Raw genomic sequence first — 114,381 nt, 5'->3', positions numbered from 1 at the left:
GCTGCTGGCGGGCGGTGCGGTCGGCACCCAGGTTGCGATTTGAGATCAATGAAAAAGGACACTGCCATGAAACATCTTCTGAAAGACAGCGACCTGAACAAATCGCAAATCGAAGCGCTGATCGCGCTGGGCAAATCGGTCAAGGCCGATCCGAAAAAGTACGGCCAGGCACTGGCGGGCAAGAGCGTGGTCACCCTGTTCGAGAAGCCCTCCCTGCGCACCCGGGTCACCTTCGACATCGGCATCGCCAAGCTGGGCGGCCACAGCGTCTATTTGGACCAGCAGAACGGTGCGCTCGGCAAGCGCGAGTCGGTGAAGGATTTTGCCGCCAACCTGTCGCGTTGGTGTGACGCCATAGTCGCCCGGGTGTTCGATCACCAGACCCTGATCGAGCTGGCCGAACACGGCAGCGTGCCCGTGGTAAACAGCCTGTGCAACCTCTACCACCCCTGCCAGGGGCTGGCGGACTTCATGACCATCGCCGAGCACTACGACGATCTGTCCAAGGTGAAGCTGGCGTATCTCGGCGATGGCAACAACGTCAGCCACTCCCTGCTGCTGCTGGGGGCGACGCTCGGCACCGACGTCACCCTGATCTGCCCCAAAGGCCACGGCCCGGATACCCAGATCTTCCTGCAGGCCCAGGCACTGGCGGCCCAGTCAGGCGCGACCATCCACATCAGCGATGACGTGGCGGATATCGAAGGGTTCGACGTGGCCTACACCGATACCTGGGTGTCGATGGGCGACAGCACCCCGATGGAGCAGGTCACCGACCTCTTCATGCCCTACCAGATCAACCAGGCCCTGCTCGATCGCACCGGCATCCAGCACGTGCTGCACTGCCAGCCGGCGCACCGGGAGCTGGAGATCACCTCGCAAGTCATGGATGGCCCGGCCTCCCTCATCATGGATGAGGCGGAAAACCGGATGCATATCCAGAACGCCGTGCTGCTGACCCTGCTGGGCGGCCAGGCGTGCGGCAAATAACGGTCCTCAACCCGAATCACAACCCTTTATCGAATCATCACGGAGAGAAGTAAAATGAGTGGAATCAACAAGATAGTACTGGCTTACTCGGGCGGACTGGATACCTCGGCCATCATTCCCTGGCTCAAGGAGCATTATGACGCCGAGATCATCGCCTTCGTCGCCGACGTGGGTCAGGAGCGCGACGATCTGGAAGGGATCGAGCAGAAGGCCATCGCCTCCGGCGCCACCAAGTGCATCATCAAGGATCTGCGCGAAGAGTTCGTCAAAGAGTACGTCTACCCGACCCTGAAGACCGGCGCCGTCTACGAGGGCACCTACCTGCTGGGCACCTCCATGGCCCGTCCGGTGATCGCCAAGGCCATGGTCGAGGCCGCGCTGGCCGAGGGTGCCGACGCCATCTCCCACGGTTGCACCGGCAAGGGTAACGACCAGGTCCGTTTCGAAGGCGCAGTCGCCGCCCTGGCGCCCCAGCTGAAAGTGATCGCCCCCTGGCGTCTGTGGGACATGCGCTCCCGGGAAGATCTGCTGGCCTATCTGGAAGCCCGTCAGATCCCCTGCAAGGCGACCCTGAAGAAGATCTACAGCCGTGACGCCAACGCCTGGCACATCTCCACCGAGGGTGGCGAGCTGGAGAGCACCTGGAACGAGCCGTCCGAAGCCGTGTGGCAGTGGACCGTCTCTGCCGAGCAGGCCCCGGATCAGCCGGAATACGTCAAGCTGACCGTCGCCAAGGGCGAAGTGGTGGCCGTTGATGACCAGCCGCTCAGCCCGCACCAGATCCTGATGACCCTGAACGAGCGTGCCGGCAAGCACGGTGTGGGCCGCATCGACATCACCGAGAACCGGATGGTGGGCATGAAGTCCCGTGGCTGCTACGAGACCCCGGGTGGTACCGTCATGGTCGCCGCGCTGCGCGCCGTGGAAGAGCTGGTGCTGGACAGACCGACCCGCGCCTGGCGGGAAAAACTCGGTGCCGAGTTCTCCCACCTGGTCTATGACGGTCGCTGGTTCACCCCCCTGTGCAAGGCGATCCTCGCCTCCGCCAACGCCATCGCCGAGGATCTCGACGGGGAAGTGGTACTGAAGATGTACAAGGGCCAGGTCACCGCGACCCAGAAGAAGTCGCCCAACAGCCTCTACTCCGAAGACTTCGCCACCTTCGGCGCCGACGAGGTGTACGACCAGAGCCATGCCGACGGCTTTATCCGTCTCTACACCCTGGCCAGCCGGATCCGCGCCATGAAGGAGCAGCATCTGGCCATCGGTGGCGACCACACCCACGGTTGATCACCCGGTGTGACCCGCTGATACCGGTGAGGGGGCATGGCCCCCTCACCCATAAGTGGCGGGATGTGACCAACGCGGCAGCGCCCTGGCCGCGTCTGTGAGATAACGGGGCGGTTTGAATATGATGCTGAAGTATTTATCTCCCTTCTCCCCTTGCGGGAGAAGGGTCGGGGATGAGGGGGAATTGCCCTCACCCCAGCCCTCTCCCGGGGGAGAGGGAACGGGTTCGCAGTCACTTGATATGACGTGGCCAAAGGCTACCGCATCGATCTCGACCGCACAGTCATACGGACAAACATAAGGCACGATTTCAAGCTCGGGGGCCAGGCGCCGCCGACAACGCATTCAAGGAGAGCAGTATGGCACTTTGGGGTGGACGCTTCAGTCAGGGAGCCGATAGCCGGTTCAAGCAGTTCAACGATTCGCTGCGGTTCGATTACCGTCTGGCGGAGCAGGATATCCAGGGCTCCATGGCCTGGGCCCGCGCCCTGGTAAAAGTGGGCGTGTTGACCGAGGGCGAGCAGGCGCAGCTGCAACAGGCGATGGAAGTGCTACTCGCCTCGGTGCAGCAGGATCCCCAACAGATCCTGAGCTCGGATGCCGAAGACATCCACTCCTGGGTCGAGGGCAAGCTCATCACCGCGGTCGGCGATCTCGGCAAGAAGCTGCACACCGGCCGCTCGCGCAACGATCAGGTCGCCACCGACCTCAAACTCTGGTGCAAGGCGCAGGGTGAGCTGCTGGCCGCCTCCATCACCGCCCTGCAACAGGGGCTGGTAGCCTCCGCCCGGGCCAATCAGGCCGCCGTGCTGCCCGGTTACACCCATTTGCAGCGCGCCCAGCCGGTCACCTACGCCCACTGGGCGCTGGCCTATGTGGAGATGCTGGAGCGGGACCACTCCCGCCTGCAGGATGCCCTCAAGCGCCTCGACACCAGCCCGCTCGGCTGCGGCGCCCTGGCGGGCACCGCCTATGCCATCGACCGCGAGGCGCTGGCGCTGGACATGGGCTTTGCCGGCGCCACCCGCAACAGCCTGGATTCTGTGTCGGATCGGGATCACGTGGTGGAACTGATGCACGTGGCGTCCCTCTCCATGACCCACCTGTCGCGCTTTGCCGAAGATCTGATCTTCTACAACACAGGCGAGGCGGGCTTTGTCGAGCTCTCCGATGCGGTCACCTCCGGCTCGTCGCTGATGCCACAGAAGAAGAACCCGGATGCGCTGGAGCTGATCCGTGGTAAGACCGGCCGGGTCGTCGGCGCCCAGCTGGGCATGCTGATGAGCCTCAAGGCGCTGCCGCTGGCCTACAACAAGGACATGCAGGAAGACAAGGAGGGGCTGTTCGATGCACTCGATACCTGGCACGACTGCCTCGACATGGCGGCCCTGGTACTGATCGACCTGAAAGTGAATGGCGAGCGCACCATGACGGCAGCCCAGGGCGGCTACGCCAACGCCACCGAGCTCGCGGACTACCTGGTGGCCAAGGGGATCCCGTTTCGCGAGGCGCACCATATCGTCGGTGAAACCGTGGTCTACGCCATCAGCGTGCACAAGCCGCTGGAAGAGCTCTCCATCGGTGAGTTCCAGCGCTTCAGCCCGGTGATCGACTTCGACGTCTATCCCAATCTGGAGCTGGAAGCGACCCTGGCCAAGCGGGTTGCCAAGGGCGGTGTCGCCCGCGAGCAGATCGAATCGGCCCTTACCGCCGCCGAAGCCTGGCTGGCCAAACGCGCCTAAGCGCACAGGAACATCAAGAGAGGGCGTCAGCCCTCTTTTTTATGTCGGCTTATCAGCCTGTTTCGCTTGCCCCGAGGGCGCAAAGCGGGCATACCTCCCTGACCAGGCTGAATGGATCTCAGCGCCAACCAGAAGGAACCTGCATGTATCTGCCACCCCATTTCTCGGCCACCGACCCCAAGGCCTTGCATCAATTGATCCTGGCCCATCCGCTGGGCGCCCTGATCACCCATGGCGAACAGGGGCTCGATGCCAACCACCTGCCCTTCGAATTTGACGGTGAAGAGGGGGAGCACGGCGTCCTGCGCGCCCATGTGGCCCGCAACAACCCGCTCTGGCAGGAGGTCAAGGATGGCGGCGAGGTGCTGGTGATCTTCAAGGCCGCCGACGGCTATATCTCCCCCAACTGGTATCCGGGCAAGCAGGCGCACCATAAACAGGTGCCGACCTGGAACTACAGCGTGGTGCATGCCCACGGCCGCATCCGGGTGCGCGACGATGCCCGTTTCGTACGCCGTCTGCTGGCAAACCTGACCCGCCGCCACGAGGCCGGGGAGCCAGCGCCATGGAAGATGGCGGATGCCCCGCGAGACTATCTCGAGGCCATGGTGCAAGCCGTGGTCGGCATCGAGATCGAGATAGTGCGGCTGGTCGGCAAGTTCAAGCTGAGCCAGAACAAGGATGAGGGAGATCGCCTGGGTGCAGTCGAAGCCCTCCAGGTAAAGGGACTGACTGAGCTGGCCGGCGACATGGCAAGCCCGCCATCGCCTCTCGCATAACCCTTTGAGCAAAAACCAAAACGGCAACCATCAGGTTGCCGTTTTGTTTTATTTATCTAGGCTCACGCGCTGGCATTGAGCAGCCTGCCGACCCCCTCCCCCTTACCGTTGGGCAGGGTCTGTTTAAAGGCGGCAAGCAGCTGATCGAGGTTGAGGCTGTTTGCACCCAGGGAGCCCTTGAGGGTGTCGAGTTCGCTCTGCAGCGCATCGAGGCGGGTGCCCTGGGTGCCATTGGCGAGCTGGCTGCGGGCTGCGTCGATGGCATCCGGCAGGGACTGGCCACCGAACTCCTGCCCCAGGCTCTGCACCAGATCGCTCATAAAGTGGTTGATGGCGGGACGGTGTTGCTCGCTGTCGGCATCCTTGATGCCGAGCCGCTGGAACAGGCTCTGGACCGTGGGGGCCAGGCGCTCCGGCTGTGCGGCCTGCGGCGCCGCTTGCGTCTTGCCACTGCCGCTCAGCAACTGACTGCCGAGCTTGAGGGCAATTGAGGCGATGGGAAGCAGGGTACTGATCATCATGATATCTCTCCGCGGCGATGGCCCTGGGTGGTGTTGCCAAGAGAAGTGCATAAGCGGGGCCAACATGGCGAAAAAAACGCCGACCATGGCTAACGCCTTGAGCCGCCATCTGATTTACCGAGCCGCATCGACTCTTGAAGTGGGAAGCCCCCCCTCCCCGCAAGCCACCGGCGGCCAGAGGCTGCCGCCTGCGCGCCAAGCGGCAAGTGACTGCGGCAAGGCCGTTTGCCCCCTGCTCTCTGGCTCCTTGCGGCCATAAGAGGCAGCAGGCAGCCCCCTTTTATCGGCGCATTTATTAGGGAATCTTATTGGCATTAAGATGATGTCGATTTTCTTATCATCCCGCTTCCCGCAAGATGGCTCGCAGATCGGGTCCGCCCATCTTGGTATCTTGTGTCCCTTGTTCTCGGTGGCCCTGCCTCTCTTAATTCAAACACCTGTCCCGGAGTCCTTATGTCGTTGATAACACCCCTGATTGCCCCCGAAGTCACTCCCATCGCTCCCGGATTCAGAGCCCTCAGCATCACTGTGCAGGCGGCGGCCATCAGCGATCCCGACGTGGGCGCTCGTGCGCTGGACAGCGCCTTTGCCGCCATGGCGCGGGGGGATGCCCCATGGGCCGAGGCGCACCTTAGCGCCTGGGCGGACGTGTTCAGAAAATTTGGTGCCAAGCCGCAGCGCACCCCCTGCTCCGCCGAGGCGCTGAGGAAGCGGGTGGCCCGCGATGGCAGCCTGCCGAGCATCGACCCCATCGTCGATCTCTACAATGCCATCAGCATCGAGTACGCCATCCCGGTCGGCGGGGAGAACCTGGTCGCCTATCAGGGCATCCCCCGTCTGGTGGTGGCCGATGGCAGCGAGCTGTTCGACACCGTCAAGGGGGGTGAAACCGCCCACGAATCTCCCGAGCCGGGCGAGGTGGTCTGGCGGGATGACAAGGGCGTCACCTGCCGGCGCTGGAACTGGCGGCAGGGGGTGCGCACCCGCCTCAGCGTGGAGTCCAGCAAGATGTGGTTCATTCTGGAGAGCCTGCCCGAAATGCCGCTGGAAGCCCTCCATGAGGCCGGAGAGAAGCTGGTGGCCGGCATTCGCCAGATGATGCCGGGAGCCCTGATCGAACAGGTCCTGATTGGCGAGCAGGGCTGAGCCCCTTTCCCCCCTGATGACACAGGCAGGGGCTGAAATGCAAAGAGGCTCAGAAGAGCCTCTTTTTTTATGCCTTGCCCACTTAGCCGAGCAGCAGATAGAGCTGGTGCGCCGCCACCCCGGCGCACAGGCCGCCGACGGTGTGGGCCACGATGGCGCGAGAGGTGAGATGACGATAGCCGAGGGCATCCAGCATGGCAGTGTGGGTGCTCAAAAAGCCGCTCCAGCACATCCCCATGGCGGTGAACACGGCCACCTCGTTGCCGGTGATCCACCCCTTGGCGATAAAGGGGGGCACCAGCGACATGGCCGCGCCGACCGCGCCGAGGGAGGTGGCCGGGAAGGCGACCAGCTCCGGCTGCTGGAAGCCGAACAGCAGGTCAAACAGCCAGCCCGCCTTGGCCGCCAGCACAGGCAGCAGCGCCACCCCCTGGAAAGCCTCGCCGGTATAACCCTGCTCCCCCGGGCCGAAGGTCAGCAGCATCACGAAGGTGCTGATGATCAGCACCCCGGGGATCACCGCCATCCCGAGTTCGACGCCGGATTTGCCGCCATCGAGCAGGGAGTTGAGCACCCGCAGCCAGCCAGGCGCCGCCTCTTTGCGAAGGCCCGGCTTGGGACCATGGGTTCCCTCCAGACTCTCGGGCAGCACCTCGCCGACCAGCGGGCGGATCATCCGCTGCATCAGTCGGGTGGATACCACAGAACCCACCAGGGCCCCGAGCAGGCCGATCAGCGCCGCTGTGGCGGTGGATTCGCCGCCCGGCAGTTGCAGGGTGGCCATAAAGGTCACCACGATCAGCCCCATGCCGAAGGCGGTGCCGAAGTTGGTCAGCGATACCAGCTGCCAGGGGGTGAAGCCCTTGCGAAATCGGCTATCCCTGGCGAGGCTGATCACCGCCGGGTTGTCGGAGAAGAAAGTCATCAGGGCCGCCAGGGCGGTGCGACCCGGCAGGCGAAACACCGGCTTCATCAGGGGCGCCAGCAGCACCTCCAGCAGGCGGATCACCCCGAACTCGCTCAACAGCTGGCTCAGGGCACCGGAGAGCACTGTGATCCCCATGATAAAGAGCACGGTATTGAGCAGCAGCTGGTGCGCCGTGTTGAACAGGGTGTTCACCATGGCGGAAAGGCCCATCTCGCTACCCAGATAGCCAAACAGTCCCCCCAGGATCAGCAGAACCAGCACGGGTTCCAGCCAGCCACGAAGGGCGGCCAGCCGCCCCTTGGATTCGATAACTACATGATTTTCCATATCTATCCTGCGTTGTGTCTGTGCGTGTGTTGTTATGATGGCGTCAGGGCCCACGCCAAATGACAAGCCCCCGTCTTGCGACAAGGGCTCGCTGAACTGGCTCCTCCCGCCGGCCTTGCGCCTGCGGCCTATGCGCGGCCACCGTCACAGCCGACGGCGCGACTGGCTCGGCACAACCGGCTGAGCCGGGGAGGATAAATACGTTGGGGAATGGGTAAGCCAGAACGGCCAGCCCGCCATCGCACCGGACGGCGCTCAATCCCCGGCCGGCCAGCATTGAGGGGCGGGAGTATAACAACTGGGGTCAGTCAGTAAAAGAATCGGCGGCTGTGGGGGTATACACCTGCGTTGTAGTGTCATTAAGAACCATCCGTCACCATGACCTGTGCTTCATCATGGGATTACAAAGAACATCAAGTGATACAGTGAAGAGATGATCAATCCCAATAAACCAATCCAATGAATACTTTTTCCCTTGTTAAAGGGAGACACTGCGTCACCAAATAATATGAGTCCATATGACAAGAGAGGCAGATATTGGCTCAATCGCCCTAAATAGATAGAGCCGCCATCAATATCTGAAGGGAAAATATAATAGAGAACAAGATACAGAAGCATCAATGATGTTCCTGATACAAACCTCCGCTCATCAAACCTCCCCAAACCGGAGAAGAGGTAGATACCGGCGATAAGCACAGCCGCAAATAACATCATGATAAATATCTACCTCCGATTTGACCATCACATGGATAAATGATATCCATCTGGCTTCATTTATGTCCAATGTCGACAGGAGAGTATCATGGGCATAGCCACTTGTCCGATCAAAGAACTGACACTAAGTTCTCGTTCAATCGATGCGCTGGAGCAGATCGATCAACTGGTGGATAGCGCCAATCAACTGGCCTTCGCTGTTTCAGCAACACCGCTATATACAATTTTCAGCGATCCAAGAAGCGCCAAAGATGTGGTCTACAACATCAATGATTACGACTGGGAGTTATATGGCCAAGCGATGGAGGGGATCCCCAATATCCTGCGCCACAAGTTGAATCAAGTCGTTGAGCCCATGGCGTGGTCTTCAACGGGTAAAGAATCTCAATTTTGGAAATGTGTCCATGCCTCATACAACAAGTAAATTTGCCCTCCTGCTGCTCTTTGTCTGCCAAAGCAGCATGGCCTTGTCACTGCACGATCTGGATCCGGCGTTTGAACGCTGTGAGGTGATCAAGTCACAACACCGCTCCACACTACCCGAAAAAGGCGATCCATTCTGGTCATTGAAGAGAGAACAACAGGCCACCGTGCTTATTTATCTGCATGAAAAGAGCATGGAGCGCTGCACCGCAGCAGAGGTCGATGCGCTGGCACTCAAGGCATTTCATCAAGCAGTAGAGGGAGACCGCACCTTTCTCGACACCTTGATCAAGGCGAGAGCCACCACCCTAACGACAGCCCAGCAAAACCAGTTGCAGCAAATCGGCCAGGCAGAACTGGACAGGCTGGCAGGCATGAAGGAATTTGCTCAGCCATTCTCGTTAAGCGATTACCTCAAGCTACTTGGCAGCCCCGCGCCATGACAAGAGAAGTGGCACCGTAGCTCACTATGCCCGCATGGGTTATAAGACGCGGATCATCTCTAGCATGGACATCGGTAACGGCATCGCACGGCAAGCGGTCGCTCTGCTGCGTGACTTTGGTTTTCAACAGTTGGGTCTATTTCGGCTGGAGATCGTGATGGGAGTCGGTAACACCACCAGCGAAGCCGTTGCCATCGCTGCCGGGGCTACCTTTGAGTGTCGAGCGAGAAACCGCATATTCCTTCATGAACAGCCCCTTGATGCATATATCTATTCGCTTGTTTCCACAGATGAAACATGATGGCATCACTCGCCATCGAATAACGTTCTGCAATAGGGCATCTACCATCTTGCTGGATGGAGATTAATTCGCCCCACCTTGTCTTTTAGTGTGATACAAATAACATAATCACCAATATGCCGTTGATTTATAGTTTTTTTGGGATAGTTTTTTAATGGAAGGGGCGAGAGTTTAACTTTCTGCCGTTAATCTGCGGTGGTCATTTACATGTTTCTTTTTCCCGGTTGCACTCGTCACGGTTGCCACCGGCACATGGTAAAAGAGAAAGCATATTCGCCCCTTCTTCACCATTCTGGACTTTCCTATGACACAGCCAAATGCGACCTTTCTTTCACCCAGTGCAGTGAAACAACATCTTAAACCGGTCAAACCAACTTGCATTACGTGTTGTCATTCTACTGATGCCCTAGCCTTATTCTTGGGATTCCAGAATTATAATGAACTCCAAGAGTTAATTTATCCATCAGTAAATAATCTATATAGACCTTTTTATATAGATAAGAAAAATGGAGATAAAAGGCTGATTTCAGCGCCCAACAAAAAGTTAAAGTCAATTCAGAGAGCAATATCTCAATCCCTCAACAATGTTTACTCCCCTAGAAAATCAGCGCATGGATTCATTCAAGGAAAAAGCATATTAACAAATGCATCCATGCATGTTGGTAAAAAATTCGTTTTAAATATTGATCTGCTTGGGTTCTTTGACTCTTTGCATTTTGGTCGAGTGCGAAATTTATTTCAATCTTATCCATTAAATCTTGCACCACCTGTTGCAACAGTTTTAGCCCATATATGTTGCTTGAACGGAAAATTACCTCAGGGTGCTCCAACATCCCCTATAATTTCCAACATGATTGCATATAAGCTTGATAAAGATCTTCATCAGCTAGCTGCAAATAATCGCTCTACATATACAAGATATGTTGATGATATTACTTTTTCATTCACCCAGTCTAGACGCAGGCTTCCCAGAGATATCGCTACTGTATTAAAAGAGAATAACTTAAAGCTAGGTGAAAAACTTATCTCTATCATTGAAAAGAATGGATTTAAAATTAACAATGAAAAGTCCAGATGTTTCTCACAAAACTTCAGACAAGTTGTAACTGGTTTAGTTGTCAATGAAAGAGTCAATGTTTCGAGAGCCTTTATTCGCCAAACAAGGTCTATGATATACGCTTGGAAGAAATTTGGACTTGTTAATGCCGCATTAGAATATCTATCAAAATATCACGACAAATCTATTTTAGAAAAACATCAGATATTTATAAAAAATAATGAAGATCAGGGTTTTTTCTTTAGTGAAATTGTTTTCGGTAGGATTAATTTCATTGGCATGGTTCGAGGTAAAAGTGATCGCCTCTTTAGAGAAATCCTTTACTCATACACTGAGTGCATAGGAAAACCAAATAAATCGCTAATTAACACACCATTGGATAAAATTGGCGAGTCTATTTTCATCATTGAAAATGCGTTAGATGATTCTCAGGGAACTGGATTTCTACTTGATGGGATTGGATTAGTAACCAATCAGCATGTTGTTGATGGCATTGACAAAGATAACAGCGTGTTGCTTGAGATTTATCGTCATTTTGAGCAAGACAAAAAGCGTAAATCAAACTTTGATAAATCATGTCGTGCAAAAGATTTAGCCATTCTAAAACCAACAACAGATTTCAACGGAATAAAAAGACTTAAAGTTGGAGATGACTCAATTTTAAAAATAGGTTCAAAAGTAACTGTTATGGGTTTCCCTCAATATTCACCAGGAGAGACACCATATATTAATAGTGGAAAAATAGTACAATCCAAAATTTTGTTTGGAAACAATGTATGGCTACTTGACATTCCTGTAATTCATGGAAACAGCGGAGGCCCGGTACTAAATGAAAAGCTTGAAGTCATCGGTATTGCCTCTATAGGCTCTGCTAAACATGATCACTCGACAAAACTGCATGGTTTCATACCAATTTCAACGCTAATTAATTACGTAAATGAATAGATTCGTAGGATGCAGTGAACGAGGTGAATTGCACCTCTATATTCAAAAAAACGGTTTAATGCGATCTGATTATTGCACCCTACGATTCCCCTGAGGTAATGGCGGGCACGGTTTTGGTTCCCCCTCCAATCCGCCGAGGGGAAGGGGTAAGGTCAGGAGCGCCATCAGGGATGATGGCGAAGACGCAGCCGGCACAGGGATGTGCCGTCTGCGGCGGTCCGTCCGACCTTGCTCCTGACCCGAGGGAAACCGCGTAGCGGTCGGATTGGCGGGGGAAAAGACCTTTGGTGACTTTGGGTCTTTCCAAAGTCACTCGCCCCGGCCCGAAGGGCGGGCGAAACCCCGTCGAGGCCAGCGGCCTCGCGTCCTGCACGGCAAGGCCGTGCCATTCCCCCATCACACGGAGCGGACGATTACGCCTACCGGCTAATCGACCCTACGATTGCACGGCGCAGCCGTGCCTGCTTGCCACAGGCACGGAGTCTGGCTGGACGCCCGGATGCCACCGGCAAAGGGGGGCGTGACCGCCCCTATCGGCCCAAGAAGGGTTCCCAGTCCTTGAACACCGGCTGCAACCCGGCCTGGCGCACGGCGGCGGCCACCTCACCCACTGGCCTGTCGTCGTGGATGGCGAACTGCTCCAGCTCCTCCTCACCGCCGTCCGCATAGCCCCCCGGCTGGGTGCGCGACTCAGCCGACATCTGGGTGATGCCGAGGCGCACGGCGCCGTTGCGAAACGCCGGCGACTCCCGGGTCGAGAGGGACAAGTCCAGGGTCGGCGAGAAGAGGCGCCAGGCGCAGATTAGCTGGGCCAGCTGGCGATCCGACATGATGACGGAAGGCTCCAGTCCACCGGTGCAGGGGCGCAGGCGTGGGAAGGAGAGCGAGTAGCGGCTCTGCCAGTGGTGGCGCTCAAGCCAGGCGAGGTGCTCGGCGACGAAGTAGCTGTCGGCACGCCAGTCTGAGGAGAGACCGATCAGCGCCCCCAGCCCTATCTTGTCGATGCCGGCACGGCCAAGCCGATCCGGCGTGGCGAGACGCCATGCGATGTCCCGCTTGTTGCCGCGCAGGTGGTGGCGGGCATAGGTGGGGGCGTGGTAGGTCTCCTGATAGACCATGACGGAGTCGAGGCCGAGAGTCTTGAGCTCGGCGTATTCGTCTTGCGAGAGGGGCTGCACCTCCATCGCTACCGTGCTGAAGTGACGGCGGATGATGGGCATCACCTCGCGAAAATAGCCGAGCCCCACCTTGGTCTCGTGCTCGCCGGTCACCAGCAGCACGCTGTCAAAGCCGCGCGCCTTGATGGCCAGACACTCGCGCTCAATCTCCTCGCTATTCAAGGTCTTGCGCTTGAGGCGATTGCTCATGGAGAAGCCGCAGTAGGTGCAATCGTTGGCGCACAGGTTCGACAGATAGAGCGGCACATAGAAGCCGATGGTGTTGCCAAAGCGCTGGCGGGTCAGCCGCTCGGCCTCGGCCGCCATCCGGGGCAGGTAGGCCTCGGCAGCCGGGGAGAGCAGCGCCATAAAGTCATCCAGGCTGCGGCGCGAACTGGCAAGCGCCCGCTCCACGTCCGCGGCGGTCTTGGCGCGCACCTGCATCCCCACATCGTCCCACTCCAGCGCCTGCCATCTATCGAGAAAACTCACGCCCTCGATGGGGTCGAAGTGCACGCTCATAGGGCCCCCAGAAAATCGGTGAGCGGGCTGGAGGCTTGCGCCTGCAGGGCGCGGGCGCCGAGACCGGCTTCATAGGCGCTACGGCCTGCCTCACAGGCCAGCGCGAAGGCGCGGCCCATGGCGACCGGGTCGCCGCTCACCGCGATGGCGGTGTTGACCAGCACGGCATCGGCGCCGAGCTCAAAGGCGGCGGCCGCGTGGCTAGGCGCACCGATCCCTGCATCCACCACCACGGGCACATTGGCCTGCTCGACGATGATGGAGAGAAACTCCCGGGTCACCAGCCCCTGATTGGAACCGATAGGGGCGCCGAGCGGCATCACGGCGGCGCAGCCCACCTCTTCCAGCCGTTTGCACAGCACGGGGTCGGCACCGCAGTAGGGCAGCACCACAAAACCCTCTTTCACCAGCTGCTCGGCGGCTTTCAGCGTCTCGATGGGATCGGGCAGCAGATAGCGCGGGTCGGGGTGGATCTCGAGCTTCAGCCAGTTCGTCCCCAGCGCCTCGCGGGCCAGGTGGGCGGCAAACACCGCCTCGGCGGCGGTCTTGGCGCCGGAGGTGTTGGGCAACAGCTTGACCCCGAGTTCCAGCAAGGGGCTCAGGATATCGTCGTGAGCCTTGCCCGGTTCGAGCCGCTTGATGGCCATGGTGACGAGCTGGGAGCCACTTGCCTCGATAGCGGCGGCCATCAGATCCGGGCGGGCAAACTTGCCGGTGCCGGTAAAGAGGCGCGAGGAGAAGGTGTGATCGGCAATCTTGAGCATGTCAGCCTCCCGCAATGGCGGTGAAGAGGTGGAGTTCGTCCCCGTCATTGAGACGGGTCTCGGCCCAGCGGCCACGTGGCAGCACGGCGCCGTTAAGGGCCACCGCCACCCCCTGGGGATGGACGTCCTGGGCGGCCAGCAGGTCGGCCACGCTCTGCCCTGCCGCCAGCGGCTGGGCTTTATCGTTGAGTCGAATAGTCAAGGTCATGGGGTGATTTCCTTGTGCGGCCCGCAAACCGGACAGTCGGGGTCGGGAGCCAGAGTGAGGGTCTGCCACTGATGGGTCAAAGCATCGAAACGGCGCAATGTGCTGGCGACCGGGCTTGGCATCCCGAGCAGCAGTTTCAGCGCCTCCAGCGCCTGCAAAGAGCCCATCACCCCGACCAGCGGGCCGGTGACACCGCTGGTCTCGCAGCTCTGGCTCACCTTGGTATCCTGCGGATAGAGGCAGGCGTAGCAGGCGTGATCGCTGTTTACTCGTGCCATAAGCTGTCCCTGCCAGCCCACCGCGGCGGCGGAGATCCAGGGTTTGCCCTGAGCCACACAGGCGGCGTTGATGGCCTGGCGGGTGGCCAGGTTGTCGCAGCAGTCGACAACCAGATCCACCTCTTCCACAAAACCGGGCAGGCTGGCGGCATCGAGCCGCTGGTTGATGGCGATCAGTTCCACCAGCGGGTTGTGGGCGGCCAAACGCTCGCGGGCCAGCTCCGCCTTGGAGTGGTTGACCGCCTCGGAGTCGAACAGGATCTGGCGCGGCAAATTGCTGGAATCCACCGTATCGCCATCGGCCAGCCACAAGGTGCCGACCCCGGCCCCGGCCAGATAGAGGGCGAGCGGCGAGCCGAGCCCGCCCAGGCCCACGATCAGCACGGACTTATCTTTGAGCCGCGCCTGACCCGCCTCCCCCACTTCCGCCAGCATCAGCTGTCGGCCGTATCTGAGATACTCTTTGTCACTAAGAGATGCGGCATCAGAGCGCATGTTCCACCTCCCGCATCACACAGGCCGAACGTGGCTCGTCCCCCGCCCCCACGGCGGCGAGCAGCCGCTCGGTCGCCCCCTGCCAGTCGTCGCTGGCGGTGATGGCCGAGACCAGGGCGATGCTCCCAACCCCGCTTGCCTTGACCGCCGCCACCCGCTCCTCGCTGATGCCGCCGATGGCGACCGTCGGCCAATCCGTCATCAGGGCGCGGTAGTGATGCAGCCGCTCCAGCCCCTGGGGGCGCGAAGGCATGGCCTTGGTGTTGGTCGGGAAGATATGGCCGAGCGCGATATAGGAGGGCGCGAGCTCGCGGGCGCGCATCAGCTCGAAGTAGCCGTGGGTGGAGATGCCAAGGCGCAGCCCGGCCGCCTGAATGGCGGCGAGATCGGCGGTCTCCATATCCTCCTGCCCCAGGTGCACGCCCCAGGCGCCCGCCTCGATGGCCTGCTGCCAGTAGTCGTTGATAAAGAGCCGCGCCCCATGGCGGCGACCAAGCGCTACCGCATCGCGAATGGCCGGCGCCACCTGGGCGGCGGGCAGGTCCTTGATGCGCAGCTGGATGGTCTTGACCCCGGCCCCCAGCAGGCGCTTGAGCCACTTGACCGAATCCACCACCGGATAGAGGCCGAGATAGTGTTCGGTCGCGGCGAAGGGGCCCTGCGGCAAGCGGGCGCTGCTCGTCTCATACAGGCCGAAGCGGCGATCAAGGGTTGAGCCCGCCAATACGGCACGGGGGAAGTGGGCAAGATCGGCTGGCCAGCCCAGATGGGCGATGGGGCCGGGGCCTGCCCCCACTCCCTGCGCCGCCGCCAAGCCCTGTTGCAGGTAGGCGCGCGCCAGGGTGATGGCGTCTTCCACCGGGTAGTCCTGTGCCACCACAGCGGCGATGGCGCTGGCGTAGCTGCAGCCGGTGCCGTGGCCATGGCGGGTATCGAGGCGCGGCGCGGCAAGCCAGAATTCGCGGGTCTCGTCCTGGTAGTAGTCGAGGCAGAGATCCCCGCCCCACGCAAGGTGGCCCCCCTTCACCAGCACGGCGCGGGCGCCGAGTTCGCGCAGCCGCCGTGCGGCGAGGCGCACCAGCTCGGGGCTGGTGGCGGGCAGGCCGGTCAGGGCTTCCAGCTCGGGACCATTGGGGGTGATGAGCGACAGACGTGGCAGCAGGTGCTCGCGCACCGCCGCCAGCATGCCGGGCTCGGCCATGGGGGTGCCGGTGCTGGCAATGGCCACCGGGTCGTAGACCACAAAGGGGGCCGGGTTGGCCGCCAGCCGGCGGGCCAGCACCTCCACGTGCAGCCGGGTCGGCAGCAGGCCGACCTTGATAGCGGCGGGTGGCAGATCCAGCCCCAGGGCGTCGATCTGGGCGGTGAAGGTCTGCATCAACACGGGGTCGACCATCTTCACCGCCACCGAGTTCTGGGCCGTGATGGCGGAGATGACGGAGCAGCCGTGCACGCCGAGATCGTGCAGGGTGTGCAAGTCGGCCTGAATGCCGGCGCCGCCGCCGGAGTCTGATCCCGCGATGGTCCAGACCACGGGACGGGCCTGCATCACGGCGGGCAGGTCGGCGGGGCTGACAGCCCCGCGCTCCCTGTTCACGCCTCCTCCCCTGCGGCCTGCTTCAGGGTCGCCGCCTGGTGGTAGATCTCGCCGCCGGTCTCCTTGAAGGTCTCGGCCATCCGCGCCATGCCGCTCTCCACCTCGGCGACGACCCGCTCCTGCTGACCGTCCATGCCGACCAGCTTTATCTCTACGGCTTCCAGCTTGGCGGCGTAGTCGCGCACGTCCTGGGTGATCTTCATGGAGCAGAACTTGGGGCCACACATGGAGCAGAAGTGCGCCACCTTGCCGGACTCCTGGGGCAGGGTCTCGTCGTGGTAGGCGCGGGCGGTGTCGGGATCCAGCGCCAGGTTGAACTGATCCTCCCAGCGGAACTCGAAGCGCGCCTTGGACATGGCGTTGTCGCGGATCTGAGCGCCCGGGTGGCCCTTGGCAAGGTCAGCGGCGTGGGCGGCGATCTTGTAGGTGATGAGCCCCTGCTTCACGTCCTCCTTGTTCGGCAGGCCCAGGTGCTCCTTGGGGGTCACGTAGCAGAGCATGGCGCAGCCGTACCAGCCGATGAGCGCGGCGCCGATGCCGGAGGTGAAGTGATCGTAACCCGGCGCGATGTCGGTGGTGAGCGGGCCCAGGGTGTAGAACGGCGCCTCGTGGCAGTGCTCCAGCTGCTCGGTCATGTTGCGCTCGATCATGTGCATGGGCACGTGGCCGGGGCCCTCGATCATCACCTGCACGTCGTATTCCCAGGCAATCTTGGTGAGCTCGCCCAGGGTGCGCAGTTCGGCGAACTGGGCCTCGTCGTTGGCGTCGTAGACAGAGCCCGGGCGCAGGCCGTCACCCAGCGACAGACTGACGTCGTAGGCGGCGCAGATCTCGCAGATCTCGCGGAAGTGTTCGTAGAGGAAGTTCTCTTTGTGGTGGGACAGGCACCACTTGGCCATGATGCTGCCACCGCGGGAGACGATGCCGGTGAGGCGCTTGGCGGTCATGGGCACGAAGCGCAGCAGCACGCCTGCGTGGATGGTGAAGTAATCCACACCCTGCTCGGCCTGTTCGAGCAGGGTGTCACGGAACAGCTCCCAGGTGAGATCCTCGGCGATGCCGCCCGTCTTCTCCAGCGCCTGGTAGATGGGCACTGTCCCGATGGGCACCGGACTGTTGCGCAGGATCCACTCGCGGGTCTCGTGGATGTAGCGGCCGGTGGAGAGATCCATCACTGTGTCGGCGCCCCAGCGGGTGGACCACACCAGCTTCTCCACTTCCTCTTCGATGCTGGAAGTGACCGCCGAGTTGCCGATGTTGGCGTTGATCTTCACCAGGAAGTTGCGGCCGATGATCATGGGCTCGGCTTCCGGGTGGTTGATGTTGCAGGGGATGATGGCGCGGCCGGCAGCCACTTCATCGCGCACGAACTCGGGGGTGATGTTTTCGGGCAACCTAGCGCCAAAGCCCTGGCCCGGATGCTGGGTGCGCAAGAGCTCGGAGCGCACCCGCTCGCGGCCCATGTTCTCGCGCAGGGCGATAAATTCCATCTCGGGGGTGACGATGCCGGCGCGGGCGTAGTGCAGCTGGGTCACCCGGCGACCCGGCTTGGCGCGGCGGGCGCTCGGCAAGTGCTCGAAGCGCAGGTGATCCAGCCCCTCGTCGGCCAGGCGCTCCTGGGTGAAGACGGAACTCAGGCCCTCCAGCGCCTCGGTGTCAGCGCGCTCCAGCACCCAGTTTTCACGCAGGCGCGGCAGGCCGCGGCGCACGTCGATGGGGGCAGCCTCTTCCCCATAGAGGCCCGAGGTGTCGTAAACCGGTACCGGCTCGTTTGGTTCGAACTGGGGATCCTCCTTGGTGCCGCCGACGAAGGTGTCGGCCAGCTGGATCTCCCGCAGGGGCACCCGGATGTCGGGGCGGGAACCTTCAATAAAGATGCGGCGGGAGTTGGGGTGGGCCATCCCCTTGAGGTTGTCGATAAAGGTCTGGGCGCTGGAGCGCTGCTCGCGGCGGCTGGATTTGGTGGTATCAGAAACATTGGTAGACATAGCAAAACTCACATTAACTGGTTGAAGTTATGGGTGTTTGCTTGTCTGGAGTTCGAGGAGAAGATGAACTTGCGGCGGGGTGTGCTGGGGGGAGTGAGTCGGGCATGGATCTTCCCAGCTCTGCCGTCCCGTGTTTCCCTTGCTCTGGAAACCCGGCGCTCTATGGACAACCGGACGGGACAACCTCCCCCTGTGCGCCTGCACCCGCCAAAGGCGGTCTGCCTCTGGCTGGCGGGAAGATGCTCCTTCCCCGGCGCGGTAACCCGCAAGTTACCCTTGTTTCCCTTCGCAGGTCTTAACCTGATCAGGTTCCACGGATCCCGAATTAACGGTCTCAGCTTAGCGTCGTTCGACGGTCAGCACTCCGACAAGATGGCGCCAGTATAAGTGGGGTTTTGCAAAGTACAACCCATTAACACGCCCGACCAGTGCAAAAGAAAGACCGGGCACTGGGCCCGGTCTGATCGTTACGTTGCGTGTGCTTGTTTAATTGCGAGCAGGGGTCACCGAGAGCGTGACATTCTCGAAGCCCAGCTCGGCAAGCTCCTGGGCATCCAGCGGGATGTCCAGCTTGAGCCCGGTATTGGCACCGTCCACGCTGCGGGTACGGCGTACCTTGCTGTCGCTGCCAAGCGGCACCGGGGTGCCGATCTCGATATTGCCGGCGAACTGGCTCTCGGCACGGAAGTCACCCGTGATACTGGCGCGAACCGGGCGCAGTACTCTGGCCAGGCTGTCCTGCATGGTGGCAAGGCCGTTCTGCTGGATGGCCCAGTTCCAGTCCCACCACTTCATCTCGCCAGGGAGGTAGCGCTTGTCCCACTGGTAACGGATGCTGCTCGCCTTGTCCTTGAACGGACCGATGGCGAAGGTGTGACTCAGGGTCGGACGATCCTCGGGATGGGTATGCCAGGCATTGCCACCCCAGCGCAGAAAGCCGTTGAAGGTCAGGTCATAGCTCATATCCGCTTTGAACTCATAGGGATAGGAGATGTTCGCCTTGTAGAGCTCGATCTTCACCGGTACCCGGGAGCGGGCGGGCACGACCGGACGTACCGACTGGGACAGCGCTGTGGTGACGGCCCCTCCGTTCTGGGAGGCCCAGGACTGGTTCGCGGCAATCTCGATGGAGACCTCGGTTTCCCCCACCAGCGGCCACTTGAACTTGTTCTTGGTCGAGACCTTCTCGCTCAGGCCATAGGTGTTGGTCTTGGACCAGTTACTCATGGTGGTGTAGTTCAGGGTCACGTCGTAACCGGACTGGGGCGTGTCGCTGATGTTGGTCGCCCAACCCACCACTGTGTGGACCAGGGTACGCTCTGACTGGGTCACGTCACCGTGGCTGAAGCTGCCCGGATCCAGGGTATAGGCGAAGTTGCTGACCCGGATGCTGCTCTTCTCGTTGCAGCGATAGCCGTCGCATTTCCCGCCGTCGTTGCCACGCAGCACCCAGTCGTCCCCCTCCTGGATCACATCCATGTCATCCCCGACAAACTGGCTGTGATCGCCGCCGACCCAGGCATAGCCCAGATAGTGGGCCAGATAACTCACCGGCTTGATGAAATTGGCGCTGTCGTGAACCATACGCCATTGCACATCCACCGCATCGCCGTCAGGAATATTGAAGGCGGGCAATACAGGTATTTCTGCCGTGGCGGGACGAGTGGGATAACACCAGGTTGTCGATGCTTTACCCGGTTTTATTTCACCGTTATAACCTGGCCCAAGAATAACCCAGTTATTGGCCAACCCACTGATTTGCCACTGCCCCATCATGGCCACAATATTATTCCGGACACTCTGTGCTTCTTCCCGGTTAATTGGACGATAATCAGTACCGCAGACATTTTCCCCAAGAGAGAACAGCCGCAGCTGGTCAGGATAGATGGGCTCTGCAGCATTGGTCTGGGCGGCCAGCGTGGCGGAAATGATTAATGACAAGCCTGTTATTTTGAGTGCTTTCATAGCAACCCCTTATTTTTGGAGAACGACACGAATGAGAGGGTTATTTTTATTAACAAGCAGCACGCCAGACCACCATATCAGCCGAGGTTATTTAGGCTCAAGCAGGAATATTTAATTTCATGATCTCAATATGACGAAAACGTTTGAATTAGAGCTGTCACTTTAATGACTAAATACTTATAAGCGATCCTCTTTAAATGAAATAAAATCTAACAATTTTATATATTCTTAAATATCCTGACTTATTGGATAAGACAGAGAATAGATATTTCCCGGTTTTATTCCGTGATTTCATCTTCCGGATTGACGACCAGGATCTCCTGTAATCGCCCCGCCTCATCCCGGGTCAGCACCAGCTCGCGTCCGGGTTGCAGGTCACCGGGCCCCCCGTTGAGCCAGCGGGTATGATGATCAAACGCCACCGCCCCCAGCCCCGCCATCGAGAGCGTCCCGGCGCCTTGTGCGATCAGGGGTGCCTGCGCCCGCCGCCAGCCATCCGACGGCCGTGCCTGGGGGGCAAGACCAATTTGCTCGGCCACGCCATCACGGCTCCAGATGGCCAGACGCATACCGGGCCTCAAATCAGATAACTGCCGAATGCCCTCCAGCCGGGCGCTGCCCAGTTCGAGTTCGGCTCCCTGAAACTGCAGGCGCAGGCCGTCGTTGTGTTCCAGTTCCACCAGCCAGAGTTCGCGCTCGGCAGCCTGGATACAAAAGGGCAGAGAGAGGAGAAGAAGGATGGCGGGTTTCATGTGGCGGCCCATGGTCAAGTGCAGGAGGAGCCTTAACTATGGGCCGGGATGGAGAGATTTTCCGCTGGCGTGTCAGTCGTCCTGGCGGCAGCGGCTCAGGCGCATGCCGTCGAATTTGCACTCCAGCTCGAGCCAGCGCCCTTCGAACGGAGCCAGGCTGTTGTCCGAGGTGGTATAACCCCAGATCCGCCCCCGCTCGACCGGCCCTTCCAGCTCCATCTCGTCCGCTTCGTCGATAGCTTCCACTTCCCGCACGTAGCGCACGCCGTCCAGCACCACCCCTTCCAGATCGACCCAGGTGCCGCCCAGATCGTCTTCGTTGAGCCAATCCTTGAAGCGGGTCTGATCGTCGATCACAAACGGCAGACCATTGACCATCAGCTGCCCCAGCTGCCAGGTGGTGCGGCCGGTCAGCTTGAATTCGGCGGCATGTGCCATGCCAAATGGCAGCATGAGCAACAACAGCAGGGCACAGATAGGTTTCTTCATCGGGGATCCTCGGGGTTACACTGGCACACAGGATGCCGTATCCGGTGTGAAAAGACCGTGAAAAGGTCGCTGACCAGGAGAGCAAAGCATGAAGATTTTGGTTGTGGAAGACAATCCTCAGGTAGCGGAAACCATCATGGATTATCTGGAGCTGGCAGGCCACCGGCTGGATTGCGCCTATCACGGCCAGGCCGCCCTGCAGTTGCTGGCGGAGCAACGCTTCGACGTCATCATCATGGATGTCATGATGCCGCGCCTGGACGGCCTGAGCGCGGTGGCCCGCCTGCGCGAGCAGGGCATTGCCACCCCGGTGCTGTTTCTCACCGCCCGCGACAGCCTGGAGGACAAGCTGGCCGGCTTCAAGGCGGGGGGCGATGACTATCTGGTCAAGCCGTTCGCCATGGAGGAGCTGGAGGTGCGCCTGCAGGCCCTCAGCCTGCGGGGACCACGCGGAGACGTGGGTGCCATCAGCGTGGGTGAGCTGACCGTCGATGCCGCCAGCGGCCGCGCCACCCGGGCCGGGGTCGAACTCAAGCTGGGCAAGATCCCGTTTCGGATCCTCACCCTGCTGGCTCGCCGCGCCCCCGCCATCGTCAGCCGCCAGGAGGTGCTGGATACCGTCTGGGGGGATGAGGAGCCGGACTCCGACGCCCTGCGCAGCCACATCTATGCCCTGCGCAACGCCCTCGACAAGCCCTTTCCCACCCCCATGCTGGAGACCCTGCACGGCCAGGGCTACCGGCTGGTGACCCCATGAGCCTGCCGAGCCTGCGCCGTCGCCTGGTGGTGGCCCTTGGCGGCGCCGGCCTGGTGCTGCTGATGCTGATCTCCGGCCTGATGCTGGTGGCCGAGGACAAGATGGAGGAGCTGAGCCTGCGCCATTGGCTGGAGGCTGAGGTAACCCGCTACGGCGATGACTGGCTGCGCCTCGGCATGGCGGCGCCGGCGCCGAGCCCGCGCCAGTTCTCCAGCTACTGGACCGAGGCCGGACGCCTGCCGGTCTGGCTCAGGCCCTACCAAACCCCCGGCTTTTTCGAGCATCAGCTGGGCGAGGAGGACAAGCACTTTCTGGTGGCGCGCCACCCCTCTGGCAAGGGGCTGCTCTATCTGGTGTTCAACGACGACGCCGACGACTATCTGGATCCTTACGAAGACAAACTGCATCTCGCCACCCGGCTGATCGGGCTGGCGCTTCTGCTCGCCTTCATCGGGTTTGGCATCTGGCTGGTGCGCCACATTACTGGACCGTTGCAGCGGTTGCAGCAGCGGGTTGCCCACCTCACCCCGGATCAGGCGGACTTCGTGCCCGATGCACCCTGGCAGGAGCTGCGGGACATAGAACAGGCCCTGCTGACCGGCAAGCAGGAGGTCAGCGCCGTGTTTGCCCGCGAGCAGGAGTTCAGCCGCTTCGCCAGCCACGAGCTACGCACCCCCAACATGGTGATCCAGGGTTCCGCCGCCCTGCTCGGCAAGGTGACCGCTCTGCCAGCCCCGGCGGCCCGCGCCACCGTCCGCATTCGTGCCGCCGCCGACGAGATGGCCCTGCTCACCGAAACCTTCCTGCTGCTGGGGCGCAAAGAAGAGGTGGAGCGGCCGCCACAGCAGGTGGCACCGCTGATCCGCCGGGAGCTGGCCCGCCTTGCCCCCTTGCTGCAGCGGGAGTCCCTCGATATCCGGCTTGAACTGGACGAGGCAAGCGAAGTAAACGCTCCCCTCTCCCTGCTCGCCATTGCACTGGGTAACCTCTTGAAAAACGCCCTCAGCTACGCCGAAGGCCATATCGAGATCGAGCTGAGCGGGCAGGTGCTCACCATCAGCAATCCGACAGCAGCGGCGCCGGATCAGATCCTCGGCTACGGCTGCGGCCTCACCATCATCCAGCGCATCTGCGAGAAGCTGGGCTGGCAAATAGAGACCCGGCTGGCAGAGGGTATCTTCAGCGCCCGGCTGGCGATGAGCCCATGAAACAAGAAGGCGCCCGAGGGCGCCTTCTCTTTATGCTGCTTGATGCAGCTTGTCACTCACAGCCCCTTACTCGGCAGGCTTGTGCTTGCGGCTGCCCTTGAGCTCGAGAAACTCGATGATCTTGCCCGCCACGTCCTTGCCGGAGGCGGCTTCCACCCCTTGCAGACCGGGGGAGGAGTTCACCTCCAGCACCAGCGGCCCGCGGGCAGAGCGCAGTATGTCTACGCCAGCCACATCCAGCCCCATGATCTTGGCGGCCTGCACCGCGGTGGCTCGTTCCTCCGGGGTGATCTTGATCGCCTCTGCGGTGCCGCCCCGGTGCAGGTTGGAGCGAAACTCCCCCGGCTGGGCCTGACGGCGCATGGCCGCCACCACCTTGCCATTGACCACCAGGCAGCGGATGTCGGCGCCGTTGGCCTCGCGGATATACTCCTGCACCAGTATGTTGTTGTTGGTCTGGATGAAGGCCTCGATCACGCTCTCGGCGGCCTTCTGGGTCTCGCACAGCACCACGCCGATCCCCTGGGTGCCCTCCAGCAGCTTCACCACCAGGGGGGCGCCGCCCACCATGGTGATGAGGTCGGGCACGTCATGGGTGCTGTGGGCATAGCCGGTCACTGGCAGGCCGACCCCGTGGCGAGACAACAGTTGCATGGCCCGCAGCTTGTCGCGGGAGCGGCTGATGGCCACCGAACTGTTGAGGGCCAGGGTGTTCATCATCTCGAACTGGCGCAGCACGGCGGTGCCATAGGCGGTGATGCTGGCCCCGATCCGCGGGATCACGGCGTCATAACTCTCCAGCTCCCCCCCCTCGTAGTGAATGGAGGGGTTGTGGGAGGCGATGTTCATGTAACAGCGCAGGGTGTCGAGCACCTCGACCTGGTGACCACGGGCCTGTGCCACCTCGACCAGACGGCGGGTGGAGTAGTTTTTCGGCTCACGGGATAAAATGGCGATCTTCATGACAATTCCGCTAGAAGGCAGTGCCTGGGCAGGATGGGGCGGGAGAGTATAAGGTGCCACAGCGCCAAGACAACGCCAATTGTTTCTCCTGACAACAAGACAAACCGCACACAGAGCTCACCGCTCAGCTCCTCACCGCGACCATGGAAAACGGCGGCCCCGGGCTGGCTGGTCCACCAGCCCGAGCATACCGCCGTTTTTTCCTGACGATCAGCCGGATTTCATCCGGCCTTTCACTCTTAGCCGATATTGGGGGCCAGCCAGCGCTGGGCCTCCTCCAGTGTCATCCCCTTGCGCACGGCGTAGTCCTCCACCTGATCGGGCTGGATCTGGGCCACCGCGAAGTATTTGCTGTCGGGGTGGGAGAAGTACCAGCCCGACACCGCCGCCCCCGGCCACATGGCGTAGGACTCGGTGAGCTGCATGCCGATGGCCTGCTCCACGTCCAGCAGCTCCCAGATGCTCCCCTTCTCGGTGTGCTCCGGGCAGGCCGGGTAGCCGGGCGCCGGGCGGATGCCACGGTAGTTCTCGCGAATGAGCTCCTCGTTGGAGAGCGCCTCGTCCGGGGCATAGCCCCAGTGCTGCTTTCGCACCTGCTCGTGCAGGTACTCGGCGAACGCCTCTGCCAGACGGTCGCACACCGCCTGAATAAGGATGGCGTTGTAGTCGTCGTGCTCGGCCTTGTAGGCTTTGGCGATGGCCTCTTCACCGATGCCGCCGGTCACCGCGAAGGCGCCGATCCAGTCGGGCTTGCCGCTCTCTTTCGGCGCCACATAGTCCGCCAGACAGTAGTTGGGGAAACCCTGCTTCTCGCTCTGCTGGCGCAGGTGGTGCAGCACTTTTCTGACCTGGGTACGCGACTCGTCGGTGTAGACCTCGATGCTGTCCCCCACGGCGTTGGCCGGGAACAGGCCTATGATGCCAGCGCAGCGCACGCTCTGATCTTTCTCCAACTGATCCAGCATGGCGTTGGCGTCGGCAAAGAGGCGCGTCGCCTCCTCCCCCACTACCTCATCTTCCAGGATGCGGGGGAACTTGCCCGCCAGCTCCCAGCTCAGGAAAAACGGCGTCCAGTCGATGTAGGGGCGCAGCACGGAGATGGGCACGTTCTCGAACTTCTGCACGCCGGGCTCCCGGGGCGCCGGCGGTTGATAGCCCACCCAGTCCAGCTGATGGCGGTTGGCGCGGGCCTCCGCCAGCGTGATGGGGCGCGAGCGCGGCTGCTTGCGGGCGTGCTGCTCGCGGGCAATCTCGTACTCCTTGTCGATGCGGGCGACGAAGGCTGGTTTGAGCTCCGGGCTCAGCAGGCTCTGGGCCACCCCGACCGCGCGGGAGGCGTTGGAGACATAGACCACGGGCTCTGAGTAGTTCTGCTCTATCTTCACCGCGGTGTGGGCCTTGGAGGTGGTGGCACCGCCGATGAGCAGCGGCAGCTTGAAGCCCTGGCGCTCCATCTCCTTCGCCACGTGCACCATCTCGTCGAGAGATGGGGTGATGAGGCCCGACAGGCCGATGATGTCGGCATTCACCTCCCGCGCCGTCTTGAGGATGGTCTCGCAAGGCACCATGACCCCGAGGTCAACTATCTCGAAGTTGTTGCACTGCAGCACCACGCCGACGATGTTCTTGCCGATGTCGTGCACGTCGCCCTTGACGGTGGCCAGCACGATTTTGCCGTTGCTGGATCCGCCCGATTTTTCCGCCTCGATATAGGGCTGCAGGTAGGCCACCGCCCGCTTCATCACCCGGGCCGACTTCACCACCTGGGGCAGGAACATCTTGCCGGCGCCGAACAGATCGCCCACCACGTTCATGCCGTCCATCAGCGGCCCCTCGATGACGTGCAGCGGCCGCTCGGCCTGGGCGCGCGCCTCTTCGGTGTCCTCCTCGATAAAGTCGGTGATGCCCTTGACCAAGGCGTGTTCCAGCCGCTTGCCCACCGGCCAGCTGCGCCACTCCTGCTCCCGCGGATCCTCGGTCTGGGCGCCGGCACCGCGGTACTTCTCGGCGATGGCCAGCAGCTCTTCGGTGGCGTTGTCATTGAGGTTGAGCACCACCGCCTCGACCTTCTCTTTGAGCTCGGCCGGGATGTCTTCATAGATGGCGAGCTGGCCGGCGTTGACGATCCCCATGTCCATGCCGTTCCTGATGGCGTGGTAGAGGAAGACGGCGTGGATGGCCTCGCGCACCGGCTCGTTGCCCCTAAACGAGAAGGAGACGTTGGAGACGCCGCCGGAGATCATGGCGTGAGGCAGGTTCTCCTTGATGTCCTTCACCGCGTCGATGAAGTCCACCGCGTAGTTGTTGTGCTCGTCGATGCCGGTCGCCACCGCGAAGATGTTGGGGTCGAAGATGATGTCTTCCGGCGGGAAGCCCACCTGATCCACCAGGATGCGGTAGGCGCGCTGGCAGATCTCGAACTTGCGGGCGCGGGTATCGGCCTGGCCCACCTCGTCGAACGCCATCACGATGACGGCGGCGCCGTAGCGGCGCAGCAGTTTCGCCTGCTCGATGAACTTGTCCACCCCCTCCTTCATGGAGATGGAGTTGACCACCGGCTTGCCCTGCACGCACTTGAGGCCGGCTTCCAGCACCTCCCACTTGGAGGAGTCGATCATCACGGGCACCCGGGCGATGTCCGGTTCACCGGCGATCAGGTTCAAGAAGCGCACCATGGCCGCCTCGGCGTCCAGCATCCCCTCGTCCATGTTGATGTCGATGATCTGGGCGCCGTTCTCCACCTGCTGCTTGGCGACGTCCAGGGCCTCGTCGTAGAGCCCCTCTTTTATCAAGCGCTTGAACTTGGCCGAGCCGGTGACGTTGGTGCGCTCACCCACGTTCACGAACATGGATTCGGGGGTGATGATGAGGGGCTCGAGGCCCGACAACCGGCAGGCCACCGGCAGATCCGGCAGGACCCGCGGCTTGATGCCCGCCACGGCGTCGCTCATGGCACGGATATGGGCCGGAGTAGTGCCGCAGCAGCCGCCCACCAGGTTGAGAAAGCCGCTCGACGCCCACTCGCGGATATGGCCCGCCATCTCGGCGGCGTCGAGGTCGTACTCACCGAAGGCGTTCGGCAGACCGGCGTTGGGGTGGGCGCTCACGAAGGTTTCGCTGATGCGGGAGAGCTCCTCCACGTACTGGCGCAGCTCGTCCGGGCCCAGCGCACAGTTGAGACCGAAGGAGACAGGTTTGACGTGACGCAGCGAGTGGTAGAAGGCTTCGGTAGTCTGGCCGGAGAGGGTGCGGCCGGAGGCGTCCGTGATGGTGCCGGAGATCATCACCGGCAGGCTGTAGCCCAGCTCCTCGAACACCAAGTCCACCGCGAAGGCGGCCGCCTTGGCGTTGAGGGTATCGAAGATGGTCTCGATGAGGATGATGTCGGCGCCGCCCTCAATGAGGGCGTGGGTCGATTCGGTATAGGCGGCCACCAGCTGGTCATAGGTGACATTGCGCTTGCCGGGGTCGTTCACGTCCGGCGAAATGGAGGCGGTGCGGTTGGTGGGGCCCAGGACGCCTGCCACGAAGCGCGGCTTGTGGGGCTCTTTGGTGGTCCACTCGTCGGCTACGGCGCGGGCCAGCCGGGCCGCCTCCCGGTTGATCTCGGCCGAGAGATCCTCCATCTCGTAGTCGGCCATGGCGATACGGGTGGCGTTGAAGGTATTGGTTTCGAGGATATCGGCCCCGGCGGCGCAATACTGGTCGTGGATCTCGCGGATCACGGCGGGACGGGTCAGCACCAGCAGGTCGTTGTTGCCCTTGATGTCGGTGTGCCAGTCAGCAAAGCGCTCGCCTCTATAGTCTGCCTCGCCGAGCTTGTACCCCTGGATCATGGTGCCCATGGCCCCGTCGATGATCAGGATCCGCTCCTTGAGGCAGGTTTCCAGTTTCTTTGTTATGTCCGACTTCTGGTTCGGATCCCTACTTTGCCCACTCTTCGCCACGGCGCTTTCCTCTTACATCCATGCAACTGCGTAAGCAGCATCCTAACAGTAAACCTGGAAAATGGAAATCTAGCCGTCTATCAGTCCAAAATGGCCTTCATATACTCACTTGTGGGTAATGAGTAACATATGACCCGGGAGTACCCTATGGGCGTCCCGACAGGGATACGTGCTTGCTGTTTACAAACGAGAAAAAATAACTATGAGCGTCTACTACACACTCTGCTTCCTGGCAGCGTTGGCGATATTTATCGCCTTTGCCAACCAGTATGTCGTGAAGATCCAGACCACCATCGCCATCACCGCCGGCTCCATGCTGATCTCCGCGCTGATGGTGCTGTTCGGTAAACTGGGTTGGTTCAACCTGGAACCCCTTGCCGTCGAGACCATGAAGAGCATCGACTTCCAGAATTTCCTGCTCAAGGGGATCCTGGGCTTCCTGCTGTTCGCTGGAGGCCTTGGCATCAACCTCAAGGCGCTGCGCAGCCAGAAGTGGGAGATCACCATTCTGGCCATAGTCGCGACCCTGCTCTCCACCTTCCTCATCGGCTATGGCTTCTGGTTTATCGCCAAGCTGCTGGGCTGGGATGTGCCACTGGTCTACTGCATGCTGTTCGGGGCCCTGATCTCCCCCACCGACCCGATCGCCGTGCTGGCCATCGTCAAGAAGATGAAGGCGCCGCCCCAGATCTCCATCCAGATCGAGGGGGAGTCCCTGTTCAATGACGGTGTGGGCCTCGTCATCTTCGCCACCGTGTTTGCCGTGGCATTTGGCGGCGTCGAGCCCACCTTCGGCAGCGTGGCCGGTCTGTTCCTGCACGAAGCCCTAGGTGGCATCCTGTTCGGTGCCGTGTTGGGGGTCATCGCCCACGTGATGATCAGCGCCACCGATGACGGCTCTCTGGAGCTGCTGCTGACCCTCTGCATCCCGACCGCCGGCTTCGCCTTTGCCAACATGATCGGCGTCTCCGGCGCTCTGGCCATGGTGGTCACCGGCATCATGATCGGCAACTGGACCCGCCACTCCGGCTTCTCCGAGCAGAGCCGCCATCACCTGGATCACTTCTGGGAGTTGATGGACCAGTTCCTCAACGCCCTGCTGTTCCTGCTGATCGGTCTGGCGCTGGTGCTGCTGGATCTCGCCTGGCGTGACTGGATCCTGCTGGTCATCGCGGTGCCGCTCTGCCTGGCTGCCCGCTTCATCAGCGTCTCCCTGCCCTATGTGGCCTTCCGCCGTTTCCGTACTTATAACACCTTCTCGGTGCGGATCCTCACCTGGGGCGGCCTGCGTGGCGGTCTGGCCATGGCGATGGCCCTGGCACTGCCGTCCGGCGTCATGATGCTCCCGGAGCACGGCGTCGACCTGCGCCAGGTCATCCTGGTGATGACCTACTCGGTGGTGATGTTCTCCATCGTGGTACAGGGCATGACTATCACCCCGATGATCACCGCTGCCAAGCGGGCAAGCGGCGACTACTGATTGCCGCCTGCCACCGGGTTTTGCGACCCACTGGCACGCTGATAAAAAAAATCCGGCCTCTCTACGGGGCCGGATTTTTATTTGCGCGCGGATTGCCGATGCCCTCAACAAGCGACGGCGGGTACCGACCGGGGATCGGCAGTGTTCTGGTTCAGCTCCGCCCTGAACTGCCCAAGGGGGATCGGCCGGCCAAACAGGTAGCCCTGCTGATAGGTCACCCCTTTGGTCTTGAGATATTGCGCCTGCGCCGGATGTTCTACCCCCTCGGCCACCAGGGAGAGACCGAGGCGGGAACCCAGGTCGATCACGTTGTCGACAATGTGCTCGGAGAGGGACTCGGTCCCGATCCGGCTGATAAAGGACTTGTCGATCTTGAGGTAGTCCACCTGGAACTGCTGCAGATAACGCAGGCTGGAGTGGCCGGTACCGAAGTCATCGATGGCCAGCCTGACCCCCAGCTCGTTGAGCTGTCTGAACAGTGACAGGGTCTGGGGATCGGCCACCAGCAGCTCCCGCTCGGTCAGCTCCAGCACCAGCACCACCTGGCCCGGCGCGAAATGAGCGAGGAAGCGGCGACACTCGGCGAGCAACCCGGCCTCGCGGCAATGGGCCGCACTGATGTTGAAGCTGATGTGAAATCCATGGGGCACCTGCTGGCGCTCCATGCCCAGCTCCCGGGCCACCTCTTCCATGATCAGGGTCGTCATCGGCACTATGAGGCCACTAGCCTCCGCCTGGGGGATGAAGAGATCGGGGCGGATCAGCCCGGCCGTCGGATGTTGCCAGCGCATCAGTACCTCGGCCCCCATCACCCGCTCGCCATCCGACGCCACCAGGGGTTGCAGGTAGGGCACGAACTCCTTGTTGCGCAGGGCGCGTTCCAGCTCGCTGACGGGTGAGCGGGGCCGTCCCAGCAACCACCAGATCAGCAGGGCAAAAGTCAGGGAGATGCCCGCCAGCAGCAGGGCCCCCCAGCGCTTCTCCTGCCACAGGGAGAGCCAGAGCGATGAGATTTCATGTCCCGCATAGATGGAGAGCGGATAGCGGGCGGAAGAGGTCTCGTGACTGGCCAAGGTGGGCAGGGCTACCTCCTTGTCGCTCAGCACGCCCTCGTCATCCAGCCACTGGCTCCCCACGTGAAGGAGCAACTTGCAGGGGCGACCACTGATCACCAGCATGAAGCGCAGGTAGTCGCCATCTATGGTGCTGACCGCCGCCCCCTGCTCCTTGTTGTCCCGCAGGATCAGCAAGGGGTGATCGGCACGCACCTGGCTACCCGACACCAGGCGCAGGCGCCCGTCGATGTAATTTTCCTGCCGATCGGGCCAGCGGATGGGACCAAACAGGGAGTTGCAGTAGGCCTCCTCCTCCCCCGCCAGATTGACGGTGCGCACGAAGGGCACCAGCGCTACCTGTTGGCGCAGGGCAAACAGGGCCCGTTCGCACGACTTGCCGAGGAAGGGCAGGATCGCCTGATTGGCCTCTTCCGCATGGGACAACATGGTTTCCATCAGGGAGACCGCCTGTTTAGCGGACTCCTCGGACTGGCGTTCCAGGGTCTGTATATGGCTGTTGTACAACATCCAGAGACCCAAGGAGAAAGGCAGTCCGAACAGCAGCAGGGTACAACCAAGGCGTAGCCAGGGACGGGAGAAATCCAGGTTGGGCAACGTCATCGACATAAGGGCACCATACAGCGAACATGGCGACCCAACATAACAGGCGATGCTGAACTCAGGCCTAGCGCGAACAAAGTTTGACCAGAATGGAGCCGAAACAGCCAGCCCACTCTCCGCTTGCCAGAGCCCTTTAACTGGCGTTCACGCTGCGCTTTTCCCGTGCAGGAACAGGCGAGCTGGCGGGGATATCCCCTGACTGCAGCTCTTCGCAAAATTGCGGCAACGGCATGGGGTGGGAGTAGAGGAATCCCTGCAGAAACTGGACCCCCTTGCTCCTGAGATAGGCGGCCTGCTGCTCTGTCTCGACCCCTTCCGCCACCAGGGCGAGACCAAGACGGCTCGCCAGATCGATCACGTTGTCGACTATGTGCTGGGAGAGGGATTCTGTGCCTATCCTGCGGATAAATGACTGATCTATCTTGAGATAATCCACATGAAACTGCTGCAGGTAACGCAGGCTGGAGTGGCCTGTGCCAAAATCGTCGATCGCCAGCCTGACCCCCATCTGATCCAGCTGCTGGAACAGGGAGAGCGTCTGGTTATCCGCCACCAGCAGCTCCCGCTCGGTCAGCTCCAGCACCATCACCACCTTGCCGGGGGCAAAGTGATCGAGAAAAGTACGGCATTCGCTGAGCAGGGAAAAATCGTGGCAGTGGGCCGCACTGATGTTGAAACTGATATGAAAACCATCCGGCAGCTGCGTCTGTATCCGCCCCAACTGGTTCGCCACGCTTCTCATCATCTGGCTGGTCATGGGCACGATAAGGCCGGATTCCTCCGCCTGGGGAATGAAGAGATCGGGCCTGATCACTCCCTCGGTGGCATGATGCCAGCGCATCAGCACCTCCCCTCCCATCATGCTGCCGTCGTCACTGGCCACCTGCAGTTGCAGATAGGGGACGAATTCCCTGGCACGCAGGGCCCGTTTCAGCTCGTCATTGGGGGAACCCGGGCGGCCCAGCACCCACCACACCAGCCAGGCAAGCAACAAGGCGCTGGCAGCCAGTGACAACAACGCCAGCTGACGCGCCTCCCAGAGTGACTGCCAGTAGTGGGGAATGCTGTAGCCTGCGTAGATGGCAAAGGGGTAGCGGTCGGAGGAGAGCCTGAGGCTGGTACTGCGCTCCAGCCTGGGGGCATGGTCCAGATAGCGGCCAGACTCGTCGATGCTGGCCGAGCCCACCTGCAGAAACAGGACGTCGGGCTTGTCTCCAAGGGAGAGCATGAAACTGAGCAATGAGCTGTCGACGGCGCTGAGAGCGGCATCCCTGCCCTGTTCGGTGCGCACCACCAGCAGGGGGTGGTTCTGCCTTACCTTGTTGCCGCGCATCAGCAGCAACTTGCGATCGAGATAACGGGAGCCATCATCGACTTCGCTGACAGCCCCGAACAACGAGGTACAGCTGATCACTCCATCATTGACCAGGTTGACCGAGCGCAGGAAGGGCTCCACAGCTACTTTCTTGCGCAAGATCAGCAAATTACGTTCACAGGGGGCCGCTACAAACGGCAGCACTTCCCGGTTGACCTGTTCCGCACGATCCAGCACCTCTTCCATCAAGGTAATGGCCTTGTGTGCCGAAGCTCTGGAATCGGCTTTAAGATCATACAGATAGTTGCTGTGAACGATCCAGCCACCAACCAGCAGAGGGAGGGAGAATGCCAGCAGAGTACTGCCGATGCGCAATCTGGTACGGGAAAGATCCAACCGGAAAAGAAACATAAAAAACCACGCCACAAGCTGTCAGGCCTGCCCAGGCAGACGCTGCACTAGACCAAGAGTCGGGTTACACAGGTAACGATGACTCATCGCTACCGCTCATAACCGAATAACATAACGCAAAGCGTTTATAAAACGAACCGATGAAACTGTGACCAGATCACACTTGTACCAGCCGCTCCCGCAGCAAGAGGCCCCCATAGAAACGAATAATGCCGCGTCGAGACGCGGCATTATGATTTATTTCCGATACGGACTCCGGTGAAGAGCGGTTATACCGCCTGCTGCAGGATCACCGCATCGGCCTTCTTGGTGTAGGAGGCGATCTCGTTGAAGTTCAGGTAGCGATAGGTGTCGGCCGCGGTAGCGTCCAGCGCCTTGGCATACTGCAGGTACTCTTCCACGGTCGGGATCTTGCCGAGGATGGCGGCAACCGCAGCCAGTTCGGCAGAAGCCAGATAGACGTTGGCCCCCTTGCCCAGACGGTTCGGGAAGTTGCGGGTGGAGGTGGAGACCACGGAGGCCCCTTCCGCTACCCGCGCCTGGTTGCCCATGCAGAGGGAACAGCCGGGTATTTCGATGCGGGCACCGACCCGGCCGAAGATGCCGTAGTAGCCCTCTTCGGTCAGCTGATCCTTGTCCATCTTGGTGGGGGGCGCTATCCACATGCGGGTCGGCAGCTCGCCCTGGTACTTCTCGAGCAGTTTGCCGGCGGCGCGGAAGTGGCCGATGTTGGTCATGCAGGAGCCGATGAACACCTCGTCGATCTGGTCGCCGGCCACGCTGCTCAGCAGGCGGGCGTCGTCCGGATCGTTCGGCGCACACAGGATGGGCTCCTTGATGGTGGCCAGATCGATCTCGATGATTTCGGCGTACTCGGCGTCCTTGTCCGCTTCCATCAGGGTCGGGTTGGCCAGCCACTCTTCCATCCCCTTGATACGGCGGGTAATGGTGCGTACATCGCCGTAGCCTTCGGAGAGCATCCACTTGAGCATCACGATGTTGGACTTCAGATACTCGATGATCGGCTCTTTATCCAGCTTGATGGTGCAACCGGCGGCAGAGCGCTCGGCGCTGGCGTCCGCCAGCTCGAACGCCTGCTCCACCTTCAGGGTCGGCAGACCTTCGATCTCGAGGATACGGCCGGAGAAGATGTTCTTCTTGCCCGCTTTCTCGACGGTCAGCAGCCCCTTCTGGATGGCGGCGTAGGGGATGGCATGGACCAGGTCACGCAAGGTGATGCCCGGCTGCAGCTCGCCCTTGAAGCGCACCAGCACGGATTCCGGCATGTCCAGCGGCATCACACCGGTGGCGGCGGCGAAGGCCACCAGACCGGAGCCCGCCGGGAAGGAGATCCCGATGGGGAAACGGGTGTGGGAGTCACCACCGGTACCTACGGTATCCGGCAGCAGCATACGGTTCAGCCAGGAGTGGATGACGCCGTCACCCGGACGCAGAGAGACACCGCCGCGGTTCATGATGAAGTCCGGCAGGGTGTGGTGGGTCTGCACGTCGATGGGCTTGGGATAAGCAGCGGTGTGGCAGAAGGACTGCATGGTCAGGTCGGCGGAGAAGCCGAGGCAGGCCAGATCTTTGAGCTCGTCGCGGGTCATCGGGCCCGTGGTGTCCTGGGAGCCGACGGTAGTCATCTTGGGTTCGCAGTAGGTACCCGGACGAATGCCCTGCACGCCGCACGCCTTGCCCACCATCTTCTGGGCCAAGGTGAAGCCCTTGCCGGTGTCGGCGACAGGTTGCGGACGACGGAACACGGTGGAGAACGGCAGACCCAGCGCTTCGCGGGCCTTGTCGGTCAGGCCGCGACCGATGATGAGCGGAATTCGGCCACCGGCGCGCACTTCGTCGATCAGCACGTCGGTTTTCAGTTCAAACTGGGCCAGCACTTCTTCGGTGCCGTGCTTGCAGATCTTGCCCTGGTACGGGTAGATGTCGATGACATCGCCCATCGCAAGCGCAGAGACGTCTACCTCGATGGGCAGGGCGCCGGCATCTTCCATGGTGTTGAAGAAGATCGGGGCAATCTTGCCGCCAAGGCAAACACCACCGGCACGCTTGTTCGGCACGAACGGGATATCGTCGCCCATGAACCAGAGCACAGAGTTGGTGGCGGATTTGCGGGAAGAGCCGGTACCGACCACGTCACCCACATAGGCGAGCGGGAAACCTTTCTCTTTCAGCGCATCGATGGTCTTGACGGGGCCGACCACGCCATCCTTGTCCGGGGTAATGCCGGGACGGGCGTTTTTCAGCATGGCCAGGGCATGCAACGGAATGTCCGGGCGGGACCAGGCGTCCGGCGCCGGCGACAGGTCGTCGGTGTTGGTCTCGCCGGTCACCTTGAAGACGGTGACGGTGATCTTGCCGGCCAGCTCGGGACGGGAGAGGAACCACTCGGCATCGGCCCAGGATTGCATCACCTGCTTGGCGTGGGCGTTGCCCGCCTTGGCCTTCTCTTCCACGTCGTGGAAGGAGTCGAACATCAGCAGAGTGTGGGAGAGGCCCTTGGCAGCAAGAGGGGCCAGCGTTGCGTCATCCAGCAGGTCGATCAGCGGCTGAATGTTGTAACCCCCCTGCATGGTACCGAGCAGCTCGACGGCTTGCGCGGCAGTCAGGATGGGGGAATGGGCCTCGCCCTTGGCGACGGCGGTGAGGAAACCGGCCTTCACGTAAGCCGCTTCATCAACGCCAGGGGGAATTCGGGAGGACAACAGCTCTTTCAGAAAGTCTTCTTCGCCGGCGGGCGGATTCTTGAGCAACTCGACCAGGGCGGCGACTTGCTCAGCATCCAGAGGTTTGGCAACTATGCCCTCGGCGGCACGTTCTGCGACGTGTTTACGGTAAGTTTCAAGCACGACTAATTCCTCTTTGGTCTTTTTTTGGGGTTCGCCCACGCTCGCGGCGATCGTCCTTGCGGGACACCCTGTAGGGTGCTCCCCACTATATAAGTTTTAACGACTAATTAAAATCCAAACGCTGTTTACTTATTCACCGCAAACTCATAACCAATTAATCGCTATCTATTTTTTTGGAAATTTAAAAATCAGCCATAACCAGACTTAACAAATCAGCATCATTTTCGCATTATTCGAACGTACTGCCCAATTGCAGATAGAAGACATCATTGCCCCCCTCCGCCATGCCATAGCCGAGGAAGACGGGGCCGAGGAAGCTCTCCACCCCCACATAGACGGAACCCGCGGTGAAGGAGCTCCCCATGCCGATGTCCTTGCCCTTGTTCCAGACCCCACCCTGCTCCAGGGAGCCCCCCAGGTAGAGCGGCATTCTGAATGCGCCGAAGTCGTTGTCGGCCACCCGATAGATGTAGCGCAGCCCGCCAAACAGGCTGTAGCGGCCGCTCAGCTGGTAACGCTGGAAGCCGGAGAGGCGAAACAGGCCACCCAGATCCTGGATGTGCAGGGGGACCGCCTCCTCGCTGCCGGAGCCCCCCCCTTCCAGTATCAGGTTGAGGCTGTGGCGATCCCAGGACCAGGGTTTGATCATGGAAAGGTGGTAGTTCCACCCCTCGCTGCGATCATTCAGATCCTCCGGCCCCTCGAAGTTGACGTGAGAGTGGCCCAGCTTGATGTCCCATTTGACCCCTTCATAGGGGAAATAGAGGCTGTCGAGGTTATCGTGCTCGAAACGCACATAAGGGCCCCAAGCCGTCGCATCCACGCTGTAATTCCTGAAGTTTTGCAGATCCACCTTGCCGGTCTGTCCCTCCAGGCCCATGGAGAGGCGGCTCCAGGGTTGGCGATTCCAGCCGATGGCCAGATCCGCGCTGAAGAAGGAGTAGTCGGTATCGAGGTAGTTCAGGTCGATCTCGTCCGGCACCGGATTGAACAGGCGGCGGTCGGTCTGGTCATAGGCCAGGCTGGCCTCGCCATAGAAGGTCTGGGAGGGCTCCAGCGGCGTATAGAAATCGGTCTTGATGTGCTTGGCCGTGCCCAGCGACGCCTCGGTCAGCCACTCGGCCCCCCAGTCGTTGACGTTGGTCAGGGTGTAGGACATGCCCACGTTGTAGTTGGAGGTGTTTTCGAAGTCATCGGTGAAGCCGAACTGGAAGTTAAGGTAACCCGGGCCCCAGTTCTTCTCGCTGGCATCCACCACCAGCACGTTCTCCCCGTCCCGCTCCTCCACCTCGTAGGTGATGCGATCGAACGACTCCAGGGCATAGAGGCGGCGGATCCCCGCTTCCAGGCTCTCGTTGGTCTGGATCTTGTCGGGCCGTACCTTCAGCATGGCGCGTACCGTCTCGTCGGAGAGTCGCGACTTGTTGAGGATCTCCACCTTGTCGATAAAGTAGGCGGGCTGGCCGCTGCGCTCAGCGCGCCGGCTCAGCTTGAGATTGCGGTAGTCGTTGTACTCGGCCTTGCTCAGGGAGAGGCGTTCAAGCTGCGCCGACGCCTTGCCGGCCGTCACCTCCCCTATCTTGATCCCCTCCGGCATGCGGCTGAAATCGGCGATCCCCATGTCGCCGAACTCGGGCACGAGCAGTATGTCGTCGGGCCCCAACAGCGCCTTCTGCTTCTCCGTGCCCACCTGGGTCATGTAGGTGGTGAGCTGATCGATCATGGCAAGCCCTGACTTGAGGGATTCCTTGGTGCGCAGCTTGGCGCCGATATCCACCGCGATCACCACGTCGGCCCCCATCGCCTTGGCCACATCCACCGGCATGTTGTTGACGCTTCCCCCGTCCGCCAGGATATGCCCCTCCCACTCCACCGGCTTGAGCGCGCCGGGAATAGACATGGAGGCCTGCATCGCCTTGGCAAGGCTGCCATGATCCAGCACGAAGGGCGTCACCGTCTCCATATCGGTCGCCATGGCGCGATAAGGGATGGGCAGATCGTCGAAGCTCTTCTGCACCGGCAGGTTGGAGGTGGCGTGGCGCAGCAGGCTGGCCATGGACTGCCCCTGGAAGAAACCGTCCGGCAGCTGGGTGGTATCGCCGTTAACCCCGATATCGGTGCGCAGCTGGTACTGCTCGCTCTGTTGCTTCTTGCGCAGGGAGAGCTCGTTGCGGCCGACCTTGTCCTGATAGCCTTTGTTCCAGTCGATGGCGAGGGTGGTGCGCTCCACCTCCTCGGCGCTGAGCCCCATGGCGTACATCCCCGCCACATAGGAGCCCATGCTGGTACCCACTATGATGTCGACCGGGATCCGCTTCTCCTCCAGCACCTTGAGGATGCCGATATGGGCCGAGCCCTTGGCCCCGCCCCCACTCAGTACCAGAGCGACCTTGGGGCGACTCCCTTCGCTTGCATGCACCAGCAGGGGGCAGAGAGCCAGGAGTAGCAGAAACAGACGGGTCCATCCCGCACGACAGCAGCGCATCATATTTTCCATATCATTCAGGGGGGATTACTCACCAGGATTGGCCCCTACTATAAGGGCCGCTCCGATGATCGCAAACAGCATCCGTGCGCCAAACGCTCGCCGGGTCGCATCATGGGCGCCATACGGGATTCGCCTCCTGTGAGCGCAAACGTAATCTGTGAATAAAGACGGCCCGTGGCTCAAGGGCATGGCCCCCAGGCCGCTAATATCAGCTCATCCCGTGTTCCTCCACCCGAGTCACTCCTATGCTTGCAAGCCTGACACTCAAACAGAAAATCCTGGCCACCATCACTCTGGCCGTCGTGCTCTCCTGCCTGCTGGTGGGCTACTTCAGCCAGCGTTCGGCCCAGCAGCTGATCGAGAAGCGGATGTTCGAGCAGGAGCTACCCAACCTGACCCAGCGGATCAGCAAGGAGATCGAACAGGATCTCAAGGGGATCGCCCAGGCGGCACGGCAGCTGGCCACCGATCGCTTCATCCTCGACTGGGTGGACAGGGGGATGCCCAAGGAGCAGGAACCCATCCTGATCAACCAGCTCAAGGACGTGGCCAGCCAGTATGGTCTGGTGACCGCCTCCTTCGCCGATCGCCAGAGCGCGGCCTACTACAACCAGGACGGCTTCCTGCGCAACCTGACACCGACCCAGGATGCCTGGTTCTACGACTACACCAAGAGCCAGAAGGAGATGACTCTCAGCATCTTTCGCGAAAGCAACGGCGAGATGAAGCTGTTCGTCAATTTCCAGCAACTCGATGGCCGCGGCCTGGCCGGATTTGCCAAATCCCTCGATGCCATGGTCGCCATGGTCTCCAGCTTCCGGCTTGAGCAAAGCGGCATCGTCTTCATGGTCGATGGCAGCGGCAAGGTGAAGCTACACCCCAACGCCAGTCATATCGATCGCGATACCCTGGGCGCGCTGGTCAGCGGTGACAGTGCCAGCCTGCTCGCCAAGCGTCCCTTCGCCGTCATCAACGCCGAGGTGGACGGCCAACCCATGGTGCTGGCCAGCAGCTATATCCCCATGCTGGACTGGTATCTGGTCACCCAGGTGCCCCAGGCCGAGATCTATGCCGGGCTGGCCCAGACCCGCAACGAGATCCTGATGATCTCTCTTGTCATCGCGCTGGCCATGGGCGCCATGGGCATGCTGCTGGCGGGCTCGGTGAGCCGCCCGCTCAACGACCTGGCCGGGTTGTTCAAGGAGCTTGGCAGCGGCGATGGCGATCTGACCCGCCGCCTCAAGGTGGAAGGGCGTGACGAGCTGGCCCAGGTGGCCAGCGGTTTCAACAACTTCGTGGCCAAGATCCACGCCTCCATCGAGCAGGTGGCCGACAACTCCCGCCAACTGGCCGCGACCGCCAACGAGGTGGCCGACAAGGCGCAACTGACCCAGCACAACTGCACCGCCCAGCGCGACCGCACCGTGCAGGTGGCCACCGCCATCCACGAGATGGGGGCAACGGTGAGCGAGATCGCCGGCAATGCGTCGCTGGCGGCAGACGTGGCGAAACAGGCCAACGATCAGGCGGATGCGGGGGCCCAGGTAGTCGCCCAGGCCCGCCACGGCATCGTCGATCTCTCCGGCGAGATCGAGCAGGTGGCTGGCGTCATTGAATCCCTGGCCAGCCAGACCGACTCCATCGGCAGCATCCTCGACACCATCCGCAGCATCTCGGAGCAGACCAACCTGCTGGCCCTCAACGCTGCCATCGAGGCGGCCCGGGCCGGGGAGCAGGGCCGCGGCTTCGCCGTGGTAGCCGACGAGGTGCGCAACCTCGCCAGCCGCTCCGCCGCCTCCACCGCGGAGATCCAGGAGATGATCAACCGGCTGCAGGAGCAGAGTGCCCGTGCGGTCAGCGCCATGGCCCGGGGCCGCAACCAGAGTCTGGAAGTGGTGAACCAGGCAGATGAGGCCAACGGAGCGCTCGGCCAGATCACCGCCCACATCACCCAGATCAGCGATATGAACATCCAGGTGGCCACCGCCACCGAGGAACAGTCCAGCGTGGTGGGCGAGATCAACCGCAACGTGGAGGACATCAACCAGCTCACCATGGAGACCGCCGACATTGCCCACCAGCTGACCGAATCGAGTCGCAGCCTGCAGCAGCTCTCCGGCCAGCTCGATAAACTGGTCGGCAGCTTCCGCCTCTGATGAGCATTGTGGGATTATTCGGGGGCGCCCTGGCGCCCTTTTTCATGGTCGCGCCATACCATGACGCAGCCCCCTCGCCCTCTCTGCTCCAAAGGCAGGAAATGCCTCATACTCAGGGAAAAACAGGAGGCAGTATGAGCAAGCTGGTTGTCGTGATGTTGCTGGGGGGACTGCTCAGTGCCTGCAGCAGTGGACCGGTACGGGTACACAGTGCCGATGTGAGCGTCGATGACGCCCGCATCCGCATCAGTGATGGCAGCAGGGACGGCTACGGCACCTTCTGCCCACCGGGCCAGGCGAAGAAGGGACGCTGCTAAAGGCAGTGACTCTCGACCAGGCCGCATGAGCTGCAACGGGAAGTGCAGTAATAGGCATCAATAAAAAGTACAGCAACAAAAAAAGCCGCTCGATTGAGCGGCTTTCTTGTGCAACCAATTGAAGAAAATTACTTTTTCTTCTTGGCCTTGGCGTTCGGCAGGTCAGTGATGGAGCCTTCGAACACTTCGGCAGCCAGACCCACGGACTCGTGCAGAGTCGGGTGAGCGTGGATGGTCAGGGCGATATCTTCGGCGTCGGCACCCATTTCGATGGCCAGACCGATTTCACCCAGCAGTTCACCACCGTTGGTACCCACGATGGCACCACCGATGACGCGGCCGCTCTCCTTGTCGAAGATCAGCTTGGTCATGCCGTCGGAGCAATCGGAGGCGATGGCGCGACCGGAAGCTGCCCACGGGAAGGTGGCGACTTCGAAGTTCAGACCCTGTTGCTTGGCTTCCTTCTCGGTCAGACCAACCCAGGCCATCTCCGGCTCGGTGTAGGCGATGGACGGGATCACTTTCGGGTCGAAGTAGTGCTTCTTGCCAGCGATGACTTCAGCAGCAACGTGACCTTCGTGAACACCCTTGTGGGCCAGCATGGGCTGACCGACGATGTCACCGATGGCGTGGATGTGGGCCACGTTGGTACGCAGCTGCTTGTCCACCTCGATGAAACCGCGCTCGTTGACGGCAACGCCCGCCTTCTCGGCGTCCAGCATCTTGCCGTTCGGCACGCGGCCTACGGCAACCAGCACGTTGTCGTAACGAACCGGCTCGGCCGGGGCGTGTTTGCCTTCGTAGGAGACGTACAGGCCGTCTTCACGGGCTTCAACTGCGGTGACCTTGGTCTCCAGCATGATGTTGAATTTCTTGGCCACACGCTTGGTGTAGATCTTGACGATGTCTTTGTCGGCAGCCGGTACCAGCTGGTCGGCAAATTCCACCACGTCGATCTCGGAGCCCAGGGAGGAGTACACGGTACCCATCTCCAGACCGATGATGCCGCCACCGATAACCAGCAGTTTGCCGGGAACGGTTTTCAGCTCCAGCGCGTCGGTAGAGTCCCATACGCGGGGATCGTCATGGGGGATGAACGGCAGTTTCACCGGGCGGGAACCGGCCGCGATGATGGCGTTGTCGAAGGTGATGGTGGTCTTGCCATCAGCGCCTTCCACTTCCAGAGTGTTCGGGCCGGTGAACTTGCCGAAACCGTTCACAACCTGAACCTTACGCATCTTGGCCATACCGGCCAGACCGCCGGTCAGCTGGGTAATGACCTTCTCTTTCCACAGACGCACTTTATCGATATCGGTCTGCGGGGCACCGAAGACGATGCCGTGCTCGGCCAGCGCCTTGGCTTCTTCAATGACTTTGGCGACGTGCAGCAGGGCCTTGGAGGGAATGCAACCCACGTTCAGGCAGACGCCACCCAGGGTGGAGTAACGCTCGACGATAATGGTATCCAGGCCCAGATCGGCGGCGCGGAAAGCAGCGGAATAACCGGCAGGGCCAGCACCCAGTACTACGACCTGGGTTTTGATTTCTTTACTCATCATGACCTCTTTGTCGTTCTTATATCCCCGGACAGCGCAGTCTTAAACCAGGCAAGGCGGCTGCAGCCGTGAAAAAAACGGGGCAAGTTTACAATCCTGTTAACGAAATGAGAAGTAAAAAGGGCAGGCTCTGGGCCCGCCCTCTCACTTACAGGACCAGTCGACGAATGTCGGACAGTACGCCATTCATTGTGGTGATGAAGCGAGCTCCATCGGCACCATCGATAACGCGGTGGTCGTAGCTCAGAGCCAGCGGCAGCATCAGGCGCGGCACGAACTCCTTGCCGTTCCACTTCGGCTTCATCTCGGACTTGGAGACGCCCAGGATGGCCACTTCCGGCGCATTGACGATCGGGGTAAAGCTGGTACCACCGATGCCACCCAGGCTGGAGATGGTGAAGCAGCCGCCCTGCATGTCGGACGCGGTCAGCTTGCCAGCACGAGCCTTCTTGGAGATCTCGGCCAGATCGCGGGACAGCTCGATGATGCCCTTCTTGTTGACGTCGCGCACGACCGGCACAACCAGACCGTTGGGGGTATCCACCGCCACACCGATGTGGATGTACTTCTTCATGATCAGCTTGCTGCCATCTTCGGACAGGGAGCTGCAGAAGCGCGGATGGGCTTCCAGGGCCTTGGCGGCGGCTTTCAGGATGAACACCAGCGGAGTGATCTTCACGTCCAGCTTCTGCTTCTCGGCCAGCACGTTCTGTTCTTTGCGGAACGCTTCCAGCTCGGTGGTATCGGCTTCGTCGAACTGGGTGACATGAGGGATCATGGCCCAGTTGCGGTGCAGATTCGGACCAGAGATCTTCTGGATGCGGGTCAGTTCGACCTCTTCCACGTCACCGAACTTGCTGAAATCGACCTTCGGCCACGGCAGTACGCTCATGCCGTTGCCAGAGCCTTGACCTGCAGCCGGAACGGACTCGGCGCGCTTGACCGCATCCTTCACGTAGGCCTGTACGTCTTCTTTGACGATGCGACCCTTGCGACCGGAGGCTTTCACCTTGGCCAGGTTGACGCCGAACTCGCGAGCCAGACGGCGCACCGCCGGAGAGGCGTGGACGTAGGCATCGTTGGCGACGAAGTCGGAGGCGGCAGCAGCCTGGGCGACCGGCGCAGGGGCAGCAACCGGAGCCGGAGCCGGGGCTGCGGCAGGGGCCGGAGCAGCCACGGCAGCCGGCGCGGCGCCAGCCACTTCGAACACCATGATGAGCGATCCGGTGGAGACCTTGTCACCCGCCTTCACCTTGATTTCCTTGACCACACCGGCGAACGGAGCCGGGACTTCCATGGAGGCCTTGTCACCTTCCACGGCGATCAGGGACTGGTCGGCTTCAACCTTGTCACCCACGGCCACCATGATCTCGGTGACTTCCACTTCGTCACCACCGATATCCGGTACATTGACCTCTTTGGCAGCGGCGGCAACCGGGGCAGCAGCCACGGGAGCGGCAGCCTGGGCCGGTGCAGCAGCAACGGCAGGAGCGGCACCAGCCACTTCAAAGACCATCACCAGGGAGCCGGTGGAAACCTTGGCGCCGGCGGCAACCTTGATCTCGACCACGCGGCCGGCGAACGGTGCCGGCACTTCCATGGAGGCTTTGTCACCTTCCACGGCGATGATGGACTGGTCGGCCTCGACCACGTCGCCCACGGCAACCATGATCTCGGTGACTTCGACTTCGTCACCACCGATGTCCGGTACGTGAACGTCCTGACGGGCGGCAGCAGCAGGAGCGGCGGCAGGGGCAGCTGCAACCGGTGCAGCCACTTCTGCAGGTGCGGCGGCAGCGCCTTCTGCTTCGAAGATCATGATCTGGGAACCGGTGGCAACCTTGTCGCCCACCTTGATCAGGATCTCTTTAACGATGCCGGCGGCCGGCGCCGGGACTTCCATGGAGGCCTTGTCGCCTTCTACCGCGATGATGGACTGGTCGAGCTCGACCTTGTCACCCACGGCTACCATGATCTCGGTAACTTCAACCTCATCGGCGCCGATATCCGGCACCATAATCTGTTTGGACATTGTGCTTTATCCTCTTGCGTACATCCGCGTTGCTGGCTGACAGCCTCACGCGCATCTCGCGTTAACCTTTGCAAGACCGTGCCGGGCAGCTTGTCCCGGCACGGCACTTGATCCTCTTACGCGTACAGCGGGTTGACCTTATCGGCGTCGATGCCGTACTTGGTGATGGCCTCGGCCACAACCTGCTTGTCGATCTCGCCGCGCTGGGCCAGCTCGGTCAGGGCAGCAACCACCACGTAGAACTCGTTCACTTCGAAGTGACGACGCAAGTTGGCACGGCTGTCGGAACGGCCGTAACCGTCGGTACCCAGCACGCGGTAGTTCTCGGTCGGAACGAAGGCACGGACCTGATCGGCGAAGGACTTCATGTAGTCGGTCGCGGCGATAGTGGCCTCGGTGCCCAGCACCTGAGCGATGTAGGGCACGCGGGCTTCGCTGGTCGGGTGCAGCATGTTCCAGCGGTCCGCGTCCTGACCGTCACGAGCCAGCTCGTTGAAGGAAGTCACGCTGAACACGTCGGAGCCGACACCGTATTCGGTGGCCAGGATCTGGGCGGCCTTGCGCACGTGACCCAGGATGGAGCCACAGCCCAGCAGCTGAACCTTGGCCTTGTCGCCGGCCACGGATTCCAGCTTGTAGATACCCTTGCGGATGCCTTCCTCGGCGCCTTCCGGCATGGCCGGCATGGCATAATTTTCATTGAGAGTGGTGATGTAGTAGAACACGTTCTCCGGGTTCTCGCCGTACATGCGGCGCAGGCCGTCCTGTACGATCACCGCCACTTCGTAGGCGTAGGACGGGTCGTAGGAGACGCAGTTCGGGATGGTGTTGGCCAGGATGTGGCTGTGACCATCTTCGTGCTGCAAGCCCTCTCCGTTGAGCGTGGTACGACCGGAGGTCGCACCCAGCAGGAAGCCACGGGCTTGCTGGTCACCGGCTGCCCACGCCATGTCGCCGATCCGCTGGAAGCCGAACATGGAGTAGTAGATGTAGAACGGGATCATCGGGCAGTCGTTGGTGCTGTAAGAGGTCGCAGCAGCCAGCCAGGAGGACATGGCGCCCAGCTCGTTGATACCGTCTTGCAGAACCTGACCCTGCTTGTCTTCCTTGTAGTAGGAGACGATGTCACGGTCTTGCGGGGTGTACTGCTGACCGTGCGGGCTGTAGATACCGATCTGGCGGAACAGGCCTTCCATACCGAAGGTACGGGCTTCGTCAGCCAGGATCGGTACGATACGCTTGCCGATGGACTTGTCTTTCAGCATCACGTTCAGGGAACGCACGAACGCCATGGTGGTGGAGATTTCGCGCGCCTGCTCGCCCAGCAACGGGCCGAAAGCATCCAGTGCCGGGATTTCCAGCTTGGTGGTGCTCTCGCGCAGACGGGTCGGTACATAGCCCTTCAGTGCGGCACGACGGGCGTGCAGGTACTTGTGCTCTTCGGTACCTTCTTCGATCTTCAGGTAAGGCAGATCGGCCAGCTGCTCGTCGGATACCGGCAGGCTGAAGCGGTCACGCAGGTGACGCACGGAGTCCAGCTCCATCTTCTTGACCTGGTGAGCGATGTTCTTGCCTTCGGCCGCTTCGCCCATGCCATAGCCCTTGATGGTCTTGGCCAGGATAACGGTCGGCTTACCCTTGGTTGCTGCGGCTTTGGAGAAAGCAGCAAACAGTTTGCGAGGATCGTGACCACCGCGGTTCAGGGCGAAGATCTCCTCGTCGGTCATGTCTTTGACCAGCGCGGCAGTTTCCGGATAACGGTTGAAGAAGTGCTCGCGAACATAGGCGCCGTCGCGGGACTTCATGGTCTGGTAGTCACCGTCCACGGTCTCGTTCATCAGCTGGATCAGCTTGCCGGAGGTATCCTTGCGCAGCAGCTCATCCCACTTGCGGCCCCAGATCACCTTGGTGACATCCCAGCCGGCGCCGGCGAACAGGCCTTCCAGCTCGTTGATGACCTTGCCGTTGCCGACAACCGGGCCATCCAGACGCTGCAGGTTGCAGTTGACCACGAACACCAGGTTGTCGAGCTTTTCACGCACGGCAACGGTCAGGGCGCCCTTGGCTTCCGGCTCGTCCATCTCGCCGTCACCCAGGAAAGCGTAAACGGTCTGCTCGGAGCAATCCTTGATGCCACGGTCGGTCAGGTACTTCAGGAAACGCGCCTGATAGATGGCAGCGATGGGGCCCAGACCCATGGAGACGGTCGGGAACTGCCAGAAGTCCGGCATCAGTTTCGGGTGCGGGTAGGAGGGGATACCCTTGCCATCCACTTCCTGACGGAAGTTATCCAGCTGCTCTTCGGTCAGACGACCTTCAGCGAACGCACGGGCGTAGATGCCCGGGGAGATGTGACCCTGGAAGTAAACCAGGTCGCCACCATCCTTCTCGTTGCGGGCACGGAAGAAGTGGTTGAAGCAGACTTCGTAGATGGTCGCAGAGGAAGCGAAGGAAGACATGTGACCACCCAGGTCCAGGTCTTTCTTGGAGGCGCGCAGCACGATCATCATGGCGTTCCAGCGGATGATGGCGCGAATACGGCGCTCCATCTCCAGGTCGCCCGGGTAGTCAGGCTCTTCGCTGGACGGAATGGTGTTGATGTAATCGCGGTTTGCCTTGGCAGCCACGTCCACACCGCTTGCGCGGGCTTTCTCGGCCAACTGTTCAAGGATGAACTGAGCGCGTTGGGGACCCTCTTCACGCAGCAGGGATTCCAGAGAGGCAAGCCACTCCAGCGTTTCTATCGGGTCCACATCGTTCTTCAGGATATCAGACATGGCTGGTTCCTATTTTGTTGTGATTGCACGGCATTGCACGGCGAAGGGCGCAAGCATTCGACAATAAAAGAAAGCCTTGTGGGATTAGTTTTCCTGCTGACGGATCCGACGCATGGATCGCTGGATCCGGCTGTCTTCCCTCTGCATATCCAACAAGGTGTCCTCGATAAAGGCCAGGTGCTCATGACAAGCAGCTCTGGCCCGCTCCGGAGCCCCCGAAAGAATAGCCTCGATCAGACTCGCACGATGGCGACGGATCTTGGCTACTACTCCCGGGCGGCGATTCAAAATCTCGTTATTTTGCAGAATATTCTGCTCCAGCATGGGGCTCATGGCCCGCAACAAGTGCAGCAGCACCACGTTGTGGGAGGCCTCGGCCACCGCCAGATAAAACTGGGTCACGGCAGCGGATTCCGCCACCAGCGACCCCAGCTGCCCAGCCTCCTCGATGGAGATCTGCACCTTGCGGATCCGCTCGAAATCTGACTCTGTGCCCCGCAATGCGGCGTAGTAGGCACAGATGCCTTCCAGCGCATGACGGAACTCCAGCAGATCGTAGCGGGCCTCGGGGTGGGTGCTGAGCAGCTCGAACAGGGGATCGGCGATCCCCTTGCTCAGGGCATTCTGCACATAAGTGCCACCGCCCTGACGGCGATAGAGCAACCCGCGCGCCTCCAGCCGCTGGATGGCTTCGCGCAGGGAGGGGCGCGAAACCTGAAACTGGATGGCCAGCTCGCGCTCGGGAGGCAGTTTCTGTCCCGGCTGCAGGCTGCCTTCCAGAATCATCTGTTCCAGTTCGGCGACGATGGCGTCAGCTAACTTGGGTTGCGTGATCTTGCGATAGGGCATGAGGCTACTTTGTTAAATTGGTATTACCAATTTTATGGATGGGGCGAAAATTAGCAGAGGGGCATTGAAAAGTCCACCCAAAAGATGATCTGAATCAAGAATGAAAGGCACCACTTAAGGGGTAAATTGGTGCAAACATGATTTAGCTCATAGAAAATGGTCTTACCAATATTCTTGAGATAGCTCACAAATAACATTTGGATAACCAACAACAAAAATGGCCCGCCACATTGGCAAGCCATTGATTTAAAAAGGCAAAGTGAATTTTAATTTTTACAGGAAACGTTGAGTTTCTTGCGAAAATCCTGCCATTGGAAGCAGTCCCCCGGATCCGTCTTGCGCCCAGGTGCGATATCGCAATGACCCACAATTTTTTCCGGAGTGATGGCCGGATACTGGTCACAGATGGCCCGAGCGAGCCCAATCAGCACTGCATATTGCGCCTCCGTGTAGGGAAGCTCGTCCGTCCCTTCCAGCTCGATACCGATGGAGAAGTCATTGCATGCCTCCCTTCCCTGCCAGTTGGATATTCCCGCATGCCAGGCGCGGGCGCCAAACGGCACATATTGCACCAGTTCGCCATCGCGACGGATCAGGCAGTGGGCCGAGACCCGCAGCTGATGGATGTCGGCAAAATAGGGATGAGCCCCGGGATCCAGCCTGCCCATAAAGAGATCGTCGATAAAGGGGCCGCCAAACTCGCCGGGGGGCAGGCTGATGCCGTGCACCACCAGCAGGGAGATATCGTCCGGTACGGGGCGCTCGTTGTGATGGGGGGACGGAACCCGGCGTGCCTCCCGGCACCAGCCGGCGGCGTCGATGGAAAAATGTGTGTTAGGCTGGGTCATCTTTGGCTCGATATGGATGAGGTATGCAGCAAACGGCGCGCTGGTTCTGGTTACTGGCCTGGCTCTCTCTGATGGGTCTGCTGACCCTCTACTTCCACTCCCGCTCCCAGCCGAGCGTCACCGCCAGCGGCGAACTGCTGCTAAGGGCCGACCAGAGCGGCCACTATCGTCTGGAGGGTGCCATCAACGGTCAGCCGGTGCAACTGCTGCTCGACACCGGCGCCACCCGCATAACCGTGCCGCTGCCGGTCGCCGAACGGCTGGGACTGCCCGCCCATGGCAGCAGCCAGGTCAACACGGCGGCCGGGATGATCCGGGTCGGCAACGGCACCATCGAAACGCTGGCGATGGGCCCTTTGACCTTGTACGATCTGGCCATCTTCATCAATCCGGCGGCAGAGGGAGACGAGGTGCTGGTAGGCATGAATGCCCTCGGTCGGCTGGAGCTGGTTCAAAAGGAGCGGCAGTTGCTGCTCAGACCCTTGCAGGAATAAGGCATGTTTCAACAGGATGTCAGCCGCGCCGTGCGCGCCGCACTACTCGAAGATCTGGGCGATGCCCTCACCACGCTGGACCAGCCGGATGCCAGCGCTGATATCACGGCCCAGCTAATCCCCGCCGATCGCATCTCCAGCGCCCGGGTTATCACCCGCGAGGCCGGCGTCTTCTGCGGCCAGCCCTGGGTGGATGAAGTCTTTACCCAGCTCGGCGGCGAGGTGAAGGTGGAGTGGCTGGTGCAAGATGGCGAGCACCTCTCCCCCAATCAGGAACTGTTCCGCCTCCATGGTCCGGCCCGTCTGCTGCTGACCGGCGAGCGCAATGCCCTCAACTTTGTGCAGACCCTCTCTGGCGTCGCCACCCTCACCGCCCGTTATGTGGCCGAGCTGGAAGAGACCGGCTGCCGCCTGCTCGACACCCGCAAGACAATTCCCGGCTTGCGCAGTGCCCAGAAGTACGCCGTCACTTGCGGCGGCGGCAAGAACCACCGCATCGGCCTCTTCGACGCCTACCTCATCAAGGAGAACCATATCCTTGCCTGTGGCGGCATCGCCGGCGCCATCCAGGAGGCTCGTCGCCTCAATCTGGACAAACCGGTGGAGGTCGAGGTCGAATCCCTGACTGAACTGGAGCAGGCACTGACCGCCGGTGCCGATATCGTGATGCTGGACAACTTCGACCTGGCCATGATGCGCGAAGCGGTCGCCATCAATCAGGGGCGTGCCAAGCTGGAGGTCTCCGGCAACGTTACCCTGGAGACTCTGGCCGAGTTTGCCGCGACCGGAGTGGACTATATCTCGGTGGGCGCGCTGACCAAGCATGTTCGGGCACTGGATCTCTCCATGCGCTTTATCTGAACGGATTGTGACCGTTCCGGCTACGCCACCCGAATGTCTGGCAGATACCATCACCTCTATAGGTAATGGCTTGATAAGGCAGCTAAAACAGACTCATTGAGAGGCCCGTCAACATAACCGCCCCCTCGACTTGCAAAAGGCGCCCTCGGCGCCTTTTCTTTATATGTTGTACCAGCAACAAAAGAAGGGGGAGGCAATTAAGCAGAGACAGGTCAGTTTTCGCTCTTTTTTCACCCAAATAGAGGATTGGATCAAAAACTTTAATGACGGGCCTGCGCACTTGTTGCCAACGCCATCCGCTCAGATAAGATATTGACGCGTGGTTAGTTTTCCACCGCCACTTCCCAGGAACAATGGATAAAAGGATATTTAAAATGAAGAAACAGTCAGGCTTTACCCTTATCGAATTGATGATCGTGGTCGCGATCGTCGCCATCTTGGCTGCTATCGCACTGCCGGCATATCAGACTTACACCCAAAAAGCGAAATTTTCAGAAGTTATTGCTGCAACTGGCGCTGTAAAAACAGCAGTTGAAGTTTGTACTCAAACTCAAGACCTCAGCACCGCCAACTGTTATACCCAAGGGTCATATGGCATCCCTGCCGCGCCATCTGCAGCAGGTTATGTAAACTCTGTTGCGCTTGCAGCAGATACAGCACCTAACGTTAAGATTACGGTGACCTCACAAAACGTGAACTCCGCAGCTTCAGTAGCAGGGGCTACTTATATTCTTAAAGGCACTGTGGATGCCACAACCAAACAAGTCACTTGGAAACATGATGGTTCAAGTGATGCCAACGGCGGTTCATGTGTAGGAGCAGGGCTCTGCTAACGCATGACCTCTAGCCCCCATAGCGGCCTGGCGATAAGCCTGGCCGCCTCTTCGTTGATCAGCGAAGAGGATTCCCAGCGCTACCTGAGTCAGGCCAAGGCCCAGCGCAAACCCTTCGTGGCGTTTCTGGTGGAAAACCAGATCCTCGACAGCAAGGCGTTGGCCGATTTCTGCGAGCTGGAGTATGGGGTACCTCTACTGGATCTTGCCGCCTTCGACCTGGCCGAGATCCCGCAGAAGTACCTCAATCAGAAGCTGATTGAGAAACATCATGTGCTGCCCATCTACACCCAGGGCCACACCCTCTATATCGCCATGTCGGATCCGACCAATGTGTCGGCACTGGAAGATTTCGGCTTCAGCTTCGGGCTCCATACCGAGGCGCTACTGGTGGAGGAGAACAAGCTCACCACCGCCATCGGCAAGCTGCTGGAGAACGAGACCGACGTGCTCGGCATGGAGGATATTGACGAGTCGGAGATCTCGGATCTCGAGGTTTCCGACGAGAGCAGTCGCCTCGACGAGAGTGTCAACACCACGGACGATGACGCCCCCATCGTCAAGTACATCAACAAGATCCTGATGGATGCCATCAAGCGCGGCGCCTCCGACCTGCACTTCGAACCCTATGAGCAGAAGTACCGCATCCGCTTTCGCATTGACGGCATCCTGCACGAAATCGCCACGCCACCGGTCAATCTGGCCAACCGCTTCTCGGCCCGCCTCAAGGTGATGGCACGGCTCGATATCGCCGAGCGGCGCCTGCCCCAGGATGGGCGTATCAAGCTGAAGCTGTCGCGCAACAAGTCGATGGACATGCGGGTCAACACCCTGCCCACCATGTGGGGGGAGAAGATCGTTATCCGTCTGCTGGACTCCTCGGCGGCGCGGCTCAATATCGAGCAGCTCGGCTTTGACGACAGGCAGAAGGCGCAATACCTGCGCGCCCTCTCCAAGCCCCAGGGGATGATCCTGGTGACCGGCCCCACCGGCTCGGGCAAGACAGTCTCGCTTTACACCGGCCTCAACATTCTCAACACCACAGAGGTAAATATCTCCACCGCCGAGGATCCAGTGGAGATCAACCTGCCCGGCGTCAACCAGGTGCAGGTCAATCCCAAGGCGGGACTCACCTTCGCCAGCGCCCTGCGCTCCTTCCTGCGTCAGGATCCTGATGTGGTGATGGTCGGGGAAATACGGGACTTGGAAACCGCCGAGATCGCCATCAAGGCGGCGCAAACCGGCCACCTGGTGCTCTCCACCCTACACACTAACTCCGCTGCCGAGACCCTGACCCGGATGATGAACATGGGGGTGCCCGCCTTCAACATCGCCTCCTCGGTGACCCTGATCATGGCCCAGCGGCTGGCTCGCAAGCTGTGCGATCACTGCAAAGCGCCCGAAGTGGTGCCGGAAGCCGAGTTGCTGGAGCTGGGCTTTACCCCGCAGCAACTGGCTGCGGGGCTGAGGTTGTTCAAGCCGGTGGGTTGCAAGGAGTGCTCGGGCGGCTACAAGGGACGGGTCGGCATCTACGAAATCATGCTGATGTCGGAAAATATCGCAAAATTGATCATGCAGGGAGCCAACTCGCTGCAGATCGCCGCCATCGCCCAAAAGGAAGGGATGCGAACCCTGCGCACCTCCGGGTTGGAAAAGGCCCGCCTGGGTGTCACCAGTCTGGCGGAAGTGAACCGGGTCACCACCAACTGACTAAGGGGTGCCCCTCTACGGACAATGCCGGATCGTGCCGTAACGCCTTCTGGAAGCTGGCGACATAAATACGGGATGCCAGAGAGCAAATCGGGCAGGCGCCAAGATGGCCCCCCATCGAATCAGTATCCCGCTGGCAAGTGCCAACCGGGGACCTTGACCAGGTCAATGGCGAAGAGGTGTGAGACACCCTGCGCCCGACCCAATTGCAGGATGCAGTGATGGCAACGCTAACCAACAAGAATAATGCCCCCAAGAAAGTCTTCGCGTTTCGCTGGAGCGGGGTCAACCGCAAGGGCCAGAAAGTTTCTGGCGAACTCCAGGCCGACAGCATCAATACCGTCAAGGCCGAACTGCGCAAGCAGGGGGTCAATGTCACCAAGGTGACCAAAAAATCCCAGGGGCTGTTCTCCAAAGGCGGCGCCAAGATCAAACCGATGGATATCGCCATCGTCTCGCGCCAGATCACCACCATGCTCTCCGCGGGTGTACCGCTGGTGCAGAGCCTGCAGATCATCGCCCGCAGCCATGAAAAAGCCTCGATGCGCGAGCTGATGGGGATCGTCGCCGCCGATGTGGAGACCGGTACCCCCATGTCGGAGGCGCTGCGCCGCCATCCCCGCTACTTCGACGCCCTCTACTGCGATCTGGTGGAGGCGGGCGAGCAGTCCGGCGCACTGGAGACCATCTACGATCGCATCGCCACCTATCGAGAAAAATCGGAAGCGCTCAAGTCCAAGATCAAGAAGGCGATGTTCTACCCCACCATGGTCATCCTGGTGGCCATCGTCGTCACCTCCATCCTGTTGCTGTTCGTCATCCCCCAGTTCGAAGACATCTTCAAGAGCTTCGGCGCCGAGCTGCCCATCTTCACCCAGTTCGTCATCGGCATCTCCCGCTTCATGCAGAACTGGTGGTATGTCTTCTTCGGCGGGGCGGCGCTCGCCATCTTCCTCTATGTCCGCGCCTGGCGCGCTTCTCAAAAGGTAAGAGACAACACCGACAAGTTCGTGCTGACCATCCCGGTGGTCGGCATGATATTACACAAAGCCGCCATGGCCCGCTTTGCCCGCACCCTCTCCACCACCTTCTCGGCCGGTATACCATTGGTGGATGCACTCATCTCGGCGGCGGGGGCCTCCGGCAACTATGTCTATCGCACCGCCGTCATGGCCATTCGTAACGAGGTAGTGGCCGGCATGCAGATCAACGTGGCGATGCGCACCGTGGATCTCTTCCCCGACATGGTGATCCAGATGGTGATGATCGGCGAGGAGTCCGGCGCCATCGATGATATGCTCTCCAAGGTCGCCACCATCTTCGAACAGGAGGTGGATGATCTGGTGGATGGCCTCACCAGCCTGCTGGAACCCCTCATCATGGTGGTGCTCGGGGTACTGGTCGGCGGCATGGTTATCGCCATGTACCTGCCCATCTTCAAGCTTGGCGATGTCGTGGGTTGATTCATGAGGGCATTCCGGCCAAGGCCGCCCATGCCCTTTCCTTTATTTGATGACTGACGGTTGGTTATGACACTTCTTATCGAGCTGGCGCACGGCTTACCCTGGCTCTATCTCTCCCTGGTTTTTCTCTTCTCCCTGATGATCGGCAGCTTCCTCAACGTGGTGATCCATCGCCTACCCATCATGCTGGAGCGGGAGTGGCAGGCCGAGTATCACGGCTACTTCGAGACACAAGCGCCAAACAGCGAGCCGGTTGAGCGTTACAACCTGATGGTGCCGCGTTCTGCCTGCCCCCACTGCGGCCATGCCATCACGGCCGCCGAGAATATCCCGCTCCTGAGCTGGCTCTGGCTCAGGGGTCGCTGCCGGGAGTGTCAGGCCCCCATCTCGGCCCGTTATCCCCTGGTGGAGCTACTGACCGCCCTGCTCTCGGTGGCGGTAGCCACGACCCTGACGCCGGGCTGGGGTGTGCTGGCAGCCCTGCTGCTGACCTGGGTGCTGGTGGCGCTCACCTTTATCGATCTGGACAAGATGCTGCTGCCCGACCAGCTTACCCTGCCGCTGCTGTGGGGCGGATTGCTGTTCAATCTGCTGGGTGGCTTTGTACCGCTGGCCGACGCGGTGGTCGGGGCCATGGCCGGCTATCTGGTGCTGTGGAGCCTCTACTGGGCTTTCAAGCTGCTGACCGGCAAGGAGGGGATGGGTTATGGCGACTTCAAGCTACTGGCGGCACTCGGTGCCTGGCTGGGCTGGCAGTCGCTGCCCATCATACTGCTGCTCTCCTCCCTGGTGGGCGCCATCATCGGCATCGCGCTGCGCAAGCACCATCAGGGCAACCCCATCCCCTTTGGCCCCTATCTGGCCATCGCGGGCTGGATCGCCCTGCTGTGGGGCGATACCATCACCCGCTGGTATCTCGAAATGGTGCTCTGACCCATGTATGTAGTCGCAATCACCGGCGGAATTGGCAGCGGCAAGACTACGGTGGCCAACCAGTTTGCCGAGCTCGGCATCGACGTGATCGATGCTGACGTCATCGCCCGCGAGGTGGTGGAACCGGGCACCCCGACCCTAGCCGCCATCGCCGCCCACTTTGGCCCGGATGTCATCGCCTCCGATGGCCGGCTCGATCGCCGCCAGCTGCGCGAGCGGGTCTTCAGCGAACCCGATGCCAAGGCCTGGCTCAATGCCCTGCTCCACCCCCTCATCCGCACCGAAATGCAACGCCAGTGCGCCGCCGCCCGCGCCCCCTACTGCCTGCTGGTGGTTCCCCTGCTGGTGGAGAACAGGCTCACCGGGCTCGCAGATCGGGTGCTGGTGATCGACGTGGACGAAGCGACCCAGATCGCACGCACCTGTCGCCGGGATGGAGTGAACCCGGAGCAGGCCAAGGCCATTCTGGCCGCTCAGGCCAGCCGGGATGAGCGTCTCGCGGTCGCCGACGACATACTCGACAACCGGGCAGAGGACAAAATGGCAATCAGAACGCAAATTTTGGCCCTGCACCAAACATATCTGGCGTTTGCCTCTCAACAAGCCAAGCAACAGTGAGTACACTAGGCCGGTTTATGGCTGGCCAGGATTAGGCATGATTTACGATTTCCCCCTCAATGAAAAAAGCCGGACTTATCTGCGTCTGGAATCCCTGTTTTCCCAGATCCACGACAATCTGGAGAGTGACCAGTCCTGGGCACATATCGCCTTTTTCAAGGGGCTGTTCGATCTGCAGGAGTTGCTTGAGCGCGGCGATCTGCGGGCCGATCTTATCAAGGATCTGGAGCGCCTCAGCCAGCGTCTGAGCCACTGGGCCAACCTGCCCGACGTGGATCTGGAGCAGGTCAAGCTGATGCAGCAGGAGTGCAGCCAGCTCTCCCGCAGCCTGCTGAACGCCCCCCGCCCCGGTGCCCGCCTGAAAGAAGATCGCCTGCTCGGCTCCATCCGCCAGCGTTTCTCCATTCCGGGTGGCTTGTGCGCCTTCGACGTGCCGCAGCTGCACCACTGGCTCGCCACCCCAGCCATCACCCGCCATCAACAGATGCAGGGCTGGCTCAGCGACATCACCCTGATGATGAATGCCATCTCCCTGCTGCTGCGCCTGTGGCGCGAGTCAGGCTGCTTCAGCGATCAGGTGGCCACCAACGGCTTCTTCCAGGACACCGCCGAGAGCGCCGAGCTGATCCGCATCCGTCTGGCGGACAACCTGCTCTGCTACCCGACCCTGAGCGGTCACAAGAATCGCTTCGCCCTGCGTTTTCTGCCCACCACAGAGCAGCAGATTGGCGATGTACCGTTCCAACTAGCCTGCTGCTGAGGAGTGCTCATGGTCACCAAGGTCAAGTGCCCTACCTGTAACAGTAAAGTGGAATGGGGCCCGCAGAGCCCCTTTCGCCCCTTCTGCAGCAAGCGCTGCCAGCTGATCGATCTCGGCGAATGGGCCGATGAAGAGAAGCGCATCCCGGGGGAGACAAACCCCGACCTGTTGCCGGATCCGGAAGAGAGCGACCGCTGGCTATAAGCCGCATCCGCCAAAATACAAAAAAGGGCCTGAAGGCCCTTTTTCATTTCCGGATCAGAGGATCAGCCCTGCAGGCGCGCCACTATGGGGCCATTGGCATCGGGGAAGTGATAGTTGTGCAGCTCGGCCACTGGCACCCAGAGACACTCCTGCCCCTCTTTGCCGAACGGCTCACCGCTAAAGCGCGTCACCTTCCAGATATCCAGCAACACCTGCTTCTCGGGATAGTCGTGGTGCAGCTCCATGAAGGGGGAGCAATCCTGTACCCGGATGCCGATCTCCTCCCACAGCTCCCTGTCCAGAGCGGTGAGCAAGTCTTCACCCGACTCCACCTTGCCACCGGGGAACTCCCAGCGATCCCCCTGATGGCGGTCGGAAGATCGCTTGGCGATGAAGATCTCGCCCCGCTCGTTCTCGATGACGCCCACCGCCACCCAGATCCGTTTTTTCTGTTCCATCTCGGTTACCTCGTCAGATACGGCCACTGCGCGTTCCTCATCAATAACAAGGCGGGCACTGGGCCCGCCTCGTGATGGCATCGCGCGTTATCAGGTCAACTGACCGTGACAGTGCTTGTACTTCTTGCCGGAGCCACAGGGGCAGGGATCGTTGCGACCTACTTTCTGCTCGTCCCGCACGAAGGTGGTGTGACCCTCGTCGGAGGCTGCCTCTTCACCCGCCAGCTGGTTCTCGGCACTGGCATGGGTGTAGGTGCGGGGAGCAGCTTCAGCCTGCTGGCGCTGCTGGGCCTCCATCGCCTCCACGTCGCGCTCCTGCACCTGAACCCGGCTCAGGATGCTGACCACGTCGCGCTTGAGGGTTTCCAGCATCTGGGTGAACAGATCGAAGGATTCACGCTTGTACTCCTGCTTGGGGTTCTTCTGGGCGTAGCCGCGCAGATGGATGCCCTGACGCAGGTGATCCATGGCCGCCAGGTGCTCCTTCCACAGGCCATCCAGGGTCTGCAGCATCACGGCCTTCTCGAAGTTGCGCAGCACCGCGGTGCCGACCAGTTCTTCCTTGTGGGCGTAGAGCTTGCGAGCCTCATCCAGAATGCGCTCGCGCAATTTCTCTTCGTAAAGCTTGTCGTCTTCTTCCAGCCACTTGACCAGCGGCAAGTCGAGGGAGAAGTCACCCTTGAGGCGAGCTTCCAGACCCGCTACGTCCCACATCTCTTCCAGAGACTGGGGCGGGATGTACTCGTCGATCACGTTGTTGTAGACGTCATCGCGGATCACGTGGATGGTCTCGGAGATGTCATCGGTATCCAGCAGCTCGTTGCGCTGCTCGTAGACCACTTTACGCTGGTCGTTGGCCACATCGTCAAACTCGAGCAGGCTCTTGCGGATGTCGAAGTTGCGACCTTCCACCTTGCGCTGGGCGTTCTCGATGGCCTTGGTCACCCAGGGGTGCTCGATGGCTTCGCCCTGCTCCATGCCCAGCTTCTTCATCATGCCGGTCACGCGATCGGAGGCGAAGATCCGCATCAGGGTATCTTCCATGGAGAGATAGAAGCGGGAGGAGCCCGGGTCCCCCTGACGACCGGAACGGCCGCGCAGCTGGTTGTCGATACGGCGGGACTCGTGGCGCTCGGTGCCGATGATGTGCAGACCGCCAGCGGCCAGTACCGCGTCGTGACGCGCCTGCCAGGCTGCCTTGATCTCACGGATCTGTTCGTCGGTCGGGTTCTCCAGCGCGGCGATCTCCGCCTGCCAGTTGCCACCCAGCACGATGTCGGTACCACGACCGGCCATGTTGGTGGCGATGGTAACGGCGCCGGACTGGCCAGCCTGGGCAACGATCTCCGCCTCCATGGCGTGGAACTTGGCGTTCAGCACCTTGTGCGGGATCTTCTCCTTGGTCAGGATGCCGGAGAGCAGCTCGGAGTTCTCGATGGAGACGGTACCCACCAGCACAGGCTGGCCCCGTTCGACGCAACCACGGATGTCGTCGATGATGGCGGCGTATTTCTCATTGGCGGTCAGGTAGACCAGATCGCCCATATCTTTGCGCACCATCGGCTTGTTGGTCGGGATTACCACGGTATCCAGGCCATAAATCTGCTGGAATTCAAAGGCTTCGGTATCGGCGGTACCCGTCATGCCCGCCAGCTTGTTGTAGAGGCGGAAGTAGTTCTGGAAGGTGATGGAGGCCAGGGTCTGGTTCTCGTTCTGGATCTTGACCCCTTCCTTCGCCTCGACGGCCTGGTGCAGGCCATCGGACCAGCGACGACCCGGCATGGTACGGCCGGTATGCTCGTCGACGATGACGATCTCGTCCTTCTGGACGATGTAATCCACATTGCGCTCAAACAGGGTGTGGGCACGCAGACCGGCGTTGACGTGGTGCAGCAGGCTGATGTTGGAGGCGGAGAACAGGGAGTCGTTTTCGTCGAGCAGCCCCTCTTTCTTGAGCAGCTCTTCCACGAAGATCTGGCCGTTCTCGGTCAGCAGCGCCTGGCGGTTCTTCTCGTCCACCGTGTAGTGGCCATCGCCTGTGTACTCTTCGGTATCTTCCTTGTCCTGCTTGACCAGCAACGGAATCAGCTTGTTGACGCGGATATAGAGTTCGGAGCTGTCTTCGGCCGGGCCGGAGATGATCAGCGGAGTACGAGCTTCGTCGATGAGCACGGAGTCCACTTCGTCCACCAGGGCGTAGTTGAGCGGACGCTGCACGCGCTGTTCCGGCGAGAAGGCCATGTTGTCGCGCAGGTAGTCGAAACCGAATTCATTGTTGGTACCATAGGTGATGTCGGCGGCGTAGGCGTCGCGCTTCTGGGATGCATCCATGCCCGGCACGTTGCAATCCACCGTCATGCCGAGGAAAGTGAACAGCGGGCGGTTCGCCTCGGCGTCACGCTTGGCCAGATAGTCGTTCACTGTCACCACGTGTACGCCGCGACCGGAGAGCGCGTTCAGATAAGCCGGCAGGGTGGCAGTCAGGGTTTTACCTTCACCCGTCTTCATTTCGGCGATGCGGTTGGAGTTCAGCACCATGCCGCCGATCAGCTGTACGTCGAAGTGGCGCATGCCAAATACTCGCTTGGAGGCTTCGCGCACGGTGGCGAACGCTTCCGGCAACAGCTGCTCCAGGGTCTCGCCCTGCTCCAGACGCTGACGGTACTCGGCGGTCTTTGCCTGCAGTTCGGCGTCGGACAGCGCCTCGAACTGCGGCTCCATCGCATTGATCTGTTTTACAATTTTGCGCAAAGCCTTGAGCGTTCTGTCGTTCCGGCTGCCGATAATCTTGGTAAGCAGTGTGCTAATCATGGGTACCAACTATTTCTGGTTATAAAAGCGTTCCGTCACTGGAACCTGAAGAAAAAAACCTAACCCCGGCTGGCACTCAGAAAGCGTGCGGGGTTGACCTGACGACCGTCTTTCAACACTTCGTAATGCAGATGGACGCCGGTCGCGCGACCGGTACGCCCCATCAAGGCAATCTTCTGACCCTGATCGACCAGGGTACCAACTTCGACCAGCAACTTGGAGTTGTGGGCATAGCGGGTCACCAGGCCATTGCCGTGGTTGATCTCCACCATATTGCCAAACTCCGGATGACGACCGGCCCATCTCACCACACCCGGGCCCGTGGCCAGGATGGGGGTGCCCACCTTGCCACGATAATCGACCCCTTTGTGCATCTTGGCCCGACCGTTGAACGGGTCGACCCGCCCCCCGAAGCCGGACGACACCCAGACCCGCTCCTGCTGGACCGGCGTGCCGGAGATGAAACCGGCATCAGTGATATGGTGATTCATGATGAAAGATTCAAGTACCGACAGCTGCTCTTCACGACTGCTGAGCTGCTGGCTGAGATGCTTCATGGAGTCCTGCAGCTCGTTGAGGCTGACTTCCAGATCTTCATCGTAGGAAGGACCGCCCATGGGGGGCAGTTCCTTGAAATTGAACTCCTCGGGATCGAGGTCTGCCTGCTCGGTCAGACGTTCACCGAGGGCATTGAGGCGCCCCAGCTGCCCCTGCATGGTGCCCACCTGGGCCGCCAGCATGGCAAGTTGTTCACGGGCTTCGTCGCCACTCTGTTTGGCGGATTGCTGCTCGGCCATGGCCAGCGCCAGTTCCAGCGCGTCCATTTTCTGCTGCCAGCTCTGCCAGAGCCAGCCGCCCCCCAGGGCCAACAGGGAGAAAACGATACCGCCGACCCAGGCCAGACGCTGTTTGGGTACGTGCAACTTGTGTCGCTGCTTGCCGTGGAGGATCAGGGTAATGCTCATAGAAATCTGTCTGCTCGGTCAGGTACGGTCCAGAGACTGCACGGGAAATAAAACCGGGAGATAATCGGTATTGAAGGATGGAGTAAACAAATGACGGAACGTCGGTGCGGAGAGAGGACCGACGTTCCGTTGCACAGCTATCAGGCCAGAACCAGACCGTTGTCGTAGTAAGCGATAGGCGCTTTGTCGCCCTCGCCTTCAAAGGTCACCAGTTCCCAGGCTTCCTGCTCGGCCAGCAAGGCACGCAGCAGCTTGTTGTTCAGGGCATGGCCGGTCTTGTAGGCACGGAATTCGCCGATGATGCTGCGGTTGCACATGTAGAGGTCACCGATCGCATCCAGCATTTTGTGCTTGACGAATTCGTCCTCGTAGCGCAGACCATCTTCGTTCAGCACTCGGTAGTCATCCAGTACCACGGCGTTTTCCAGGCTTCCGCCCAGCGCCAGATTCTGGGAGCGCAGGTACTCGATATCACGCATGAACCCGAAGGTACGGGCACGGCTGATCTCTTTCACGAAGGAGGCACCGGAGAAGTCCAGTACGCAACGCTGGTTGCGCCCTTCAAACACCGGGTGCTGGAAATCGATCTCGAGATCCATCTTGAAGCCGTTGCGATAGGGGTGGAATTCCGCCCACTTGTCGCCGTCTTCAACCCGGATACTCTTCTTGATCCGCACAAACTGCTTGGCCGCATTCTGTTCACGGACCCCGACTTCCTGCAACAGGTAGATAAAGGGGTGTGCACTGCCGTCCATCACCGGGATCTCGGGCGCGTCAACCTCGACGTAGAGGTTGTCGATCCCCATCCCGGCAAGGGCTGCGGAGAGGTGCTCAATAGTAGAGACACGGACACCGGCTTCGTTGACCAGTGCGGTACAGAGCATGGTATCGCGCACCTGATCGGCATTGGCTGGCAGCTCCACCACAGGATTCAGGTCGGTACGCAAGTAAACGATCCCTGTGTTCACAGGAGCCGGACGGAATGTCATGGTGACTTTCCGGCCCGAATGCAGGCCGACGCCAGTCGCCTGTACACTCGTTTTCAAGGTTCTTTGTCTAATCATGGGTGTACCCTAAACAGCTTAAAATCCGGACCAGATGGTCGTTGGCAGGCCATCTTAGCACATTCCTTAAGCAACAAACAAACCAGCCCCATAAGAGGCTTAGTCAGCCTGCTTGCGCAGGAACGCCGGAATATCCAGATAATCCGGTTCGCGACGAGCCTGTGGCTCGGCGTTGACCACCTTGGCCGGAGCCTCTTCCATCACGCGGCCCTGCATCATGTCGCTGACCAGCGGCTGGCGCACCGGGCGCTCTTGCACCTGGCTGCTCTTGACCAGGGTGATGTCCGGCTTGCGCTCGGCACCGATACCGGTCGCAACCACGGTCACACGCAGCTCGTCGTGCATTTCCGGATCGATTACGGTACCTACCACCACGGTGGCGTTCTCGGAGGCGAAGGCCTTGACCGCATTACCCACGGTTTCGAACTCTTCGATGGTCATGTCCATGCCGGCGGTAATGTTGACCAGGATGCCACGGGCACCGGCCAGATCCACGTCTTCCAGCAGCGGGCTGGAGATGGCTTTCTCTGCCGCTTCTTCGGCACGATCGTCACCGGAGGCGGAACCGGTACCCATCATGGCGGTACCCATTTCGCGCATGACGGTACGCACGTCCGCGAAGTCGACGTTGATCAGGCCCGGACGGGTGATCAGCTCGGCGATACCCTGTACCGCGCCCAGCAGCACGTCGTTGGCAGCCTTGAAGGCGTCCAGCAGGGAGATACCGCGGCCCAGCACTTTCAGCAACTTGTCGTTGGGGATGGTGATCAGGGAGTCGACATTCTTGGACAGCTCTTCGATACCATGCTGGGCAAAGCCCATCCGCTTCTTCCCTTCGAAGGAGAACGGCTTGGTAACCACCGCCACGGTCAGGATGCCCATCTCGCGAGCCACTTCGGCCACGATCGGCGCAGCACCGGTACCGGTACCGCCGCCCATGCCGGCCGCGATGAAGACCATGTCGGAACCGGTCAGCAGCTCACGCAGCGCTTCCCTGTCTTCCATGGCGGCGTCACGACCCACTTCCGGGTTGGCGCCAGCGCCCAGACCCTTGGTGATGCCACCGCCGATCTGCAGGGTGGTGTTGGCACTGGAGTTGCGCAGTGCCTGGGCGTCTGTGTTCACCGTGATGAACTCTACGCCCTCAATGTTCTGACGCACCATGTGCTCGACGGCGTTGCCACCGCCGCCACCGACACCGATCACCTTGATGACGGCTTCGTCAGTATGGCTATCCATGAATTCAAACATATCGTCTCTCCGCTTTATTTGCTGACTTCAGCAAAATTCTTAGAACTCGCCACGCAGCCAGTTGCTGACCCGTTTGACCAGACCACCGACACTTGCCTTGGCGGCATATTCTTTGTTGCTACCTGTCGCCTGATGAGTACGGCCGTACTGCAACAACCCGACCGCAGTCGAGTAGACAGGCGCCTGCACGTAATCGCTCAAACCACGTATATTCATGGGCTCACCCACCCGGACCTGGCACTGGAAGATCTGCTCTGCGCACTCCACCACGCCTTCGATCTGGGCCGCACCACCGGTCAGAACCACACCGGCAGCCAGCTGATGCTTGACCCCTTGCGCTTTCAATTCGCTTTGTACCCGCACCAGCTCGTCATTCACCATGGAGAGCAACTCGGTGTAACGGGGTTCGATCACTTCAGCCAGTGTCTGCCGCTGCAGGCTGCGCGCCGGACGGCCGCCGACACTGGGTACTTCAATATTGTCTTCCTTGCTGACCAGGCGGCCGAGGGCGCAGCCGTAACGCACCTTGATCGCCTCGGCGTCCAGCGGCGGTGTGCCGAAGGCGTAAGCGATGTCGCTGGTGACAGTGCTGCCGGCATACGGGATCACCTTGGTGTGACGCAGGGCACCGCCGGTAAACAGCGACATGTCCATGGTGCCACCGCCAATGTCCACCACGCAGACACCCAGCTCCTTCTCGTCTTCGGTCAGCACCGCATAGCTGGAGGCCAGGGCGGAGAAGATCAGCTGATCTACCCGCAGACCTACCTTCTCTACGCATTTTTCGATGTTGCGCGCCATGTCGTTGTGGCAGGTCACCAGATGGACCTTGGCCGCCATCCGCACGCCGGAGAGACCGACCGGGTTCTTGATCCCCTCCTGGTAATCGATGGCGAACTCCTGGGGCAGCACGTGCAGCACCCGCAGCTCGTCAGACAGACGTACCGATTTGGCGGTGTGGATCACGTTGTCCACATCCTCCTGGGTCACCTCCTCGTCGGAGATGGGCACCATGCCGGTCTCGTTGCGACAATCGATATGCTTGCCGGACAGACCGAGGTAAACCGAGCTGATCTGGCAGTCGGCCATCATCTCGGCCTCTTCCACGGCACGACGCAGAGACTTGACCACGGAGTCGAGATCGTTGACCCCGCCCTTCTCCATGCCGCGGGATGCGTGACTGCCCATGCCGATGACGTTCAGTTCGCCGTCCGGCAATACTTCCCCGACCAGAACCGCCACCTTGGTAGTGCCGATATCCAGTCCGACAATCAAATTCCTATCTGCGGTGTTGGTCATGCACTTTCTCTTCGCTCTTCTTCCAGCCAACCGCCATTCCGGTGTCGTATCGAAGATCCACGTACGCAACCTGCGAACGGGGTTCGATCACCGGGAAGGCATCGATAAACCGCTGCAACCGGAGCGCGATGTCGTTGCGTCCGAGGAACAGCTTGATATTGCCATCCAGGGTCAGTTCCCAGGCATGGCGGGGAGTCAGATTCACTCCCAGCAACTTGTATCCTTTGGCAGCCAGTTGCGACTCGTACTGCTGGCTCTCTTTCAATACCCGAGCAGCCTGGTCATCCGGTCCTGATAGCTGCATCAGCGCTACCTTGACCCGATCCGGAGCACTGAACACCTTGCCCTGGGTATTGACGAAGCGGTTGCCATTCCAGCGCGCCGCCACATCCTGTTCGGTGAGGTAGACCTTGATCTTGTTCGGCCACTTCTTGCGGACCGACACCGAGGCCACCCACGGCAGGGCATTCAGACGCCCCTGCAATTCGTTCACATCCAGCTCGAAGAAGTTGCGCGACTCGGCACCATCCAGCACGGCCTGCCGCAACTCCTCTGTCTGCAAATACTGATGTTGCCCCTGCAGCAACAACTCGCTCATGGGCAACCGATTGGCGTCAGTCAGCCAACCTTTAACATCCAGCGCCGTCCGGTAGCAGCTCCATATCACCAGCAGGAAAAACGCCACTCCTGCGATGAAGCCACCCTTGGTGCGCCCCTGTGCCCTTGACTCCACCCGATCGATCCCCGTGTAACGCGCTAAACCGGCCTTTTGGCAGACCGGTTCGCCATTATATAGGCCCCGGCTTGGCGGTCAAAATACTCATTGGGCCCTCAAGCACCAGATTTCATGCTCTCTATGCTCAATTTCATCTCACCGAGACGACGTGCTAGGGCACCGACGTTGCCGGCCCCCTGGGTCAGCACCAGATCCCCCTCGCCAACCAGGTCGGCCAGCACCGCCGGCACGTCATCCGGCGTGGCCACAAAGATGGGTTCCAGGTTGCCACGAGAGCGGATGGAGCGGCACAGGGCTCGGCCATCGGCGCCGGGGATCGGCTCCTCGCCGGCAGCATAAACCTCCAGCATCACCAGCACATCGACCTTGGAGAGCACATCGGCAAAGTCTTCGTAGAGATCGCGGGTGCGGGTATAGCGGTGTGGCTGGAACACCATCACCAGTCGCTTCTCGGGCCAGCCGGCACGAGCCGCGTTGATGGTCACCTTCACTTCGCTCGGATGGTGACCGTAATCGTCCACCAGCATCGCCTTGCCACGACCGGTCTCGAATTCGCCATATTGCTGGAAGCGGCGGCCCACCCCCTCGAATTTGGCCAGCGCCCGGATGATGGCCTCGTCGCTCACCCCGTCCTCGGTCGCGACAGCTATCGCCGCCGCCGCGTTCAGGGCGTTGTGGATCCCCGGCAGATTGAGGGTGACTTGCAGTTCGCCCGCCTCTTTGCGACGTACCCGGAAGCAGCTGTGATTGGTGGTCTGGACAAAATCCAGCACCTGGACGTCGGCATCGTCCGACAGACCGTAAGTCAGGGTGGGACGGGCAATCTCCGGCAGCAGGCCGCGGATCACCGGATCATCGATGCAAACCACTGCCAGTCCGTAGAAAGGCAGGTTGTGGAGAAACTCGATGAAGGTGGCCTTCAGCTTGGCGAAGTCGCCGCCGTAGGTGTCCATGTGATCCGCTTCGATGTTGGTCACGATGGATACCATGGGTTGCAGATGCAGGAAGGAGGCGTCGCTCTCGTCCGCTTCGGCGATCAGGTAACGGCTGCTGCCCAGGCGTGCATTGGTGCCGGCGCTGTTGAGCAGGCCGCCGATGACGAAGGTCGGATCCCGGTCCGCCTCGGCATAGATGCTCGCCACCAGGCTGGTGGTGGTGGTCTTGCCGTGGGTACCTGCGATGGCGATGCCATGGCGGAAACGCATCAGCTCGGCCAGCATCTCGGCACGGCGCACTATGGGGATGCGCAGCTCGCGGGCAGCCAGCAGCTCGGGGTTGTCCTGCTTGATGGCGGTGGAGACCACCACCACGCTCGCTCCGGCGACGTGCTCGGCGCTGTGGCCGACGAAGATGTGGGCACCCAGCGACGCCAGTCGCTCGGTCACTGCATTGCGTGCCAGGTCGGAACCCGTGACCTGATACCCCTCATTGGCCAGCACCTCGGCAATCCCCCCCATGCCGGCACCACCGATGCCGATGAAGTGGATGCGACGCACGCGGCGCATTTCGGGGATAACGGTACGCAGTTTTGCCAGTTCAACCTTGGTCATAATCGTCTCTTTATTCTGCCGCAAGCCACTTGCATTCACCGGCAACCCGCCCGGCGGCATCGCTATATTCGGGGATCGCACGGCACGACTCGGTCCGTGCAATCTTGTTCATCACGCTGGCTCGCCCTGTTTGGTGGCGAGCCGTTTGCATTCATCCGCAACCCGCTCTGCCGCATCGGTAATGGCGACGCGACGGGCGGCCTGGGCCATGTTAAACAGGGTTTCCCTGCGCCCGGCCAGCCAGGAGAGGCGCGCAGCCAGCGAGGCCGTGGTCAGCTCGGACTGGGGCAGGAATTCAGCCGCACCGCCGTCGACCAGGGTCAGGGCGTTGCGGGTCTGGTGATCGTCCACCGCATGGGGCAGCGGCACGAAAATGGCGGCTACACCGGCAGCGGCCACTTCGGAGACGGTCAGGGCCCCCGCCCGGCAGACCACCAGGTCGGCCCAGGCATAGGCACCCGCCATGTCCTTGATAAATTCACTCACGTCGGCGGTCAGGCCCTCGTTGGCGTAGGCCGCGCTCACCGCCTCGCCATTGCCCTTGCCACACTGATGGCGCACCGCAATGGGGATACCGGCAGCCGCCACTGCGGCAGGCACTTGCTCGTTCAGCACCCGGGCCCCCAGGCTGCCACCGACCACCAGCAGGTGCAGCGGTTCGCTGTCACTGCGCAGTTCGGGATCCGGCAGCGCCACCACTTCGGGACGCACCGGATTGCCGACCACGGCGGTACGCCGGTTCGGCGCAAAAGCCCCGGGGAAGGCCATCAAAACGCGTCTGGCAATGCGGGCCAGCAGCTTGTTGGTCATGCCGGCGGCGGCGTTCTGCTCGTGTAGCAGCAGCGGGATGCCGGCGAGCCAGGCCGCCACACCACCCGGGCCGGAGGCAAAACCGCCCATGCCGAGCACCACGTCAGGGCGCACCGTCTTGAGCACCCGGCGCGCCTGCAGGATGGATTTGATGATGCGATAGGGCGCCACCAGCAGCCGCTTGATGCCGTTGCCACGCACCCCCTGAATATCGATGAAGGAGATGGGGTAGCCGTGGGCGGGCACCAGCTCGGCCTCCATCCGGTCGGCGGTACCGAGCCAGTGGATGGTCCAGCCCTGTTCCTTCAATCGATCGGCCACGGCCAGACCGGGGAACACATGGCCCCCGGTACCACCTGCCATCACCAACAGCGTCTTGCTCACTAAACCTCCCGCACGCGCGCCTGGGCAGTCGCCTGGCGCAATTCAAAATCGATTCTTATCAGCATGCTCACCGCCACCGTCATGATGATGAGACTGGAGCCGCCGTAACTGACCAGCGGCAGGGTCAACCCCTTGGTCGGCATCATGCCGCTGGCGGCGCCGACGTTGACGAAGGTCTGGAAGCTGAACCAGATACCGATGCCGATGGCCAGATAGCCGTCATAGAGGCGGTCGGCCTGCAGGGCGCGATGACCCAGCTTGAGCGCCTTGACCGCCAGGGCAAAGATGAGGAATAGGGCGCCCAGCACGCCGATATAGCCCAGCTCTTCACCCAGAATCGCAAACACGAAGTCGGTGTGGGCCTCCGGCAGGTACTCCATCTTCTGGATGGAGTTGCCAAGCCCCTCGCCGAACCAGCTGCCACGGCCAAACGCCATCAGGGACTGGGTCAGCTGGTAGCCGCTGCCGAACGGATCGGCCCAGGGATCCATGAAGGAGGTCACCCGGCGCATCCGGTAGGGCTCGACGATGATCAGCAGGATCACGCCCCCCAGACCGCCACCAATCAGGATCATGAACTGCCACAGCTTGGCGCCGGCCAGAAACAGCATGCCGAACGAGGTGACGAACATCACCACGGTGGAGCCCAGATCCGGCTGCAACAGCAACAGGATGGCCAGCACCCCGAACACCGCCAGCGGTTTCAAGAAGCCGAGCCAGGCCTCGCGCACTTCGTTCTGGCGACGCACCAGGTAGCCCGCCAGATAGACGAACAGCGCCAGCTTGCCGAATTCGGCAGGCTGCAGGTTGAACGGTCCGAGCGGTAGCCAGCGCACCGCCCCGTTGACGTTGCGCCCCACCAGCAGCACCAGCACCAGCAACAGGATGGCCAGCAACAGCATGGGGCCGTTGTGCTGTTGCCAGCGCGCCATGGGCACCTGCAACACAAACCAGGAGATACCGAGCGCCATCACCAGGAACATGCCGTGACGCTTGACGAACATGAAGGGATCATCGCCCAGGGCAATCCCCTCCGGGATCGAGGCGGAGGCCACGATCACCACCCCGACCGCCATCAGCGACAGCGCCAGCAGTACCAGCTGCCGATCGTAGAGACCGGCGGGTCGCGCCGGCAACAACCAGCGCTGGAACAGGCCTGCGACTGCGCGAAGGGCGTTCATAGGGCCATCACCATTTCGGTGAAGCGGTCGCCACGCACTTCGAAGGATTTGAACTGATCCAGGCTGGCGCAGGCGGGCGCCAGCAGCACCCAGTCACCGGGCCTGGCATCGGCGGCCGCCTTGGCGACGGCGGCGTCAAGGTCCACCACCCGCTCGGTCTGCTCACCCAGGGCCAGCAGCACCTCGGCATCCTGACCGAAGCAGTACATGTGATCGATCTGGTTGCCGAGCAGCGCCTGGATGGGGCCGAAATCCTGCCCCTTGCCCTGGCCACCGGCCAGCAGCAGCAGACGCCCTTTTACGGATTCGCGCACCCCGGCCACAGCAGCCAGGGTCGCCCCCACGTTGGTGGCCTTGGAGTCGTTGATCCAGCGTACCCCGTTCACCTCGCGCACGAAGCGGGCACGGTGCGGCAAACCTTCGAAGCGGCGCAGCACGGCGAGCTGGGCATCGCGGGGGATGCCGACCGCATCGCACAGGGCCATGGCGGCCAGGGCGTTGGCCTGGTTGTGGGCACCGACGATCTTCATCTCGTCGACCGCCAGCAGGGGCTCACCATGGAGGGTGAGCCACTGACGGCCATCCAGCAGGCAGCGGCCGTAGCCGTTGCAGTCGAGGCCGAAACTCTGCCACACCTGACCCACATCGGGCAGAGTCTGGGCATCGTCACGGTTGACCAGAATGTGTTGGGAGTGCTGATGGATCTCCATCTTGGCGGCGCGATAGTCGGCCATCCCCTGATAGCGATCCATATGATCTTCGGAGAGGTTGAGCACCACGGAGGCCGCGGCGCGCAGGCTGTAGGTGGTCTCCAGCTGGAAGCTGGAGAGCTCCAGTACGCAGAGATCCATCGGCTGCTTGAGCAGCTCCAGCGCCGGGATGCCGATATTGCCGCCCACACCGACCTTGAGCCCGGCCTCGGCGATCATCTCGCCCACCAGGGTAGTCACCGTGCTCTTGCCGTTGGAACCGGTGATGGCGATGACCGGCACTTCGCTGTCGCGCACGAACAGCTCGATGTCGCCGATGATCTGCACGCCGCACTCGGCAGCGGCTTTCAGCTCGGGAGTCGCCAGCGCGATGCCCGGACTCGCCACTATCATGTGCGCCTGCTTGAGCAGCTCTGCATCGAGCCCCTGGACCAGCTCCACCCCGGGTGGCAGCTGATCCTTGCCCGGCGGGTTGGCGCGGGTGTCCATCACCAGCGGCGTGACGCCACGACCGAGGAAGTAATCGATGCAGGAGAGTCCGGTTTTACCCAATCCGATGATGATGACCATGGCCTTATCTCACCTTCAGGGTGGCAAGACCCAGCAGCACCAGCACGAGGGTGATGATCCAGAAGCGCACGATGACGCGCGGCTCCGGCCAGCCCTTCTTCTCGTAGTGGTGATGGATCGGCGCCATGCGGAAGATCCGCACGCCGCGCAGCTTGTAGGAACCGACCTGCAGGATCACAGAGACTGTCTCCATCACGAAGACCCCGCCCATGATCACCAGCAGGAACTCCTGGCGCACCAGCACGGCGATGGTACCGAGCGCGCCGCCCAGTGCCAGGGAGCCCACGTCTCCCATGAACACCTGGGCCGGATAGGTGTTGAACCAGAGAAAGCCCAGACCGGCCCCGACGATGGCGGTACAGACGATCACCAGCTCGGAGGTGTAGGGCACATAGGGGATATGCAGATAGCTGGCGAAGTTGACGTTACCGGTCGCCCAAGCTATTAGGGCAAAGCCCCCCGCCACCATCACGGTCGGCATGATGGCCAGGCCGTCGAGACCGTCGGTCAGGTTGACAGCGTTGGAGGTGCCGACGATGACGAAGTAGGTCAGCAGGATAAACATCAGGCCGAGCTGGGGCATCACATCCTTGAGGAAGGGTACTACCAGCTGAGTCTGGCCATCGTGGGTCGCCGTGGTATAGAGGACGACAGCCACGATCAGCGCGACCGCCGACTGCCAGAAGTACTTCCAGCGGGCGATCAGACCGTCGGTATTCTTGCGCACCACCTTGAGGTAGTCATCGGCAAAGCCGATGGCACCATAGGCTCCCAGCACGAACAGCACCAGCCAGACATAGGGGTTGTCGAGGCGGCACCAGAGCAGCACGGAGGTGAAGATGGCGGCCAGGATCATCAGACCGCCCATGGTGGGGGTGCCACGCTTGCTGAGGTGGGACTCGGGACCGTCGTTGCGGATCACCTGGCCGAATTTCAGGATCTGCAGGCGGCGGATGAGACGCGGCCCCAGCCAGAGCGCGACCCCCAGACCCGTGATGATCGACAGGATGGCGCGAAACGTCAGGTAGGAGAAGACATTGAAGAAGGTGAAGTGCGGGGTGAGCAGTTCCGCCAGCCAGACTAGCATGAGGCTGACTCCTGACGGTCTTTGACCATCTCGACGATATCTTCCATACGGGAGCCGCGGGCCCCCTTGACCAGAATTGAAATTTCCTGCTTTTTATCAATCATTTGCGCAAGCACTTCGAACAACGACGCCTTATTGTCAAAATGTCGGCCAGCCGCGGCATCTGCGGTATGGCGACTATGTTCCCCTACTGTCAGCACGGCATCCAGACCGCACTCGCGGGCATGACGGCCGACCCGGGCATGTTGCTCGGCAGACTCCTCACCCAGTTCCCGCATGTCACCGAACACCAGCACCTTGAAGCCACCCATGGCGGTCAGGGCATCGATGCCCGCCAGCACGGACTCCACGCTGGCGTTATAGGTATCGTCCACCAGGGTGAGGCCACCCCAGCGCAGGGCGCAGAAACGCCCCTTGACCGGCGCCATTTGCTCCAGGCCCGCCTTGACGGAGGCCAGTGATGCACCCAGCGCCAGGCAACCCGCCGCCGCCGCCAGGGCATTGGCCACGTTGTGGCGGCCCGGAATGGCCAGGGTCAGTGCCACTTCACCCTGTGGTGTCACCATCACGAATTCGGCACAGCCCTGCCCGTTGATCAGCAGATCGCGGGCATGGAATGGCTGGCTCTGATCGTCGATGGAGAAGGCACAGGTAATGCCGCGCTCGCGCCACTTGGGCCAGAACTCGTTGTCGGCATTGACGATGGCGGTGCCACCCTCGCCCAGCCCCTCGAAGATCTCGCTCTTGGCGTGAAACACCCCTTCCAGGGAGCCAAAACCCTCCAGATGGGCGGCCGCCACGTTGTTGATGAGGGCGGCGTCGGGTCTGGCAAGGGAGGTGGTCCAGGCGATCTCGCCCGGGTGGTTGGCGCCCAGCTCCATCACCGCGAACTGGTGTTGCGGTTCCAGGCGCAGCAAGGTGAGCGGTACCCCCACCTCGTTGTTGAAGTTGCCGGCGGTGGCCAGCACCTCCCCTTCGTGGCGCAGGATGGCGGTCGCCATCTCCTTCACCGTGGTCTTGCCACAGCTGCCGGTGATGGCCAGCACTTTCGGATTGATGCGCTCGCGCACCAGCTTGCCAAGTAGCCCCAGCCCCTTGAGGCTGTCGGCCACCACCAACTGGGGCACGGCCAGCGGCAGTTCACGCTCGACCAGCAGGGCGGATGCCCCGGCGGCAACGGCCTGCTCGCAAAAATCATGGGCATCGAAACGCTCGCCACGCAGGGCGACAAACAGGGCTCCGCTACCCAGAGTGCGGGTATCGGTACTGACTGCGGTGATCTCACCATCTTCACCAATCAGACGGGCATCGAGCGCCTGCGCCAGGTCGGCAAGCCTGAGGGTCATCATGTGAATGACTCCAATAATGTATGCAAGGCGGCGGCGACGGTTTCCCGGTCGCTGTAGTGCCGCTTGTCGGTTCCAATAATCTGATAATCCTCGTGGCCTTTGCCGGCCACCAGGATGATGTCCTGCTTGCTCGCCTGTCCAAGTGCCAGGTTGATGGCCCTGACCCTGTCGTGTTCCACCGGCACCGTCGCGGGATCGCGAAGACCCGCTACCATGTCGGCCATGATCCGGGCCGGATCCTCGGTGCGGGGATTGTCGTCGGTCAGGATCACCCGATCCGCAAACTGTTCAGCCACGGCGGCCATCATGGGACGCTTGCCGCGATCCCGGTCGCCACCACAGCCCACCAGACACCAGAGCTGGCCCTTGCAGTGCACCCGCAGGGCCTGCAACGCCTTCTCCAGGGCATCCGGGGTGTGGGCATAATCGACCACGGCCAGCGGCGCATCGCCACCGCCGAAACACTCCATGCGGCCAGTCACTGGTTGCAGTTGCGGCGCGGTGGCCAGCAGGGCGTCGAAGTCGTAGCCCAGCACCAGCATGACCCCCATGGCCGCCAGCACATTGCTGACGTTGAAGCGGCCGAGCAAGGGGGCGGATAATACACCATCCCCCCAGCTGGAGTTAATCCGTGCACGGAAACCTTGCTGATGAAAATCGAGTTGCTGCGCCGTTAACTGACGGCCAGGATGGTTCTCAACCGGGCCATGAACACTGAAGGCGACCGCATCCGGGTATTTCGCCAGCCATTGGGCACCCAGTTCATCGTCCCGGTTGATCACCGCATGACGTTCATCCACCAGTTGCAACAGCAGCTCCTTGGCGGCGCCATAGGCCTCCATGGTGCCGTGGTAGTCGAGGTGATCCCGGCTCAGGTTGGTGAACACGGCGGCGGCAAATGGCAGGGCAGCGACCCGGTATTGCACCAGACCGTGGCTGGAGACCTCCATCGCCGCCAGATCCGCCCCCTGCGCCTGCAGGTCAGCGAGATTGGCCTGCACCTGGACGGCGCTGCCTGTGGTGTTTTCTGCCTCAATCAGATCGCCAAACAGGCCGTTACCTATGGTGCCCATCACCCCGGCCTTGCCACCCAGCAGGGTGCGCCAGTTGGCGACCAGCAGCGCGGTCGTGCTCTTGCCGTTGGTGCCGGTGATCCCCACCAGTTGCAGCTTGTTCGCCGGCTGGTCGTAAAAATAACCCGCCAGCTCGGAGAGACGGGCAGGCAGATCCGCCATGCCGATACAGGGGATTGACGTCGCAGGAGCGACGAATTCACCGTCCTCCTCATACACAACAGCGGTCGCTCCCTGAGCCACCGCTTGTTCGATAAACCGTCTGCCGTCGACCTGATGCCCGCGAATGGCGATGAAGAGAGAGCCCGGGCCGAGCCGCCGACTGTCCAGCTGGATGTCGGTCAGGGGAAGCGCCGGCGCCTCGACTCCGAATGGACGCAGCAACAGATCAAGTGCGCGGGACTGCATTGTTAGCCTCCGTACGGGCAAGTTTGGTGGGAACTGATGGCGGTACTGCATCGGGACGAATATTGAAGAGCTGCAGCACCCCTCCCATGGCCTCGGCAAAGGGTGGCGTCGCCACGGCGCCACCATAGTAGGCCTTGCCTTTGGGTTCGTTGATCACCACCACCATGACGAAGCGGGGATCGCTGGCCGGGGCAAACCCGGCAAACCAGGCCATGTAATCCTTGCCGTAGCCGCCAGCCACGGCGACCTTGGCGGTACCACTCTTGCCGCCGACCCGGTAACCCGGGATCTTGGCCTTGGGAATGGCGTTGTCGACCACGTATTCCAGCGCCTGCAGCATGGCGGCAGCGTTGTTGTGATCGATGACCTGCTCACCCTTAGGCGGCTTGGTCACCTTGACGATGGAGATGGGTACCCGCTTGCCCTTGTTGGCCAGGGTGGCATAGGCGGACGCCAGTTGCAGCGGAGTGACCCGCAGACCATAGCCGAACGACAGGGTCGCCCGCTCGATATCGGACCAGCGACGACGCTGGGGCAGCATGCCGCTGCTCTCCCCCATCAGGCCGCTGCCGGTATCCATGCCGAAGCCGAACATGCTGAGGGTGTTGATCATCTCCTGGGCCGGCATCCGCAGGGCGATGCGTGACATGCCGATGTTGGAGGAGTAACGCAGGATGTCGTACAGGTTGGTCGCCTTGTGGATACTCACGTCACGGATTTGCTTGGCCCCGATATAAAGCGGCCCGCCCGGAATGAAATCCTTCCAGCTGGTGACGCCTGCCTGCAAACCGCTCAGCAAGATCAATGGCTTGATAGTGGAGCCCGGCTCGTAGGTATCGGTCACCACCCGGTTGCGCACCCGGAAGCTCTGGTACTGACCGCGGTTGTTGGGGTTGTAGGAGGGGGTGTTGACCATGGCGAGCACCTCGCCGGTCTTGATGTCCAGCATCACCATGGAGCCGGAGGTTGCCTTGTTCTCGTCAGTGGCGCGCTTGAGGGCGCGATAGGCCAGCGCCTGCACCCGCTGATCGATGCTCAGCTGCAGATCGTTGGCGTTCTTGCCCTCCTTGACGATCCCCAGCCGCTCGATGACCCGGCCCTGCCTGTCTTTGCGCACCCGCATCTCGCCCGGGGTGGCGGTCAGCCACTCGTTGTAGCTGCGTTCGATCCCCTCGATGCCGCTGCCGTCGATGTTGGTTACCCCCACCAGATGGGCACTGATCTCGCCGGTCGGGTAGAAACGGCGTGACTCGGGACGCAGGTAGACGCCCCCCAGCTTGAGTCCCTTGATGTACTCGGAGACCGCCGGTGTCACCTGCCGCTGCAGGTAGACGAAACGCTTGTTGGGGTTGGCGATGCGCCGCTTGAGGGTGTTGATGTCGAGCTTGAGCACGGCGGAGAGCGCCAGCCAGGCCCGCTCGTTGTTGATAGCGCCGGACTCGTGCACCGTTTTGGGATCCGCCCAGACCGCCTCGACCGGCACGGAGACTGCCAGCTGTTCACCGTTACGATCGGTGATCATGCCGCGCACCGCCTGGGTGGAGGTGGTACGCAGGGAGCGCATGTCCCCCTCCTGGCGCAGGCGATCCGGATTGATCACCTGGATCCACGCCAGGCGCAGGATCAGGCCGACAAACGCAATGCCGATGAAGACCACTAGTGTGCGAAAGCGCCATGGATAGATGGAGGGCGCCTTGATATTCGCTTTGGCCGATTTGGCTGTCGCCTTGCGTTTCATGGTTGGGTTATTACCTTCTCGGTGGTCACCAGCGGGCGAGCCATCTGCAACTTGTCCATGGCCAGACTCGCCACCCGGGAGTGTTCCGCCAGAGTGCCCTGCTCCAGCAGGAGGTGACGCCACTCGATGTTGAGGCGATCCTCTTCCGCCATCAGATCGTTCTGCTTGGCGGTCAGGCCGCGAGTCATGTTGGTCACCAGGATCACGGCAAAGGCGGTCACCAGCACGGCGACCGACAGAAAAATCTGCAGCTTGTGCCGCCAGAGATCGCTTGCGATCTCCTTGGCCAGATGAACGCGCACCTCACTCATGGTTTAATCCGCCAGGCGCTCGGCCACTCGCAGCACCGAGCTGCGTGACCGGGTGTTTTCAGAGACTTCATGATCGGAAGGCTTGAGCGCCTTGCCAACCGACTTCAACTTGCGGCCACCCGCCAGCTGCGCCTCGGTGAGCGGGATACCGTGCGGCACCTCCGGGCCTTTCTCGTGCTTGCGGATGAAATGCTTGACCAGCCGATCTTCCAGAGAGTGAAAGCTGATCACCGACAGGCGGCCATGAGGTGCCAGCACCTCCAGCGCGCCATTCAGCGCGGTTTCAATCTCGTCCAGCTCGCTGTTGATATAGATGCGAATGGCCTGGAAGCTGCGGGTTGCGGCGTGCTTGCCTTTCTCCTTGCTGGGATTGACCCGGGCAATCATCTCCGCCAGCTGGCGGGTGCGCACATAGGGTTCGGTGACCCGATCGTGCACGATGGCGCGGGCGATCTTCTTGGCAAAGCGCTCCTCGCCGAAGGTCTTCAATACCCAGGCGATGTCATCCACGTCGGCCTTGGCCAACCACTCGGCGGCGCTCTGGCCCGTGGTGGGGTCCATCCGCATGTCGAGGGGGCCGTCTTTCATGAAGCTGAAGCCGCGCTCGGCGTCATCCAGCTGGGGAGAAGAGACGCCCAGGTCAAGCAGGAAGCCGTCGACCTTGCCCAGCAGGCCACGCTCTGTCAAATAGCCGGTGATGCCGGAGAAGGGGCCATGCACGATCTCGAAGCGGGGATCCTGGATCTTGGCCGCTTCGGCGATGGCCTGGGGATCGCGGTCGATGGCGATCAACCGGCCATTGGGGCCCAGATGCTGGAGGATCAGACGGGAATGACCACCACGGCCAAAAGTACCATCGACGTAGACACCGTCCGGCTTGATGGCCAGACCTTCGACGGCTTCGTGCAACAGCACTGTGATGTGTTCAGCGGCTTGGGTCATTTATAAAGAGAAATCCTGTAGTCGTGGCGAGCTTGCCCAATCGTCCTCGGGCAGTCCCAAGATGTCGTCATTGACCTGTTGCTGCCAGCGGGCTTCATCCCACAACTCAAACTTGTTGAGCTGGCCCACCAGCATGATCTTCTTGTCCAGCCCGGCGTGGTTGCGCAACGGCTGGCTGAGCAGCAGACGGCCATTGCCGTCCAGCTCGCATTCGGTGGCATGTCCCAGCAGCAGGCGCTGCAAGCGGCGCTCCTGGGGGTGCATGCTGGAAAGGGTCCTGAGCTTGCGCTCGACCTCTTCCCATTCGGTCAGGGGATAAAGGAGCAGACAGGGGTGGGCAATATCGATGGTGCAGACCAGCTGGCCGTCGCTTTCATCGCGCAGCCAGTCACGAAATTTGGTCGGAATCGCCAATCGCCCTTTGCTGTCCAGGCTGATGGCGTGAGCGCCACGCAACAAATTGAAGTCCCTGAAAGGTAAATGAGTGGCTGGATGCCCCTCTAAAAACCACTTTGATCCACTTTTCCCCACCCTGAAGTTTAAGGACGTGCAGGGGGCTTTTCAAGCAAGGAGATGGGACAGGGGGAACATATTGACGCGGCGTTTCCGTAGTGCCGATTAAATGAGTTGATTTTTCACAAGTTATTTATTTGGAAACCGGTGAAGATTAATTTTTGATAAGGAAGTCGCGACCACTCATGGCGCAATAATGAAGCGGAACAATACGACTGCACACAAAATAATGCTTACGCCTACGACCGGATAAATGATGTAACTATCACTGAAGCGGCGGGCTCGCAGGCACACCAGTTGGCAGAGCAACAAGTTGTACACAATCAGCAGCAGGGTGAGCAGGATATTCACACCCAGAGTCAGTTCACCGGCATGCCAGATGTACAGCCCCATCAATACAAAATTGGCGAGGATCAGGTAGAGCAGGAACTTCTGGATTATTTTCCCCGCTTTGGGTGACTTTTTGACTCGTGCTATCATGTTTTACATCCTTGACTCCACATGACCTAGCGACTAAACCCACCAAAAACTGTTGAGATATATCATGTTTTTTCCATTATGCCTGCATTTCCCCGGCAACAGAAAATGACATTCCCAAGATTGTATCTGGCCCTGGGACTATTTTTATTCTCTTCAGTTTGTCTCGCTTACGATAAATATCACTGGCAAAGCGGCTTTCCTGCCCCGATCCAGGGGGAAGGAGCGACTCTGGTTGCCCAGCAGCACGAATATCTGTTGAAGCAGAAATCCTATTTGCAGCGCCGACTGGCGGACAACCAACCTGTGATCCGCTGGATATCCGAGCAGGTCAAAAACCGCCATCTTCCCCCCTTGCTGGCGTTTGTTCCCCTGATTGAGAGCAGCTATCGCCTCGACGTCGTCTCCGCCGCCGGCGCAGCGGGCCCATGGCAGTTGATGCCGGACACAGCGACCCGTTTTTCCGTGCCCATCACCCGCGAGTTCGATGGCCGCTACTCGCTCCCGCTGGCTACCGAGGCAGCCCTCACTTATCTGGGCTGGCTCTATCGTTTCTTCGGTGAAAACTGGCTGCTGGCGCTGGCGGCCTATAACGCCGGCGAGGGGCGTGTCTTGAAAGCGGTCATGAGGGCAGAGAGCCGCAACGTCTGGGAACTGGACCTGCCGACCGAAACCCGGCTCTATGTGGCGCGGTTCGTCGCGCTCGCCAATCTGCTCGACCGGGCCGAACGTTTCCAGTTGCAACTGCCGCCCTGGCAAGCAGGATCCGATGTGCAGGTATTCCAGAGAGTCGCCAATTGCTCCCTCATGGCGTGGGCTTCGGCAAAAGGCATCTCGATGAACCAGGCACTGCGCTGGAACCCGGCCTGGCAACTGCCAGAGGCCAGCGGCATCGGCAACTGTCCTGTGGTGTATCGCAAGGAAGAGAAAGTCATGGTCGCCGGACAACCAGTCCAGCCACAGGAGAGAAAGGCGGTCTCCCTCGAGAGCCTGCACGATCCCTTGTTGCTGCGGGCTGCCCGGGGATTGGACATGACCCGCAGCGAGATCAGGCTGCTCCCTTCTCCGGATCCGTTGGGGATGGGTCAGACGAGGCCTCTGTTCTGAGCGCCCTGAAGCAATGGCGCCAGTGGCTGAGCAAGGGAGCCAGATCCACCTGTTCGGGCTCGCTCCAGCGAGCGCCATAGAAACGCAGGTAGCGGCCGATGCCCCGGCGATGAGTGATATGGCAGGTCAGGGTCATGGCGGGAGCCAGCTTCAGGGTCACCTGTTCGGGCAACTCGAAGCGGGCCGGCGCAAGAAAGCCGACGCCTCCCGGCCCCAGATCCTTGATCACCGCCCGGCCTATGCTGCGGTCAAACAACAGGCCCGACACCAGCAGACGGGCCGCGATACCGCAGCTCTGTGACTCCAGCGGCGTGGTGCCGTCGTGCAGGTACCAGCGCGGCAGCTTGCGTCTGGGATCATCACTGCTGTTTTGAAACAACAGATCAGTTTCTTGAATTTCCATGGTTAAGGGCATCCTTGGCCTGCTGGGCAGCAGCCTGGGTTTGGGAACTGAACAGTTGTTTCAGGCTGTTTTCCGCCTGGGTCGTCATGATCAGCAATTCGATACGGCGATTCTGGCTGCTGTGGGGATTCGCCCGATCTTCCAGCATGGTATCCGACATGGCGCTTACCTGGCCAACCCGATCGGGTGGCATGCCGCCCGCCTGCAGTACCCGTCTCGCCATCATGGCGCGATCCGACGACAACTCCCAGTTGCTGTAGTTGTCGCCCGCAAAGGGGGTGCTGTCGGTGTGGCCCGAAATCATGATCTTGTTCTCGATGCGCTGGAACACAGGCGCCAGTGCCAGCAGCATGTGGCGGAAGAAGGGGGTGATACGCGCGCTGCCGCGGCTGTACATCTCTCGCTGCTCGTCGTCCCGGATCAGGATCCGCAATCCCTGTGGCACCAGCTGCAGTTCAAGGTTGTTCTTGGCCTGCACCTCATCCGCCAGCGAGCCGATGAAACCGGCCAGCTGTTTCATCTGTGCTTCCCCTTCGATCTTGCCGACCAGCAGGCTCTCGTAGCCGTTCTTGCCTTCATCCGAGAAAATGCTCCTGTTGCCCGAGATATGTCTCGGCATCGGCTGGCCTTCGGTCTGGTATTTGGGCATGACTTCGTCAAGCACGGAGGGATTGCCCCCGAGATCGACCGGATAGGGGCTGTTTCTGATATCGAAGGGATTCGCCTCGCTGTCCATGATGCTGTAGTCACGCAGACGACTGGCCACCACTTCCCGCTCCTCCTGGTTGGAGACGGCGAGGATCCAGAGCACCATGAAGAAGGCCATCATGGCCAGGGTGAAGTCGGCGAAGGCAACCTTCCAGGCGCCCCCGCTCTTGGGACCGGTGTTGCGACGCTGCTGGCGCTTGACAATGATCTGTTCGTGATTGCGCATTACATCGCCCTGTTGGTCACCCAGTCTTCCAGCTCGAGAAAGCTGGGCTTGACCTCAGGCTCCAGGATCTTGCGACCGGAATCCACCGCCAGCAGGGGAGTCTTGCCGCGCAACTGAGCCAGCAGAATGGACTTGATGCACATCAGCAGGCCGATGCGACGCTTGACCATCTCTTCCATGGCGTTGCTGAGGGGTTCGAGCAGGCAGTAACAGAAGAAGATGCCGAGGAAGGTGCCGACCAGCGCGGCAGCCACATGCACGCCTATGTTGCTGAGCGGACCGTCCAGCTGCTGCATGGTGATGATGATCCCCATGACCGCCGCCAGAATACCAAAGCCCGGGCATGCCTCGCCGGTCTTGTGCAGGGCATGGGCCGGCTTGAGCATATCTTCCTCGATGGCCATGATCTCCTGCTCCAGCAGGGTATCGAGCTCGTGAGGAGTGATCTTGCCCATCCCCAGCAGGCGCAGGTTCTCGACGATGAAGCCGAGCAGCTGGGGATCCTCAGAAACCTGGGGATACATCAAAAACACCGAGCTCTGCTGGGGATTCTCAATGTGTTCATCAAGGGCCTTCATCCCCTTGCTACGGGTCTCTTCCAGCAACTGGTGCATCAGGGTCAGCAGCTCGCGGTAGACCTCTTTCTCTTCCTTGTTCGGCTTGAAGCACTGTTTGATCTGCCGCCACATCTCATGCATCACCTCCTTGGAGTTGCCCAGAAACATGGAGCCAGCCGCCGCGCCAATAATGATGATGAGTTCCGAAGGCTGCCACAGCGCGATCGGGTTGCCCCCGGCCATCATGAAGCCTCCCAGCACACATATTAAAGTGACACCGATGCCGATCTGTTTTTGCATGAATGCTCCCGCACAATTGAACGAACCCCACCCGCCAGGGGAAAGAGACTACTTATATGGAGTCGACCAGTCTCTGCTTTAGCTGAAGCACGCATTGCTTGTGCAGCTGACAAACTCTGGATTCCGTGAGCCCGAGCACCAGTGCAATCTCTTTCATGTTCAGTTCGTGCTGGTAGTAGAGGGAGAGCAGCAACTGCTCGCGCTTGTCCAGCGACTTGAGCACCTTGCTGATGGTCATGGCGAGATCCGTGTCATCCGACTCGGCGGCCGGAGCCCGGCCACCGTTTTCGAGCCAGTCCTCGAGGCTCTGCAGAGCCTCCGCCTGACTGGCATAAGCCAGCTGGCGCACCTCGTCGACGGAGCAGTCGAGGGCCTGTGCCAACTCCTGTTCCGTCGGCACGCGCCCCAGGCGGTTGTGCAGCTCCCGCTGCATCTGGTTGTGGCCATGAACCTGCTGGCGCAGCTGGCGAGGGCGCCAGTCAAGTCTGCGCAATTCATCCAGCATGGCGCCACGAATCCGTTTGAACGCATAGCTCTCAAACTGGGCATCCGGCTCACTGCCGTAGCGACGCCAGGCCTCCAGCAGCCCCATCATGCCGACCTGCTCCATGTCTTCCTGGTCGAAGGCGGCCGTCACCTGACTGCGCAGGTGGCTGGCGGCACGCTTAACCAGCGGCAGATAACGGGTGAGGATGGTCTGTTCGCTCGTGGCCGGCGCGCTGGTGCCGAACTCGTGCTGCATATCCCAGGCGGAGTCGATCATGAGGGGTTACTGCACCAGTACCTTGGTGATCAGCACCTCGTCGAGATAGGGCTTGTAGCCATAGCTCTGCAGGGTTGTGACCAGTTTGCCCAGCAGGGAGGTCTGCAAGGCAGTGATATCCTTGAGCTCCTTCTGGACATCGTCATTGGAGCGGTGACTGAAGTACTGCACCATGGCGTTGCGGATAAGCGGGTTGAGCATACGCAACTCCTCCAGCTGGGCGGGATTATGGGTCACCAGCGCCAACTCCAGCACCAGGTAGTGGGACTGGGAATCCCCCTCCAGGCTTATCACGAACCGATCCAGCGGCTTGAACAGCGGCTTTTCGCTCAACTCGGGTTTGGGCTCTTCCAGCCCCAGCCAGACGGCGATCAGATCGCGCTTGAGATAAGCACCATAAGCCAGGGCGGCCAGCAAGACGATCGCCAGCACGACTATCATCAACCACTTCATCACTCGCCGAATCATATCAATCCACTCTCTCTTTGCCTGAAGGCAACGGTTACACCAGGGTATTCAACCAATCGGGACGGCTCTTTCCGCTCTGCTCCAGCTCATCGCGCCACTGCTGGCGTCCGGCCAGGATCTCGTCTCCCTGCCAGCGCTGTTTGGGGTTCTGCTCCCCCCCTTGGCCGACATTGACGTCGACGCCGCCAGAGTGGTGGGGAGCCAGGCTCATGCGCAGCCGCTCCATCGACTGGATCAGGGCATCGCGCACGGCGGGGTTGGTCGCATTGAGCTGTACGTTGAGGCGATCGCCCTCGACCCGCACGGTCAACTCCAGCCGACCCAGTTCGGGAGGATCGAGCCGGATATGCGCCTGCTTGACCTGCTGGTTCACCTGCAGCTCGACCTTGTCATGAAGCAGGCTCATCAGTTGCTGCCCCCACTGGGCCTGATTGTCCGGCAGCTTGACCGGGGCCCACTGGTATTCGGCAGGCTTGCTCGGCGCCAGCTGGCTGGCCGGCAGCACCATGAGTTTCGGATCAAGCGCCACCGGCTCCCGCTCGCCGGTCTGGGGCTGGGGCTGGGCATTGAGCATGGGTTGCAGGGTGCTGATCAGCCTGGCCTGCACTCCTTCCCGTACTGCCCCCTTGGCATCCCCAGCGGCGCGAGCCTGCTCGGCCACGGGGGCTGCAGAGGCATCCTGACCGGGCAAGGCACTCTCCTTGAGCTGGGGAGCAGCATTGCTGAACGCAACGCTCCCCTGTTCAGCCAGCAGGGTGCGCTGCTGCAGGCCACGAAACGAGAGCGGTGGCTGGGTCAGGGCAACCTCTTCCACCATCTGTGCCGGTGGCACGGCTCCCTGGGACGGGATCGGAGACACGGCTCCGCTTGCCGACTGCTGGACACGCTCTTCCAGCAATACGAAGGAGGGCAACATGCGGCTGAATGCCTGCAACTGTTCGCTCGCCCCCTCCAGCTGTTCCCCTTGCACTTCATCGGTCACTGGGGCCTGTACGAAGCCAGTCACCGGCTCCGCCTGCAACTCTTCCTGCGCCAGGGCATCCGCCTGCAGGTAGGAGTCATCCCCCTCCTGCGACGACTGGTTCAGTCTGTGTTTCGCAAATGACTCTCGGGTCGGTGCGAGTTCACCACCCGCCAGCGGGATCATTGCCATTGTTGTACCTCGTCATAGGCTGCCAACCCCTCGCGCTGACCATTGAGCGCCTGCCACGCCCCCTTGAGGCGATCGGTCTCGTGCTGGCAAAGGGTGATGGCACTCTGATAGAGGGCTCTGACCTCTGCTCTCGTGGTGGCCATCGCCGCCCAGCTTTGCGGGTGCTTGTCCGCCATCTGGCTGGCAAAACGGGCCAGCCTGGCATCCGTCTCTTTCAGGACTTCCCATTCCCCTGCCTGCGCCTGCTGCAACAGCAGACGCGCCAGTCCGAGCACTTGCAATGACAACCGCTCCTGTTCCTGAGGGGACAGGGGTCGTGCTGTATCAAGGGACATAAATGGGTACCAAATGGGATTCTTTTGCTGACATGCCCAGAGCTAAGCAAAGAGCACGCCAGAATGATACTGCGCCCCGCATCGCGGCGGAGCGCGAGATCCGGGGAACAGGCGGGAAACTGCACTTCCGCCTTAACGGGGTTGACGGGCCATGACTTCCCATCCGTCCTTCAGCTCGCCCAGAATGCTGCGCACTTCGGCAAAACCGGCCACATTGTTGGACACGCTGATCTCGAACAGCTTCTGTCCGCAATAGTCATAGAGACGATGCAGATTGGCGGCCAGCTCACCCCCCTTCTCCATGTCCAGGGCGCTGTCGAGCCCTCCCAGGATCTGCAGGCACTTGCTGATCGCCTGTCCCTTGCGCTCAAACTGCTTGGCCAGAATATGTCCCTCAGCCCTGGCAATCTCGTCCAGCAGGCCATCCATCAGCATCAGCACCAGCTGGTGCGGATCGGCGCTGGCCGCCTTGGCCTGGGTGGCAGCAAACTGGTAGGCATCATAACCATCTTGAGGTTCAAACATCTCGGACTCGCTCGATTAAGGTTCTGCGACAGAGTGGCGACGTCAGAACGCCCCCATGCTCTGCAGCATCTGGTTCATAGTGGTGAACTGGTTGAGGTAGCGTTTATACGCGGCTTCCATCTTGCGATCCAGCGCAGCCATCCGGTCATTGACCCGTTTTTCATTGGCATCCAGACCGGCGTTGCGCGACTTGAGCACGCCATCACGCTTGACGTAAGGATCGAGATCCGTGCTCATCCGCTTGAGCAGACCATCATCCCCCAGCAGAGCCTTGCCCAGCAGCTCGGGATCCTTCTCCAGCGCCTTGTTGAAGTCGGTCTCGTTGAAGGAGAGTTTGCCGTACCGGTCGGTCTTGATCCCGAGCGAGCCCAGGGTCATGCCGTTGGGCAGATCCCGCACGCTGTTTCCCAGCATGCTCTTGAGGCTGCGGATGCCGCTGTCCGAGGCCAGCGCTCCCGGTGATTTGGGGTCGCTCGAAGTCATCTTGGCCAGCTCGTCCACCAGCTCGTTGTAGCTGTCGACAAACTTCTTGAGTGAACCGGTGACCGCCTCCTTGTCCTGGGCGACTACCACCTGCAGCGGCGCCTCCCCCGGCTTTTGCGCCTTGGTCAGCTCCAGGGTCAGGCCGTCGATGACGTTCTCCACCTTGTTGCTGGCGGAGACTATGGTCAGCGGGTTGTCCCCCCCCATCTGCAGCTTGGCATCCTGCGCCTTGGTGATGTCTCGCTTGCCGGCCAGGGCCGTGCCCAGCATGTCGCCCGCATCGCCGGAATAGTTGATGGCGATAGCGTTTTCGGTACCGGTTTCGGTGCTGGTCAATACCAGGTTGACCTTGCCATCGGAGCGTACCAGGGTGGCCTTGACCCCGGGATTGTCCTTGGCGTCATTGATCTCGGATACCAGGTCCTTGACGGTGGAACCGGCGGGCAGGCTGGCCAGATCGATCTCCAGCTTCTTGCCCTTCACCTCCAGCGAGAGGGTGCCGGTGGCGGGCAGCTGGGCACTCTCGCTATCCAGGGAGAGGCCGACCTGATGGGCCTGGGCAAGCTGTTCGACGAAGAGGTTGTACTGGCCTGAGCTGGCGGTGCCATCGCTGGTCACCTTCATGAACCCTTCTTGCGAGACCGTCCCCTTCTGGGCCTGCAGGTTGGAGGCCTTGTTGAGATCCTTGAGCATGGTCTGGAAGCTGGAGAGCTTGGTGTGCAGGGCTGTGAGCGCCTTGCGCTGACCCGTGATGCTGTCCATCTGCTTTTTCAGCAGCTTGTCCATGTTCTGCCGCTCAAGGGCGACCAGTTGCATCGCCGTGCCGGCGGGATCGATCTGCATTCTTCATACCCTTCTTGAAAGCTTGATGGCATGTCTGTGGCAAAAGGCCGGTTTCCCCTTTGCCCCAGACACGGCAAGAAAACGGGCCACCCGCAGGCGGCCCGCCACACCATTAACGCAGCAGGGAAGTTACCATGCCGGTCATCTGGTTGGAGTTGGACAGCACGGACATGCCAGCCTGCATCAGCATCTGGTTCTTGGTCATGCTGGTGGTTTCCTGGGCGAAGTCGGCATCCATGATGCGACCGTTGGCCATGTCGGTGTTCTCTTTCATGTTGGAGAGGTTGTTGATGGTGTGGTCCAGACGGTTGATATTGGCACCGAAAGCGGAACGGGCTTCACCAATCTTCTCAAGCATGGTGTCCATTGCAGTGATCTGAGCTGAAGCAGTAGTCGCGCTCAAAGTAACGCCAGCAGCAGTACTGATCGCAGTATTCACGGCTTTAACCTGAGTGTTGGCATCCATTGCCAGTACTTCATCCTTGCTAGCACCGATCTGGAAGGAGACGGCACCGGCCTCGAACTTGCCACCTGCGGCCAGCAGCTTGGTACCACCGAAGGTGGTGTTTTTACTAATATTTTGCAGCTCAGCGCTCAGCTCGCCAAACTCGGCGTCCATGGCGGCGATGTCTTTGTCGCTGTTGGTGCCGTTGGCTGCCTGGGTAGCCAGATCTTTCATGCGCTGGGTGATGTTGGTCATCTCGTCCATGGCGCCTTCGGCGGTCTGCATCATGGAGATGGCATCCTGGGCGTTGCGCATACCGACTTTCTGGCCGTTGGACTGGGCCTGCAGGCGGGTGGCGATTTGCAGACCGGCTGCGTCATCGGCGGCGGAGTTGATACGCAGACCGGTACCCAGACGCTGCATGGCGGTGCCCAGCATCTTGTTGGTGCTGTTCAGCTGGCTCTGGGTGGTCATGGATGCGAAGTTGGTATGAATGGACAAGCCCATGGTGATTTCCTCTATGTGGGGCTGCGCAGCAGCTTGTTTGGTTGACAAAGAGTAAGGACGACCATGGCCCGCCAAAAATTGAGAATCCGGACCAGTTTTTTTTCACCCTGCAGCCGCACACGGCCTCCCAAATAAAAATGCCGGCACCGGGCCGACATTTTCTCTTCTTTGCCAATCCGTCCCTATGACAGCTCGGCGGCCAGCCGGTCCAGCAGCACCGGCAGTTCAAACTCCAGATAGTCGCACAGACCGAACCAGTCATGGCGCTCCTGACACTGCAGCAGCAGCTTGGAGAGGGCCAGCATCTCCCCCTGCACATCGGCAGACATCTGGGGCATAAAGGGGATCAGCAGTTGCAGCATGCGACCGCACTCATAACAGGCGGCCTCATCCTGACCGGCCCGCAGCATGCCCGCCAGCGCATCCGCCCCTGACTTGAAGCTCTCGATATCCAGCATCAGGCGAACTCCTCGTTATAGGTGGCACCCAGAATGCGGGCCCCTTCCCGGCTGCTGTTCATAAAGCGCACCCCGGGCTGCATCTTGATGTAGAGCTCCATATAGTTCAGATAGATACAGAAGCTCAGCAGGGTTTTTACCGGTGCACCATGACCGTTTGGCACGGTACGGCGACCGTAATGGGACTGGGCCCCCAGCTGCCCCTCTTCCCAGCCGGTGTGGCTCTTGTCTCTCGGATAGGCAAAGTCGGCCCCGAACAGGGTGATCTGCCGGGCCCCCATCTTCACCGCCAGATCGGTGGCGGGGTGGATCACGCTGCCACCGGTAAACAGAGTGGCCCGCGGGGCGACCCTGTTGAGTTCGGCATAGGTGTCCAGCTGTTCGTAGGCGCCGTAACGCGGCCCCTTCCAGCCGGAGAGTACGGTCTTGCTCACCATGGGGATGTAGACCAGGGCAATATCGTCAGACCATTCGGGGTGCAGGATCCCCTGATGAATGTTGATATCCACGCTGACCACTATGTCTGGCCGGATCCCGTGCTCCAGCAAGGGACGCAGGGCAGTATCCACGCTGATGAACAGGGGGCGGTTCGCCTGCTCCCTAATTTGCCTGAGCCTGGGCAGATGATCCGCCAGGGTGGGGCCGGTCGCCAGAATATAAGCTTCCCGTCCTTTCTGGGTGTTGAACAGGCTGGCCACATCCCGATCCTGGCGCAGCAACTCGAGGTTGTCGTGCAGGCGGTTGACGATCCTGTCGCTGGCATATTCGGCGTTGAACAGCTCACGGCGGCTCTGGATCAATACCCGATCCCGGATCTTGGCGCTCTGTTCGTCGGCCAGCTCCAGCTCGGAGGCCAGGAACAGGAAGGGAGACATCACCAGCTCGTTCTCTTCCGGCAGCATCAGCCGCACCCTGGGGTCGGCCAGCCAGTCCCCCTGATCCGTCAGGTGCAGCACCAGCGCAAAGACGGCGGAGTTCATCACCTTGATGTTGAGCCGGCGCAGCCGTTTGCGGCGCAGCAACACCCTGGGCAGATCTCCGAGTCCGGTCCCGTACAGGGTCAGCTCGCCGAGATCCTCGGGGGCACCTGCGGCAATTTTTTCGGCCTCGCGTACCCTGTCATGACGGCTGGTCAGCTGGATGCCATTGATGACGAGGGTGGAGCTCAACCCTTCAATGAGTTCGGCCGGTACGGCATTGATGTCACAGCCTTGCAGATGGGCCAGCAGGCGCGGCCAGCGCCTGGCCAGCACCTCGGCGTGCTGCGGGAAGTAGTCAATCATGGTTTTGCTGCCACTTGATATGAGGTATCGGAAGAGCGTCTCTTCAGCTCAGGAGTGCCACTACGTTCTGGCGGGAAACATTGGCCTGGGCCAGCAGGCCCGACATGGTGCCGGCAAAGCCCCCTTCCCTGAGCTGGCTGGCCAGCAGCGACTGGATCTGTTCCAGCTCCGCCGGGGTGGCCGACTGGGTGCGTGCCTTGACCTGAGCCAGCTGCTTGACCATCTTCTGGCGAAACTGCTTGAGATCGCGCACCGAGTGTTCGATCTCCGCCAGCATCCGTTGCAGCCGTTGCCGCTCCTGGCGCAGCTCACCCTGACTGATCCCCTCTCCCAGCCGGGTCAGCTGACCCGCTGCGGCCTTGAACTGGATTGGCACAGGGTTGCCCGCCGGGATCCGGATCCCCTCGCCACTGATCAGCACGGGTTCATCGAGCTTGCGCCGCTGGTTGTCGGCGATGGAGAGCTCCAGCTTGCCCAGCTCGTTGAGCCGGGCCTGGATATGCTCCTTGCGCAGCGCCTGATCGAGGCGGCCGACGGCCTCCTTCTGGCTGGCGCCGGCAGGCAGTTGCACTTCCACCGCACTGCCGCTCTGGGGAAAGGAGAAGACCAGTCGTTCGCTGCCATTACGGGGGGAGAGCAGATCCAGCTGATCGGCACTGTAATTGATCCGGCTTTCGCTCGCCGATGCCAGCAGCCGTGGCTTGAGTTCTGCGGTCAACGGCCCCTGGGGCTGGATGAGCTGGGCTTCCATCTGTTTGAGACGGCTGGCGATATCACTGCCGGCCACGCTGCGTTGTGACAGTTGCTGCTCGACCCGCTTGAGTTCGCCCCAGATACGGCTGAGGGCCTGTTCGCCCCCCTGGGCATGGGCGATCCTTTGCTGGGCCACGCTCATCAGGGCCCAGCGATCCAGCTTGGTGACATCGGGGGCCCGAAAAGAAGATTTCTTGCCAGAATGAAGGGGTTGCTCAGCCTCCGTCCGCCCCTGCAATCTGGGGTGCGCGGGGGTCTCTGCTATCCCGCCGGCTCGGGTGGCCTGGATCTTCATCATGGTTTCTCACTTGTTACGGCATGTAGTTGAACAGGCTGAGCCCGTTCACTTTGACAAACGCCTGCTGCTGTACTTGCAATGCCATCAGGACATGAGCCTGCTTGGTCACCGCACTGGCATAGTCAAGGGACTCAATCTGGTTGCTGAGTTCCTTGCTGTAGATGCCCTTCTCTTCATGACCTTCATCGACCTGATCGAGCAAGTTCATGCGGGCGCCTATATTACTCACCATGTCGCTGATGTCATCCTGCAGGGTGGCACTGCGATCCAGCATGGCACCCGCTTTCTCTCCCGCATCCGGGGCACCGCTCTCCAGCGCCGCCACCGTCTCATCGAGCTGCTTGAAGAAGTCGCCATCATCGATGAACAGCTTGTCGGCGGTCTGGTTCAACCCTATGGTGACCCCCTTGGCGATAGTCACCTCGCGCACCAGGCCATCCCCCTTGTAGCTGTAGCTGCCATCGGCCTCTTTCACTATGGTGGTGTTGTTCACCTGGCTGCCGGCAAACAGGCTGGAGCCACTCTCGTTGCGCGCGTTGGCCAGATCCAGCAGACCATCCTTGATGATGGCCATTTCGCTGGCGGCGGCCCGGCGGTCCTCATCGGACATGGAGCCGGTGGCCGCCATCTGGGTCAGATCCCGCAGGCGCATCAGCATATTGGTCATGCTGTCGAGCTGGATCTCCCCCTGGGAGAGCTGGCTCTTGGCGTTGGCGATGTTCTTCTGGTACTGCTCCATCGCACTCTGTTCCTTGTGCAGCCCCAGCAGGCGCACACTGCCGACCGGATCGTCGGACGGCTGCAGAATCCGCTTGTTGCTGGCGATCTGGCGATCGAGGCGGGCATAGTCCCCCAGTCCCCGTTGCAGGTTGTCGAGCATGCCAAGCTGGATCTGGTTGGTACTCACGCGCATGACGATGCTCCTTAGAACAGGTTGAGGATGGAGCCGAACAGCTGGTCGGCGGTGCTGATCACCTTGGCATTGGCCTGATAGAGCTGGGTGTAGGACATGATCTTCATCCCCTCTTCATCCAGGTTGACGCCACTGACGCTGCTAAGGTTGCGGGCCAGCTGCTTCTCCATGTTGGCGTCCGCCTCCATGGTGGCCTTGGCCTGACCGCTCTTGACCGCCAGGTCCCCCAGCAGGGAACTGTAGGCGTCATACTGGGCGTCCTTGATGGTCAGCATATCCTGCAGGTTACTGTTGTCCCCCGCCCCGCCGGTCTTGGCGAAGGCCAGATCCGAACCGGTGAAGCCATCGGCCAGACGCAGGGTCCCGGCAGGATCCAGCGGGTCATAGACGAACATCGCCTTGCCCGGCTTGCCGTTCAAATCCACCCCGGCGGTCTGCACCTTGTTGAAATCATCCGCCAGCTGCTTGGCGATCTGGCCGATCTCGTCCCGCATCGGGCGCAGGGTGTTGGCACGATAATCGAGGATGCCCGCCAAGCTTCCCCCTTGCAGGGAGGGGATCTCGAAGGTTTGTCCGGCAAAATCCAGCTTGAGCTTGTCGCCGGTCAGTGCGAGGCGGCTGGCGCTGCCTCCCACCACCAGCGGCTGACCTTGCGGCAGGCTGAGGGCATAGGAGCCATCGCCCTGGCGGTTGACCCGCACTTCCACCAGACCGGAGAGTTCGCGCACCACCTGATCCCGGCTGTCTTCGAGGGCCGAGGTGTTGACCCCCTTGCTCTGCTGATCGGCAATCTGCTGGTTGAGCTCGGCAACCTGGTTCAGGTAGCTGTTGACCTGCTTGACCGAGCTGCCCAGCTGGTCGTCGATCTGCTTCTCCTGGGTCAGCAGACTCTCGTTGAGCTGGCCGAAGCGGTTGATCAGGGCACCCGCCGAACTGACAATCTGGCTGCGCTGCGCCGGGGTTTCCGGGCTGTCCACCGCGGCACTCAGGGCCGAGAAGAAGCTGTCCAGCCCCTTGGAGATATTCATCGACTCGCTGCCCAGCAACTGCTCGGCGGTGTTGATGTACTGATAATGAGAAAGAGAGGAACCGACGGCAGACATGCCGCGCCAGTGCTGGGTCACCATGTAGGCATCGGTTATCCGGCGAACACCGTTGACCGCCACTCCCATGCCGTTGTCCATGCGGCCGAAACCGGCCAGAGTGCCCATGGTGGCCTCCTGGCGGCTGTAGCCGGCGGTATCGACGTTGGCAATATTCTGGGCGGACACGTTGAGGGCTATTTGGGCCGCGCTCAAACCGCTAAAACCGATATTGATCAGTGACATCAGTCAACCTTCTTCATTTTTGCCGAATTCAGAGGCTGGCTGAATGCAGCCAGGGTCTGGGAGTCTGAAGCGACCACGGGCTCGACATTCTTTAGCGCGCCCCCCAACTGGCTGACCATATGTTCCTTGAGCCCCAGACCGCCGCGCTTGACCATGCTCATGGCCAGCTGGCTGTCGTACATGTCGCGGTAGAGGCTCTCCCCCTTGATCAGCTTGTCCTCTTCATCCTGCAGGGCATCACTGGCCGAGCGCATGTGCTTGAGCACGGTTTGCAGAAAGCTCACCTCGAATTGGCCTGCGGCCGCCTCAAGGGCGGCCCGCTGGTCCGGATTGCTTTTGATCTGCTGAAGTTCGTTGAGATCCTGATAGAAGCCAGGCTCGCTCGTAATTCTGGTCATATGAATCCTTAAATAACCACCAACTCCCCTTCGAGAGCACCCGCTTCGTCCAGCGCCTGCAGGATTGCCATGATGTCATCCGGCGTGGCGCCAAGGGAGTTGACTGCCTTCACGATCACCTCGAGGGAGGTGCCTTCCGGCCAGACAAACATGTTCTTGCGTTCCCGATCGACCTGCACCCGGGAGTTGGGCGTGGTAGTGGTCTGGCCGTTGGAGAAGGCATTGGGCTGGCTGACCCTCTTGCTCTCGCCTATGGTCACCGTCAGGCTGCCATGGCTGACCGCCGCCTTGCGCACCTTGACCCCCTGCCCCATCACCACGGTACCGGTACGGCTGTTGAACACCACCCGGGGACGCTCTTTGCCCGTATCGACCTGGATATCCTGCAGCAGGGCCATGAAGGAGACCCGCTGGCTCTCGTCCTTGGGGGCCATCACCTGGATGCGCCCCGCACTCACCGCCCGGGCGACCTGCCCCAGCTGCTGGTTGATGGCACGCTCGACGTTACGGGCCGTCTTGAAGTTCGGCTGATGCAAGTTGAGGGTCACCTCCGGCTTCTCGGTGAAGCTGCTTTTCACCTCCCGCTCTATGGTGGCCCCGTTGGGGATGATGCCGGCGGTCGGCACATTGATGGTCACCGACGAGCCGGACTGGCCTTCCGCCTTGACCCCGGCCACCACCAGGTTGCCCTGGGCGACCGCATAGACTTCGCCGTCAATGCCCCGCAGCGGCGTCAGCAGAAGGGAGCCCCCGCGCAGGCTCTTGGCATCCCCGATGGACGTGACGGTCACGTCCACCAGCTGCCCCTTGCCCGCCAGCGCCGGCAGGGTGGCCTGTACCGAGACCGCCGCCACGTTCTTGAGCTTGGGATCTATGTCTTCCGGCAGCTGAACCCCGAACTGCTTGAGCATGTTGGTCATCGACTGGCCGGTGAACTTGACCTGTCCCTTGTCACCGGTACCGGACAGACCGACCACCAAGCCGTAACCCACCAGCTGGTTGGTGCGCATCCCCTGCACATCGGCGATGTCCAGCAACGGCCGCTTGGCCGGCGCCGGTGCAGCCGCCTGGGCCAGCCAGGGCAGGCAGAGACAAATCAGGGGAATAAACCACTTTTTCATGTCAAACCTCAAAATGGCGCGAAGGCCGAGCTGAAGAACCTCGCCAGCCAGCCCATCTGGTTGCTGTCGGCCAGGGCGCCGCGCCCGGCATAGGTGATCCTGGCGTCGGCGATGCGCTGGGAAGAGATGCGGTTGCTCTGGTCGATGTCTTCCACCCGCACCATGCCCCCGAGGCGGATATATTCATCCCCCTGGTTGAGGCGGATCCACTTCTCGCCGCGGATTTCGAGCACCCCGTTGGGGTAGACATCCGCCACCGTCACCGTGATGGCCCCCGCCAGGGTATTCTGCTGGCTGGAGGTGGCGCCGCCGTCGAAATCCCGATCGGCACTGACGCTGGCCCCCCAATCCGGCCGCAAGGTACCACCGATGGAAGGGGCAGGCACATTCATGCTGCTGTTCTTGCTCATGCTGGTGTTGGCCTTCTTGCTGGACTGGGTCCGCTCCTCCAGCATCACGGTCAGGATGTCGCCCACCCGGTAAGCGCGGCGATCCTGGAACAGGGTCATCATGTAGTCGCCCCGGTAGAGCCCGCCGTCTTCACCCTGGACGTTGGCGATCATCTTGGATCGGGAAGGGGCCCACTTCTCGTCACCGGGCTCGGGCGCCTTCAGTTCATAGGTGGCACAGCCCCCCAGCAGCAGTACCAGCCAGATATAACGCAGCAACGCCATCATCAGAGCGCCTGGGTCACGAACTTGAGCATCTGATCGGCCGCGGAGACCACCTTGGCGTTCATCTCGTAGGCTCGCTGGGTAGTGATCATGTCGACCATCTCCTCCACCACGTTGACGTTGGAGCTCTCCAGGGTGAACTGCTTGATGGCTCCCATTGCCTCCTCGCCCGGCACCCCTTCGATGGCCTCGCCGGAAGCACCGGTGGCACGGTACAGGTTGCCCCCGAGGGCTTCCAGACCCGCCGGGTTGGCGAAGTTGGTCAGGGTGATGCGACCCAGTTCGACGTTCTCCTGCTGGCCCGGCAGGGTGGCGCTGACGGTACCGTCCGTACCGATCGACACCTTGGTGGCGTTGTCCGGGATCTCGATCTGCGGCACCATCGGCAGGCCGTCGGCGTTGACCAGCAGGCCGTCGGCATTGCGGTGCCACTGGCCGTTACGGGTATAGGCCGTCTCGCCGTCCGGACGCTCAACGCCGAAGAAGCCAGCCCCCACGACCGCCATGTCCAGCTCCTGGTTGGTGTTCTGGAACTGACCGGAGGTGAAGACCTTCTGGGTGCCGACCACCCGCACACCATTGCCCATCTGGATGCCGATCGGGGCCTCGTTCTGCTGATCCTGCTGGGCACCCGGTTGGCGCTGAACCTGATAGAACAGATCTTCAAACGCCACGCGATCGCGCTTGAAGCCGACCGTGTTGACGTTGGCCAGGTTGTTGGAAATGCTGGCCATCTTGGTATCTTGCGCGGCCAGACCCGTCTTGCCGACCCACAGTGCTGCGTGCATCTTGTCTCTCCATTCGTTTGCTGGCCGCCAGACCCTTGCCCGGCGGCCGGAATAATCCGGCTATCAGCCTTGACCCGAGATGAGGCGTGCCCCCTGGCGGGCCTGATCATCGGCGCTCTTCATCAACTTGACCTGCAACTCGAAGTTGCGGGTCAGCGCCATGCTGCTGACCAGTTCGTCCACGGCATTGACGTTGGCCCCTTCCAGAAATCCGGAGGCCATTACCACCTCGTCACTCATCTCGGCATCCTCGCCCTGACGCTGGCGGAACAGGCCGTCCGGCCCCTTCACCAGTTCACGGGTGTCCGGATTGACCAGCTTGAGCCGGCCGACTTCGAGGCGGGCACCGCCCCCCGGCGGGGTGACGCTGAGGGTACCGTCCTTGCCGAAGTGGATGTCGCGATAGGCGGGCAACACCAGCTCACCGCCATCACCCAGCACGGGGCGACCGTTGAGGGTGAGCAGGCCGTCGGCATCCTGGGTCAGGTTGCCGGCCCGGGTGTAGGACTCCTTGCCATCGGCGGACTGCACGGTGAAGAAGCCATCGCCACGGATCGCCACGTCCAGCGGGCGACCTGTCTGCATCAGGACACCGGCCTTGAAGTCGGTGCCGGCCAGCTCTTCCCGCGCCATCACGCGACTCTGGTAGCCGTCGCCGGTCAGGGCAAGGGCCGAGACGCGCTCGAAGTCGGCCCGAAAACCGGCCGTGTTGACGTTGGCCAGGTTGTTGGCCCTGATCTGCTGTGCCATCAGGGTGTGTTGCGCCCCCGACATGGCGGTATAGATAAGCTTTTCCACGGTTCAGCCTTAGAAGGAGTTGAACAGGACCTGGGTCATCTTGTCAGCGGAGCTGATGGTCTTGGCGTTGGCCTGATAGTTGCGCTGGGACGTCATCAGGCTCACCAGTTCACCGGTCAGATCCACGTTGGAACCCTCATAGGCACCGGCGGTCAGGTTGCCCAGGGTGCCCGAACCGGGAACGCCCAGCACCGGCTGGCCGGAGCTGAAAGACTGCTGCCAGGTAGTGTTGTTGGTCTGCAGCAGGCCGTTGGGGTTGGCGAAGTTGGCCATTACCACCTGCCCCTGCAACAGGCTCTGCCCGTTGGTGAAGGTGGCATACACGCCGCCATCGGCATCCACCCGCACGCCGGTCAGGTCCCCGGCGGTGTAGCCGTTGGACTGGTTGCGGGTCGCGTTGAAGTCGGATGCGTACTGGCTTACCTTGCTGATGTCGACGGTGAGCTCAAGGGGGTTGGCGCCCGGCGGAGTCAGGGCCAGCTTGGGCATGTCGGAGGGCGTAGCCAGGGTGCCATCCGTGCTGAAGGTCAGATCGGTCAGCTTCTTAGGTGCGTTACCGTCGAAGGTGTAATGCACGGTCCAGCTGTTGTCGCCTGTCTTGACGAAATACTGGGTCACGCTGTGTTCGCTGCCGAGGGAGTCGTAGACCTTGCTGGTCTGGGAGTAGCTGTAGCTCTCGCTCTTGGTCGGTTCGAACGTGATGGTCGGGTCGATGACGCTGGCATCGGCTTTCAGGTTGGCGACGAACTCCAGGGTATCGGAGGCCTTGGCAGGCAGGCTGCCGGCCTGAACCTGGATATCCCCGATCACCCCGGCCTGCAGCTCGCCTGCCGCGTTGGTGGAGTAACCCTGCAGGCGGGCGCCGTTGGCGGCCACCAGATGGTTGCTGGCATCACGCTGGAACATGCCGGCGCGGGTGTAGGAGCTCTGGCCGTTGGCCTCTTTCAATACGAAAAAACCGCTGCCGGAGATGGCCAGATCCAGTCCGCGCCCGGTGCGCATCAGGTCGCCGTTGCGTTCGAAGTTCTGGGAGACGTTGTTCATCTCCACCCCGCCCGCCTGGCCACCGCCATAAATGGCGGCGAATTCGGCACGGCTGGATTTGAAGCCGGCGGTGCTGGCGTTGGCCACGTTGTTGCTGATGACGCTCAGCTCCTGGTTTACGGCGCGCAGGCCGCTCAATCCGATATTGAAAGACACGGGTTCAATCCTCTGTTAGTTACGCCGACTTGCCAAACTGAACTGCGCTGAAGAGGGGAACTTCACCCACCCCGGCGACCTGCAACATGATCTCGCCCGTTCCCGGTAGCGACACGCGTTCCACTGTGCTGGCAACATAATTCTTGGTAGTGACCGCGGCCCCATCCATGGATGCCTTGACCTCGAAGCTGTACTTTCCGGGCGGCAGCGCGGGCAACTCATAGTCGATCGCCCCCGGTTTGCTCTCGCCCCAGCTCTGGCTGGCCACCTGCTGGCCATGCTCGTCGAACACCTTGAGCTCGATCTGGTTGGCGGTGCTGGGCAGCTCGATCTGGCCGCGGATCGCCTGCTCTTCGGAGAGCTCCAGCGTACCGCTGGGTACCATCACTTCCTTGTCGATAAGATCGGTGCTCTGCAATACCTGCTGGGTGTCCATCATGGCGATGGACTGCTGCTGCAGGATCTTCAACCCTTCGACCCCCTCCACCATGCTGAACTGGGCCAGCTGGGTGACGTACTGGGCGCCGTCGAGGGGATTGGTCGGATCCTGGTTCTGGATCTGGGCCACCATCATCTGGAGAAATTCATTGCGCAGCTGAACGCCCTGGCTGCCTTGGGAACCCTGATTTCCCTCGGTTTGTCCCACATTGTTTGAGGCTATCTCCGGGGTAGCGCCAGCGCGCTGGCTGCCCCGTGCACTGTCCAGATTGCTGACTTGTGGCAGGCTCATCGGTTAGACCCCCTGACCAAGACGCAGCAGCCCCTGCTGCATGCTGTTGACCCGGTTGATCACCTCGACCGAGGTCTCGAAGCCACGGGAGGCGCTCATCATGTCGGCCATCTCTTCCACCACGTTGACGTTGGAGTAGTAGACATAGCCATCTTCATCGGCGAGCGGGTTGGTGGGCTCCATACGCTTCTCGACCATGCGGTCGGACTGCACTATGCCGGCGACCTGTACCTGGGCCGCACCCAGTCCTTCAGCGTCCTGAACGCGCTGGTAGAGGGTGGAGAAGACAGGTTTGATCGCACGGAAGGCGCTCTCTTCGCTGCTCGCGGCGCTGTCGACGTTGGCCAGGTTGGAGGCGACGGTGTCGAGTCGTACCGTCTGAGCCCGCATGGCGCTGCCCGCGATGTCATAGATCTTGTTGAATGACATGATTAACGTCCCTCGATCGCCTTGGCGATCCCGGTGATTTTCATATTGAGAAAGGTCAGGCTGGTCTGGAAATCGGTGGCGTTGTTGGCAAACTTGCTCTGCTCAACGCTCAGTTCGGCCGTGTTGCCATCCATGGATGGCTGATAGGGAATGCGGTATAGCGGGTGACGCATCTCGTCGGCCATGCTGCCCTGAGTAATGGCGGCGCTTTCGTCACCGCGCGCAACTTGCCGTGCGACCCCGTTCAAAATCGTCTTATAATCCACATCCCGCGCCAGATACCCAGGGGTATCCACGTTGGCCAGGTTGCCAGCCAGAATGCGGGCGCGATCCGCTCTGACTTCAAGCGCATAGGGGTGCACGCCAAGGGCGCGGTCAAACGAGAGGCTCATGTTTTATCCTTTTCCATCAATCGGACCGATGCGGGTGTTATCAAGAGTCATGCCAATCCTGACAATCCACGCCAAGGGCGGCCTCGCGCCGGTCCGGGGGCAAACCGGCAACCAAGAGGTGGAAGCCAGACTTCCTGCATGGAAATCCGGGCTCGCTCTCTTCCTGCTGCTCGGCAGCGTTCATGCACACGCGACCCAGACTCTGGCCGACGAGCTGGAGGATGCCCTGATCCGGGACGCCCGTACCACGCTGGAGGAGTACGTCACGCAGCAAGGCTGGCCCACCCCGACCGCTGACTATCAGGTCTGGCTCTCGTCGGCGGTGGCCCACCTCCCTCCCTGCGAGCAGCAGGTGCAGTTGCAGCCGGGCGGCCAGTATCGCCAGCCCTGGGGACGCCGCCCCTATCTCATCACCTGCCTGAGCCCGAGCTGGCAGTTGCGGGGCCGGGTGGAGGTCAATCTGACCCTGCCGGTCTGGGTGGCTGCGCAGGATATCCAGCGCGACGTCCCGATCGCTGCGGCGGACGTGCTGGTGCAGGAGCTGGACGTCAGCCGTCTGCAGCGGGGCTTCATCCCCGCCAACCAGTCGCTGCAGGGTTACAAGAGCAGCCGCCACCTCAGGGCCGGTCATCTGCTGGGGGAGTTGGATTTGCAGAAACCCTGGGCCATCGAGAAGGATCAAGGGGTACTGATCCGGGCCAGCGATGGCTCCTTCTCCGCCACAACCCGGGGCGAGGCGCTGGAAAACGGGGCCATCGGGGATGCCATCAAGGTCAGAAACAGCCGCTCGGGCAAGGTGATCCAGGCCTGGGTCGTCGGCCGGGGGGAAGTGGAAACCCGTTTTTGACCTTCCGCCACGATTCGATTCAAGTTCAGCGTGACTTGGGTCGCCTATTTCAGGGTAAGACCATCAGGAAGCCAGATTATGAAGATTACTCGCACCGATCCGCTCTATAGCCAGCCCCAAGCGGCCCGCAAGCAGGAAGCACCGGCGACCCAGGCACCGGCCAGCCAGCCCCGGAGCGATGCCAAAATCAGCGCCACCGCGCAATCCGTGACCCAGGCCAGCGCGCTCCTGAGTTCCACCTCGGATGTGGACATGGACAAGGTGAACCAGATCCGCCAGGCCATCAGCGAAGGCCGCCTGGAACTGGACATGGACGCCCTGAGCCAGGCCATTGTGGACATGCACCGCCGATGAGCCTGACAGCCAAGGAGCGGGTGCGGGAGCTGATCGTCGGCATCCAGCAGGATACCGGACGCTATCAGGAGCTGGAGCAGGTGTTGCAGCGCCAGCACGCCCTGTTGGCCGCCCATGACGTGGACAGCCTTGCCACCCACAACCAGCAGCAGAACCGGCTGATGGCCCAGGTGCAGTTGCAGGCCCAGCAGCGCTGCCAGCATCTGCTGGCGCTGGGGCTCAAACCGGATGAAAAGGGGATGGCCAAACTGATCGCCAAGCTACCCGACAACCTGCAGCGCCAGGTCGGCGCACAGTGGCAGCAACTGGAGCACTCCCTGAAACGCTGCCTGCACCAGAATGAACTCAACGGCCGCCTGCTGGCCGGACAGATAGAGACGATCCAGACCCTGCTCGGCCAAGAGCCCGGCTACGGTCAACCGGACGATTTTCGCGACTGAGCAACCCTTCCTGATGTGAGTGCTCAGCCTCCCCTGGCGAGATAACGCAGGCTGGCCAGCTCGTCGAGCTGATGCTGATCCCGCTTCTCCTGCTGTTGCTGTCCCTGTGCCGCCCGGCGCGCCAGCAGCAGCTCAAGTCCCTTGACCCGGCCCACCTGCTGTCGCATCACCCCTTCATGATGATCCAGGTCCATCCTGGCCAGAGTCGACTGCTGCACCTGATGGGAGAGCATCTTGCGCAGCTGGCCATCCATCTGCTGGCGGTTCTGCCACAGCAGGGGATGAAACGGCTCGGCACCGGGACGCAGGGCGGCGATCACCTCCTGCAGCTTGTGCGCCCGTTGCTCTTCCTGCAACGCAATCTCGCGCAGCCGCCGCCGCTCCTGACCCAGCTTCTCCAGCTCATCCTGTTGCAATCCAAGATACGACTTGAGCATGACGACTTACCCCTGTCCCAACACCTGCTTGAGGCCCGCCATCACCTGCTGGAAGGGCACTTCCTCATGAAGCCCCTGTTGCAGGAAGGCGGCGATGGCCGGATAGCGCTGCACCGCCTCATCCATCTGCGGATCGGCGCCGGGCTGGTAGCCGCCCAGAGGCAGCAGTTCGCGCACCTGCTGATAGCGCCCCCACAGCTGGCGCAGCGTCACCGCCAGTTGCTGCCACTCGCCCGGCACCACCTGGGGCATCACCCGGCTGACCGAGGCGCCGATATCGATGGCCGGATAGTGCCCCTCCTCCGCCAGACGGCGGGTCAGCACTATATGACCATCCAGGATGGCCCGGGCGGCATCCACCACGGGATCCTGCTGATCGTCCCCTTCCGCCAGCACCGTATAGAAGGCGCTGAGGCTGCCATCCGGGTGGGTGCCGTTGCCGGCCCGCTCCACCAGCTGGGTCAGCATGCCAAAGACTGAGGGGGGATAGCCGCGGGTCGCGGGGGGTTCCCCGACCGCCAGCGCGATCTCGCGCTGGGCCTGGGCGTAACGGGTCAGGGAGTCCATCAGCAGCAGCACGTCCTGCCCCTGCTCCCGGAAGTATTCGGCGATCCGGTGACAGAGCTGGGCAGCCCGCAGTCGCATCAGGGGAGACTGATCGGCCGGCGCGGCGATCACCACGGCTCTGGCCAGCCCTTCGGCCCCCAGGCTGTGCTCGATGAACTCGCGCACCTCCCGGCCCCGCTCCCCAATCAACCCCACCACCACGATCTGCGCCGCCGTGTTGCGGGTCATCATGCCGAGCAGCATGCTCTTGCCCACCCCGGAGCCGGCAAACAGGCCGAGGCGCTGGCCCTTGCCCACCGTCAGCAGGCCATTGATGGCACGGATCCCCACATCGAGGGGCTCGCGCACCGGCACCCGCAACAGCGGGTTCGGAGGCATGGCAAACAGGGGAACCGGCTCCCCCGCTTCGGGCAGGGGACGACCGTCGAGTGGCTGGAGCAGGCCGTCGAGCACCCGCCCCAGCAGATGGGAACCGATGCGTACCGTCTCCTCCCCCTCGACCGGTTCGACCCGGGCTCCGGAATAGAGACCGCTAATCGGCTGAAGAGGCATCAGGAAAGAGACGTCGCGGTTGAAGCCGACTACTTCGGCCAGCAGGGGGGGCCCGCCGGCTGTGCTGACCCGGCAACGCTGCCCCATCACCAGCTGGCAACCCACCACTTCAAGGGTCAGCCCGGTGACTCGCACCAGGCGGCCATAGCGACGAAAGGAGGGCAGCTCATCGAGGTTGTCGAGCGCCGAGGTCAGCGCCCGCTGCAGAGCGTCATGCATCCTGGGTGACGCTCAGCGAGCTGTTGACCTGCTCGATGCAGGCCGTCAGACGGGTGCTGGTGCTGACTTCCACTACGGCAGCCCGGGTCTCGATGCGAGCGTCGCCTACCGCCAGGGCCGGATCCACCTGCAGGGGCCACCCTTCGCAGCGGGTCACGCCCTGCTCCAGCAGACGTTCGCGATCCCCTTCGTTGAGGTAGATCACCAGCTCTTCGGGATCGGCTGGCAGGGTCGCCAGCGCCTGTTCCACCTGATGCAACACCTGCTGCGGGTTGAGGGTGAACTCGGCCATGATGACCCGCCTCGCCACCTGCTCCACCAGCTGGGCGATCAACGCCTTCTGCTGCTGCATCTTCTCCTGGGTCAGGGCGCTCCACTGCTCCTGCAGTTTGGCAAAGGGGGCCATCGCCTTCTCGAACTCGGCACGCCCCTCTGCCAGCCCCTGGGCAAAGCCCCGGGTCTGTCCCTGTTGCAGTCCCCGACTCTCCCCCTCCTGCAGGCCGCTGGTCAGGCCCTGCTGATAGCCGGTCTGATAACCTTCATCATGACCCTGCTCCAGCCCCTGCTGATAGCCGTATTCGAACTGTTCCTGCTGGTTCTGGGCCTCTTCGCCACTCTGGCCCAGGGCAGGAAAGCGGTACAGACGGGTCGCCCCAGGCTGCAACTTGCGCACATGGTGACTCATGGTTGCCTCCTGTTAGCTGACCGTGGGCTCTTCGAACAACATGAACTCGATCTCGCCCTGCTCGACCAGTTCGCGCACCAGTTGCATGACTTCGGTGCGGGCCTGTTCGACCTTGCGCAGGGAGACGCTGCCCTGATTCTGGATCTGGTCGTCGAGCGCCTGTGCCATCCGCTTGGGCATGGCACCCAGCACCACCTTGCGGAAGCTGGCCTCGGTATTCTTGAGCGCCAGGGCCAGCAGCTCGCTTGGCAGCTCCTGTACCAGACGCTGCAGGGTTTCGTCGCTCTGGCGACGCAACGCCATGAAGTCGAACATGTTCTTCTCGATCTCGATGGCCATCTCGCCATCGTGTTCGCGCAGCAGGGAGAGCATTTGCTCCTTGTTCCCCTGATAACGGTTGAGAATATCGGCGACCTGGCGAACCCCGTTGACCTTGGCACCGGCCTGATCGGCCACATAGGCCAGACAGCGCTCCAGAGTCAGACGCAGCTCGCCCAGCACATGCTCGCTCACCGTGCTGAGGCCGGCGACCCTGACCAGCAGGTCGTCGTGAACCGAGCCCGGCAGGGCATCGAGTACGGCCGAGGCAGTCTGGGGTGGCAGGAAGGCCAGCAGTACCGCCTGCATCTGGGGGTGCTCGTTGCGAAAGAAGCGGGCCAGCACGTCGGCCGGCACCCACTGCAGACGCTGGATATCCTGGCTCATCACGTCGCCATACAGGCTGTCGAGCAGGCTGCGGGAGAGAGACTGGCCTAGGGCCAGATCCAGGGTCTGTTCCAGATACTCCCGCGATGCACTGCCGATGCCGCTCTGCTCGCGGTACTGGTTGAAAAACTGCTGCAGGGTCCAGCGCGCTTCCATCGAGCTGACACCGGGCAGCCCCGCCATCTTGGAGATGAGGCGCTGCACCTCGTCCCGGGAGAGCTTCTGCATCACCTTGGCGGCCGCCTCCGTGCCCATACTCAGCAGCAGGATGGCGGCCTTCTCGAGGTCGTCGATGTCAACATCGACCGCATTCTGGTTCAGGTTAACGTTGTTCATTGCCACTCACCCATGTTCTGATCACTTCCGCCACTCTGGCGGTGTCCTTCTCAACCAGCAGCTGGAGGTGCTTGAGCTGGACCTCCAGCTCCGAGCCAGGCTCGGGCAGCGAATCCATGTCGACGGCGGCGAAGTGCGGCTGGCCGGCACCTTCCGAACGGATCAGGCTGTTGGACATGGCCGTCGCCGCCTCATCCTCTTCATCGCCGCTGCGGCGCATGGCGAGACCGACGGTCGGTTCCTGCTCCTCTTCCTGCTCCACCGTCTCATCGACCGGCTGCTGGGTACGCACCAGGTGCTTGACCAGAGGACGGATGCCGAAGAAGACCAGTGTCAGGCCCAGCAGACCGCCGACCAGATAGCGCAGGGAGTCCTGCCAATAGGGGGTTTCCCACCAGCTGGATTCGGGGATGGTGACCGCCGGGGCGCCGGTGAAGCTGAACACCTGCAGGCTGATCTGGTCACCGCGCGTCTGATCGAAACCGACGGCGCGTTCCACCATCTGGCGGATCTGCTCGAGCTGATCGGCATTCCAGCCCTCCTTGGGGGCAATCTGCTGGTTAAGCAGCACGGAGACGTTGATCTTCTCCAGCCGGCCCTGCTGATAGCGGGTATGTACTATGGTGCGGCTGTTCTCGTACTGCTTGGTGACTTCCTGACGCTCGGTACGCGCATCCCCCTTGGAGGGCGCCTCCTTCTCCTTGCCATCCTCGGCCGCATTGGCGGTCGTCTCCGGCGGACGATTGGAGAGGGCCCCCGGAATGCCGAGTGCCAGGGAGTCGATGGTCTTGTCGGACTTGCTGGACTCACGGGTCAGCACGCCGGACGGATCGAGCTGCTGCTGGGTCTCTTCCACCGCATTGAAATTCACATCCGCGGCGATCTGCACCCGGAAGTTGCCGTTGCCCAGCATGGGGATCAGCATGTCGTTGGCCCGCTGACGGATGTATTGCTCCAGCTTGCGGGTGTACTCCATCTGCTGCACGCTCTGCTTGCCGAACGTGGCCTTGTCGCCCACCTCGGCACTGAGCAGCTGGCCGGCCTGGTCGACCACGGTCACGGCGCCGGGCTTCATGCCGGAGATGCTGCCCGCCACCAGGTTGGCGATGGCCTCGACCTGACCGGGCTCGAGGGACTGGCCCGGCTGCAGATCCAGCATCACGGAGGCGCTGGGCTTCTCTTCATCCCGACCGACGAACAGGGTCCGCTTGGGGATCGCCAGATGTACCCGGGCACTGCGGATCGCATCGAGAGAGATGATGGTTCTGGCCAGCTCCCCTTCCAGGGCATGGCGATAGCGTGCCCCTTCCATGAATTCACTGGTGCCGAGACCCGTCACCGCATTGAGCCCTTCCAGCCCGGCGGGCATGGCGGCACGCACCCCGCGCGCGGCCAGCGCCATGCGCACAGGAGCCAGCTGGTGTTCAGGCACCAGGATCTGCCCTGAGCTCTTCTCCAGCCGGAACGGTATCTGCTCCTTTTCCAGCATCTCCATGATGTTGGCGGTGTCGTACAGTTCCTGCTTGCCGTAGAGCGGGACGTAATTCTTGCTGGAGGTCCAGAGGATCACCACTATGGTGCCGGCGACGATGGCAGCCAGCAGCGCGATGGTCAAAATGGATTTGTTGTCGCGGGATAGATTGCGCCAATGCCGCAATCCTTCTTGCAACCTGTCTTTCAGCGAGCCGTCCTGTTCCCCCGGCCTGGATGTCACGAGTTCAGTCATCTGTTACCTCAGAGCGGCATGCGCATGATGTCGTCAAACCCGGTCATCAACTTGTTGCGCACCTGCATCAGGGCGGAAAAGCTGAGGCCGGCCTTTTGACTCGCCACCATGGCACCCACCAGATCATCGCTCTGGCCGGTATCGACGGCAGCCATCAAGCGGGACGAGACATTCTGCTGCTCGTTGACACGACCGATGACATCCTGCATGGCATTGCTGAAGGAGACTTCCGGCGTGCCGTTTGACTCGATGGAAGGCGCCTGGCTGGCGACACGCTGCATCTCCTGCATCTGCTGCAGTAGTGTTACTTGTGATGACATCATTTCAATCTTCACTCTTTATCCCTCTGCTTGAATCTGCCGTTCGATATCAATGCCTTGCTCACGCATTGCCGCCAGCTTGTATCGCAATGCCCTGGTCGTCATCCCGAGCGCATCCGCGGTACGGGTACGATGGCCACGAAAGCGACGCAAGGTTTCCAGTACGAATTGAAATTCCGCATTGCGGCGGGTCTCGCTCAACCCGTCGCATGACCCCACCAGGTCAACAGGCGCACTCTCGTCATCCTGCTGATCGATGGGCAACATCAAATCGATCGCCTGTATATGCAAACCCCGAGCCATGATCAACGAACGCTGAATGACATTGTCGAGCTCGCGCACATTGCCAGGCCATTGATAAGTAACCAGTTGCCGGGCGGCGGCCTCGCTCAGACGGTAGCCCTGACCGGGGGCATGTTGCTCGATGAAAAAGCAGGCCAGCGGCAGGATATCTTCCGGCCGCTCACGCAGGGCGGGCCAGCTGATGGGCAGCACATCCAGCCGATAGAAGAGGTCTTCGCGGAACTGTCCTTCCGCCACCAGGGTGCGCAGTTCCTTGTTGCTGGCGGCGATGATCCGCACGTCGAGGGAAATGGTCTGGTGGCTGCCGAGACGCTCCACCTCTTTCTCCTGCAGGACGCGCAGCAGCTTGGTTTGCAGGGGCAGGGAGAGTTCGGAGATCTCGTCCAGCAGCAGGGTCCCCCCCTGGGCCAGCTCGAACTTGCCGGGCTGGGCACTGGTGGCGCCGGTGAAGGCCCCCTTGTTGTGACCAAACAGGATGGATTCCAGCATGGCTTCGGGGATTGCCGCACAGTTGATGGCGACGAAGGGCTTGCCCGCCCGGCAGGACATGTCGTGGATATAGCGGGCGAGGCACTCCTTGCCTGTGCCCGACTCGCCGCCGATCAGGATGGTGGCACAGGTCTTGGCCGCTCGCCGTGCCAGCTGGAGTACCTGCAGGCTCTTGTTCGAGACGGCGACCAGGTTCGGGATCTTCTGGCGCAGGCGCAGGCCACACTGGATGGTTTCCAGCAATTGTTGGGCACTGAAGGGTTTGACAATGTAGTCGATCGCGCCGGCACACATGGCTTCGGCGGCCAGATTGGCCTGGTTTTCGTTGACCAGAATAATAGAATCAACACCGGCAAACGATTTCAATATTCCGGGGCCAGCTTCCGTCATGGCATCCATGTCAAATAAGATGAGACCCGTGCGATTTTTATTAACAAAATCGCCAACCTTATTTACTGAATTAACCCTGACTACCGGATATCCATGCCCTGACAATATGTCTGCAGTGTGACAAGTTGCAGCAAATTCCGGCTGCACTAACAAAATAGGCAGGTTCGAGACATGATGTTCCCGTATTTCATCAAATACGGGCATATTATTATCATTCATTAATGTCAGACACCCTTGCTGATGGATTTAGCAATAAACCAAGCATGAGTCGTCAAAACGCGCACCCACAGTCCAAAAAAGGACCGTGTTATTAAAGTAAAACCATGATAACCAAGATGATTGGCTGTCTGGCAACCCCGCTGTCATAAGCATTACTGCTGTTAGACCGGTAGCTTTGCGTCCTGACTTTTCAGTTCAGTTTGCCCTTGTCCTGTGACAACCCTTTCAGGGATGAGGCGCCTGGAAGAGGCGAATCCATTCAGTGTCGGACACTAATGATATATTAGTGTTCAACACGACGAAAATTGTCAAAAGCTGTCACATAATAACTTCTTTAAATTGCATAGCAAGTAAGCATGCGGAAAAAAAACTTCCCACAGGAATCCCTTCCTGAACATAAATTATCCAAGAGTGCCTATTACTTCGACTCTTAAATCTTCGGGAACCTCATTATATGAGAGTACTTTGAGGCCTTTGGCGAAAGAACGGGCATATCTGGCCATTAATGGCCTCAATTGCGGCATGACTACCAATACGGGGGCATGACCCAGCTGCTGCAACTGCTCCTTCACCAACGGCATGTTTTGCTGCAACTGGCCAAGCAGCTGGGGATCGACCGGGAAGCTGTCCAGCTGGATCTTGCCCTGCTGCTGGGCCTGGTTCATGGCGGCCAGCAGGGTCTGCTCCAGCCGATCGTCGAGGGTGAAGGTTGCCAGCACGTCCCGCGCGCCGATCGACTGGCGGACGATCTGCCGTTTCAGGGCGCAGCGCACATCGGAGGCGAGCAGAACCGGATCCTTGGTCAGCTCGCTGGCGTCGAGCAGGGTGGTCGCTATGGTCCGGATATCGCACAGGCTGACCTGATCCTTGAGCAACTGGCGGAAAACCCGCAGCTGCTGCATCTGGGTCAGCGCCTGATTCAGCTCCTCGGCGAGACGGGGAGACTGGTTGGCCAGGAACTGGCCCAGCTTGCCCACCTCGTCATGACCAAACAGGGTATCGAGTTGCTCGCGCAGCAGCTTGCTGGCGTGGGTCGCGATCACGGTGGCCGAGTCCACCACCGAATAACCCAGGTTGAGGGCCTTGGCCTTCTGTTCCGGCGAGATCCAGACCGCACTCATGCCATAGGCAGGATCCTGGGTCAGCTCACCATCCAGAGAGCCATAGGTCTCACCGCTGCTGATGGCCATCAGCCGCTGGCAATCCACATTGCCCCCGGCCAGCGACACGCCGGAGAGCTTGATGCGGTATTGATCCGGCTGGAGCTGCAGGTTGTCCCGCACCCGGATCTCCGGCAGCAGGAAGCCATACTGTTCGGAGAGGGTCTTGCGAATGCCCCTCACCCGGGCCAGCAGCTCGGCCCCCTTGTCCTGCTCGGCCAGCGGCACCAGGCGATAGCCCAGCTCGATGGCCACCGCATCCACGGTCGGCAGATCGCTCCAGTCCAGTACCTGCTGTTCAGGCTGGGTCAGCTGGCGGCTCAGTTCCTGGACGGCGTCCAGATCCGGTTGCTGCACACGGCGCTTGCTGACGCTCCAGCCTGTCCAGGCCAGCACGGCGGCAAAGCTGAGGAAGGCCAGCATCGGCATGCCCGGCACCAGGCCCAGGATCAGCATGATGGCGGCGGCGGTATAGATGACCCGGGGGGACGCCAGCACCTGCTGTCCCACCTGCTCCGACATCTCACCCTCATCGCTCACCCGGGTCACTATGATGGCGGCAGCCGTCGACATCAGCAGGGACGGGATCTGCGCCACCAGACCATCACCAATGGTCAGCAGGGCGAAGCGCTGGAACGCCTCTCCCACCGGCAGCGCATGCTGGAAGATACCGATGGCCAGACCGCCCACCAGGTTGATGATGAGTACCAGCAGGCCGGCGATGGCATCGCCGCGCACAAACTTGGAAGCACCGTCCATCGCACCGTAGAAGTCCGCCTCGCGGGCGATCTCCTCGCGGCGGATCCTGGCCTGATGCTGATCCAGAATGCCGGCATTGAGATCCGCATCGATGGCCATCTGCTTGCCGGGCATGGCATCCAGGGTGAAACGGGCCGACACCTCCGAGATCCGCTCGCCCCCCTTGGTGATCACCACGAAGTTGATGATCATCAGGATCACGAACACCACCAGACCGACCACATAGTTGCCGCCGATCACCACTTCACCGAAGGCCTGGATGACCTTACCGGCGGCATCTCCCCCCTCGTGGCCATGGAGCAGCACGACACGGGTAGAGGCCACGTTGAGGGACAGCCGCATCAGGGTCGCCACCAGCAGCACGGTCGGGAAGACCGAGAAGTCCAGCGGACGGCGGGCCGATACCGAGACCAGCAGCACCAGCACAGCCAACACTATGTTGAACGTGAACAGGGCGTCCAGCAGCCAGCCCGGCAGAGGCAGGATCATCATGGCCAGGATGGCCAACAACATCAGCGGGATGGCTGTGTAGGATTGGGTCAAGATACGCCAGTTCAAAACTTACCTCTCAGGTTGACGTAATTCGGGCGGCACATGCAGGGGAGCAAGAGGCCTTGGCTTCTTGCCCTTGCCTGCCTGATAGGCCCGCAGCTGCAATACATGGTTCAATACATAGGCCACGGCGGTGAACAGGCCGGCCGGAACCTCCTGATCCACCCGGGTGGAGTAATAGATGGCCCGGGTCAGGTCCGGCAGGCTCATCACCGTCTTGTCGTGTTGTTTGGCCACTTCCCGGATCCGCGCCGCCATGCTGTCGACCCCCTTGGCAATCACGAAGGGGGCATTGGCCCTGGCGGGATCATATTTGATGGCGACCGCATAGTGGGTCGGGTTGACGATCACCACGTCGGCCTCGGGCACCCGCTGCTCGATGCGCGCGCGCGCCAGCATCCCCTGCACCTGACGGATCTTGGCCTTGATCTCGGGCCGCCCCTCGCTGTTGCGGTGTTCGTCCTTCACCTCCTGCTTGGTCATCCGCAACTGCTTGTTGAGGGACCAGCTCTGGTAGGGGACATCCAGCACCGCGATCAGCAGTTGCACACTGCCGAGCAGGATAAAGGCCTGGGAGAGGATCCGCAGTGCCTGCTCCATCGCCAGCTGGGGCGGCATCCGGTTCATCATCAACAAATGGGGCCACTGGTGTTCCAACATCATGGCCAGGGTGCCGCCGATGAGCAGCATCTTGAGCAAGGATTTGACCAGCTCCATCAGGCTGTGATGGGAGAACATCCTGCCCAATCCTTTGATCGGATTTAGCTTTTCGCCACTTGGCAGCAGTTTTTTCCAGGTCAGCACCAGGCCGCCAGGCACTATGCTGAGCAGGATCAGCATCAGGGCAAGAAACCCGAACAGCGGCAGCAACACCCAGAGCATGTTCAGCAAAGCCTGTGCCAGCCACTCGGTCATCATCGCCGGGCTACGCTCCCCCTGCCAGTCGAAGCGAATGGGCTGGCGCATCAGCTGCGCGAAAAACTGGCCAAAGGCAGGCACCATCCACTGCATGACCAGACCGCCAAGCAGCAGCAAGCCTGCCGAGCTCAGCTCCTTGGAGCGGGCGATCTGCCCCTCTTCCCGTGCTTTCTGCCGTTTCTGGCCGGAGGCCTCTTCGGTTTTGTCCTGGGCACTGCTCTGGCTCATGAGGGAGTCAACGCCTTCAGTTGTTCCAGTACATAGGTCACCAGCTCAAGGTAACGGGCGGGGACGCCGCCAATGGAGAGCGCCATGGTCAGCAGCCCCAGCAACAGGGTCATGGGAAAACCGAGCGAAAATATATTGAGAGAAGGGGCGGTACGGTTCATCACCCCGAAGGTGAGGTTGACCATCAACATGGCGACCACGGCGGGTAGCGTGAGAATGAGCGCCGCCCCGATCGACCAGCCAAACAGGCCGACGACCCCCTTGATGTCGAGCAAATCCAGGGAAGAGCCGGGCGGCCAGCTGCGCAACCCCTGTACCAGGATATCCAGTGTCACCAGATGACCATTGAGCCCGAGAAACAGCAGGGTACAGAAGATCAGCATCAGCTGGCTGACGATGGGCGCCGTATCCCCGTTGCTGGGGTCATTCATCACCGCCATCGCCAACCCCATTTGCATGGAGAGGATCTGCCCCGCCATGGTCAGGATCATGAACAGCATCTGGACACAGAGTCCGAACAGCAGGCCAAACATCAGTTGCTCGATGGTCAGCACGATTGCCCCTGCACTGAAGGGATCGATCACCGGCAGGTCGTGCATCATGGGGGCCACCAGCAGGCTGAGAATAAAGGCGAGCAGCAGACGCACCTGGGGCGGGACGCGGCCATCTCCGAAGAAGGGCATCACCCAGAAGGCGGTCGCGATGCGGATGAAGGGCCACCACCACTGCCCCAACCAAGCCGTCAGCTCGGCCGCACTGAGGGACAGCAGCGAGTTCATCCTATCAGCCCGGGGATCTTGAGGAAGAGTTCATGAAACAAAGTGGTAATCTGCGACAACAGCCAGTTGCCGGTAAACATCAGGGTCATCAGGGTCACGATGAAGCGGGGCAGGAAGCTGAGGGTCTGCTCCTGGATCTGGGTAGCGGCCTGAAAGATGCTGACCACCAGGCCGACGATAAGGCCGGGCACGATCAGCACAGACACCATGGTCACCACCAGATTGACGGCCCCGCCTACCAGGGCAACGCTCTGCTCCGCCGTCATCTCAACCCCCTCCCCCGAAACTGGCAGCCAGGGTGCCCACCGTCATGGACCAGCCATCCACCAGAACGAATACCATCAGCTTGAACGGCAACGAGATGATGAGAGGAGAGAGCATCATCATCCCCATCGCCATCAACACGCTGGCCACCACCAGATCGATCACCAGAAACGGAATAAACAGCATGAACCCGATCTGGAACGCCGTATTGAGTTCGCTGAGCACGAAGGCGGGCAGCAGTATGCTGAAGGGCACCTCGGATTTCGCCATCTTGGTCGGCTCACCGGCGATCCGCATCATCTGCTCCAGGTCCGGCTCGCGGGTCTGGGCCAGCATGAAGCGACGCAGTGGCTTCTCGGCGCGGGCGACCCCCTCAGACAGGGTGATCTCGTTCTGATCGAAGGGAACGAAGGCATCCTGGTAAATCTCGGTCCAGACCGGCCGCATGATGAGCAGGGTCAGGATCAGGCTGATGCCGATCAGCACCCGGTTCGGTGGACTCTGCTGCAGACCCAGCGCCTGACGCAAAATGGCCAGCACTATGATGATCCGGGTAAAGCTGGTCATCATCAGCAACAGCGTCGGCAACAACCCGAGCAGGGTCATGAAGAAGAGGATCTGCAACTTGATGTTGTAGTCCTCCCCCCCGCTGGCGCTCGGCAAGACCGAGAACAGCGTCATGTCGGCACCCCATCCGGGCAGTGCAAACAGCAGCAGGGTCAACGGCAAATAGCGCATCAGTCGTCGACGCCACCCAGCAGGTTGGTGTCGATTACGTCGACCAGACGCAGGCCATACTTGCCGTTGACCACCACGACTTCGCCCTTGGCCAGCAGGCGGCCATTGACCCGCACATCCAGCGGTTCGCCCGCCAGCTTGTCCAGCTCAATCACGGCCCCTTCCTCGACTTTCATCAGATCCCCCAGCGGCACTTCGGTGCTGGCCACTTCCAGGGTGACCTTGACCGGGATCTGCCGGAAGAAGGAGAGATCCCGCTGCTTGCTGTTGCTGGTCGGCGCCATGTAATCCGCCGCGCTCGGCATGCTGATATCGTCGCCAAACAGCTGATCCAGTCCATCCAGGTCCAACGGGTCATTCATTGTTTGCTCGCTCATGATTCGGTTTACTCCTCTACCACCGATGCAACCTGGTAGACCAGGCTGCCTTTATGTTCTGCAATCCGCCCGCTGAAACAGGGACGAGCACCAATCAGGGCCGGAACGACCTCGGGCAATTCCAGTGACAAGACATCTCCCACCTGGAGACACTCCAGATCGGCCAAAGTCATAGAGAGCTGCCCCATTACCACCCGCAGTTGCACGGGAACATGAGGCAGGACGCGGGACAGCTGCCCCTCCGGCAAGCTGGAAGTCGCCGGCTGCACCGACTCTTCGGCGGGCAACAGCCACATCTGCCATTCGTGCGCCATGTTGCCGGCCTGCATGGAGGCTCTGGTCACCAGCAACGGATGGGAAGGCAGCGCGTCCGGCTGTACTACGTTCAACTGCCACTTCAGATCTCCCAACCCCAGGCAAGCGGACCAGATATCGGTCTGGTATTGGCACAGGCGCAGCAGCAGGCGTTGTTCGGTATCTGTCACCCCTCGCGTGGCTGAGAGGGGAGTCTCTTCTTTTTGCGGTTGCAGGGTACCGCCAAAAAACAGCACCGCCAGGCGGTAGAGCACCTGATGGGAAATGGAGAAATAGACGATGCGT

The 114,381-nt window shown here is 61.1% G+C and carries 107 protein-coding genes, 1 pseudogene and 2 riboswitches (2 of these 110 only partly in view); of the genes and pseudogenes, 28 read left to right on the top strand and 80 right to left on the bottom strand.

From position 1 onward, the window contains the following. From argB to ACB034_RS12460, 5 genes are all read left to right on the top strand, one after another. Positions 1–43 carry the 3' end of an acetylglutamate kinase gene (gene argB / locus ACB034_RS12480; protein ID WP_201941534.1) on the top strand. It extends 737 nt beyond the left edge of the window, so 43 of the gene's 780 nt are visible here — the last part of the coding sequence; its start codon lies off the left edge, out of view; its stop codon occupies positions 41–43. Between the two features lie 23 nt (positions 44–66). Beyond that, complete coding sequence (locus tag ACB034_RS12475; RefSeq protein ID WP_354688527.1) at positions 67–990, top strand: ornithine carbamoyltransferase; 924 nt, start codon at positions 67–69, stop codon at positions 988–990. Between the two features lie 54 nt (positions 991–1,044). After that, positions 1,045–2,280, top strand: coding sequence for an argininosuccinate synthase (locus tag ACB034_RS12470; RefSeq protein WP_216993594.1), 1,236 nt, complete (start codon positions 1,045–1,047; stop codon positions 2,278–2,280). 359 nt (positions 2,281–2,639) lie between these two features. Then, positions 2,640–4,022 (top strand): argininosuccinate lyase, encoded by a 1,383-nt coding sequence (gene argH, locus ACB034_RS12465; RefSeq protein WP_371172948.1) that lies wholly within the window; start codon positions 2,640–2,642, stop codon positions 4,020–4,022. Positions 4,023–4,165: 143 nt separating this feature from the next. Next, complete coding sequence (locus ACB034_RS12460) at positions 4,166–4,801, top strand: FMN-binding negative transcriptional regulator (protein WP_371172947.1); 636 nt, start codon at positions 4,166–4,168, stop codon at positions 4,799–4,801. Positions 4,802–4,863: 62 nt separating this feature from the next. On the opposite strand, the gene ACB034_RS12455 is transcribed toward ACB034_RS12460, so the two are convergent. Next, positions 4,864–5,319 carry a hypothetical protein gene (locus tag ACB034_RS12455; RefSeq protein ID WP_371172966.1) on the bottom strand — a complete coding sequence of 152 codons (456 nt, stop codon included), beginning with the start codon at positions 5,317–5,319 and terminating at the stop codon, positions 4,864–4,866. A gap of 456 nt (positions 5,320–5,775) precedes the next feature. Here ACB034_RS12455 and ACB034_RS12450 point away from each other — a divergent pair, with 456 nt between their 5' ends. Further along, positions 5,776–6,468, top strand: coding sequence for a B3/4 domain-containing protein (locus ACB034_RS12450; protein ID WP_201980405.1), 693 nt, complete (start codon positions 5,776–5,778; stop codon positions 6,466–6,468). Positions 6,469–6,550: 82 nt separating this feature from the next. Here ACB034_RS12450 and ACB034_RS12445 read toward each other — a convergent pair whose 3' ends face one another. Together ACB034_RS12445 and ACB034_RS12440 are read right to left on the bottom strand one after the other, a co-directional pair. Next, positions 6,551–7,723 (bottom strand): nucleoside recognition domain-containing protein, encoded by a 1,173-nt coding sequence (locus ACB034_RS12445; protein ID WP_342017539.1) that lies wholly within the window; start codon positions 7,721–7,723, stop codon positions 6,551–6,553. A 393-nt stretch (positions 7,724–8,116) separates the two neighbouring features. Continuing rightward, a complete protein-coding gene (locus ACB034_RS12440) occupies positions 8,117–8,437 on the bottom strand; it encodes a hypothetical protein (RefSeq protein ID WP_371172946.1) in 321 nt (106 codons plus the stop codon). 88 nt (positions 8,438–8,525) lie between these two features. Between ACB034_RS12440 and ACB034_RS12435 the strand changes: the two genes are divergently transcribed. From ACB034_RS12435 to ACB034_RS12420, 4 genes and pseudogenes are all read left to right on the top strand, one after another. Then, a complete protein-coding gene (locus tag ACB034_RS12435) occupies positions 8,526–8,861 on the top strand; it encodes a hypothetical protein (RefSeq protein ID WP_042070764.1) in 336 nt (111 codons plus the stop codon). Continuing rightward, positions 8,842–9,303 (top strand): hypothetical protein, encoded by a 462-nt coding sequence (locus ACB034_RS12430; protein ID WP_371172945.1) that lies wholly within the window; start codon positions 8,842–8,844, stop codon positions 9,301–9,303. The genes ACB034_RS12435 and ACB034_RS12430 overlap by 20 nt, the downstream gene beginning before the upstream one ends. A gap of 73 nt (positions 9,304–9,376) precedes the next feature. Beyond that, positions 9,377–9,604, top strand: a pseudogene (locus ACB034_RS12425) (GNAT family N-acetyltransferase); the annotation flags it as partial. A 304-nt stretch (positions 9,605–9,908) separates the two neighbouring features. Further along, a complete protein-coding gene (locus tag ACB034_RS12420; RefSeq protein WP_371172944.1) occupies positions 9,909–11,606 on the top strand; it encodes a reverse transcriptase domain-containing protein in 1,698 nt (565 codons plus the stop codon). Between the two features lie 530 nt (positions 11,607–12,136). On the opposite strand, the gene thiH is transcribed toward ACB034_RS12420, so the two are convergent. The 9 genes from thiH to ACB034_RS12375 form a co-directional block, all read right to left on the bottom strand. Continuing rightward, entirely contained in the window at positions 12,137–13,285 is a 1,149-nt protein-coding gene (thiH, locus tag ACB034_RS12415; protein ID WP_371172943.1) for a 2-iminoacetate synthase ThiH, read from the bottom strand. Then, on the bottom strand, positions 13,282–14,049 hold the full coding sequence (locus ACB034_RS12410) for a thiazole synthase (RefSeq protein WP_371172942.1): 768 nt from the start codon (positions 14,047–14,049) through the stop codon (positions 13,282–13,284). Before ACB034_RS12410 ends, thiH begins: the two co-directional genes overlap by 4 nt. Position 14,050: 1 nt before the next feature. Beyond that, entirely contained in the window at positions 14,051–14,257 is a 207-nt protein-coding gene (thiS, locus tag ACB034_RS12405; protein ID WP_042009043.1) for a sulfur carrier protein ThiS, read from the bottom strand. Continuing rightward, positions 14,254–15,030 carry a ThiF family adenylyltransferase gene (locus tag ACB034_RS12400; protein WP_371172941.1) on the bottom strand — a complete coding sequence of 259 codons (777 nt, stop codon included), beginning with the start codon at positions 15,028–15,030 and terminating at the stop codon, positions 14,254–14,256. Before ACB034_RS12400 ends, thiS begins: the two co-directional genes overlap by 4 nt. Then, complete coding sequence (gene thiE, locus ACB034_RS12395) at positions 15,020–16,627, bottom strand: thiamine phosphate synthase (protein WP_371172940.1); 1,608 nt, start codon at positions 16,625–16,627, stop codon at positions 15,020–15,022. Before thiE ends, ACB034_RS12400 begins: the two co-directional genes overlap by 11 nt. Next, positions 16,624–18,615, bottom strand: coding sequence for a phosphomethylpyrimidine synthase ThiC (gene thiC, locus ACB034_RS12390; protein WP_371172939.1), 1,992 nt, complete (start codon positions 18,613–18,615; stop codon positions 16,624–16,626). The genes thiE and thiC overlap by 4 nt, the downstream gene beginning before the upstream one ends. A 263-nt stretch (positions 18,616–18,878) precedes the next feature. Beyond that, positions 18,879–18,992: riboswitch (TPP riboswitch) on the bottom strand. 109 nt (positions 18,993–19,101) lie between these two features. Next, positions 19,102–20,580 carry an aerolysin family beta-barrel pore-forming toxin gene (locus ACB034_RS12385; protein WP_371172938.1) on the bottom strand — a complete coding sequence of 493 codons (1,479 nt, stop codon included), beginning with the start codon at positions 20,578–20,580 and terminating at the stop codon, positions 19,102–19,104. A gap of 278 nt (positions 20,581–20,858) precedes the next feature. After that, complete coding sequence (locus ACB034_RS12380; protein WP_371172937.1) at positions 20,859–21,332, bottom strand: hypothetical protein; 474 nt, start codon at positions 21,330–21,332, stop codon at positions 20,859–20,861. A 72-nt stretch (positions 21,333–21,404) separates the two neighbouring features. Further along, complete coding sequence (locus ACB034_RS12375) at positions 21,405–21,821, bottom strand: hypothetical protein (protein ID WP_042025109.1); 417 nt, start codon at positions 21,819–21,821, stop codon at positions 21,405–21,407. Between the two features lie 88 nt (positions 21,822–21,909). On the opposite strand from ACB034_RS12375, the gene ACB034_RS12370 reads away from it, so the two are divergent. Then, positions 21,910–22,578: a response regulator transcription factor gene (locus tag ACB034_RS12370; RefSeq protein WP_026458199.1), complete on the top strand. Its 669-nt coding sequence runs from the start codon at positions 21,910–21,912 to the stop codon at positions 22,576–22,578. Further along, positions 22,575–23,786 (top strand): sensor histidine kinase, encoded by a 1,212-nt coding sequence (locus tag ACB034_RS12365; protein ID WP_371172936.1) that lies wholly within the window; start codon positions 22,575–22,577, stop codon positions 23,784–23,786. The genes ACB034_RS12370 and ACB034_RS12365 overlap by 4 nt, the downstream gene beginning before the upstream one ends. Positions 23,787–23,852: 66 nt before the next feature. Here ACB034_RS12365 and rimK read toward each other — a convergent pair whose 3' ends face one another. Both rimK and metH read right to left on the bottom strand, forming a co-directional pair. Further along, positions 23,853–24,749, bottom strand: coding sequence for a 30S ribosomal protein S6--L-glutamate ligase (rimK, locus tag ACB034_RS12360; protein WP_042025107.1), 897 nt, complete (start codon positions 24,747–24,749; stop codon positions 23,853–23,855). A gap of 239 nt (positions 24,750–24,988) precedes the next feature. Next, the gene (gene metH, locus ACB034_RS12355) at positions 24,989–28,696 is read right to left on the bottom strand and encodes a methionine synthase (protein ID WP_371172935.1); all 3,708 of its coding nucleotides are present in this window, start codon (positions 28,694–28,696) and stop codon (positions 24,989–24,991) included. A 202-nt stretch (positions 28,697–28,898) separates the two neighbouring features. Between metH and ACB034_RS12350 the strand changes: the two genes are divergently transcribed. Further along, entirely contained in the window at positions 28,899–30,176 is a 1,278-nt protein-coding gene (locus tag ACB034_RS12350; RefSeq protein WP_026456942.1) for a sodium:proton antiporter, read from the top strand. A gap of 104 nt (positions 30,177–30,280) precedes the next feature. On the opposite strand, the gene ACB034_RS12345 is transcribed toward ACB034_RS12350, so the two are convergent. The 4 genes from ACB034_RS12345 to ACB034_RS12330 form a co-directional block, all read right to left on the bottom strand. Then, the gene (locus ACB034_RS12345) at positions 30,281–31,858 is read right to left on the bottom strand and encodes an EAL domain-containing protein (RefSeq protein WP_371172934.1); all 1,578 of its coding nucleotides are present in this window, start codon (positions 31,856–31,858) and stop codon (positions 30,281–30,283) included. Between the two features lie 127 nt (positions 31,859–31,985). Further along, on the bottom strand, positions 31,986–33,578 hold the full coding sequence (locus ACB034_RS12340; protein ID WP_371172933.1) for an EAL domain-containing protein: 1,593 nt from the start codon (positions 33,576–33,578) through the stop codon (positions 31,986–31,988). 269 nt (positions 33,579–33,847) lie between these two features. Continuing rightward, entirely contained in the window at positions 33,848–36,445 is a 2,598-nt protein-coding gene (gene acnB, locus ACB034_RS12335) for a bifunctional aconitate hydratase 2/2-methylisocitrate dehydratase (RefSeq protein ID WP_371172932.1), read from the bottom strand. Positions 36,446–36,674: 229 nt separating this feature from the next. Further along, positions 36,675–38,930 (bottom strand): patatin-like phospholipase family protein, encoded by a 2,256-nt coding sequence (locus tag ACB034_RS12330; protein ID WP_371172931.1) that lies wholly within the window; start codon positions 38,928–38,930, stop codon positions 36,675–36,677. Positions 38,931–39,178: 248 nt separating this feature from the next. Here ACB034_RS12330 and ACB034_RS12325 point away from each other — a divergent pair, with 248 nt between their 5' ends. Beyond that, positions 39,179–41,089 carry a methyl-accepting chemotaxis protein gene (locus ACB034_RS12325; protein WP_371172930.1) on the top strand — a complete coding sequence of 637 codons (1,911 nt, stop codon included), beginning with the start codon at positions 39,179–39,181 and terminating at the stop codon, positions 41,087–41,089. A gap of 134 nt (positions 41,090–41,223) precedes the next feature. Next, a complete protein-coding gene (locus ACB034_RS12320) occupies positions 41,224–41,406 on the top strand; it encodes a hypothetical protein (RefSeq protein ID WP_026456693.1) in 183 nt (60 codons plus the stop codon). A gap of 128 nt (positions 41,407–41,534) precedes the next feature. Here ACB034_RS12320 and lpdA read toward each other — a convergent pair whose 3' ends face one another. From lpdA to ampD, 5 genes are all read right to left on the bottom strand, one after another. Continuing rightward, positions 41,535–42,962, bottom strand: a complete 1,428-nt coding sequence (lpdA, locus tag ACB034_RS12315; RefSeq protein WP_042025101.1) for a dihydrolipoyl dehydrogenase — start codon at positions 42,960–42,962, stop codon at positions 41,535–41,537. A 148-nt stretch (positions 42,963–43,110) separates the two neighbouring features. Further along, positions 43,111–44,994 carry a pyruvate dehydrogenase complex dihydrolipoyllysine-residue acetyltransferase gene (gene aceF / locus ACB034_RS12310; RefSeq protein WP_371172929.1) on the bottom strand — a complete coding sequence of 628 codons (1,884 nt, stop codon included), beginning with the start codon at positions 44,992–44,994 and terminating at the stop codon, positions 43,111–43,113. A gap of 116 nt (positions 44,995–45,110) precedes the next feature. Beyond that, positions 45,111–47,771 carry a pyruvate dehydrogenase (acetyl-transferring), homodimeric type gene (gene aceE / locus ACB034_RS12305; protein ID WP_042070798.1) on the bottom strand — a complete coding sequence of 887 codons (2,661 nt, stop codon included), beginning with the start codon at positions 47,769–47,771 and terminating at the stop codon, positions 45,111–45,113. Positions 47,772–47,855: 84 nt separating this feature from the next. Further along, the gene (gene pdhR, locus ACB034_RS12300) at positions 47,856–48,620 is read right to left on the bottom strand and encodes a pyruvate dehydrogenase complex transcriptional repressor PdhR (protein WP_026456603.1); all 765 of its coding nucleotides are present in this window, start codon (positions 48,618–48,620) and stop codon (positions 47,856–47,858) included. 266 nt (positions 48,621–48,886) lie between these two features. Beyond that, on the bottom strand, positions 48,887–49,468 hold the full coding sequence (gene ampD / locus ACB034_RS12295; RefSeq protein WP_371172928.1) for a 1,6-anhydro-N-acetylmuramyl-L-alanine amidase AmpD: 582 nt from the start codon (positions 49,466–49,468) through the stop codon (positions 48,887–48,889). Between the two features lie 23 nt (positions 49,469–49,491). Here ampD and ACB034_RS12290 point away from each other — a divergent pair, with 23 nt between their 5' ends. The 9 genes from ACB034_RS12290 to yacG all read left to right on the top strand — a co-directional run bounded on the left by ACB034_RS12290 (position 49,492) and on the right by yacG (position 57,344). After that, positions 49,492–49,962: a TIGR02281 family clan AA aspartic protease gene (locus ACB034_RS12290; protein ID WP_042025097.1), complete on the top strand. Its 471-nt coding sequence runs from the start codon at positions 49,492–49,494 to the stop codon at positions 49,960–49,962. Between the two features lie 3 nt (positions 49,963–49,965). Beyond that, positions 49,966–50,823 carry a carboxylating nicotinate-nucleotide diphosphorylase gene (gene nadC, locus ACB034_RS12285; protein WP_371172927.1) on the top strand — a complete coding sequence of 286 codons (858 nt, stop codon included), beginning with the start codon at positions 49,966–49,968 and terminating at the stop codon, positions 50,821–50,823. A gap of 374 nt (positions 50,824–51,197) precedes the next feature. Continuing rightward, positions 51,198–51,656: a prepilin-type N-terminal cleavage/methylation domain-containing protein gene (locus tag ACB034_RS12280; RefSeq protein ID WP_371172926.1), complete on the top strand. Its 459-nt coding sequence runs from the start codon at positions 51,198–51,200 to the stop codon at positions 51,654–51,656. 3 nt (positions 51,657–51,659) lie between these two features. Continuing rightward, a complete protein-coding gene (tapB, locus tag ACB034_RS12275) occupies positions 51,660–53,366 on the top strand; it encodes a PilB family type IVa pilus assembly ATPase TapB (protein ID WP_342013425.1) in 1,707 nt (568 codons plus the stop codon). A gap of 221 nt (positions 53,367–53,587) precedes the next feature. Then, entirely contained in the window at positions 53,588–54,829 is a 1,242-nt protein-coding gene (locus ACB034_RS12270; protein WP_201980459.1) for a type II secretion system F family protein, read from the top strand. Between the two features lie 66 nt (positions 54,830–54,895). Next, the gene (locus ACB034_RS12265) at positions 54,896–55,762 is read left to right on the top strand and encodes an A24 family peptidase (RefSeq protein ID WP_371172925.1); all 867 of its coding nucleotides are present in this window, start codon (positions 54,896–54,898) and stop codon (positions 55,760–55,762) included. A 3-nt stretch (positions 55,763–55,765) separates the two neighbouring features. Further along, a complete protein-coding gene (coaE, locus tag ACB034_RS12260; protein ID WP_371172924.1) occupies positions 55,766–56,380 on the top strand; it encodes a dephospho-CoA kinase in 615 nt (204 codons plus the stop codon). Positions 56,381–56,417: 37 nt separating this feature from the next. Then, on the top strand, positions 56,418–57,140 hold the full coding sequence (gene zapD / locus ACB034_RS12255) for a cell division protein ZapD (protein ID WP_061476588.1): 723 nt from the start codon (positions 56,418–56,420) through the stop codon (positions 57,138–57,140). A gap of 9 nt (positions 57,141–57,149) precedes the next feature. Next, positions 57,150–57,344 (top strand): DNA gyrase inhibitor YacG, encoded by a 195-nt coding sequence (yacG, locus tag ACB034_RS12250; RefSeq protein WP_371172923.1) that lies wholly within the window; start codon positions 57,150–57,152, stop codon positions 57,342–57,344. Positions 57,345–57,406: 62 nt separating this feature from the next. Here the strand turns inward: yacG and mutT are convergent, their stop codons facing one another. From mutT to ACB034_RS12155, 19 genes are all read right to left on the bottom strand, one after another. Continuing rightward, complete coding sequence (mutT, locus tag ACB034_RS12245; protein WP_026457309.1) at positions 57,407–57,802, bottom strand: 8-oxo-dGTP diphosphatase MutT; 396 nt, start codon at positions 57,800–57,802, stop codon at positions 57,407–57,409. Between the two features lie 90 nt (positions 57,803–57,892). After that, the gene (gene secA / locus ACB034_RS12240; RefSeq protein WP_124238853.1) at positions 57,893–60,613 is read right to left on the bottom strand and encodes a preprotein translocase subunit SecA; all 2,721 of its coding nucleotides are present in this window, start codon (positions 60,611–60,613) and stop codon (positions 57,893–57,895) included. A gap of 59 nt (positions 60,614–60,672) precedes the next feature. Next, positions 60,673–61,578, bottom strand: a complete 906-nt coding sequence (locus ACB034_RS12235) for a M23 family metallopeptidase (protein WP_201941473.1) — start codon at positions 61,576–61,578, stop codon at positions 60,673–60,675. Positions 61,579–61,718: 140 nt separating this feature from the next. Then, positions 61,719–62,642: a UDP-3-O-acyl-N-acetylglucosamine deacetylase gene (gene lpxC, locus ACB034_RS12230; protein ID WP_371172922.1), complete on the bottom strand. Its 924-nt coding sequence runs from the start codon at positions 62,640–62,642 to the stop codon at positions 61,719–61,721. Positions 62,643–62,741: 99 nt separating this feature from the next. Then, positions 62,742–63,893, bottom strand: coding sequence for a cell division protein FtsZ (gene ftsZ / locus ACB034_RS12225; protein WP_026456700.1), 1,152 nt, complete (start codon positions 63,891–63,893; stop codon positions 62,742–62,744). 39 nt (positions 63,894–63,932) lie between these two features. Then, positions 63,933–65,192 (bottom strand): cell division protein FtsA, encoded by a 1,260-nt coding sequence (gene ftsA, locus ACB034_RS12220; protein WP_026456699.1) that lies wholly within the window; start codon positions 65,190–65,192, stop codon positions 63,933–63,935. Next, on the bottom strand, positions 65,173–65,925 hold the full coding sequence (locus ACB034_RS12215) for a cell division protein FtsQ/DivIB (RefSeq protein WP_371172921.1): 753 nt from the start codon (positions 65,923–65,925) through the stop codon (positions 65,173–65,175). The genes ftsA and ACB034_RS12215 overlap by 20 nt, the downstream gene beginning before the upstream one ends. Positions 65,926–66,023: 98 nt before the next feature. Further along, a complete protein-coding gene (murC, locus tag ACB034_RS12210) occupies positions 66,024–67,478 on the bottom strand; it encodes a UDP-N-acetylmuramate--L-alanine ligase (protein WP_371172920.1) in 1,455 nt (484 codons plus the stop codon). A 111-nt stretch (positions 67,479–67,589) separates the two neighbouring features. Beyond that, positions 67,590–68,672, bottom strand: a complete 1,083-nt coding sequence (murG, locus tag ACB034_RS12205) for an undecaprenyldiphospho-muramoylpentapeptide beta-N-acetylglucosaminyltransferase (protein WP_371172919.1) — start codon at positions 68,670–68,672, stop codon at positions 67,590–67,592. Continuing rightward, on the bottom strand, positions 68,672–69,853 hold the full coding sequence (gene ftsW / locus ACB034_RS12200) for a cell division protein FtsW (RefSeq protein ID WP_042025080.1): 1,182 nt from the start codon (positions 69,851–69,853) through the stop codon (positions 68,672–68,674). Before ftsW ends, murG begins: the two co-directional genes overlap by 1 nt. After that, entirely contained in the window at positions 69,850–71,133 is a 1,284-nt protein-coding gene (gene murD / locus ACB034_RS12195) for a UDP-N-acetylmuramoyl-L-alanine--D-glutamate ligase (protein WP_371172918.1), read from the bottom strand. The genes ftsW and murD overlap by 4 nt, the downstream gene beginning before the upstream one ends. Positions 71,134–71,137: 4 nt before the next feature. Beyond that, positions 71,138–72,220 carry a phospho-N-acetylmuramoyl-pentapeptide-transferase gene (gene mraY, locus ACB034_RS12190; RefSeq protein ID WP_026456764.1) on the bottom strand — a complete coding sequence of 361 codons (1,083 nt, stop codon included), beginning with the start codon at positions 72,218–72,220 and terminating at the stop codon, positions 71,138–71,140. Then, complete coding sequence (murF, locus tag ACB034_RS12185) at positions 72,214–73,569, bottom strand: UDP-N-acetylmuramoyl-tripeptide--D-alanyl-D-alanine ligase (RefSeq protein WP_042070829.1); 1,356 nt, start codon at positions 73,567–73,569, stop codon at positions 72,214–72,216. Before murF ends, mraY begins: the two co-directional genes overlap by 7 nt. After that, on the bottom strand, positions 73,566–75,050 hold the full coding sequence (gene murE, locus ACB034_RS12180; protein WP_371172917.1) for a UDP-N-acetylmuramoyl-L-alanyl-D-glutamate--2,6-diaminopimelate ligase: 1,485 nt from the start codon (positions 75,048–75,050) through the stop codon (positions 73,566–73,568). Before murE ends, murF begins: the two co-directional genes overlap by 4 nt. Further along, entirely contained in the window at positions 75,031–76,788 is a 1,758-nt protein-coding gene (locus tag ACB034_RS12175) for a penicillin-binding transpeptidase domain-containing protein (RefSeq protein WP_042025075.1), read from the bottom strand. Before ACB034_RS12175 ends, murE begins: the two co-directional genes overlap by 20 nt. Continuing rightward, on the bottom strand, positions 76,785–77,099 hold the full coding sequence (gene ftsL / locus ACB034_RS12170; RefSeq protein ID WP_026458062.1) for a cell division protein FtsL: 315 nt from the start codon (positions 77,097–77,099) through the stop codon (positions 76,785–76,787). The genes ACB034_RS12175 and ftsL overlap by 4 nt, the downstream gene beginning before the upstream one ends. 3 nt (positions 77,100–77,102) lie before the next feature. Beyond that, positions 77,103–78,041, bottom strand: coding sequence for a 16S rRNA (cytosine(1402)-N(4))-methyltransferase RsmH (rsmH, locus tag ACB034_RS12165; RefSeq protein ID WP_026458063.1), 939 nt, complete (start codon positions 78,039–78,041; stop codon positions 77,103–77,105). Continuing rightward, entirely contained in the window at positions 78,042–78,500 is a 459-nt protein-coding gene (mraZ, locus tag ACB034_RS12160; RefSeq protein ID WP_201980477.1) for a division/cell wall cluster transcriptional repressor MraZ, read from the bottom strand. 237 nt (positions 78,501–78,737) lie between these two features. Next, positions 78,738–79,034: a hypothetical protein gene (locus ACB034_RS12155; protein ID WP_026458065.1), complete on the bottom strand. Its 297-nt coding sequence runs from the start codon at positions 79,032–79,034 to the stop codon at positions 78,738–78,740. 255 nt (positions 79,035–79,289) lie between these two features. Between ACB034_RS12155 and ACB034_RS12150 the strand changes: the two genes are divergently transcribed. After that, a complete protein-coding gene (locus ACB034_RS12150; RefSeq protein WP_371172916.1) occupies positions 79,290–80,138 on the top strand; it encodes a lytic transglycosylase domain-containing protein in 849 nt (282 codons plus the stop codon). Here ACB034_RS12150 and ACB034_RS12145 read toward each other — a convergent pair. From ACB034_RS12145 to lfgB, 24 genes are all read right to left on the bottom strand, one after another. Then, on the bottom strand, positions 80,080–80,541 hold the full coding sequence (locus tag ACB034_RS12145) for a hypothetical protein (RefSeq protein WP_342013415.1): 462 nt from the start codon (positions 80,539–80,541) through the stop codon (positions 80,080–80,082). The two genes, ACB034_RS12150 and ACB034_RS12145, sit on opposite strands and share 59 nt — an antisense overlap. Continuing rightward, on the bottom strand, positions 80,522–81,475 hold the full coding sequence (lafU, locus tag ACB034_RS12140; RefSeq protein ID WP_026456515.1) for a lateral flagellar motor protein LafU: 954 nt from the start codon (positions 81,473–81,475) through the stop codon (positions 80,522–80,524). Before lafU ends, ACB034_RS12145 begins: the two co-directional genes overlap by 20 nt. After that, positions 81,475–82,332, bottom strand: a complete 858-nt coding sequence (lafT, locus tag ACB034_RS12135) for a lateral flagellar motor stator protein LafT (protein ID WP_026456514.1) — start codon at positions 82,330–82,332, stop codon at positions 81,475–81,477. The genes lafU and lafT overlap by 1 nt, the downstream gene beginning before the upstream one ends. Before the next feature lie 52 nt (positions 82,333–82,384). Beyond that, on the bottom strand, positions 82,385–83,074 hold the full coding sequence (gene lafS / locus ACB034_RS12130; protein WP_371144517.1) for a lateral flagellar system RNA polymerase sigma factor LafS: 690 nt from the start codon (positions 83,072–83,074) through the stop codon (positions 82,385–82,387). Positions 83,075–83,101: 27 nt separating this feature from the next. Next, positions 83,102–83,548: a lateral flagellar basal body-associated protein LafF gene (gene lafF, locus ACB034_RS12125; protein ID WP_269469380.1), complete on the bottom strand. Its 447-nt coding sequence runs from the start codon at positions 83,546–83,548 to the stop codon at positions 83,102–83,104. Between the two features lie 49 nt (positions 83,549–83,597). After that, entirely contained in the window at positions 83,598–84,716 is a 1,119-nt protein-coding gene (locus ACB034_RS12120) for a flagellar hook-length control protein FliK (RefSeq protein WP_371172915.1), read from the bottom strand. After that, positions 84,707–85,003 (bottom strand): LafX, encoded by a 297-nt coding sequence (locus ACB034_RS12115; RefSeq protein ID WP_124238846.1) that lies wholly within the window; start codon positions 85,001–85,003, stop codon positions 84,707–84,709. Before ACB034_RS12115 ends, ACB034_RS12120 begins: the two co-directional genes overlap by 10 nt. Positions 85,004–85,183: 180 nt before the next feature. Then, positions 85,184–85,576: a lateral flagellar export chaperone LafC gene (gene lafC / locus ACB034_RS12110; RefSeq protein WP_042025072.1), complete on the bottom strand. Its 393-nt coding sequence runs from the start codon at positions 85,574–85,576 to the stop codon at positions 85,184–85,186. Between the two features lie 42 nt (positions 85,577–85,618). After that, positions 85,619–86,902 (bottom strand): lateral flagellar capping protein LafB, encoded by a 1,284-nt coding sequence (gene lafB / locus ACB034_RS12105; protein WP_042025070.1) that lies wholly within the window; start codon positions 86,900–86,902, stop codon positions 85,619–85,621. A 112-nt stretch (positions 86,903–87,014) separates the two neighbouring features. After that, entirely contained in the window at positions 87,015–87,854 is an 840-nt protein-coding gene (gene lafA, locus ACB034_RS12100; protein WP_338611365.1) for a lateral flagellin LafA, read from the bottom strand. A 182-nt stretch (positions 87,855–88,036) separates the two neighbouring features. Next, on the bottom strand, positions 88,037–88,312 hold the full coding sequence (locus ACB034_RS12095) for a hypothetical protein (protein WP_216993558.1): 276 nt from the start codon (positions 88,310–88,312) through the stop codon (positions 88,037–88,039). Then, entirely contained in the window at positions 88,312–89,595 is a 1,284-nt protein-coding gene (locus tag ACB034_RS12090; protein ID WP_371172914.1) for a motility associated factor glycosyltransferase family protein, read from the bottom strand. The genes ACB034_RS12095 and ACB034_RS12090 overlap by 1 nt, the downstream gene beginning before the upstream one ends. A 43-nt stretch (positions 89,596–89,638) precedes the next feature. Further along, positions 89,639–90,646: a hypothetical protein gene (locus ACB034_RS12085; RefSeq protein WP_224212338.1), complete on the bottom strand. Its 1,008-nt coding sequence runs from the start codon at positions 90,644–90,646 to the stop codon at positions 89,639–89,641. A gap of 13 nt (positions 90,647–90,659) precedes the next feature. Then, the gene (gene lfgL / locus ACB034_RS12080) at positions 90,660–91,559 is read right to left on the bottom strand and encodes a lateral flagellar hook-associated protein LfgL (RefSeq protein ID WP_026456963.1); all 900 of its coding nucleotides are present in this window, start codon (positions 91,557–91,559) and stop codon (positions 90,660–90,662) included. 11 nt (positions 91,560–91,570) lie between these two features. After that, positions 91,571–92,887 (bottom strand): flagellar hook-associated protein FlgK, encoded by a 1,317-nt coding sequence (gene flgK, locus ACB034_RS12075; RefSeq protein WP_026456964.1) that lies wholly within the window; start codon positions 92,885–92,887, stop codon positions 91,571–91,573. After that, complete coding sequence (locus ACB034_RS12070) at positions 92,887–93,285, bottom strand: rod-binding protein (protein WP_026456965.1); 399 nt, start codon at positions 93,283–93,285, stop codon at positions 92,887–92,889. The genes flgK and ACB034_RS12070 overlap by 1 nt, the downstream gene beginning before the upstream one ends. Positions 93,286–93,293: 8 nt before the next feature. After that, positions 93,294–94,406: a lateral flagellar basal body P-ring FlgIL gene (gene fgIL / locus ACB034_RS12065; RefSeq protein WP_371172913.1), complete on the bottom strand. Its 1,113-nt coding sequence runs from the start codon at positions 94,404–94,406 to the stop codon at positions 93,294–93,296. A gap of 8 nt (positions 94,407–94,414) precedes the next feature. Further along, complete coding sequence (flgH, locus tag ACB034_RS12060; RefSeq protein WP_042025065.1) at positions 94,415–95,083, bottom strand: flagellar basal body L-ring protein FlgH; 669 nt, start codon at positions 95,081–95,083, stop codon at positions 94,415–94,417. Then, complete coding sequence (gene lfgG, locus ACB034_RS12055; RefSeq protein ID WP_026456968.1) at positions 95,083–95,868, bottom strand: lateral flagellar basal-body rod protein LfgG; 786 nt, start codon at positions 95,866–95,868, stop codon at positions 95,083–95,085. Before lfgG ends, flgH begins: the two co-directional genes overlap by 1 nt. A 63-nt stretch (positions 95,869–95,931) precedes the next feature. Then, positions 95,932–96,666, bottom strand: a complete 735-nt coding sequence (gene lfgF / locus ACB034_RS12050; protein WP_042025064.1) for a lateral flagellar basal-body rod protein LfgF — start codon at positions 96,664–96,666, stop codon at positions 95,932–95,934. 9 nt (positions 96,667–96,675) lie between these two features. Continuing rightward, entirely contained in the window at positions 96,676–97,866 is a 1,191-nt protein-coding gene (flgEL, locus tag ACB034_RS12045) for a lateral flagellar hook protein FlgEL (RefSeq protein WP_342013407.1), read from the bottom strand. A 19-nt stretch (positions 97,867–97,885) separates the two neighbouring features. Further along, positions 97,886–98,596 (bottom strand): flagellar hook assembly protein FlgD, encoded by a 711-nt coding sequence (locus tag ACB034_RS12040; RefSeq protein ID WP_371172912.1) that lies wholly within the window; start codon positions 98,594–98,596, stop codon positions 97,886–97,888. Between the two features lie 3 nt (positions 98,597–98,599). After that, positions 98,600–99,025, bottom strand: coding sequence for a lateral flagellar basal body rod protein FlgCL (gene flgCL / locus ACB034_RS12035; protein ID WP_042025062.1), 426 nt, complete (start codon positions 99,023–99,025; stop codon positions 98,600–98,602). A gap of 2 nt (positions 99,026–99,027) precedes the next feature. Then, positions 99,028–99,417: a lateral flagellar basal body rod protein LfgB gene (lfgB, locus tag ACB034_RS12030; RefSeq protein ID WP_026457765.1), complete on the bottom strand. Its 390-nt coding sequence runs from the start codon at positions 99,415–99,417 to the stop codon at positions 99,028–99,030. 49 nt (positions 99,418–99,466) lie between these two features. Between lfgB and flgA the strand changes: the two genes are divergently transcribed. The 3 genes from flgA to lfgN all read left to right on the top strand — a co-directional run bounded on the left by flgA (position 99,467) and on the right by lfgN (position 101,058). Further along, positions 99,467–100,264, top strand: a complete 798-nt coding sequence (gene flgA, locus ACB034_RS12025; protein ID WP_371172911.1) for a flagellar basal body P-ring formation chaperone FlgA — start codon at positions 99,467–99,469, stop codon at positions 100,262–100,264. 78 nt (positions 100,265–100,342) lie between these two features. Next, a complete protein-coding gene (gene flgM / locus ACB034_RS12020; RefSeq protein ID WP_225633884.1) occupies positions 100,343–100,618 on the top strand; it encodes a flagellar biosynthesis anti-sigma factor FlgM in 276 nt (91 codons plus the stop codon). Next, complete coding sequence (lfgN, locus tag ACB034_RS12015; RefSeq protein ID WP_026458466.1) at positions 100,615–101,058, top strand: lateral flagellar protein LfgN; 444 nt, start codon at positions 100,615–100,617, stop codon at positions 101,056–101,058. The genes flgM and lfgN overlap by 4 nt, the downstream gene beginning before the upstream one ends. Positions 101,059–101,081: 23 nt before the next feature. Here lfgN and lfiJ read toward each other — a convergent pair whose 3' ends face one another. The 14 genes from lfiJ to lfiM form a co-directional block, all read right to left on the bottom strand. Beyond that, entirely contained in the window at positions 101,082–101,495 is a 414-nt protein-coding gene (gene lfiJ, locus ACB034_RS12010; RefSeq protein ID WP_026458465.1) for a lateral flagellar protein LfiJ, read from the bottom strand. Positions 101,496–101,501: 6 nt separating this feature from the next. Continuing rightward, on the bottom strand, positions 101,502–102,833 hold the full coding sequence (gene lfiI, locus ACB034_RS12005; protein ID WP_371172910.1) for a lateral flagellar FliI-like assembly ATPase LfiI: 1,332 nt from the start codon (positions 102,831–102,833) through the stop codon (positions 101,502–101,504). Further along, complete coding sequence (gene lfiH, locus ACB034_RS12000; protein ID WP_042025060.1) at positions 102,826–103,518, bottom strand: lateral flagellar assembly protein FliH; 693 nt, start codon at positions 103,516–103,518, stop codon at positions 102,826–102,828. The genes lfiI and lfiH overlap by 8 nt, the downstream gene beginning before the upstream one ends. A 12-nt stretch (positions 103,519–103,530) precedes the next feature. Continuing rightward, positions 103,531–104,559 (bottom strand): lateral flagellar motor switch protein FliGL, encoded by a 1,029-nt coding sequence (gene fliGL / locus ACB034_RS11995; RefSeq protein WP_042070863.1) that lies wholly within the window; start codon positions 104,557–104,559, stop codon positions 103,531–103,533. Then, positions 104,546–106,216, bottom strand: a complete 1,671-nt coding sequence (gene fliFL / locus ACB034_RS11990) for a lateral flagellar M-ring protein FliFL (protein ID WP_042025058.1) — start codon at positions 106,214–106,216, stop codon at positions 104,546–104,548. Before fliFL ends, fliGL begins: the two co-directional genes overlap by 14 nt. Positions 106,217–106,293: 77 nt before the next feature. Further along, positions 106,294–106,620, bottom strand: coding sequence for a lateral flagellar hook-basal body complex protein LfiE (lfiE, locus tag ACB034_RS11985; RefSeq protein ID WP_026457266.1), 327 nt, complete (start codon positions 106,618–106,620; stop codon positions 106,294–106,296). A gap of 3 nt (positions 106,621–106,623) precedes the next feature. Beyond that, positions 106,624–107,991 (bottom strand): sigma-54-dependent transcriptional regulator, encoded by a 1,368-nt coding sequence (locus ACB034_RS11980; RefSeq protein WP_371172909.1) that lies wholly within the window; start codon positions 107,989–107,991, stop codon positions 106,624–106,626. Between the two features lie 142 nt (positions 107,992–108,133). Then, positions 108,134–108,221, bottom strand: a riboswitch (cyclic di-GMP riboswitch). A 186-nt stretch (positions 108,222–108,407) separates the two neighbouring features. Continuing rightward, positions 108,408–110,483: a lateral flagellar biosynthesis protein LfhA gene (gene lfhA / locus ACB034_RS11975; RefSeq protein WP_042070867.1), complete on the bottom strand. Its 2,076-nt coding sequence runs from the start codon at positions 110,481–110,483 to the stop codon at positions 108,408–108,410. Positions 110,484–110,486: 3 nt separating this feature from the next. Next, positions 110,487–111,623: a flagellar biosynthesis protein FlhB gene (gene flhB / locus ACB034_RS11970; protein WP_216993552.1), complete on the bottom strand. Its 1,137-nt coding sequence runs from the start codon at positions 111,621–111,623 to the stop codon at positions 110,487–110,489. Beyond that, a complete protein-coding gene (gene lfiR / locus ACB034_RS11965) occupies positions 111,620–112,402 on the bottom strand; it encodes a lateral flagellar biosynthetic protein LfiR (RefSeq protein ID WP_371172908.1) in 783 nt (260 codons plus the stop codon). The genes flhB and lfiR overlap by 4 nt, the downstream gene beginning before the upstream one ends. Next, a complete protein-coding gene (gene fliQ / locus ACB034_RS11960; RefSeq protein ID WP_042025053.1) occupies positions 112,399–112,668 on the bottom strand; it encodes a flagellar biosynthesis protein FliQ in 270 nt (89 codons plus the stop codon). Before fliQ ends, lfiR begins: the two co-directional genes overlap by 4 nt. A gap of 1 nt (position 112,669) precedes the next feature. Further along, positions 112,670–113,404, bottom strand: a complete 735-nt coding sequence (gene fliP, locus ACB034_RS11955; RefSeq protein WP_371172907.1) for a flagellar type III secretion system pore protein FliP — start codon at positions 113,402–113,404, stop codon at positions 112,670–112,672. After that, entirely contained in the window at positions 113,404–113,781 is a 378-nt protein-coding gene (gene lfiN, locus ACB034_RS11950) for a lateral flagellar motor switch protein LfiN (RefSeq protein WP_026456147.1), read from the bottom strand. The genes fliP and lfiN overlap by 1 nt, the downstream gene beginning before the upstream one ends. An 8-nt stretch (positions 113,782–113,789) precedes the next feature. Continuing rightward, positions 113,790–114,381 carry the 3' portion of a lateral flagellar motor switch protein LfiM gene (lfiM, locus tag ACB034_RS11945; RefSeq protein ID WP_026456148.1) on the bottom strand. 287 nt of this gene lie beyond the right edge of the window, so 592 of the gene's 879 nt are visible here — the last part of the coding sequence; its start codon lies off the right edge, out of view; the stop codon is at positions 113,790–113,792.

Source organism: Aeromonas sp. S18(2024) (assembly GCF_041402525.1).
Classification (GTDB): Bacteria; Pseudomonadota; Gammaproteobacteria; order Enterobacterales; family Aeromonadaceae; genus Aeromonas; species Aeromonas enteropelogenes.
The sequence above is the reverse complement of the archived record's forward strand: the minus strand, read 5'-3'. Positions and strand labels throughout refer to the sequence as shown.

What these genes read in the sequence shown, in the direction of transcription:
- ACB034_RS12475 (WP_354688527.1), top strand. Translation starts at nt 67, where the DNA reads ATGAAACATCTTCTGAAAGACAGCGACCTGAACAAATCGCAAATCGAA.
- ACB034_RS12470 (WP_216993594.1), top strand. Translation starts at nt 1,045, where the DNA reads ATGAGTGGAATCAACAAGATAGTACTGGCTTACTCGGGCGGACTGGAT.
- argH (WP_371172948.1), top strand. Translation starts at nt 2,640, where the DNA reads ATGGCACTTTGGGGTGGACGCTTCAGTCAGGGAGCCGATAGCCGGTTC.
- ACB034_RS12460 (WP_371172947.1), top strand. Translation starts at nt 4,166, where the DNA reads ATGTATCTGCCACCCCATTTCTCGGCCACCGACCCCAAGGCCTTGCAT.
- ACB034_RS12455 (WP_371172966.1), bottom strand. Translation starts at nt 5,319, where the DNA reads ATGATCAGTACCCTGCTTCCCATCGCCTCAATTGCCCTCAAGCTCGGC.
- ACB034_RS12450 (WP_201980405.1), top strand. Translation starts at nt 5,776, where the DNA reads ATGTCGTTGATAACACCCCTGATTGCCCCCGAAGTCACTCCCATCGCT.
- ACB034_RS12445 (WP_342017539.1), bottom strand. Translation starts at nt 7,723, where the DNA reads ATGGAAAATCATGTAGTTATCGAATCCAAGGGGCGGCTGGCCGCCCTT.
- ACB034_RS12440 (WP_371172946.1), bottom strand. Translation starts at nt 8,437, where the DNA reads ATGATGTTATTTGCGGCTGTGCTTATCGCCGGTATCTACCTCTTCTCC.
- ACB034_RS12435 (WP_042070764.1), top strand. Translation starts at nt 8,526, where the DNA reads ATGGGCATAGCCACTTGTCCGATCAAAGAACTGACACTAAGTTCTCGT.
- ACB034_RS12430 (WP_371172945.1), top strand. Translation starts at nt 8,842, where the DNA reads ATGCCTCATACAACAAGTAAATTTGCCCTCCTGCTGCTCTTTGTCTGC.
- ACB034_RS12420 (WP_371172944.1), top strand. Translation starts at nt 9,909, where the DNA reads ATGACACAGCCAAATGCGACCTTTCTTTCACCCAGTGCAGTGAAACAA.
- thiH (WP_371172943.1), bottom strand. Translation starts at nt 13,285, where the DNA reads ATGAGCGTGCACTTCGACCCCATCGAGGGCGTGAGTTTTCTCGATAGA.
- ACB034_RS12410 (WP_371172942.1), bottom strand. Translation starts at nt 14,049, where the DNA reads ATGCTCAAGATTGCCGATCACACCTTCTCCTCGCGCCTCTTTACCGGC.
- thiS (WP_042009043.1), bottom strand. Translation starts at nt 14,257, where the DNA reads ATGACCTTGACTATTCGACTCAACGATAAAGCCCAGCCGCTGGCGGCA.
- ACB034_RS12400 (WP_371172941.1), bottom strand. Translation starts at nt 15,030, where the DNA reads ATGCGCTCTGATGCCGCATCTCTTAGTGACAAAGAGTATCTCAGATAC.
- thiC (WP_371172939.1), bottom strand. Translation starts at nt 18,615, where the DNA reads ATGTCTACCAATGTTTCTGATACCACCAAATCCAGCCGCCGCGAGCAG.
- ACB034_RS12385 (WP_371172938.1), bottom strand. Translation starts at nt 20,580, where the DNA reads ATGAAAGCACTCAAAATAACAGGCTTGTCATTAATCATTTCCGCCACG.
- ACB034_RS12380 (WP_371172937.1), bottom strand. Translation starts at nt 21,332, where the DNA reads ATGAAACCCGCCATCCTTCTTCTCCTCTCTCTGCCCTTTTGTATCCAG.
- ACB034_RS12375 (WP_042025109.1), bottom strand. Translation starts at nt 21,821, where the DNA reads ATGAAGAAACCTATCTGTGCCCTGCTGTTGTTGCTCATGCTGCCATTT.
- ACB034_RS12370 (WP_026458199.1), top strand. Translation starts at nt 21,910, where the DNA reads ATGAAGATTTTGGTTGTGGAAGACAATCCTCAGGTAGCGGAAACCATC.
- ACB034_RS12365 (WP_371172936.1), top strand. Translation starts at nt 22,575, where the DNA reads ATGAGCCTGCCGAGCCTGCGCCGTCGCCTGGTGGTGGCCCTTGGCGGC.
- rimK (WP_042025107.1), bottom strand. Translation starts at nt 24,749, where the DNA reads ATGAAGATCGCCATTTTATCCCGTGAGCCGAAAAACTACTCCACCCGC.
- ACB034_RS12350 (WP_026456942.1), top strand. Translation starts at nt 28,899, where the DNA reads ATGAGCGTCTACTACACACTCTGCTTCCTGGCAGCGTTGGCGATATTT.
- ACB034_RS12345 (WP_371172934.1), bottom strand. Translation starts at nt 31,858, where the DNA reads ATGTCGATGACGTTGCCCAACCTGGATTTCTCCCGTCCCTGGCTACGC.
- ACB034_RS12340 (WP_371172933.1), bottom strand. Translation starts at nt 33,578, where the DNA reads ATGTTTCTTTTCCGGTTGGATCTTTCCCGTACCAGATTGCGCATCGGC.
- ACB034_RS12330 (WP_371172931.1), bottom strand. Translation starts at nt 38,930, where the DNA reads ATGCGCTGCTGTCGTGCGGGATGGACCCGTCTGTTTCTGCTACTCCTG.
- ACB034_RS12325 (WP_371172930.1), top strand. Translation starts at nt 39,179, where the DNA reads ATGCTTGCAAGCCTGACACTCAAACAGAAAATCCTGGCCACCATCACT.
- ACB034_RS12320 (WP_026456693.1), top strand. Translation starts at nt 41,224, where the DNA reads ATGAGCAAGCTGGTTGTCGTGATGTTGCTGGGGGGACTGCTCAGTGCC.
- lpdA (WP_042025101.1), bottom strand. Translation starts at nt 42,962, where the DNA reads ATGAGTAAAGAAATCAAAACCCAGGTCGTAGTACTGGGTGCTGGCCCT.
- aceF (WP_371172929.1), bottom strand. Translation starts at nt 44,994, where the DNA reads ATGTCCAAACAGATTATGGTGCCGGATATCGGCGCCGATGAGGTTGAA.
- aceE (WP_042070798.1), bottom strand. Translation starts at nt 47,771, where the DNA reads ATGTCTGATATCCTGAAGAACGATGTGGACCCGATAGAAACGCTGGAG.
- pdhR (WP_026456603.1), bottom strand. Translation starts at nt 48,620, where the DNA reads ATGCCCTATCGCAAGATCACGCAACCCAAGTTAGCTGACGCCATCGTC.
- ampD (WP_371172928.1), bottom strand. Translation starts at nt 49,468, where the DNA reads ATGACCCAGCCTAACACACATTTTTCCATCGACGCCGCCGGCTGGTGC.
- ACB034_RS12290 (WP_042025097.1), top strand. Translation starts at nt 49,492, where the DNA reads ATGCAGCAAACGGCGCGCTGGTTCTGGTTACTGGCCTGGCTCTCTCTG.
- nadC (WP_371172927.1), top strand. Translation starts at nt 49,966, where the DNA reads ATGTTTCAACAGGATGTCAGCCGCGCCGTGCGCGCCGCACTACTCGAA.
- ACB034_RS12280 (WP_371172926.1), top strand. Translation starts at nt 51,198, where the DNA reads ATGAAGAAACAGTCAGGCTTTACCCTTATCGAATTGATGATCGTGGTC.
- tapB (WP_342013425.1), top strand. Translation starts at nt 51,660, where the DNA reads ATGACCTCTAGCCCCCATAGCGGCCTGGCGATAAGCCTGGCCGCCTCT.
- ACB034_RS12270 (WP_201980459.1), top strand. Translation starts at nt 53,588, where the DNA reads ATGGCAACGCTAACCAACAAGAATAATGCCCCCAAGAAAGTCTTCGCG.
- ACB034_RS12265 (WP_371172925.1), top strand. Translation starts at nt 54,896, where the DNA reads ATGACACTTCTTATCGAGCTGGCGCACGGCTTACCCTGGCTCTATCTC.
- coaE (WP_371172924.1), top strand. Translation starts at nt 55,766, where the DNA reads ATGTATGTAGTCGCAATCACCGGCGGAATTGGCAGCGGCAAGACTACG.
- zapD (WP_061476588.1), top strand. Translation starts at nt 56,418, where the DNA reads ATGATTTACGATTTCCCCCTCAATGAAAAAAGCCGGACTTATCTGCGT.
- yacG (WP_371172923.1), top strand. Translation starts at nt 57,150, where the DNA reads ATGGTCACCAAGGTCAAGTGCCCTACCTGTAACAGTAAAGTGGAATGG.
- mutT (WP_026457309.1), bottom strand. Translation starts at nt 57,802, where the DNA reads ATGGAACAGAAAAAACGGATCTGGGTGGCGGTGGGCGTCATCGAGAAC.
- secA (WP_124238853.1), bottom strand. Translation starts at nt 60,613, where the DNA reads ATGATTAGCACACTGCTTACCAAGATTATCGGCAGCCGGAACGACAGA.
- ACB034_RS12235 (WP_201941473.1), bottom strand. Translation starts at nt 61,578, where the DNA reads ATGAGCATTACCCTGATCCTCCACGGCAAGCAGCGACACAAGTTGCAC.
- lpxC (WP_371172922.1), bottom strand. Translation starts at nt 62,642, where the DNA reads ATGATTAGACAAAGAACCTTGAAAACGAGTGTACAGGCGACTGGCGTC.
- ftsZ (WP_026456700.1), bottom strand. Translation starts at nt 63,893, where the DNA reads ATGTTTGAATTCATGGATAGCCATACTGACGAAGCCGTCATCAAGGTG.
- ftsA (WP_026456699.1), bottom strand. Translation starts at nt 65,192, where the DNA reads ATGACCAACACCGCAGATAGGAATTTGATTGTCGGACTGGATATCGGC.
- murC (WP_371172920.1), bottom strand. Translation starts at nt 67,478, where the DNA reads ATGACCAAGGTTGAACTGGCAAAACTGCGTACCGTTATCCCCGAAATG.
- ftsW (WP_042025080.1), bottom strand. Translation starts at nt 69,853, where the DNA reads ATGAACGCCCTTCGCGCAGTCGCAGGCCTGTTCCAGCGCTGGTTGTTG.
- murD (WP_371172918.1), bottom strand. Translation starts at nt 71,133, where the DNA reads ATGGTCATCATCATCGGATTGGGTAAAACCGGACTCTCCTGCATCGAT.
- mraY (WP_026456764.1), bottom strand. Translation starts at nt 72,220, where the DNA reads ATGCTAGTCTGGCTGGCGGAACTGCTCACCCCGCACTTCACCTTCTTC.
- murF (WP_042070829.1), bottom strand. Translation starts at nt 73,569, where the DNA reads ATGATGACCCTCAGGCTTGCCGACCTGGCGCAGGCGCTCGATGCCCGT.
- murE (WP_371172917.1), bottom strand. Translation starts at nt 75,050, where the DNA reads ATGCAGTCCCGCGCACTTGATCTGTTGCTGCGTCCATTCGGAGTCGAG.
- ACB034_RS12175 (WP_042025075.1), bottom strand. Translation starts at nt 76,788, where the DNA reads ATGAAACGCAAGGCGACAGCCAAATCGGCCAAAGCGAATATCAAGGCG.
- ftsL (WP_026458062.1), bottom strand. Translation starts at nt 77,099, where the DNA reads ATGAGTGAGGTGCGCGTTCATCTGGCCAAGGAGATCGCAAGCGATCTC.
- rsmH (WP_026458063.1), bottom strand. Translation starts at nt 78,041, where the DNA reads ATGACCCAAGCCGCTGAACACATCACAGTGCTGTTGCACGAAGCCGTC.
- ACB034_RS12155 (WP_026458065.1), bottom strand. Translation starts at nt 79,034, where the DNA reads ATGATAGCACGAGTCAAAAAGTCACCCAAAGCGGGGAAAATAATCCAG.
- ACB034_RS12145 (WP_342013415.1), bottom strand. Translation starts at nt 80,541, where the DNA reads ATGGAAATTCAAGAAACTGATCTGTTGTTTCAAAACAGCAGTGATGAT.
- lafU (WP_026456515.1), bottom strand. Translation starts at nt 81,475, where the DNA reads ATGCGCAATCACGAACAGATCATTGTCAAGCGCCAGCAGCGTCGCAAC.
- lafT (WP_026456514.1), bottom strand. Translation starts at nt 82,332, where the DNA reads ATGCAAAAACAGATCGGCATCGGTGTCACTTTAATATGTGTGCTGGGA.
- lafS (WP_371144517.1), bottom strand. Translation starts at nt 83,074, where the DNA reads ATGCAGCACGAGTTCGGCACCAGCGCGCCGGCCACGAGCGAACAGACC.
- lafF (WP_269469380.1), bottom strand. Translation starts at nt 83,548, where the DNA reads ATGAAGTGGTTGATGATAGTCGTGCTGGCGATCGTCTTGCTGGCCGCC.
- ACB034_RS12120 (WP_371172915.1), bottom strand. Translation starts at nt 84,716, where the DNA reads ATGGCAATGATCCCGCTGGCGGGTGGTGAACTCGCACCGACCCGAGAG.
- lafC (WP_042025072.1), bottom strand. Translation starts at nt 85,576, where the DNA reads ATGTTTGAACCTCAAGATGGTTATGATGCCTACCAGTTTGCTGCCACC.
- lafB (WP_042025070.1), bottom strand. Translation starts at nt 86,902, where the DNA reads ATGCAGATCGATCCCGCCGGCACGGCGATGCAACTGGTCGCCCTTGAG.
- lafA (WP_338611365.1), bottom strand. Translation starts at nt 87,854, where the DNA reads ATGGGCTTGTCCATTCATACCAACTTCGCATCCATGACCACCCAGAGC.
- ACB034_RS12095 (WP_216993558.1), bottom strand. Translation starts at nt 88,312, where the DNA reads ATGCTGGATATCGAGAGCTTCAAGTCAGGGGCGGATGCGCTGGCGGGC.
- ACB034_RS12090 (WP_371172914.1), bottom strand. Translation starts at nt 89,595, where the DNA reads ATGATTGACTACTTCCCGCAGCACGCCGAGGTGCTGGCCAGGCGCTGG.
- ACB034_RS12085 (WP_224212338.1), bottom strand. Translation starts at nt 90,646, where the DNA reads ATGATGAAGATCCAGGCCACCCGAGCCGGCGGGATAGCAGAGACCCCC.
- lfgL (WP_026456963.1), bottom strand. Translation starts at nt 91,559, where the DNA reads ATGCGCGTGAGTACCAACCAGATCCAGCTTGGCATGCTCGACAACCTG.
- flgK (WP_026456964.1), bottom strand. Translation starts at nt 92,887, where the DNA reads ATGTCACTGATCAATATCGGTTTTAGCGGTTTGAGCGCGGCCCAAATA.
- ACB034_RS12070 (WP_026456965.1), bottom strand. Translation starts at nt 93,285, where the DNA reads ATGACCAGAATTACGAGCGAGCCTGGCTTCTATCAGGATCTCAACGAA.
- fgIL (WP_371172913.1), bottom strand. Translation starts at nt 94,406, where the DNA reads ATGAAAAAGTGGTTTATTCCCCTGATTTGTCTCTGCCTGCCCTGGCTG.
- flgH (WP_042025065.1), bottom strand. Translation starts at nt 95,083, where the DNA reads ATGATGGCGTTGCTGCGTTATATCTGGCTGGTACTGCTGCTGGGGGGC.
- lfgG (WP_026456968.1), bottom strand. Translation starts at nt 95,868, where the DNA reads ATGCACGCAGCACTGTGGGTCGGCAAGACGGGTCTGGCCGCGCAAGAT.
- ACB034_RS12040 (WP_371172912.1), bottom strand. Translation starts at nt 98,596, where the DNA reads ATGAGCCTGCCACAAGTCAGCAATCTGGACAGTGCACGGGGCAGCCAG.
- flgCL (WP_042025062.1), bottom strand. Translation starts at nt 99,025, where the DNA reads ATGTCATTCAACAAGATCTATGACATCGCGGGCAGCGCCATGCGGGCT.
- lfgB (WP_026457765.1), bottom strand. Translation starts at nt 99,417, where the DNA reads ATGAGCCTCTCGTTTGACCGCGCCCTTGGCGTGCACCCCTATGCGCTT.
- flgA (WP_371172911.1), top strand. Translation starts at nt 99,467, where the DNA reads ATGCCAATCCTGACAATCCACGCCAAGGGCGGCCTCGCGCCGGTCCGG.
- flgM (WP_225633884.1), top strand. Translation starts at nt 100,343, where the DNA reads ATGAAGATTACTCGCACCGATCCGCTCTATAGCCAGCCCCAAGCGGCC.
- lfgN (WP_026458466.1), top strand. Translation starts at nt 100,615, where the DNA reads ATGAGCCTGACAGCCAAGGAGCGGGTGCGGGAGCTGATCGTCGGCATC.
- lfiJ (WP_026458465.1), bottom strand. Translation starts at nt 101,495, where the DNA reads ATGCTCAAGTCGTATCTTGGATTGCAACAGGATGAGCTGGAGAAGCTG.
- lfiI (WP_371172910.1), bottom strand. Translation starts at nt 102,833, where the DNA reads ATGCATGACGCTCTGCAGCGGGCGCTGACCTCGGCGCTCGACAACCTC.
- lfiH (WP_042025060.1), bottom strand. Translation starts at nt 103,518, where the DNA reads ATGAGTCACCATGTGCGCAAGTTGCAGCCTGGGGCGACCCGTCTGTAC.
- fliGL (WP_042070863.1), bottom strand. Translation starts at nt 104,559, where the DNA reads ATGAACAACGTTAACCTGAACCAGAATGCGGTCGATGTTGACATCGAC.
- ACB034_RS11980 (WP_371172909.1), bottom strand. Translation starts at nt 107,991, where the DNA reads ATGCCCGTATTTGATGAAATACGGGAACATCATGTCTCGAACCTGCCT.
- flhB (WP_216993552.1), bottom strand. Translation starts at nt 111,623, where the DNA reads ATGAGCCAGAGCAGTGCCCAGGACAAAACCGAAGAGGCCTCCGGCCAG.
- lfiR (WP_371172908.1), bottom strand. Translation starts at nt 112,402, where the DNA reads ATGAACTCGCTGCTGTCCCTCAGTGCGGCCGAGCTGACGGCTTGGTTG.
- fliQ (WP_042025053.1), bottom strand. Translation starts at nt 112,668, where the DNA reads ATGACGGCGGAGCAGAGCGTTGCCCTGGTAGGCGGGGCCGTCAATCTG.
- fliP (WP_371172907.1), bottom strand. Translation starts at nt 113,404, where the DNA reads ATGCGCTATTTGCCGTTGACCCTGCTGCTGTTTGCACTGCCCGGATGG.
- lfiN (WP_026456147.1), bottom strand. Translation starts at nt 113,781, where the DNA reads ATGAGCGAGCAAACAATGAATGACCCGTTGGACCTGGATGGACTGGAT.